Below are 114012 nucleotides of genomic sequence, written 5' to 3' on the forward strand. Positions count from 1 at the left end.
ATCCGATTCAACCGGCAGCAGTCAGAGCGAAGCGAGGAACTTGTCAGCCGACTCGTCGCTGATCTTCGCCGAGTTGGCGTCTTGCTTGTTCTGCTTCTCGGCTTCGGCCAGCTTCATCTTGTCCTGCAGTCGCTCGGCGATTTCTTTGCCGATGGCCAGTTGTTTCTCCGGCGGCATGGCTTTGATGTCGTCTTCGGTCAGGCCCATTTCCTTGAGGATACTGTCGCGCAGACGCTGTTCCGGCGTTTTGCTCATGTAGTCCTTGAATTCATCCAGGGCCGATGAGCCTGTGGATTTGCTCGGCGAAGTATCGGAGGTTTGCAGGGCGACACGGGTCTTGGCGAACGCTTCGTCGACGTTGTCGCTGATACGCGTGGCTTCGCTGACTTGCTGGGTCGCCAGTTGGGTGGCTGATTCCTGCACTTTGGCGTTGGCTTCGGCGGTTTGCGCCTGGGCCTGGTTTTGCAGGGTCTGCAGCATCGCGCCATGCAGACCGCCTTGCAGGCCGGCCGCGGCCGTGGCGGTTGCATCGTCATTCAGCGGCTTGGGCAGGTGGATGATTTGCTGTTGTTTTGCACTGACCAACATGATGAAAGGACCTGTAGGTAATGACTGTCAGCCCTAGGGAGCAATTACCATGCCTATCTAATAATTTCTTTTATTTCAATGGCTTGTGGTTTTTGGTGAACCGGCAAAGCGGTCATCCCTTGCCGGTGGGCGGCAGAGGATGACCGTTGTCCGTCAGCGATGGGCGATGTTTTCCAGCGCCAGATTGCGGGTGCGGGGGCCGAAGTAGCCGATGGTCAGCATCACGATCAGCATGCTGGCGACGATGAACGCCAACACGCCCGGTGTCCCGAAGTGATCGAGGAACAGACCGATCAGCAGGCTGCTGAACACCGTCGACAAGCGACTGAACGAATAGCAGAACCCCACCGCCCGGGCGCGGATGTTGGTGGGGAACAGTTCGCTCTGATAGGAGTGATAACTGAAGCTCAGCCAGGCGTTGCAGAAGGTGATCATCACCCCGCAGAAGATCAGGCCGAAGGCGCTGGTCTGCAACGCGAACAAGGTACCGAAAGTCATGGCACCGAGGGCTGAACCGACGATCTGCCATTTGTTCTCGAAGCGGTTGGCGAATTTGACGAACAGCAGCGGCCCGAGCGGGTAGGCGAGGGTGATGATGAACGCGTACATCAGGCTGTGCGTGACGCTGACGCCCTGGCCGGAGAGCAATGCTGGCAGCCAGTTGCCGAAGCCGAAGAAACCGATGGCCTGGAAGATGTGGAAGACGATCAGCATCAACGCGCGGCGGCGATAGGGCGGTTGCCAGATATCGGCGAAACGGCCCTTGCCTTCAACGTCGACGGCTACCGCTTCCGGCGCATCCAGTGCCTGACGGTGATCCTTCTCACAACGCGCCTCGATACCGTCAAGAATCCGGTTCGCCTCATCGAAACGGCCATGCTGGGCCAGCCAGCGCGGTGACTCCGGCAGACGCTTGCGCAACCACCAGATGAACAGCGCAAACACCGCACTGGCCAACACCACCCAACGCCAGCCGGACACCCCGAACGGCGCCTGTGGCACCAGCCACCAGGACATCAGCGCCACCGCTGGCACCGACAGGAACTGCACGAAAAACGCGAAGGCAAACGCCGAACTGCGCATGCGCTTGGGCACCAGTTCCGAGAGGTAGGCGTCGATGGTCACCAGTTCGATGCCGAGGCCGATGCCCACCAGAAAACGCATGCAGATGATCCCCAACGCCGAACTCTGCACGCCCATCAGTACCGTGGCCACGGTGTACCAGACCAGCGCGAAGGTGAAGATCGCCCGCCGACCGAACCGATCGGCCATCGGGCTCAGCAGACTGGCGCCGAGAAACAAACCGAGGAACGTCGCTGAGGCGAACGCAGCCTGATCGGAGAAACCGAACACGCCCTGATTGCCGGTGGCGAAGATGCCATCGCGGATCAGGCCGGGGCTGATGTAGGCGGTCTGGAACAGGTCGTAGAGTTCGAAAAAACCACCGATCGACAGCAGCGCCACCAGCCGCCAGAGGGTGGCGACTGCGGGGAGGCGGTCGATGCGGGCGGAAATCTCGGCGGCGCGTATCGGGTCGATGCCGTCGCGTTGCGCGGCGGGGGCGTGTGCAGTCATGGGCTGATCCATTTTTTATTGATGGAAAAGCTTAGCCTGCTATCGGAAATCAAGGATTGTTTATATCGGCGGTTGGTGAGGGAAAACCGCCGATTTCTTGCAATATCCGCTTACCAATTAACGATTTATGTCGCGGGCTGCGCATCCGGTAGTGCCGATGCCGGAAGGCCGAACACCTTATCGAACAGCCAGTTGAACGCGAAGGTGTAGCAAGGGATGAACACGATCAGTGCCAGATCCAGCAAAAAGGCCTGCACCAGACTGATGTTCATCCACCACGCGATCAGCGGAATCAGGAACACGATCAGCGTCAGCTGGAAGCCGACGGCGTGGGCGATGCGCCGTTTCACCGTGCGGGTGCGCGACACCTGACGGCTTTCCCAGCGCTCGAACAGCGAGGTGTAGATGAAGTTCCAGGTCACGGCGATGCTGGTGATGATCACCGCCAGCGGGCCGGTGCTGCCGGGCGAGGTGCCGGACAACAAGGCCAGGCCCAGGGCGGAGAAGGTCATGCCGATCACTTCATAGAGCGACACATAGACCAGTTTGCGTTTAACGCCTTGCATGGGGAATTGCCTCTTTCTTGCGACTTGTGGCCAGTGGGGCTGGCGAAGGCGACGAAAGATAGCTTCAATGCAGGTGACAGAAAAAGTCAGTAGCTTTCAGTTTTATTGATAGGTGTGTGAAGTGAATTTCAACAGTGAAAGCATCGAACTGTTTCTCGCCGTGATTGAGCGCGGCTCGTTTTCCGCAGCGGCCAGGGTATTGGGCAAAGTCCCGTCGGCGGTGAGCATGGCCATCGGCAATCTGGAGGCCGAACTCGGTTACTCGCTGTTTGATCGCAGCCATCGCGAACCGCAACCGACGGCAATGGCGCTGTCGCTGGTGCCCCATGCGCGGCTGATCGCCGATCAGCTCAAGCAATTGCAGGTGCATGCGGTGCAGTTGTCGCTGGGGCTGGAGAGCAAGTTGTCGATAGGTGTGGCGGCGGATATCGACCGCCGACGTTTGCTGACAGCGATCAAGGACATCAGCGAGCGTCATCCGCTGCTCGACATTGAAGTGCTGACTGCACCGCAAGATGACGTGCTGGCGATGCTTCACAGTGGTCGAGTCAACGTGTGCCTGGCGTTCGCCGGGTTGAGCGTGAATGTGCTGGAACGGTTTCAGTTCGTCGGCAGTGAACGGATGATCGCCACGCTGGCGGCGGACAGCCCGTTGTTGCAGGGGCAGGATCTGTTTCTCGAGGACTTGGTGCATGTGCGGCAGATCGTCGTCGGCAGTCGTGATTTGCCGATCAGCGAAACCCGGCCACTGGTGGCCGAATCCCACTGGCGCACCGACAACCTGGAAACGGCGCTGGAGATGGTCGAGGCAGGGTTGGGCTGGGGCAATTTTCCGCTGTCGGTGGTGCAGCCCTGGCTTGATAGCGGACGGCTCAAACGCCTGAATTTCCGCAACATCGAAAACGGCCTGGTGCTGCCGGTGCATGCGGTATGGCTCAAGAGCCAGCCGCTACAGAAGGGTGCGGCGGCATTGGTTGAAATACTCGGACGGTGATCGTTCCCACGCTCCGCGTGGGAATGCCTCAATGGACGCTCTGCGTCCGGCTCTGGAAGGGACGCGGAGCGTCCCGGGCTGCATTCCCACGCGGAGCGTGGGAACGATCAAACAGAAGGCTCAGAGGTCAGGTGCTCTCGCGGATTTTGAGTTCGAAGCCCATGTCTTCGACCGGCCGCGCCACGCTGTTGCCCGCCATCAATGTCAGCATCTGTTCCGCTGCACGCTTGCCGATCGCTTCGCGGGGCGTGTTGATGCTGCTCAGGCGCGGCACCATGTGTTCCGACATCGGCAGGTCGTTGAAGCCGAGGATCGCCACTTGCTCGGGGATCCTGATCCCGTTGCGCAGCGCTTCGAGCAGGGCGCCCTGAGCCAGGTCGTCGTTGCCGAAGAAGATCGCATCGACATCCGGATGCGCCGCCAGCAATTGCAGGAACAACTCGCCACCCAGGCCCACGGACGATGAACGCGGGGTCAGCACTTCCAGATCCGGGTCGTAGCGACCGGCCTTCTGCAACGCCTTGCGAAAGCCTTCACCGCGCAGCAGGGTGCGCTGATCGAGTTGCGCGCCGATGTACGCCAGACGCTTGCGGCCACGGGACAGCAAATGTTCGGCAGCCGTTTCGCCGGCGCTGAGCTGGGAGAAACCGACGCAGTTCACCCCGGCGGCGCTGTCCAGCTCCATCATGTAGACGCAGGGAATATTGCTGGCCTCGATCATCCGCCGCGAACTTTCGGTGCGGTCGAAGCCGGTCAACAGCAAGCCGCGCGGCTGATAAGCCATGTAGTTGCGCAGCAGGTTTTCTTCTTCATCGCGGGAATAGTGGAAGTTGCCGATCAGCACTTCGAAGCCTTTGGGCGTGAGCACCCGATGAATGGCTTCCAGGGTGTCGATGAACAGCAGGTTGGACAGCGAGGGCACCAGAACCACCACCGAATGGCTCTGGGCCGAGGCCAGGGCGCGGGCGGCGGGGTTGACCACGTAGTTGAGTTCCAGCGCGGCTTTCTGCACTTTTTCCACCAATTCGGTGGCGACCGTGCTGACCCCACGCAGGGCGCGGGAGGCGGTAATCGGGCTGACGCCGGCCAGGCGGGCGACTTCATTAAGGGTGGGACGGCCGGTGGTGCGGGTGTTTTTATCGTTTTTAGGGGTGGTCATCGGGCGGCTTGCCAAACAAAAATCAAGGCACTAAGGTAGCGCTGTCCTTATGCAGCTGCAAATGCGTAAGCGAGGTCCTGCCTGATCCTCGCTTTTTGGCGTACGGACAAAACCTGCTGCAACCCAAAAAAACGACAAGAAGGCGTCGGCAACTTCTGCCTGTGCACTAGAGTCATAGCTAGCAAAGGTAGCGCTGTCTGCGCGCTGAGGTGTTACATGAATCATCCCATCACCGCCCTGGTCATCATGGGCGTTGCCGGTTGCGGCAAGACGTGCGTCAGCGAGGCCCTGTGCCAATTGAGCGGCGCCACTGCCATTGAAGGCGATACTTTCCATCCGGCCGCGAACATCGAAAAGATGAGCGCGGGGATCCCCCTGAACGACGAAGACCGTGCCGGCTGGCTCGACAGCCTGTGCGACGAACTTCGTCGCGTCGATGCCCTGGGCGAACGCCCGGTGCTGACCTGCTCGGCCCTCAAGCACATTTATCGTGAACGTCTGCGCAGCGCCTTGCCGGGCCTGGGCTTCGTGTTTCTCGAACTAACGCCGGAAGTTGCCGCCGAACGCGTGTCCCACCGTCCGGGCCATTTCATGCCGGCGACCTTGATCGAAAGCCAGTTCGCCACCCTCGAATCGCCCAAGGGCGAGCCGTTGACCCTGGCCCTGAATGCTTCGATCCACAGCGTGGAAGAACTCGCATCGCAAGCTCACGTCTGGTGGCAGGCCCATGGCCTGAAACAGGCGGTATGAGTGTGATTGCGAAGATAGCGCTGTCCTTTCGACTTCTGATTAACCCGCTTTAATAACAACAACAAACCCCAGGAGACACCCCCAATGTTTGGCATGTCCCATGACGCCTATCTGCTGCTCGATGCAGTGGTCACGGTGATCGGACTCATCGTCCTGATCACCAAATTCAAGATTCATCCCTTCATTGCCCTGACCATCGCCGCCGCGTTCCTCGGCCTGACGTCCGGCATGCCGATCGGCACCATCATCAAGGCGTTCCAGGACGGTTTCGGTGGCGTGCTCGGTTTCGTCGGCATCATCCTCGCGCTGGGTACGATGCTCGGCAAGATGATGGCCGAATCCGGCGGTGCCGATCAGATCGCCCAGACCCTGATCCGCGCGTTCGGCAAGGACAAGGTTCAGTGGGCGATGATGTTCGCCGCGTTCCTGGTGGGCATTCCGCTGTTCTTCGAAATTGGCTTCGTGCTGCTGATTCCGCTGGTGTTCATCGTCGCTCGCCGCACCGGTGTGTCGATCATCAAGATCGGTATCCCGCTGCTCGCCGGCCTGTCCGCCGTGCACGGCCTGGTGCCGCCGCACCCGGGCCCACTGCTGGCCATCGGCGTGTTCGGTGCCGACATCGGCAAGACCATTCTGTACGGCCTGATCGTCGCGCTGCCGACCGCCATCATCGCCGGCCCGATCTTCGGTACGTTCATCGCCAAGCACATTCCCGGTACGCCGAATCAGGAACTGGTCGATCAACTGGCCCGTGAGTCGGACTCGCAGGAGCTGCCAAGCTTCGGCATCACCCTGGTCACCGTGCTGCTGCCGGTGTTCCTGATGCTGCTGAAAACCTTCGCTGACGTGGCGCTGCCGGACGGTCATTTCTTCCGCACATGGATGGACATGATCGGTCACCCGATCTCGGCGCTGCTGCTGGCATTGCTGCTGTCGCTGTACACCTTCGGTCACAAGCAGGGCATCGGTTCTCAGCAGATGCTCAAATGGCTCGACGCGAGCTTGGCGCCGACTGCCGCGATCATCCTGATCATCGGTGCCGGTGGTGGCTTCAAGCAGATGCTGGTGACCAGCGGCGTGGGCGACGTGATCGGCCACATGGCGGTCAGCGCGCAGATCTCGCCGATCCTGCTGGCGTGGCTGGTGGCCGCGGTGATCCGCATCGCGACCGGTTCGGCCACCGTGGCGACCATCACCGGTGCAGGCATTGTGGTGCCGGTGGTGGGGATGATTCCGGGCGTGAACCGTGAGCTGCTGGTGCTGGCCACCGGTGCCGGCTCGCTGATTCTGTCCCACGTCAACGACGCCGGTTTCTGGCTGGTGAAGCAGTACTTCAACATGACCGTCGCCGAGACCTTCAAGACCTGGACCGCGATGGAAACCATCCTGTCGGTGGTGGGTTTGGGCTTTATTCTGTTGCTGTCGCTGTTCGTTTAACCTCGAACGCAAGACACAAAAAAACCGCAGCGATGCGGTTTTTTTGTGGGTGCAATTCGCGAGTGATCGTTCCCACGCTCCGCGTGGGAATGCCTCAATGGACGCTCTGCGTCCGCTTTCGGCAGGGACGCGGAGCGTCCCGGGCTGCATTCCCACGCGGAGCGTGGGAACGATCAGGTGGGGAGGAGGCAGTTACTTAGTGCCCAGGCCATCAGCCCGAAACATCCCGCGAATCCCGCGTACGGCCTGACGAATCCGATCCTGGTTTTCGATCAGCGCAAAGCGCACGTGATCGTCGCCGTACTCGCCAAAGCCGACACCCGGCGAGACGCAGACCTTGGCCTCGGCCAGCAGTTTCTTGGCGAATTCCAGCGAGCCGAGGTGCGCGTAGGCGTCGGGAATCTTCGCCCAGACGTACATCGAAGCTTTCGGGTTCTCGACCATCCAGCCCAGCTCATGCAGGCCTTTGACCAGCACATTGCGGCGCTGGCGATATTGCTCGGCGATGTCGCGCACGCATTGCTGATCGCCTTCCAGCGCAGCAATCGCGGCCACCTGCAGCGGGGTAAAGGTGCCGTAGTCGTGGTAGCTCTTGATCCGCGCCAGCGCGCTGACCAGTTCCGGGTTGCCGACCATGAAGCCGATGCGCCAGCCCGCCATGTTGTAGCTCTTGGACAGGGTGAAAAACTCCACCGCAATGTCCTTGGCGCCCGGCACCTGCATGATCGACGGGGCTTTCCAGCCGTCGTAGACGATGTCGGCGTAAGCCAGGTCGTGCACCACCAGTACGTCGTACTGTTTGGCGAGAGCAATCACCCGCTCGAAGAAATCCAGCTCCACGCACTGCGCGGTCGGGTTCGACGGGAAGCCGAGGATCATCATCTTCGGTTTCGGGATCGAGCCGCGAATCGCCCGTTCCAGCTCGGCGAAGAAGTCCACGCCCGGCACCAGCGGCACCGACCGCACCTGGGCGCCGGCAATCACGGCACCGTAGATGTGAATCGGGTAGCTCGGGTTCGGCACCAGCACGGTGTCGCCCTGATCCAGGGTCGCCAGCATCAGGTGCGCCAGGCCTTCCTTGGAACCGATGGTGACGATGGCTTCGCTTTCCGGGTCGATCTCGACCTCGTAGCGTTCCTTGTACCAGTTGGAAATCGCCCGGCGCAGGCGCGGAATGCCCTTGGACGTGGAGTAACCGTGGGTGTCTTCGCGTTGTGCAACCTGCACCAGTTTTTCAACGATGTGCGGCGGCGTGGCGCCGTCGGGGTTGCCCATGCTCAAGTCGATGATGTCTTCGCCGCGACGTCGGGCAGCCATCTTCAGCTCGGCGGTGATGTTGAAAACGTAAGGGGGGAGTCGATCTATGCGCGCAAAGCGGCGCGGCGAACCTTGTTCAGCCATTGTTGCCTCGGATAACGTAAGCGCCCGGAACCGTCCGAGCGACGCTGGTCACTGCGGTGACCTGTGGCGGACGATAAGGGCAGCGATGGCAGACTGTCCAGCGCATTTGTAAACAAATTTTTCCCAAGGAAATCGGTTAATGGAATTCACCAGCGGCTTCTTGCTGAGCCTTTCGCTGTGCCTGGATATCGGCGTGGCCAACATCGCGATGATCACCCTGGCGATGCAGCGCGGCTATTTTCAAGGCTTCGCGCTGGGTCTCGGCACCTGCGTCGGCGACCTGATCTACGCGGTGCTGGCGCTGGCCGGAATGACCGTTCTGCTGCAATACGAAACCGTGCGCTGGGTGCTGTGGATCGGTGGTTCAGCGCTGTTGATCTACTTCGCGGCGAAGATGATCTATTCGGCGATCCACCACGAGGCGCAATTGGCGGCGACCGCCGAAGTCGGCCAGAACTCCCATCGCAAGGAATTCTTCCGTGGGATCTTTCTCGCCATGTCATCGCCGAGCGCCATCCTCTGGTTCGCGGCCGTGGGCGGCACGTTGATCGCCCGTTCCGGTGGCGGCGGTCCTTTGAGCTCGGCGCTGTTTCTCGGTGGTTTCCTGTGCGCCGGGCTGCTGTGGTCGGCGGGACTGTGTTTTGCCGCGAGCCATGGCGGCAAGTTGCTGGGCGACAAACTGCTGCGCTATTCCTACATGGCATCGGCAGCGATCTTCTGCTATTTCGCGGTCTACGTGATCGTATCCGGTTATAACGAGTTCGTCGGTTCCGGCGCCGCCGAGGCCCTGCATACGCTGTAAATGTGCGAATCGGGTTTGGCTTCTATACTCCCAGCCGAACCCACTTTTTTCGTTCAAGGAGTCGAGTCATGGATGAGCAAAAACGCGTCGAAGTGGCTGAACCTCGCTTCGAACATGGACACTTCCTGCTGATTGCAGGATTTCGCGATCGCTTCACCAAAGAGACCGTTCGGGACATCTCTGCACTGTGGGAAAAACTCATCCCGCACATCGGGCATATTCCGGGGCAGAAGAGCGAAGTGACTTACGGTGTCTGCAGCAATTTCGACGGTAATGGCGGTTTTGACTACATGGCCGGGGTCGAGATCAGCAAGCTCGATGAGTTTCCACAGGAAAAGTATCCGTGGATCGAAATCCTCCCGCGCCAGTACGCGGTGTTCGAACACAAGGGTTCGCTGGATCAGCTGCCGCAGACCATTGATTACATCTACAACACCTGGCTGCCGGCGTCCGAGTACAGAGGGCTCAACGCCCCGGAGCTGGAACGCTACAGCGCCGATTTCAATCCGAAGCTCAATACCGGCAAGCTGGAAATCTGCGTCCCGGTGGAAAAAAAAACCTGATCGGCGACCGGCAGCGCGAACCCGCTTCGCGCTGCCGGTCGAGCCTTACTTGCCCTTGATCCGTCGTGCCCGCAACAGGTCGATGCCCAGAGTAATAAAGCCGAAGAAGCTGATGCCCAACACCATCAACAAACCGATTTCCACGCTGCTCATAAACGGTTCCCCCCTCGGGTGATCAGAGACAGGCACCAGAAATAGACCGTCCCGAATCCGAAGAAAAGCGCTTATACGCAGGCTTTACGCCGCCCGTGCGGATCGATATGAACACCTTATTCCTTTATCCTTGGCGGCCTTGTTTCCACTGATTTCGAGCCGCCATGAACACCGTCATCCGCCACGTCACAGTCGCCGACCTGGACCGCTGCTACGCCATCGAAACCCTCGCCTATGAAGGCGACGAAGCCGCGACCCGCGAGAAGATTGCCACGCGCATCGCCACCTGGCCGGACGGTTTCATCGTCGCCGAAGTGGACGGGCAGGTAGCCGGCTTCATCAACTCCGGCGCGGCATTTGACGTGCAGATGTCCGACGAGGCGTTCAAGGAGTTGATCGGCCACGACCCGGCGGGGCCGAACGTGGTGATCATGTCGGTGGTGGTGCACCCGGACTATCAGGGCCAGGGCCTGGCCAAGCGTCTGCTGGGCGAATTTATCGAACGCATGCGCGAGCAGGGCAAGGCGACGATTCACCTGATGTGCAAGGAGCGGCACATCCCGCTGTACGCCGGATTCGGTTTTGCCTACATCAAACCGTCCGAGTCCGACCACGGCGGGATGGCGTGGCACGAGATGATCCTCACCCTCTGAAGAAGAACCTCTGACCTGATCGTTCCCACGCTCTGCGTGGGAATGCAGCCCGGGACGCTCCGCGTTCCTGCCGCACCACTGATGCAACGCCTGGCACCGTCGTGACGCAGAGCGTCAAAGTCTGCATTCCCACGCAGACGGTTCGACGCCTCGACGTGGGAACGATCGGTGGGCGGGGTCAGTAGAGGGTGTCACGTACTCTGGCCGGGGCCTCGCGATCATAGGCCTCGGCATCAAACTGCCCATCATTCAGACGCTTGTGAAACGCACCCGCCGTGGGTAGCGCCGAGCGCGGCAAGTGGGTTTGCGGATTCCACGCATCCGAACGCACGAATGCCTTGGAGCAATGAAAAAACGCCGCCTCCACCGTCACCAGCAACACCGTGCGCGCCGGTTTGCCGTTCACCGCGAAGCTATCCAGTAACTGCGGATCAGCGCTGATGGACGCGGTGCCGTTGACCCGCAACGTCTCGCCAATCCCCGGAATGATGAACAGCAGCGACACCCGCGGATCGTGCAGCACGTTGCGCAAGGTATCGATGCGGTTGTTGCCCGGGCGATCCGGCAGGGCCAGGGTGCGCTCGTCAATGATCCGCACAAACCCCGGCGTATCGCCGCGCGGAGAGCCGTCGATGCCGTCGGCACCCACCGAGCTGACAATCACCAGCGGCGAGACCCGGACCATCGCCTGATAGTCCTCGTTGAGAAAGCCGATCTGCTTGCGCACCGCCCGTTCGTGGGGCAAGCCGTAGATGGCTTCCAGCGCTTCGATTGAATCGATCATCGTTGCTCCCCCGACGATTAGAAAAACAGGCCCATGCGCCGCTCGTAACCGATGCGCCCCTTGTACGCTTCGCCGCTGTCGACAAAACCGTACTTGGCGTACAGCGCAATCGCGGCGTCATTGTCGGCGTCCACCGACAGCTCCAGCCCTTTGATTTCCGGCCAGGCCTGACGTGCAACCTCCGGCAACGCCAGCAGGCAAGCCTTGCCATAGCCCTTGCCCTGGGCGCGATGATCGACCTGCAACGCATGCAGGGTGGCGCTGTGTTCATCGGCCCATTCCGGCGACACCGGCGGGCGTTTGAGCAGCAGGAAGGCCACTGGCACGTCTTCGGCCAGCAGCGCAAAACCCTTCACGCCGGGGCCGGGCTTCGACAGCAGGGTGTGCAACGCACCGTGGATGTCGCCGGAGAACTTGATCTGCTCGGCGTGGATTTCAATGGCCTCGACCTGTTGGCGTTGGGTGGCGTTCAGGCTTTCGTAAGGCACGAGTCGGGCTGACACGGGAATTTCCTTTTTCCTACAAAGATGAGCCTCGGATTCTAGCGAGTTTGTCTTCTCCGGAATTTTTTTGTTTCAACTGTCGATCCGGCAAATCGCCGAACGACTAAGGGTGTCTTCACAACAAAAACCAGGGAGAAACACCATGAGTACGCAAGCGCAGATTCAAAGCCTGATCGATACCTACCGCGAGGCGGTGATGACCAAGGACGTGGAAAAAGTCATGGCCCTGTACGCCGACGACATCGTTTCCTTCGATGCGATCAAGGCCCTGCAATTCAAGGGCAAGCCGGCCTACCGCGCGCACTGGGTGGATTGCATGGAAATGTGCCCCGGCCCGCACATTTTCGAGTTCCACGAAATCGCCATCGAGACCGCCGACAACATCGCCTTCGCCCACTGGGTCGCCAATTGCGGCGGGACCAATGAAAAGGGCGAAACCCAGAGTTGCTGGATGCGCGTCACCGCCTGTTACCGGCAGGTCGGCGGGGCCTGGAAAATTGCCCACGAACACTGGTCGGCACCGTTCGATCCGATGAGCGGCGCGACCCTGTTCGATGCGAAACCCTGATCTTCAGCCATAGTTGATCCGTCCGATTCAGGAGAACGCCATGAAGTATTTATGCCTGGTCTACAGCGATGAGCGCCTGCTGCATTCATCGCCCGACAGCCCGGAAGATGCCGAGTGCTGGGCCTACGCCGAGTCGATTCAGGGCAGCGGCCGGATGGTCGCCGCCGAAGCGCTGGAGTCGGTGCAGACCGCCACCACGGTGCGCATGCGCAACGGCAAGCTGTCGATCACCGACGGCCCGTTCGCCGAGACCAAGGAGCAGTTGGCCGGTTTCTACCTGATCGACGCGCGGGACCTCAACGAAGCGATTCAGGTCGCCGGCAACATTCCGGCGGCCCGGGTCGGCAGCGTCGAAGTGCGTCCCGTGCGCCAGTTGAATGTCTGAAGTCAGGGCGCGGGTCGAGCAGGTCTATCGCGAAGACTCGCGGCGGATCCTCGCGACCCTGATCCGCCTGCTCGGCGATTTCGACCTCGCCGAAGAAGCCTTGCACGAGGCGTTCTTCGTCGCGGTCGAACGCTGGCAGCGCGACGGCGTGCCGGACAATCCGCGAACCTGGCTGGTGTCCACCGGGCGCTTCAAGGCGATCGACGTGTTGCGCCGTCGGGCGCGGTTCAAGGCCTCGCAGCCGTTATTGCTGGCGCAACTGGAAGAACTGGAACAGTCCGAATGGGACGCCGAAGACGTGGAAGACGACCGCCTGCGCCTGATCTTCACCTGCTGCCACCCGGCGCTGGCGGCGGACGCGCAGGTGCCGCTGACCCTGCGTGAAGTCTGCGACCTCACCACCGAGGAAATCGCCCGGGCATTCCTCTCGGCCCCGGCGGCGATTGCCCAACGCATCGTGCGGGCCAAGGCCAAGATCCGCGACGCGAAAATCCCTTATCAAGTACCGAGCCTGAGCGAATTGCCCGAACGCCTCGACAGCGTGTTGCGGGTGATTTATCTGGTGTTCAACGAAGGCTATTCGGCATCCGGCGGCGCCCAGGTGACCCGCGAAGACCTGACCCGCGAGGCGATCCGCCTTGGGCGGTTGTTGCTGGAGTTGTTGCCGGATCCGGAAGTCATGGGCTTGCTGGCGTTGATGTTGTTGCATGAATCGCGGCGTTCGGCGCGCTCTTCGCCTGATGGTGAACTGATTCTGCTGGATGATCAGGATCGCGGATTGTGGAATGCCGAGTTGATTGCCGAAGGCTGCGATCTGGTGGAAAAGGCGCTGACCACGGGACGCTTCGGGCCTTACTGCCTGCAGGCAGCGATTGCGGCGGTGCATGCCGAAGCGCCGACGGCGGGGGAGACGGACTGGGCGCAGATCGTCGGGCTGTATGACGTGTTGCTGCGGGCGGTGCCGTCGCCGGTGATCGAGTTGAACCGGGCGGTGGCGGTGGCCAAGCGTGACGGGGCGCTGGCGGGGTTGACCCTGGTTGAAGGGATTTTGAGGCGTGGGGATTTGCAGGATTACCACCTGGCGCATTCGGCGCGGGCGGAGTTTTGTCGGCAGTTGGGGCGGGTTGAAGAGGCGCGGGCGGCTTACCGGCGTGCCCTGGAATTGACCCGGCAAGAGCCGGAGCGGCGGTTTATCGAGGGGCGGCTTTCGGCTTTGGATCGCTTGCCCTCACCCTAGCCCTCTCCCGGAGGTAGAGGGGACCGATCCGGGGATATTGGGGATATACGCCGACCTGAAAGTGTTTTTTTGAATCCATAATCGACCAGATCTTTCAGGTCTTACTCTCACGTAAGTCACCTCGACGCCGACGTGAACTAATTCGCCGTGAATCCATAATCGACTCGATTTTTCAGGTCGATGTATGACGCAAGACACCTCGGTCAGTCCCCTCTCCCTCCGGGAGAGGGTTAGGGTGAGGGCGCTTTTGATTTTGCCTTTCGCTTTTAGGCCTGCTGCCGAGTAGCAGCCATCACAATCTCCCGAATACAAACCCCCTGCGGCTGCCCATACGCATAAGCAATCGCCGTCGCCACATCCTCGGCACTCAACACCGTGCCACCCATGTCCTGCTTCCAGGCCTGGTACCCGCTCTTGATCGCCTCATCCGTGGTGTGGCTCAGCAACTCGGTCTCCACCGCGCCCGGCGCAATCGTGGTCACCCGGACGTTATGCGGCGACAACTCTTCACGCAGGTTTTCCGACAATCCATGCACCGCAAACTTGGTGCCGACATACGCCACATGGTTCGGGAACGTCTTGCGTCCGGCCACCGAGCTGACGTTGATGATCGTGCCGTGCTTGCGCTCGATCATCCCGGCGACCACCGCGTGCACGCCGTTGAGCAGACCTCTCACGTTGACGTCGAGCATCTGGTCCCACTGTGCCGGGTCCTGCTTGCTCATCTCGCCCAGCAGCATCACCCCGGCGTTGTTGATCAGCGCATCGGCCGGGCCGAACTGCGCTTCCGCTTCGGCCACAGCGGCCAGCAATGCGGCGCGGTCGGTGATGTCGACGCGGCGGCTGAGGGTGTTCGGCAGGGCCAGTGCTTCGAGGCGTTCGATGCGCCGGGCCAGCAACAGCAGCGGATGGCCGGCAGCGCTCAAGCGGCGGGCGGTGGCTTCGCCGATGCCCGAGCTGGCGCCGGTGATGATGATCAAGGGCTTGCTCATGGTTGAACTCCTGAGATAAGAAAAACAAATAACCAGATTCGTGACGCAGTATATTTAGCCCGCTGGAGGCTGAAAAATGCCTTATTCCTCTGTCTGCTATCGGAATCTCCTATGGATATCCGCCATCTCAAAGCCTTCCTCGCGGTGTTCGAAGAACGCAACATCACCGCTGCCGCGCAACGGCTGTTCATCAGTCAGCCCACGTTGTCGGTGACCATCAAACAGCTGGAAGAGGAGCTCGGCGCAACGCTGTTTGTGCGTCAGCCTCGTGGTGTGGACGTCAGCGACGAAGCGCGACTGCTATACCCACAGGCACGACGGATGGTGGCCGAATCAGAGGCACTGAGCCGGATGTTTCGCGGCCGCGAAAACCGTGCGCCGCTGACCCTCGGCATCGAAGGCGACATCGCCGCCAGCCACATCGAAGCCTTTGTGCGGATGGCCCATCAGGCGATGCCCAATCTGCTGCTGACCCTGGAGGAGGGCTGTCATGGCGACGGTCGGTTGGCGGTCGAGGAAATGTGCTGCGAGGACGAACTGTTCCTGCCGCTGTGGGAAGAGTCCTATGTGATGGCGCTGCCTCTCGATCATCCGATGGCCAACGCGCAGGCCGGCTGGGCGCCGATCGAGGACTGGATCACCTGCCCACAGCATCCTTCACATCAGCGGTTGATGGCGCTGTACGGACGCTCGCCGGAAGCGGTGGCGGGACATGCCGGTTCACTGCAACAGGCGTTGCATATGGTGGCGGCGGGTGTCGGTGTGGCGATGTTGCCGCAGTCACTGGTCAGCGGGCATGAGCGCATCGTCGTGCGCGCGCTGCACCTGCCGGCGCCGACCCGGCGGGTGGGATTGTGTTACGCGGCGCAGGCGCTGGAGTTGTCGACGATGCGTGGGTTGCACGAGTATTTTCAGGTGAACCGCCCGGCAGCGATCGAGGCGGCCTAAGCTATTCCAGCATCTTGCTCAGCAACCAGCTCCCCGCCGGCCCCGGCGGGTACAGCCGCGACCACAGGGCATCGACGAACACCGGTTTCGGCCAGCCGCGCATCTTCAGTTCCACCAGCAAGTCATTGCCGAAACGCTCCACCAGCCAGCGCGGCAGCGGCGCCCAGCCGAAACCTTTCTCTGCCATTTCCAGCAGCATCAGATAACTCGGCGCCGACCACACCCGGCCTTTGCCGCGACTGTCATAGGGATTGACGATGGTCGCCAGGCGCAGCTCGCGATGCTGTTCAAGGATCGTTTGATCGATGGAATCGTGCGTCGCCAACGGATGACCACGTCCCACGAACAAAGCGATTTCCGTACGCTCGGCGACGGTCGCGCTCGCCAGATCCGGTGGGTAGTTGTCCTGCATTTCGGCGAACGCCAGATGCGCTCGACCGCGCTGCACCAGTTCGATCAGGTCATCGCACTCGGCGATCAGGCATTCCAGCTCCAGGTCCGGATAACGTTGTTCGAAGCCCACCAGTGCCGCTTCGAAACGGTCGGACTGATAAGTGTCGGAAATCGCCACCGTGAGTTTCGGCTCGACGCCCTGAGCCAATTGCCGGGCGGTCATTTCCAGGCGGCTGGTGGCCGCCAGAATCGCCTCGGCCCGTTGCAGCATCACGTGCCCGGCCGGGGTCAGCGTCGGCTTGCGGCTGCTGCGGTCGAACAGCACCAGATCCAGATCAATCTCCAGACTCGCCACCGCCGCACTCACGGTCGACTGACTGCGCCCGAGCTTGCGCGCTGCCGCTGAAAACGAGCCTTGAGTCGCCGCCTGGACAAACGCCAGCAACACTTCCTGAGAAGCCATTAACTATCGCCTTGATCGATGGTTATTGGTTATGAAGTATCGGTGTAGTGCTGGATCATGGCAACCATCTTCACAGAGGACTTCGGCCATGACTGCCAACAAATCCATCACTGAACGTATCTTCCAGGCCATCGGTTTCGAACTGTTGGCGATCCTGATCTGTACCCCATTGCTGGCGTGGATCATGGGCAAGCCGCTGGTGGAAATGGGCGCCGTCACCATCGCCATCGCGTTGCTGGCCTTGGGTTGGAACGTGGTGTTCAACGGCTTCTTCGACCGCATGCTCAAGCGCTGGAACATCGCCCACAACGCCTGGGTGCGAGTGGCGCACGCGCTGCTGTTCGAGGGCGGGTTGATCGTGATGGGCGTGCCGCTGATTGCCTGGTGGCTGTCGGTCAGCCTGTGGCAGGCGTTCCTGCTCGACATCGGCGTGCTGCTGTTCTTCCTGCCATACACCTACGTTTATCACTGGGGTTATGACGTGGTGCGCGAACGGCTGGTGATGCGCAGCGTTTGCCAGAGCTGAAAACAAAAAATCGCCGCCTGTGAGGGCTGCGATTTTTTTTGTCCGGACTTTGTGCAGGTTTAGAGAAACATCCCGCCCGACGCTTCAATCCGCTGACCGTTGATCCACTGCGCTCCCGGCGACAGCAGCAGCGCCAGCGCACCGCCAATGTCATCCGGCTGCCCGGCACGGCCCAGTGCGGTGTTACTGGCGACCATGGCGTTCAGCGCCGAATTGTCGCGCACCGCGCCGCCGCCGAAGTCGGTTTCGATGGCGCCCGGTGCCAGGATATTCACCGCGATCTGCCGCGCCCCCAGCTCCTTGGCCTGATAACGGGTCAGCACTTCCATCGCGCCTTTCATCGCAGCGTAAGCGGCATAACCCGGCAGGGTGAAGCGGGCCAGACCGCTGGAGATGTTGATGATCCGCCCGCCATCGTTGATCAGCGGCAGCAGTTGCTGAGTCAGGAAGAACGGCCCTTTCAGCTGTATGTTCATCAGCAGGTCGAACTGCTCCGGCGTGGTGTCGGCGAAGGAGGCATGCACGCCAATCCCGGCGTTGTTGATCAGGAAATCGAAGCGCGGACGATCAAGCTGTTGCAGCGCCTGCTCGACTCGCACAGCGAAATCGGCAAAGCCTTCGCTGCGGCCGACATCCAGTTGCAGCATCACGGCTTTGGCGCCTAGCGATTCCAGTTCCTGCACCAGCGCCTGGGCTTCATCGGCGCGGCTGTTGTAGGTGCCGATGATGTCCACGCCTTGCGCGGCGAGGTGCAGGGCGGCGTTCTTGCCCAGGCCACGGCTGGCACCGGTGATCAATGCGATTTTGCGGTTCATGGGTTTTCCTCGATGGCGGTGACGGTTGATGGGGCAAAGTTTATTTATCCGCCATGAGGTGATAAACAGACTGAAACCGGAATCACTGGTCGAACTGTCCGAACAATCAATGGGTGGCCCATGAACAAACTGGAACTGCTGCGCACCTTCGTCCGGGTCAGCGAATTGTCGAGTTTTACGATGGCGGGGGAGAGTCTCGGGCTGCCGCGCTCGACGGTGTCCGAGCAGGTGCAGGCGCTGGAAAGCCTGCTCGGCACGCGCCTGCTGCAACGCACCACGCGCAAGGTCCAGGCGACTCAGGACGGCCTCGCGCTGTATGAGCGGAGCAAGGATCTGCTGTCGCACATGGACGAAATCGAAAACCTGTTCCGTCAGGACGAAGCGTCGCTGACCGGGCGGATCCGGATTGACATGCCGAACATTCTGGCGCGGCGGCTGATCATGCCGAAGTTGCCGGAATTCATGGCCCGTCATCCGAACCTGGAACTGGAAATCAGCAGCACCGATCGTCGGGTCGACCTGCTCGCCGAAGGTTTTGATTGCGTGCTGCGCATCGGCGCGCAGCCCGATCAATCGGTGGTGGCGCGGCATCTGGGGGATTTCAGCATGATCAACTGCGCCAGCCCCGCGTATCTCGAGCGTTACGGCGTGCCGCAGACACTTGAAGATCTGGCGCAGCATCGGTTGGTGCACTACGTCGGTGTGCTGGGTTCGCGTTCGGAAGGGTTTGTCTACGAGCAGGACGGACAGGTCCACCGGGTGCCGATGGCCGGCAGTGTGACGGTCAACAGCACCGATGCCTACGAGTCGGCGTGCCTGGGCGGGTTTGGTCTGATCCAGGTGCCGCGCACCGGGATGAACACCTATCTGGACAGCGGCGAGATCGTCACCGTGCTGCCGCAATACACCGCGCCGGCGATGGGCATATCACTGTTGTACGCGCGGCAGCGGCATCTGCCATTGCGGGTGCGGGTGTTCATGGACTGGCTGGGGGATTTGATTCGTTCGACGCTCTGATTCCTGCCGCAAATCCCTGTGGGAGCAACGGCTCTCACAGGGATTTGGGGTGGATCAGAAAATCTGGGTAAACAGCCAATACAGGCTGCCCGACAACAGAATCGCCGCCGGCAACGTCAGTACCCACGCCATCAGCAGATTGCGGATGGTCTTCATCTGCAAACCGCCACCGTTGGCGACCATGGTCCCGGCCACACCGGACGAAAGCACATGAGTGGTCGACACCGGCAGACCGAACATGTCGGCAGCGCCGATGGTCAGCATCGCCACGGTTTCCGCCGAGGCGCCCTGGGCGTAGGTCAGATGGGTCTTGCCGATCTTCTCGCCGACCGTGACCACGATCCGCTTCCAGCCGACCATGGTGCCCAGCCCCAAGGCAATCGCCACGGCGATCTTCACCCACAGCGGAATGAACCGCGTGGCGTTGTCGATCTGCTGTTTGAACAGTTGCAGCTTGCCTCTGGTGTCGGCGTCGAAGCTGCCGACATTGTTCTTGTCCATCAGGCGAATGGTTTCGCTGGCCAGGTACATGTCGTTGCGCACGTTGCCCATGGCCTCGGCCGGGACTTTCGCCAGCGAGCCGTAGCCTTTGACTTCTTCACCGATGTGCCCGGTCAGGACGGCGAGGGCGGGGATCAGTTGCGGCGTGGCTTCCTTGCTTCGCACGTAGTCGGAGAGCACGGCGCGTGGATCGGCCGGTGCCGGCAGTGGCGCACTTTTCACCAGCGCTTGCTGGGTCACTTGAGCGACAGCGGCGAATTGCAGCGATTGTTCTTCCGGCATGGTGCGGTTCAGTGCATAAGCCATCGGCAGGGTGCCGACCAGAATCAGCATGATCAGGCCCATGCCTTTCTGGCCATCGTTGGAGCCGTGGGCGAAGGACACGCCGGTGCAGGTCAGGATCAGCAGACCACGAATCCACCACGGCGGCGGGGTGTTGCCTTCCGGTGCCTTGTACAGCGAACGGTTCTTCACGAACGCGCGCAGCGCCAGCAGCAACAGCGCTGCGCAACCGAAACCCACCAGCGGCGACAGCAGTAGCGCGTAACCGATCTTGGTCGCCTGGGCCCAGTCCACACCGCTGGTGCCGTCGCGACCATGCATCAACGCGTTGGCCACGCCGACGCCGATGATCGAACCGATCAGCGTGTGCGATGACGAGGCCGGCAGGCCCAGCCACCAGGTGCCGAGGTTCCACAGGATCGCCGCGATCAGCAGGGCGAAGATCATCGCGAAACCGGCGGACGAGCCGACTTGCAGAATCAACTCTACTGGCAGCAGCGCAATGATGCCGAATGCGACTGCACCGCTGGACAGCAGCACGCCGAGGAAGTTGAAGAATCCCGACCACACCACGGCCACATTCGGCGGCAGAGAGTGGGTGTAGATCACCGTGGCCACGGCGTTGGCGGTGTCGTGGAAGCCGTTGACGAACTCGAAGCCCAGTGCAATCAACAGCGCTACGCCGAGCAGCAGGAATGGGGTCCAGGTGGTGACCACCGTGCCGAGTTCGTGCATGTCGTGCATCAGGCTGTAGGCGGTGAACAGCATTCCCATGGCCAGCACGGCGAAGAACACCACGTAAGTGAAGGGGCCGGTTTTTTTGTCGAGCGCCGGCCTGCCACTGGCAGCGGAGGCCGGGCTGGCGGTCAGGGAGGGAGTAGCCATGGGCGGACAATCCTGAGCGGGGGAAGGAGTGTTGCCCATAATCGTTGCTAAATATTACAGAGAGACTGCGACAGATCAGTGTTTGGCGGATTAGCCGCGCCGCTGGTCTTCTGACTGAAGACGGTGATCGTTCCCACGCTCTGCGTGGGAATGCATAAGGTGACGCTCCGCGTCACAGGGACGCGGAGCGTCCCGGGCGGCATTCCCACGCAGAGCGTGGGAACGAGCGTGCGACTGTAGCGGCGCTGAAGAAAGGTCAGTAATCCCGGCGCTTGCGAAACGCCCAGCGCCCGGCAATCACGGTGAACGTCGCCACCAGCGCCACCAGAATCCAGAACCCTTCCGGATCGGTGGCCAGCGGCACGCCGCCAACGTTCATGCCGAAGAAACCGGCAATGATGTTGATCGGCAGCGCCAGCACCGTGACCACGGTCAGAGTGAACAGCGTGCGGTTGCTCTGTTCGTTGAGGTTGGCGGCGATCTCTTCCTGCAACAGCTTGATTCGCTCGCCCAGAGCCGTGAGGTCGTTGATGATCAGCGCGAACTCCTCGGTGGATTTGCGCAGCTCCTTCACGTCGTCCTTCTGCAACCAGGGCGGCGGCCGATTGAGCAGGCGCAGCAGCGAACCCGGTTCCAGCGCCAGCAGTCGTTGCAGGCGCACCAGCACCCGACGGTTGGCGCCGAGTTCGGCGCGGTTGGTCGACAGTCGCGAGGAGAGCAATTCGTCCTCGACCTGATCGACGCTCATGCTGGTCTTGCGCACGATCTGGGTCAGCACTTCGCCCTGGTCGCGCAGCAGGTGCACCAACAGTTCCGACGGCGAACGAAAGCACTCGCCGGCCTTCACCGAAGAACGCAGCTTGTCCACCGAGTGCAGCGGTTGCAGACGCGCACTGACAATCAGTTTGCTGCGCACGCAGACCCACAGCGTCGACACGTCCGACGACACCATGCTGCTGAGGTTGAACACCACATCGTTGACCACCGCCAGCAACGCCGAATCGACATGCTCGATGCGGGTCGAACGCGAACCTTCGTGCAGCGCTTCGAAAAATTCCTCGGGCAATTGCAGATGGCTTTTCATCCAGCGCTCGCACGCGGCGTGGGCCAGGTTCAGGTGCAGCCAGAGAAACTCATCGCTGTCGCTATCGTCTTGCAGGCAGCGCAGGGCGGTGGCCGAATCCACCTCGCGCCCGCGTTCGCCGGGGCGAAAGCGAAAGCCGTAAAGCAGGCCGAACAGGTCAGGATCGCGATGGCTGATATCGAGGCTGTGGTTCATGAAGGCTCGCTGCGAGGAGGCGTCTGTCGCGGGATTTGCAGATTCACCTGAGCCGCATCATCGCAATGTCACATGACGCTTGTGTGACGGCAGGGTGACGTGAAATCTGACCGGCCAGGGACTGTGTACCGGTTCGGATACCGAGTCGGTACACAGTCGATCTCAATTCGTGCAGGCCGCCGCCGATGCCCGGTTATCTATCACCGGCATTGGAGATTCCCCATGGTCAGCATCACGTCTGTTTCGATCAATCAGACCGTCACCACACCCACCAGCAAAACCTCGATTGCCGACACCGGTGACGACACCTCGACCACCGCAGCGGCCAGCACCGCTGTGAAGGCCGACACCAGCAAAGTCGCGGCGGGCGGTGGCGCGGCGCCGGCGGGCGACAGCAGTTCCAGCAGCGATGAATCGGATACGGTGAAGGAACTGCGCAAGCAGATTGCCGAGCTGCAGAAGCAGTTGCAGGAAGAGCAGCAGGCGTTGCAAGCGGCTCAGGCCAAGCAGGAAAGTCAGGACGCCAAGGCTGCGGATGTCGCGACGGCGCAGTCGCAGATTGCGACGACGTCGGCTTCGTTGCAGACGGCGACGGCGGCATTGTTGGCGGCGTTGCAGGATTCGGACAGCGGTACTTCCGGTTCGCTGGTCAGCACCTCAGCTTAAGGTCACCACAAAACAATGTAGGAGCGAGCCTGCTCGCGATGGCGTCCGGTCAGCCAATTCAATATTGACTGATCCAGCGCTATCGCGAGCAGGCTCGCTCCCACGGGGATTGTTGGGGTGAATCAAGTGTCTTGCTTGTTGCTCAGCACCTTGCCGGTGGTCGCATCGAAGTCCACATCGAACTCCTTGCCATCAGCAGCACGCAGTTCAACTTCATACTCATAACCATTGAAGTGGTTATCCAGATCCGTGTCGGTAATGGTCGCGCCCGGATGCAGTTTCAGCGCTTCTGCGTTCATCGACTCCAGCGATTTGATCTTGCCGGACTTGACCAGCTCAGGGATCTGGTCAACGCGAACGTCAGCCTGAGCCAGGCCAGCGGTGAGGGTCAGGGCGGCAGCGGTAAACAGGGCAGTCAGGGTTTTCATCGGTTATTCCTTTGGGTGATTCGTTTAAGTGAGTTCAGGTTAATCACCGCAACTTAATTCACCCTTAAAACGCAGCGAGCAGGCCGGACTCCCCGAGGGAGCGAGCCTGCTCGCGATACTGACGCCCGAATTTGCAGATCAGAAGCCGTTGTTCTTCAACACCTGATCCACACTGGCGGCGGCCGGGCGTTTGTAGAACTTCAGCAGCTCGCTGGCGCGGTTGGTGAAGATACCGTCGACGCCAGAGGCCATGACTTTTTCGAAGTCCACCGGCTCATCCACGGTGTAGACGTGCACCAGCAGGCCCTGATCGTGGGTGTATTTGTTCATCCATGGCTGCACCAGATCCGAATAGCTCTGATCGCCGCCGTGGGTCAGCTTCGCCGAAGGGCCGGTGCCGATTGCACCCTGTGCCTTGGCGTAGTCGATCCACTGCTTGAACTCGGCTTCGGATTTCGGCTCTTGCTTGCCGTAGAACGCGTTCTTGTCCTTCTCGCCGGATTCGGCAAAGGTCACTTTGGATTTCGGCTCGATGCTGCCTTCGCCGACCCACAGCAACAGGATTTTCGGCACCTGCGGCATTTCCTTCTGCAGCATTTCCAGGCTGCTCTTCTCGAACGTTTGCAGGATCACCTTGCCGTTGCTCTCGCCGACGCTGGCGACGTTTTTAGCCTGTTTGGCGCCGGCCGGTATCAGCCAGCCGCGGGCCTGGAGTTTTTCCTTCAGGTCATGTTCGATCCCCGGGAACAGCTTCGGCTCCTTGGTTTCGATGTACAGACCCGGCTTGTGCTTCGGGTTGGCCTGGGCGATGTCGATGATTTCATCGAGGGTCAGAATCTTCAGGCCGACGTAGGACGGGCGGGCGCGATCCGGGTACTTGGCGTTGTACCAACTGCCGGCGTCGAGGGTTTTCAGTTCGGCCATGGTGAAGGCATTGGCCGGGCTGTCCTTGCGCTCCGGGAACTTGGTCGCGACGTCGGTGGTGCGCTGCAGGTTGTCGTCGTGCAGGGCGAACAGCACGCCGTCCTTGCTGCGCTGCAAGTCCATTTCCAGGTAATCGGCGCCCAGGTCGCGGGCCAGTTTGTAGGACGCAGCGGTGGATTCCGGGGCATCGAAGGACGCGCCACGGTGGGCGATCACCGCCGGGTGCGGAATGCCCTCGGAGGCAGCGAGCGCAACCGGGGTTGGCTGGCCGGCGGCGTGGGCCTGACCGAGGCCGAGCATCAGGCTCAGCAGCAGTGCGCTTTTGGTGAACGTGGCGGGCATGTCGAGGTCCTTTCGCAGGTATTTTCGAAGATGTACCTTTTAGCAACTCAAACGAAAACGTGCTATCGCGAGACCGACATAAACGTACTGAAAGCGAAAATTTGCGCACTTTTGTGCGTTCGTTTGCAGTACGCTTGTGCACGGCAACCGCCCCGGCAGAGGGCGCGCCACGCATTGCCCTGCGTGTAGACCATCGATCCTTTTCGTGAGGTTTACCATGCGCATCACATCGCAACTCATCTGCCAGGCCGCCGACGACCTCAAGGGCTTCGTCGGCCTCAACCGCAAGACCGGCCAGTACATCGTGCGCTTCAGTGAGGACTCGTTCGGCATGGACGTGGCCGATGACGGCATCATTCCGTGCAGCGAATTCGTCTGGGCACCCACCACCGAACAGACCATGACCCTCAAGCGCGAACTGATCCAGTTGCTGCTGGACCAGAACATCGATGACCGGATCAACATTACCGAGCCGTTGCGCGTTTATATGAGTAAACGCGAAGTGCCGGAGATTGAGGCGGTGCGTAGTCTGGTGAAGGGCTGAGATGCTTCGGTGAATCATTTGCCGCCATCGCCAGCCTGCTGACGATGGCGCAATATTCATTTCCCGAACCGATACTCCCGCTCCACCCGACACACCCGCGTATGAAACGCCGAATACCACTCGGCCCGTCCACGCGCCTGAATCACCCGGTGCTCCGGATGCTCGCGCCACGCCAGAATTGCCGCCTCACTCTCCCAGTACGAAACCGTAATCCCCGCCCCGTCCGCGCCCCGGATCGAATCGATGCCGAGAAAACCCGGTTGCTCGGCAACCAATTGCATCATGCGCTCGGAGGCCTCGGCATAGCCGTTGTCGCCCTCGGTGCGGGTCGACGTGAAGATCACGGCGAAACACTCAGTGTCCGGTTTCATCGACAGTGCTCCGAGCAGGCTTCGACAAACGCCCGCACCAGCGGTGGCAAGTTCCCCTTGAGCGCCGCACGTTCCGGCTGGAACAGCGTGGCGACAAAGAACACATGGTTTTTCAGTTCGATGGCGCGCAGATCGCCTGCCGAATCGTGACCCACGGCGTGTAGTTCATGGGTCAGCAACTCCCGTTCGAACTGCGGATTCACACCGTAGCGGCAGCGATAACCTTCGCGAATTACCGACGTTTCGTACGCCCTGGCGATCAACGAACCGGGCACCAGATGAATGCTGTCCACTGCTTCCACCAGCGAGCAGGTCAGCGGTGTGAGCACTGCGCGGCTCGAGTCAGGCGAAGTTTCGCCATGCTCGGCGTCGGCCCAGCCCAGCACGTTGCGGGAAAACTCCAGCACCGCATGCTGAAAACCGCCGCAGGTGCCGAGGAAAGGGCGCTGCTGCTCGCGGGCAAAGCGGATGACCCGCAGGGCGCCGTCTTCACTTTTATAGGGGCTGGCCGGCACACACCAGAAACCGTCGAATGGTTCCAGCGGCGTCTCGGGCAGGATTCGGTCGGTGGCCAACCATTCGAATTCGACCGGACGGCGAAGGTGTTCCGCCGCCAGTCCAAGGGCGACCGGGATGGCCTGGTGGGCGGTGACTTGCGGATCGTAATCACCAATCAGGGCGATGCGCAGGGCTCTGGATTCCATGAGGACTCGCTGTGCTTGTTGAGGGATGACGCTCACTATAGATTGGCGTTCACGCACTCTAAATTGGCGTTTGCCCAAGTGATCAATGCAGCCGCGCAATACCAACTGGATTTCCCGGATCTGGCCCTGATTCTCGCCTTAGTGCGCGGCGGCTCTCTGGCCCGGGCCGCGCAGTTGTTGAAGGTCGATGTGTCGACGGTGTTTCGCGCCGTGCGCCGACTGGAAGCATCACTCGGCCAGCAACTGTTCGAAAAAAGCCGCGCCGGTTACCTGCCCACCAGCCTCGCGCAGACCCTGGCCGAGCAGGCCGAACGCGCCGAGCAAGCTTTGGAAGCGGCGCGAATCGGCGTGGAGCAGGGCGGTGAAGTGGTCAGCGGTACGGTGCGCCTGACCTGTACCGATTCGGTGTTGCAAGGTCTGCTGCTGCCGGCGCTGGCGCAGTTCATGCCGAACTATCCGGCGCTGACCATCGAGCTGAGCACCTCAAACGATTTCGCCAACCTCAGCCGCCGCGATGCCGACATCGCCCTGCGCCTGACGCGTACACCGCCGGAGCATCTGGTCGGACGTGAGCTGGCGAAGATTTCCTACCGTGTCTGCGCCAGTCAGCGTTATCTACAAAAGGTTGAAGCGACCGATCTGGCGGCACTGACCTGGATCGCCCCGGACGACTTTTTGCCTGATCACCCGACCGTCGCCTGGCGCCGTCAGCAGTTGCCCGGTGTGACGCCGAGCTATCGCTGCAACAGCATGTTGTCGGTGACGGAACTGGTCCGCGCCGGACTGGGCGTGGCGGCGTTGCCGGACTTTCTGATCGATGATGGTCTTCAAGCCCTGAGCGAACCCTTGCACGGTTACGACACCGCGCTGTGGCTGCTCACCCGCCCGGACTGCCGCGCATTGCGCTCGGTGGTCACGCTGTTCGATGAACTGGGGCGGGCGCTGCGGTTGCCGTGATCGCGTTTAACCCGGCGCCCGGTCATTGGCGAACATGCTCACGGCTTCCACCGCTTCGCTGGCGCCGTCACGAATCTGCAAAATCACCGTACCGGCCTGATCCGCCAGTTCGACACCCTGCGCCGCGCGACCACGGGTGCCGTCCATGCTCTTGATCGCCTGACGGGTTTCGGTCTGGATCAGGCCGATCATGTTGGAAATTTCCGCTGTCGAGCCGCTGGTGCGTGCCGCCAGTTGCCGAACTTCATCGGCTACAACGGCAAAGCCACGACCCTGCTCGCCGGCACGCGCAGCTTCGATGGCGGCGTTCAGGGCCAAAAGGTTGGTCTGATCGGCAATAGCGCGGATGGTGTTGACAATGGCGGTGATCTGCTCGGAGCGCTCGCCGAGTTGCGCGATCAGGGTTGAGGATTCGGCGATGTCGTCGGCAATTTCGCGCATTTCACTGGCCGCTTGCTGAATCACTTGCGTACCTTGCTCGGCAACTTTTCGGGTGGTCACCGAGATGTGATAGGCGGCGCTGGCACTGCGCGCATCCTGCTCGTGCTGCTCGACCCGAGCGGTCACGTCCGACGCGAACTTCACCACTTTGCACAAGCGGCCGGCAGCGTCATAGACCGGGTTGTAGTTGGCTTCAAGCCACACGGTCTGCCCGCGTTTGTCGACGCGTTCGAATTGGCCCTGAAACAGTTCGCCCTGATTCAATCGGCGCCAGAAATCCTGGTAGGCGCTGCTGTTGACCAGTTGCGCGGGGCAGAACAAACGGTGATGTTTGCCTTTGAGTTCGGCGAGGGTGTAGCCCATGCGCGTCAGAAAATTCTGATTGGCAGTGAGAATATTGCCGTCGAGATCGAATTCGATCACCGCCATGGCGCGGTCGATCGCCTGCAATTTCGCATTGGCTTCGCTTTCCTGCTGCACTTTGGCGGTGACATCCATGGCGTACTTGACCACTTTCACCACGCGACCCGAGTCATCCTTGATCGGGTTATAGCTGGCTTCGAGCCAGATTGGTCGGCCCTGGCTGTCAATACGTTCAAAGGTGCCGGACTGGAACTGGCCGCTTTTCAATCGCGACCACAACTCGGTGTACTGATTGCCACGGGCAAACTCGGGATAACAGAAATGGCGATGGGGCTGGCCGACTACCTGTTCACGGGTGTAACCCATGGTTTTCAGGAAGTTGTCGTTGGCGCGCAGAACGACACCGTCGACATCGAATTCGATCACTGCCATGGAGCGGTTGATCGCCTCCAGCAGGCCGGCTTGTTGGTTGATGGTGTTTTGGAGATCGACGAGGGCAGTCTTGTGGCGGTTGAAAATCATGTTCATGGCACTCTGGAAATAGGACTGAAGGTGGGGTCCCTGTTTCCGCGTCAGCCAGCCAGATATCTCGATGGCTGGAAGCAGTGTGCCAGCATCCCGGCTGGCGGATTAACTTATACAAAACTTTATAAACTTGTACAAGAAATCGATTTTTCTCAATTTTGTACAAGTTTTTTCAGGCGGGTGATCGGCTCAACGCTACGCTGATTGTGTTACGTCCCGTGTGCTTGGCCGTGTACAGCGCCTTGTCGGAATCTTCGAACCACTCAAGGGCATCGGCGTAAGAGGTTTGATAGCGAGCAAGCCCGATACTCAGGCTGACTCGCAGCTCGGGGACGTCGGGATCGCGGTATCGATCCATTCCCTGACGCAGTTGCTTCATCAGCGCTTCGGCCTTGCTCAGGGGCAGGTTGGGCAGGATCACGCAGAATTCGTCGCCGCCGTATCGTCCGGCCAGCTCGCTTCCGTCGAGCACGAACTTCAGCTCGTGACTCAATTGCCGCAGCACCGCATCGCCGACGATGTGTCCGTAACTGTCGTTGATCGACTTGAAATGATCGATGTCGATCAGCGCCAGAATCGCTTGGGAATTGTGCTGCCGGCACTGCTGGAACTTGAGATGCAGCAGGTCTTTCCAGGCGCCGTGGTTGAGCAGGCCGGTCAGGCTGTCGGTGCGGCTCAGGGCGCTCAGAGTGCGTTTGTGTTCGGCGAGTTTGATCGCCAACCGATAGCAAACCATTCCCAAAGCCAGCGGATAAAGCGTCAGCATCGGCAGGCAGGCCCAGACTTGAGTCTGCGTGGCCGTCAGAGTGAACTTGACCCCGAACATTGACCAGCCCAGCAGCACGCCAATCACCTGGGCGAGCGCGCCAAGCCAGAACAGGCGCACGCCACCGGCGGCCACGTTGTTCATGGTCATCATCGACAGAATGGTCACGGTGGTCAGTGGGTTGAACTGGAAACAGGCGGTCCAGAAACCGCCGAACACCGAGTCATAGAGCAGGTTGCGGCGTTCGGCGCGATAGGGAAAGGCCGAGCGGGTCGACCATTGATAGGCCACATGCGGCCAGAGAAAGCCGTTAAACAGCAACAAGGTCCAGAGCCAGGACGGCATGTTCAACGGATACACCGCGGCGCCCACACTGAAGAAGCCGATGCCCAGCCCGATGGCTCGCGGCAGGTAAATGCGTCTGGCGAATGACAAGCCTTTGCCGCGTTGGTTTTCCATGGTGTTCTGCGCCAGATTCATTCTGAAACACTTTGCAGTGTAATTCTTCAGCGTGACCGTTCATCGGCCAATGGCAGGCATTGTCATTTATTCCAGCGGGAAAATTCAGTGTCCTTGTGAGCCATTTACTGTGGCGCAGGCCTGATCTAGAGCTGATAGCAGGCCAGGAACATGTCGATTGCAGAATCGACCACGGCATTTTGCATCGTGCTCTCGAGCGAGGGCTGGCCCAGGGAGATCTGCGGCCAGAAGGCAAAGGTTTTCAGCAGCCCCTGCACTTGATGGGCGGCGAACTCTGGATCGACCGGTTTCAATCGACCATCCACCTGGGCGGCACGAATCCACACGGTCACGCTTTCCTCACGTTCGCCCATGCGCGCCACCATGTTCTGCGCGCGTTCCGGCGAATGGATTGCGGCGGCTATGGCGACACGGGCCAGATTCATGAAATTGTCGTCTGCCATCATCTGCAGCTTGGCCATCAGCATCGTTCGCAATTGATCGCGCAAAGGCTGATCCGGCTGATAGGACACGGCTTGCTCAGTGCTGATTCGTGCCCACAACTGATTGAGAATTTCGGCGAAAAGCTCTTCCTTGCTGGGGAAATGGTTATACACCGTACGCTTTGATACCCCGGCCGTGGCCGCGATCTTGTCCATGCTGGTGACCTCAAACCCGTTGGTTCGGAATTCGGCGATCGCGGCCTGGATGATGGCTTCGCGTTTACGGTCGGTGAGGCGCGTTGGAGCTGTCATAAATTCGATTCGGCAGAAAAAGGTGAAATTACACTCGGCAGTTTACTTGTCACCGGGTTTGATGCAACCTAGAAAGTACACCGATCAGTGTAATGTTGCCTTAATCGGTACAACCTAAAACCAGATGTCCGGCTGATGCGTGCGTGCCTTGGCCATTTATCGTCCCACCGTGGAAAGCCGTGAATTGCGCGGTGTTTCCGGAGTCATTCAGTCATGGCCAAATCCATTGCTTCTGCGGGCAGTCAAACCCCTGAACCTTCGCGTCAGGCCGAAGGTGTATTCCGCAATCACGCGCCGGTGCAGCGCGAAGGTTTGCGCAAGATGCTGCGGATCATGTGGAACATGATCTTCCACAAACCACGCAACACTCGGCCGGCGGCAGCCATTCCGGTGCAGCCACTGACCCGCGCTGACCTGATCGCGGCCCCCAACCACAGCGTTTATCGCCTCGGCCACTCGACCTTGCTGCTGAAGCTGCAAGACAAGTTCTGGATCACCGACCCGGTGTTTGCCGAGCGCGCTTCGCCTGTGCAATGGGCCGGCCCGAAACGCTTCCACCAGCCACCGATCAGCATCGACGAGTTACCGCCGATCGAAGCGGTGATCCTGTCGCACAACCATTACGACCACCTCGACTACGAGGCCGTGTTGAAACTGGCAGACAAGGTAAACGTGTTCCTGACCCCGCTGGGCGTCGGCGACACCCTTATCAAGTGGGGCATCGATGCCGACAAGATTCGCCAGTTCGACTGGTGGCAGGGCACAGAAGTCGCCGGCATCCGCTTCATCGCCACCCCGTCGCAGCACTTCTCCGGTCGTGGCCTGTTCGATGGCAACCAGACCCTGTGGGCTTCGTGGGTGATCATCGATGGCGACACGCGGATTTTCTTCAGTGGTGACAGCGGTTATTTCGACGGCTTTAAACGCATTGGGGAACAGTACGGCCCGTTCGACGTGACCCTGATGGAAACCGGTGCCTACAACGTCGAATGGCCTCACGTGCACATGCAGCCGGAAGAGACCCTGCAAGCCCACATCGATCTCAAGGGCCGCTGGCTGTTCCCGATCCACAACGGCACGTTCGACCTGGCGATGCATGCCTGGCATGAGCCGTTCGACCGCATTCTTGCGCTGGCCTGGGAACGCAGCGTGTCGATTACCACGCCGAAAATGGGCGAGGCGTTTAACCTGATGCAACCGCAACGTGGGGACGCGTGGTGGTTGGAAATGGAACAAGAGGTGTCAGAAAAGGGGCGCGTTGCTTGTAGCGGCTACAAGGCTGGGTGAGTTTTCCTACCAGCACTGGTTCTTGTTGCTGACAGCCGTTTCCTGCGGCTTCGGTAGGCTTGGTCGCGAGTGAAATGACTCACTCGTGATTGGCTTAAACAAGGATTAGAAAAATGAAATTCCGCTTTAAACGCAGCATGAATACGCTGGCGCGAATCATCCTGCTTTCGCTGACCAGCAGCGTCGCCCTCGCAGCGCCTTCCAGTGCAGCACTTGAATACGCAAGCGCCAGCGAGCTGAGTGCAATGATGGTCAACAACGAATTGACCTCGGTCGCATTGGTTCAACACCTCATCACACGCATTGCGGATCTGGACAAGCAAGGCCCGTCCCTCAATGCCGTTATCGAAATGAATTCCCAGGCTCTCGACATCGCAGCCGCGATGGACGATGAGCGTGCGCAAGGCAAGAGTCGTGGCCCGTTGCACGGTATCCCGGTGCTGTTGAAGGACAACTTCGATACCGCTGACGGCATGCAAACCAGTGCCGGCTCGTTGGCCATGGTCGGACAACCGGCGGCTCAGGATGCTTTCACGGTTAAACAACTGCGCGATGCCGGCGCCATCCTGCTGGGTAAGGCCAATATGAGCGAGTGGTCGGGCATGCGTGATATGTCTCTGCCCCTGGGGTGGAGCGGGCGTGGCGGTCAGGGGAAAAATCCTCATGTGCTGAGTGAGAGCACCTGTGGTTCCAGTTCTGGCCCGGCGGCTGCGGTAGCCGCCGGTTTCACACCACTGGCGTTGGGGACTGAAACCAATGGTTCGATCAGTTGCCCGGCGTCGGCCAACGGTGTGGTTGGCGTCAAACCGACGCTGGGTTTGTTCAGTCGCTCCGGCATCGTGCCGATCACCCGCCTGCAGGACACGCCGGGCACGCTGACCCGTACCGTGCGCGATGCCGCGCTGCTGTTCAACGTCATGCAAGGCATTGACGTTTCGGACAGCGCCACTGCCGACGCGCCCACTGGCGTCGACTACACCGCACTGCTTTCCAGGAACGCCTTGCGAGGTAAACGGATCGGTTATCCGATCGCGTACACAGGGTCCCACGATACGAAGCTGAGCCCGAGTCTGGAGATGCTGGTGGCTATGGCAACTCTGGAGGAGCAGGGCGCCACGCTGGTCCCGCTGACTGTGCGTCTTCCGGATATCGATGACTACATCGATGGCCTGATGGGCGGGATGAAGCATGAACTGCCCGAATATCTCGCCAGCCGCCAGGGGATGCCGATCAATTCATTGCAGGCATTGATCGATTTCAACCAGGCCATCCCCGGTGAGGAGCAACACGGCCAGCAGATGCTGGAGGCCATCAACGCGTCGGCGCTTTCCCACCAGGAGGCGAGCGTACTGATTACCACCATCAGCCAGAACTTCAAAGACGCTATCGATGAGCAGGTGCGTGAGCACAAACTGGATGCCCTGTTCGCCGAATCGGACGGCTTTTCCCAGTTCTCCGCTGCGACCGCAGGCTACCCGGCAATCACCTTGCCCTCGGGCATGAGCGATGACGACACGCCGACCTCCGTGTTCTTTTACGGCCAGCCGTGGAGCGAGCCACAGTTGTTTGCCATGGCATACAGCTACGAACAGGCTTCGATGGAACTGCGGTATCCGCGGTTCAAGGAGTAAACACCTTGTTGGCAGTGCGTTGTCTTCGACTATTTGGAGCACTGCCGTATCAAGCGAACACCACCTCAATTCGGCCCTCTTTGCGAGAGCGGGGGGCCGGTTTGACCACAATCTGCACATCTCGGCCGAGGTGGGAAAGGCATTCCATCATCTTGGCCTCACTGATGCCGCGGAATTTTCCTCTCAGCATTTCGGATAGCTTGGGTTGTGATAACCCCAAGATTTCAGAAGCTTGAGATTGAGTGAGATGACGCGCTTTGATGATTTCACCGATCTTTGCGGCGAGTTGAGACTTGACCTGCATTTCACTGGCGTCGGGCAAGCCGAGGTCTTGATAGACGTTGCCGCTGCCTTCTTCGATTTCAATCATTTCTAAGTTCCTTTCGCGTGGTCCTGAGCGGCTTGAAGTCTCTTTCGGATCAGATCGACATCGCACTGCGCGGTTTTTGTACCGGTGGTCGACTTTTTCTGAAAACAATGCAGGACGTAAATTGCATTGCCAAAACGGACCGTGTAAACGGCGCGGTAGGTATTCGTATCAAAGTCCTCAATCAACTCGAGGACACCCGCGCCTCCAAACCCCTTCAGAGGTTTTGCATCTGGATGTCTGAGACCGCTTTGGGCCAAATCCAGTGCGTAACCAAAAACATCCTGTACATCAGTGGGCATCTGCTTGAGATCTTTCTTGCTACTGCTAACCCACAGGAGTGGCTTCCTTGTACTCATGCGAAAAATATACCTATATTGGGATAATCTCAATCAATTGGTTCAGTCAGCCATCGCATAATCTCCATGACTCGCTGATTCCGGCATCGCACTTCTGACATTTCCCCCACGCCCCGGCGCAAACCCCGGAAAGAACACCAACCCCTGCGCCTCGAACCGATAGGTCAACGCCAGCCGCACCGCATCCGCCACGTCCTGCTGCGCTTCGAATCGCTGTATGTCGTCTACTGAAACCTTGGCCTCTCGCGACAACTGTTCAACGCTCCAGCCCAACATCCCTCGGGCCTGGGCGCAATGGGTGGGGGTGAACTGGAAAAGGGCGATACGTTCGAGGATGAGGTTCATCGCTGAAGAGGCCATGGTGTGCTCCGGGCTCGAGAGTGCTGATGGAAAATGTACTGTGTTTTTGTACAGTTGTTTTCGGCCGGGATCAAATGCATTTTTTGATTTGCCCTAGTTCGCCGTCTCCAACCAGACGGACGGTGCCTGACCGAGGATCCGGCGGAACATCGTCGAGAACGCCGCCGGGCTGTCATAGCCGAAATCCAGGGCAATCCGCGTCACTGCTTCACCCGCCGCCAGCCGTGCCAGTGCCAATACCACGCAGGCGCGCTGGCGCCATTGACTGAAACTCAGGCCGGTCTGCTGACGAAACAGTCTGTTGAAGGTGCGTAAGCTTACGTGCAGCTGATCGGCCCAATGCTGGGGTGATTGGTGAGCATTCGGCTGATGCAGAAAGGTCTGACACAATTCGAGCAGTCTTCCGTCAGACGGCAGCGGGATATGCAACGGTAACGGTGCACTGCGCACCAATTCATGCAGCAACAGATCGATCAGCACTCCGTCGCGCCCGGTCAGGTCATAGGCCAGCGGCAGCTCCACTGCTTCCATCAGCAAGTGCCGCATCAACGGCGACACACTGATCACCTGACAACGCTCGCCCAGATCCACCGCCCCCGGCTCGATATACAAACTGCGCGTGCTGACCCCCAGCATCAACACCTCATGCGCCACACCCGGCGGAATCCACACCGCTCGCTGCGGCGGCACCACCCAGTTGCCATCATGCGTGCTGACCTGCATCACCCCCGTCGCGCCGTACAACAATTGCGCCCGTCGATGCGTATGACGTGGCAACAGATAGCCGTGGGAATAATCCGTACCGATCGCCACCACCGGGCGTGGCGTGTCATCCAGCAGATTGATCGAAACATTGCGCATCGAGCGGCACCCGGCAGTTGGCGTAAACGCGAACATTATTGGCTGACTTGCTGAAGCAGGCCAAGCACCGACGCTCTATCGTCGACCGCTCCCCAACCACGGACGACGCGCCATGTTCTACCTCTTGCTGACACTTTTCGGCTGCCTGACCGGCATCACCGCCGTGCTCTTCGGCTTCGGCGGCGGCTTCGTCGTCGTGCCGCTGCTGTACCGCATGCTCACCGCGAGCCACGGCGCCGACGACCCGATCAACCAATCCGCCATGCACATCGCCGTCGCCACCTCGACCTGCGTGATGATCGTCAACGCCCTGGTCGCCACCGGCAAACATCGCCGTGCCGGCAACCTCATCCGTGATTACCTGTGGCCCTTGGGCGGGTTCATCGGGTTGGGCGCGGTCGTTGGCGCAATCGCAGCGGTGTGGGTCAGCGGCGAAGTCATTCGCTATGCCTTCATCGCTTATCTCGGCGTAACGATTGTCGATTGTCTGCTGCGACGCGGCTTTCTTACGCAATCCGAAGGCGTTATCCCACGGCGACTGGGAACGCTGGAATCGTCCGGCGGCGGTGTAGGCATCGGCGCCATCGCAACCTTTCTCGGTGTAGGAGGAAGCGTCATGACCGTGCCGTTGTTGCGGCGTTGCGGGTTGAGCATGTCGCAGGCGACTTCGATGGCCAATCCATTGAGCGTGCCTGTGGCATTGGCGGGGACGCTGACTTACATGTTGTTGGCGGGGTTCAGCGAGACAGAAATCGGGCCATGGTTTGTCGGGTATGTGGATCTGCTGGCGTTTGCGGTGCTGACGCTCGGATCGTTGCTGGGGATTCGACTGGCCACGCCGTGGATCGGGCGGATACCTGATCGGGTGCATGCTTGGGTTTATATTGGATTGTTGGTTATTGTGATGTTGGGAGTGTCGATGAAGTAATCGTCTACCGACAGACCCATAATCCATCGTCCCCAGTATTTATCAGAGATCAAGGATGCTGATCTTCAACTGCACCGAAGCTGCCAGCAAGTTCTTCAGTCGCGTCCATCAGGGCAAAAAGATCACCCCGGTGGATTTCGCCCCGCCGTCATCAACCATCGAAGATGATGAGATGGGCAGTGGTGTCGAACAGTGGCTGGTGCATGCGATCACCGTGCAACGAAAGCATGTGCTGTTCGCCATGCATATCAAGACTCGCTATTGCATGGTTTTCGCCGACATGAAAAAGGCTGATCTGGATGCATTTGTGGGGCAATTCGCTGATCGCTGGTTCAACGGTGTAATGCTTCATGCAACCCATCACGGGCTCTCCGAGTGGATTGATATCGAACCGTTGATTGAGCGATTCCAGTGGATGTGTCGACCGCAGCAGTTCTATCGCCGCAGCCATCGCAGCGCACAAAAACACATCGATGAAATTGCCTGGGTCTTCCAGGACAAGGCCGCAGGGGCCGGTTGTTTACCGCCTCATGAAGTCGCAGCCATGGTGTTCGACGCGCAGATGAACGACACCCCAAGAAACAGCAAGGGCGCCAAGGGTTACTACTACCCGGATGAGGAGATGACCGTTCATTGGCTTCGTCGTTATTGCGCTCTGGATGAGGACGAAGTTCAAGTGGCCAAGGACCGGCGCAAGCAAGTGTATCGGGAGATCGCAGCAGTCGAGCGCGCAGCCTGGCTGGAAGAATACAACCGACGAAACTCGATTACTTAAGCAACCCTCGCCATAATCCGCCCCGCATTCACTAGCGCCGGCACTTATGTCCCGGCGCGACCTCCGACTCACTCAGGGATCGATCCATGCTCAAGGGACTGTTGCGCCTGGCGCCATATGCCGCCGCGTTGTTTTCACTGCTTTCCACCGCTCAGGCTGACGACGGCAGACGTGTGTTTACCGGCACGCTGGGCAAGACGCCGATTGTGGTCGAGCTCAATACACAGCAGCTGGATGAAGTGACCGGTCGCTACTTCTACGAGAAGTATCACCGCGATTTGGCCCTCAGCGGCGCGTTGCAGGACAGCACGCTGACGTTGGTCGAGGGCAACAATCGCTACGGCGATGACAAGCCTTTGCCGACCCTCAAGCTGGAAGAAACCGCCAACGGTTGGCGAGGCGAATGGCAAAACCCGAAGGGCAAAAAGCTGCCGGTACAACTGGTCGAGGCCAAACTTCCAGCGCCGACTGCAACGACGTTGCCCTTCATTGCCACTTTGCCGAAAGACGATCCCTACGAGTATTTGCGGTTACAGGGGCTCAAGCTCAAACCGGGGAAGAAAGACAACTTCATGGGCTACGACCTGCAATGGTGGGCGGAGCCGGAGTCGAAAATCTCTTTCTTCAGTATTGAGTCCGGTTATCCCAAACAGGAGCAACAGCGGATCAACGAGCAATTGTTGGGACGGCTCTGGAAAGAGGTCATCAGTTATCACGCCTGCATGCTGCAAGGTGGTGAGAATGCCGAGCAATGGCAAAGCGTCGCGCCCACGTTTCTGTCGTCCGATATCGTCAGCCTGAACATCAACACCGGTTACGACTGTGGCGGCGCGCATCCGGATGTCGGCAACTCCCCGATCAATCTCAATGTTCATACTGGGCAAGCGATAAAGCTGGAAGACGTTTTGGCAGTGGGTGGGCGTGAAGGTACTTCGACTGGAACAAGCGAAGGCGAACAGAGGGAGGAGTTTGCGCGGTGGCTTATAAAGCAGTTCACCTCGCTGTATCCCGATGAAATGAAGAAGCCCGCCGAAGGTGATGAAGACAGCTGCGACTACACCGATGAAAACGTCTGGGGCGTTTTCGATTGGTACTTCACCGCCAAGGGCATCTACCTGGGGCCGTACTTCCCTCGCGTACAACGTGGTTGCGATGAACCCGAGTGGTCGATCCTGCCGTACTCAGTCGTCAAACAACACCCCGGCGCCGTCCAACTGCAACTGCCCAAGGGCTAACCATCACGCCAGACCCGGCGCTTCACGAATGATGAAGTGATCCAGGTTCTCGATATTGGCATTGAAGACCTCGAAAGGCTTTTCGGGGTTCTTCTTGCCCGGCACCTGCTTCAACTCCGGCGTCACGCCATAGAAGAAGCAGAACAACTCCTTGTCGCTGTCGATCGCGTGCTTGATCTCTTCCAGAAACGCCTTGCGCTTGCGGTAGTTGTCGATCAGCTTCTTGTTGAGATAGACACTGACCGGATAAGGCTTCTTCTTACTGTCATCCGGTTTCTTGAACCAGACCTTGTCCTCGAAATCGATCCGGAAACTGGCGCTGTGAAAGTCCTCGATCTTCTTGATCCGGCCCCAGTAAATCAGCCCCTTGTTATCCATCAAGTACTCGATCTTCTTGAAGAACGAACTGTACGGCGCCGTATGCTCGCCAATCTTCAACGGCATGCGCTTGAGCAAATCCTTGTCCGCGAAGTTCGACACAAAACACTCCACGGGGTGAGCGAAGACACTGGTCTTGTCCGGCGCCGTCTCACGACTCGGCGACTCTTTTGAGGGGGTAGCCGCCACGCGCACCGGATCATCCCGCAACACATCCGCCGCCCCCGCAGGCGCAGCAGGCTTGCGCATATACTCACGACGCGTCAGCAACAACTCCGACGGAAAATGCTCCTCCCGCCCGTCATCCGCTTCCCCATCCGCCGCCTCAACCCCCGACGCCGACGTCTTCAAACTCACATACGGACAACCCGCCACATGCTGCGTACCGGGCAGATTCTTGAAGTGCGGCGTACGCACGTAATTCACGTTCTTGGCGTTGAACGTGCCCAACTCGTTGGAAGCGTCGAACGCCGCACGACAGGCGTCGTTAGGGCACTGGAAGTGTTCCTTCGCAGAATCGAACGCCACCGTCTCATCGAAATTGAGATCGCGAACGTCATAGATCGACAGTTTGTCGTCGAGGCTGAGGCAGTAGGCGAGGTCGAATTTCATGGTGGGGCTCGGGTCCTTGAGTGGGAGAGGGGTATTAATAGCGGGTGGTGGGGTGTGTTGCACTGATTGTTTTCAGAATGATGCAGAACCCGTCTGCCGAGGATTGGCTGTCCCCGATACTCCGGGTCATAAAACAACCGCTGCTTGAGTTTTTCAAGCAGCGGTTGTTTGATATCAGTAACTACGCAGCATTCGTGAAGCTTTACGCCACCAGGATTCCTGCCGATTGAACGGATCCTCTGCAAGCAAACACGGCATGTCCCGTAACCGAATCCACGGCTCATCCTGCCAGTGCAACGTGCTCAGCGACATCTTCGGCCAGCTCAAAACACTCAATGTTGGACGCTCAACCGAGCGCATCGGACGGGCATCTCGCAGCGCAGGCACAACCTGATGCGTCACCCACTCGCGAAGCTGCCGATACTCGGGGCTGTAGTGATAGATCAGCAGCGCATACACACCTGACTCGCTGACCATCAAGTGTTCTCCGGCTTCGCCGTAGGTCTCAACGCGCATCATCTGCCGCTGATCGGCATCGAGTTTGCGCAGCTGTCGCTCATCAAGATATTTGCCCATCAACCGCCCCAGTTCATGGACGCAGAACCAGGCCTGGTTCTCCACCAGAAGGGCATGCAGGTGGGTTTTGTTGAGGGGAAAACGAGTCGGAAGCAGCTACTTAAAACTCGCTGGGCAGTAGAGAAAATCTTTCCATTGTTCAAGATTGTTACGACAGAGGTTATGCGCCGATAAGTATCCTGTGCGATTTACAAAAAAACTGCGCAAATCAATGTTTGATAAATGCGCAGTTTCGTATTGGTCGATCAGTCTTTTACCTGCCATTTGACATACTCAGTCGGCAGCAGTTTTGTAATTTCGTCGCTGTCCATCTGACGTAAGTTGTAAGTGCGCTCGAATTGTTTAAAGGTGAAAGGCAGACGGCGAATTCCACCTAGCCCAGCTTTGCTCTTCGGGTCGCAGCGATCTTTCTTTTGTCGTTGGCTAGTCACTCCTTTTTTTACCGATCCATCGGGCATCGCATAAAGCGCATTTGCAACGGGCCAAAAACTTCGATGCGCGTAGATTTCTTGACGTGACGTCATTTGTTCCGCCATTTCCCCCCAAGGCGATCTCAGGGATCCTAAGGCCACCTTGGCTGCGGTGCCATGCAGACTCACAAGATCCCACGCGGTTCGTGCAACGAGTCGATATGCCAATCTGGGAGACTGCATTATGTAGTGCGGCTTCGCTAAAGGTTTTCCTACACCAGCACCTCGTCCTTTACTCGTTAAGCTGTCGATGAAAGCTAGTGAGATCCATGCCCACATTCCATGATTCGACAAGAGGGAAAACCGATCAACACCGCCCACAAAAACGTGATTTGATAGGTACTCGCCTAGCTCAAAGCTTGTGGAAAACTTTTTGGAAAAATCGATTAGATATGCACTATCAACAACATCGGTAAATGTATCGTTCTCTAAAAGCTCCTTTGGAGCCGCCCCGATAGGGTTGTCTAACCAAGCAGCAAGCTTGGCAATGCCTACTTCACTAAGTGATCTGACTTGGCTTGTCATGATGACGCACCTTCCATATCGGCTAAAACTTCAGCCATGTGATGTTTAAAAATCCCTTTTGCTGCGAATCTCCGAACAACATCATCGGCCCAGTTTTCTTGAGCTAGGTTATCGTCTTCATAGGACTCATCGGGCAGGTTAGTACCCAACATGATGATAAAGTCCGTCCATGCGGAAATCCAAGTTTCGGAGTCATCAAGCGCCGAGGGGTCTTTTGCGATTGCAATTGCAATTTGACGCATTACTTCCGGCATGACGAGAGAACCAAACCAAGGCTGGTTTACTGCAGAAGCGGCAGTGGGGAATAAAGATCGCTCAACTAGTACATTCGGTTTTTCACCCTGTCCTTTGCCTTCTGGAAGTATAAGCTTCCAAGCTATGCCATGAAGATCGGTGGGTTCAATGTCGACTAGGCTGGAACCGAGATTTCCTGCTTCGTCTAACGCTCTAACACCGTCTGCATAACCAACGAGCAGCGATTCGCCTGGTTTGTTAAAAATGAATCTGAACTTTAAAGGCTTATCTGTGGCGATATCCCGAATGCTCATCGAGGTTTTTTTGAAATCGAACAGAGGGCCAAGTTCGAAGTACTCTTCTGTACTTCCCGCTTGGACGATACAGCCCATTAGCACGGATGGATCAAGATCTGCTGCCGCATAATCGAAGCTGTCCACCCAAAAAACTCTTCCGTCAGACGAATCATTTCTAACTCGAACCAAGAAATGTTTCTTGTCAATCTGCCTTAGCCGGGTTGGGTTAGTCGTCCTCGTTATTTGTCCCATCGGACACCTCCTGATACTTCACGCGGATTTCAAGCTGTCGCTTACGATCAAAGCCATCAACTGATAGCCAAGAGTTTTCATCCTCCAAGCGGAAGCTCATTGTATTAAGGGCAGCAGTAAAATGGGAAACTTTAGAGTGTTTACGTGGATATGATGATTCATCACCGATCCAAAAGTCAGCGGCATCCCAAAGCTTGAATGCGTCACCAATAACAGTGGCGTAGGCTAATGTAATCGTACAGTCAATCGGGAAAGTGAATCCCTCTGCTGCATTCGCACGAACCTCGAATCCTTCATCGAGGATTTTGAGTACAACAGGTTTTGGTTTTGGCTTTGGAATATCTACCGGCGGCAGTTGTTCACCCCTAGGAGTTTCTGGCGTAACTCCACTCCCTCCTAAACGTTTGACAGGGGGCGAAGCTGGATCGGAAAAATAAATCGCTAAGGCGGTTTCGTCTTTTTTGCCCTCTGGTGAAATCAGTTGAACTAATCGAAGTGCAGCATTGCGGACTGCATTCAGCGCGTCATTGGGAGAAAAGTATTGAGATACGACTTTTGGGCGCCGAGCATTCCAGTTACGATGCGTTGGCTCTTCGGCAGCGACTAGCAAATCAGAGAGTTTTGGGTCTTGAATAAAGGTAAGTGCCATTACTGGGACGATGATTCTTGCAGCCTTCAACCTTTTTTCGCCATCGATTCCTAAGTCTTGTCTAACGAACAACTCTTGGCTCTGTTCTGCATTCTCGTCTTGCTGGAGGAAAACTGTGAACGTTGCAATGGATGTTTCTTTCGGTTGTTTCTTTTTGACTGGGATAAGAAAATCTACTGAAACTAATTCGGATTTTCCGAATTTTTCTTTCAAAGACGTTAGCTCAACTTCTTTGAATGCATTAACCGTCAGTTTCGCCTCTTTAGACCACGAATCATTTGTCGTAGCGGTGACCGCTTCATTCGCGTTCCGTGCAGTTAATGCGAGAAAATTACGATATCCCTTGCTCAGTCGGCATTGTTCTCCCATGTCATCCGCTACGTCTGCGATGCTTGATGAATCTAAAGTAATGTTGCCGACTTTTACCACTAATCGACCGCGATTGATGGCAAAAAAGAATTCGTTGATAACCGCATTGCGCAACGCTTTTTCCGTTATATCTTCTGCCGGCATCGGGACTATGAAGGTCGTTCCGGCTTCCGCTCTTCTAGCTAGACCAAGCTCTGCCTTGATTCCTTCGAGCATCTGAGTGTTTTCTACAGGGATTGCTAGCTCATTTGGATCACTGATTGCTCCCCATCTAGCTTCCTTTGCCCAGCGCCTGCTGTCCTCCGGTAGCTTGTAATTACGTTTGAAGCGGCAGCAGCCAAAGAGCAGCTCTAGTCGATCCGATTTACGCTTGGTCAGCGCAAAAACGCTCCTTAGCTTGCTAGCTAAGTACAAGGTGATTTTCCCTTGACCTGCCCCCCCGTTAGACTTAGTCGTTTTCGCGCCTTCACCTTCTCGAAACCAGAATGCATTCCAATTTTGCGTTGGTCCCTCGAGTGAGGAGTCCGTGTAGCATCCCTCCAGTCCAGTTGTTCCGAAATCCTCGATTACCAGAAACGTCATCTTCGCTGGTAGTTGATCGTTCTCGATCAGTTCGCCGGCTTGGAAGTGCTTAATCCAGTCGTCTGAGAAAATGGAGCGGGCGAACTTAGTAGTGGCCAAGTCTACCGTGGCCAGCTTGTATTCAACGCGCACGACGCTTTCACTGCTCCGCGCGTCCAAGGGATTCTGCAAGGTTTCACGAACGAGGATTTCAACGCTAGTACGTTCCTCATCCGCAAAATTGTCATCTGAAATGCTTGATCCCGAAGTCTCATTCGGATTTAGCGGGCGAAACTGCCAATGAACCACAATCAAATCTCCCTATCATTAGTAGATTCAGAACAATTAGTGCCTACAATTTGAAGTCGCCACCAGCTGCGTTTTCTGCGTCGGAAAAACGAGTCTTGGCTTGGTCTAGCTCCTTCTGCAAAGTCTTGAAGATTTTCTTTATGTCCTCATCACTAAAACTGTAGGCACTGCGGTTGGATAGGTTTCCGATCAAGCGAATATCATTGAGCGCTCGATTTACACGCTGCTCAGCTAATCGTACGAATTTTTCTCTTTTTTCTGACATTTTTCCTCAAATCTCCTACAAGGTTTCAGGAATATTCCTGAAACCTTTGGGTAATGTTTAGTGAATTTTTCTTCTTTAGTCAATTTTTTTTGCAGGCTGATTGCCATCACTCGCGGTGTGATGCTGCTCACGTCGCAAAAAAGACGGTGGCGTGGGGCATAGAGAGAGACGTATCAGACGAGGTGGCTGTTAAATTAAGAAGGCCCCTCAAAGAGATCAGGCCAAGACACGTTTTTTTGATTACAATCCTTGATCGCATTTAGGATCCAGCTGATCTCAGCCTCAGGCTTGCGAATTCCGCACTCCCAAAGCTCGAAGACACGCCATCCTTGCTGCAGAAGCTCGTTTTTTTGCCTGATGTCTCGCTTCACGTTTTGATCGAATTTTAGCTGCCAAAATTCTTCGTGAGTTCGAGGGGTTGTGGCGTATTTACAGCCAGGGTGTCTGTGCCAAAAGCAGCCATGAATGAAAATGCAGACGTTGTAGCGAGGAAGCACAATATCTGGCTTGCCTGGAAGCTTCCGAGAATGCAGTCGATACCTGAAACCGTGTCGGTGCAGCAGCTTGCGGACCTTCATTTCGGGAGATGTATTACTGCCGCGGATACCGGCCATCATCCGAGACCTGACTTCTTTACTGACTATGTCCATGACTGAGCCCCAGATGAATTTGCCTTTAGGCCGAGATACCAATATCGAATGTGACACTGCGCTTTCGAAGCCAATTCAGATTGTCGACCTTTTCGCAGGCCCTGGAGGTCTTGGTGAGGGTTTCGCTTCTTCTGGTGATGGCTCACGATTTGAGATTTTAGTCTCAGCCGAAATGAACCCGATTGCCCGTGAAACGCTAAAGTTGAGAGCCTTCTACCGCCTGCTTAAAAAACAGAATCCAAAGCAGCTGAGCGACTACTACGATTTCTGTAATGGTTTGAGCCCTACACCGTATAGCGATTTGAGCGAGGCTCAGTGGCTGGAAGCGGATAAGGAGGCTAGGTGTATCACTTTGGGATCTAAGGAAGGGGATGAGGAGCTTGATGGGATTCTTGACGAAAAGCTCGAGAACAGGCCTTGGGTTCTAATTGGCGGGCCTCCATGCCAAGCCTACTCAATTGTCGGTAGGTCGCGTAATCAGGGGAAGGCCGATTACAGCGCTGAAAATGATCACCGTCATTTTCTGTACAAGGAATATCTTCGAATCATCAAGGAAAGAAAGCCTGCTGTTTTTGTGATGGAGAATGTAAAAGGAATTCTGTCTTCAAAAATCGCGGGTGAAAGCATCTTTTCCCAGATTTTGCAGGATCTCACCGACCCGAATAAAGCGCTTGGTGATCCTTCACCGGGCAAAAAATATCGCATATGTTCGCTTGTGACTGGTCAATCTTTCGGGCCGGGTGACGATGTAAGTAAGGTCGATCCTCGAAGCTATATTATTAAATCGGAGGAGTATGGGATTCCTCAGGCAAGGCATCGAGTGATACTTCTAGGGATTGCATTGGACGAGTACGGAGATACAGAGCAATACGAATGTATTGAGAAGGCTATTGGAAGAGTAAGTACGAGGCAGGTTCTCAGTGATTTACCTGCATTACGTAGTCGTCTGACCAAACAGTCCGATGATGGAGAAGTATGGTACAGAGAAGTTGCCAATCATCTAGATGGGCTTATTTTAGAAGTTGATAGTGGATTGGAACCGAAACTTCATGCTGAGATGAAAATCGCCCGTGAAGCTCTTCTTTCTACCTCTCTTGACGTTGGCGCTCTTCGTGTTCCTCGTATTAATGACGATGGGAAGACGAAAGATGAAGCTTTGGATTGTTGGTATCGTGATAGCAACTTGGGTTTTTGGCTTAATCATGATGCGCGTGGACATATGCTTTCTGATTTGCGGCGCTACATGTTTGCCAGTGTATATGCTCGAGCTTATAAGGTTTCACCAAAAGGACACCAGCAATTCAGCCTGTCTGGATTAGCTCCCGCTCATAAAAACTGGGAGACGGGTAAGTTTAGTGATCGCTTCAGAGTGCAGCTGGAACAGCTTCCTGCAACAACTGTTACTAGTCATATATCTAAAGATGGCCACTATTTTATTCATTATGATCCAAAGCAGTGTCGCAGTTTGACGGTCAGAGAAGCTGCCCGGCTTCAAACATTTCCAGATAACTACTTTTTTCAAGGTAATCGAACCCATCAGTTTCATCAGGTTGGGAACGCGGTTCCACCTCTGCTTGCCAATAAAATAGCTTCTGTAGTTTTTTCCATAGTGCAAAAGAAATCGAAGGTGGTAGAGCGCTTGTCATAGCTTGGTGATGAGAGTCTCTTCGACACAACCTACATTTCAAGCCTCGCGTAGCGAGGCTTTGCTGATCTGTAAAGGACGTGAGCAGCAAATTTGGTTAGTATTTATACCAAGACTGATATTTATTCGAAGTTACCGCCTTTCCTGTTTTCTTTTCAAGTTGATTGCATTCCTTGCAAAGCAGTTGAATGTTGGAGATGTCATTAAAGCCGTGCCCCGCCAACGGTACAATGTGGTCGTAGTTTTCTTGGTTTTCCAAATTAACTTGACCGGATAAATCTTTATCGCACAGTACGCATCGGCCTCTGTCGCGATAAAAGACAGCTCTTCTAACCCATTTTGGTATGGTGGTGCGTTTCAGTACGCCTGGCCTTTTGAAGAGATCTTTGATTTCTTTAGGGCAAGGGGAAGTGGATTCTGTCTCTAGCGCGTCAGCCATCATGATATTGAAGACTTTCATCAGGTCGCGGTTCTGAAATAGGACATGAAATATCTCTTTGGATATGTGTTCTATTAGTTTGTCAAATACCCCGTCCTCACGAAGCTCATGGATATACTCGTAAACGTCGTCTATGTTGCAGTCAATGAACACTTTTCTCTTGTTTTGTAAGAATTCTTCAAAGCTTCGATGTTTCATGTTGTGGTGTTCGAGTGCACGTTCAATTGGTAGTACGTGTGGTCGCATGTGTTTTAGTGCAAAGGGTAGCTCTAGTAATGATTCATATATTGTTTTCTTTTTTTCAAGCACAGATTCATCAGCCTGATCGTAATAGACGTCGTGAATAATGAACTCGATAAACTCATGGAATAAAGAGTATTTGCTGAAGGTGCTCATTCTGTAGTTTATTCGTCCATCTCCATGAAATTCATTTAGCATTCTGAGATAGTCGTCAGGGTAATAAAGGATATTTTTTATAATGTTACAAAAGTAGTATGTGTCGTAAAATTTTGCCTCAAGCATTTTTTTCTCGGTTTTTATGGTGTGAGAATTTAGTGATTTTTTTTGCTTCGGATTGATTAATTATATTCATAAAAAAGCCCCGATAAAATCGGGGCTTTTTGTTTTCTCAACTCGACGACTCAAGCAGCAATCGTCAAATCGTGGCGACCGAGACGATTAGTCCCAGCTCAGAGCACCACCAGTCTGATACTCAATAACCCGAGTCTCAAAGAAATTCTTCTCTTTCTTCAAGTCCATGATCTCGCTCATCCAAGGGAACGGGTTAGTCGTCCCTGGGTACTCTTCCTTCAAACCGATCTGCGACAGACGACGGTTAGCGATGAACTTCAGGTAGTCCTCCATCATCGCCGCGTTCATGCCCAGTACGCCGCGAGGCATGGTGTCACGCGCGTATTCGATTTCCAGCTGGGTGCCTTGCAGGATCATCTGCGAAGCTTCTTCCTTCATTTCGGCATCCCACAGGTGTGGGTTTTCGATTTTGATCTGGTTGATCACGTCGATGCCGAAGTTCAGGTGCATGGATTCGTCGCGCAGGATGTACTGGAACTGCTCGGCGACGCCGGTCATTTTGTTGCGGCGGCCCATGGAGAGGATCTGGGTGAAGCCGCAGTAGAAGAAGATGCCTTCCAGAACGCAGTAGTAGGCGATCAGGTTGCGCAGCAACTCTTTGTCGGTTTCGACGGTGCCGGTGTTGAATTCCGGGTCGGAGATGGCGCGGGTGTATTTAAGGCCCCAGGCGGCTTTTTTCGCGACCGACGGGATCTCGTGGTACATGTTGAAGATCTCGCCTTCATCCATGCCCAGCGATTCGATGCAGTACTGGTAGGCGTGGGTGTGGATCGCCTCTTCGAACGCCTGGCGCAGGATGTACTGGCGGCATTCCGGGTTGGTGATCAGGCGGTACACGGCCAGGGCCAGGTTGTTGGCAACCAGGGAGTCGGCGGTGGAGAAGAAGCCGAGGTTGCGCATCACGATGCGGCGCTCGTCGTCGGTCAGGCCTTCCGGGTTTTTCCAGAGGGCGATGTCGGCGGTCATGTTGACTTCTTGCGGCATCCAGTGGTTTGCGCAGCCGTCCAGGTATTTCTGCCAGGCCCAGTCGTACTTGAATGGCACGAGCTGGTTGAGGTCGGCGCGGCAGTTGATCATGCGCTTTTCGTCAACGGCGACACGGGCGGCGGAGCCTTCGAGTTCGGCGAGGCCTTCGGCGACGTCGAGGGAATCCAGTGCAGCCTTGGCGCGAGCCACGGCGGCCGAGTCTTCGGCGGTCACGGCGCGGGCTTCGAGGGCGGCGGCACCGCCGGCGCTGTCGAGGCGGTCCATGTTGGCTTCGCTAGCGTGGCCGGCGTTGGCGCCTTTCACTGCTGCTACTTCACTGTCTTCTTTGTCGAATTCGTCCCAGCTCAGCATGACGTGTCGTCTCCTGCGTGAGGGCCTGTGCCCGTGTGAAAACTGATTGGTTGGTTTTTCACACGGCCTTACAGGCCGCGTTGGATGTCGTTTTTTGCAGCGGTGCTACGCAGGCAATAAACAGAAAATTTTTACGGGTTTCCGAGAGCCTCTGACGGGCGCAGGTCAGCGTTGTCGCTGCTGCGGGGCTTCAGAATGGCTTTGATCCCTGTAAGGGAATATTGCTGACCCGATTAGGGCGGCATTATAGGGAAAAAAACACGGGCGTGGGGGAGGGCGAAACAGCGCAGGGCGGTCGAGCGCGCGGGTGATTTCGATCGGAGCGAGGGTTTACAGGGCTTTCGCCGGGATTGGCCCCGGAGAAAATTTTTTCATTAATTTTTTGGCGTGTGATTGATTGCTCAAAAAACGAGCAAAAAACCGCGTTTTTCACTATATCTTGTGTTTTGCAACCCTTTTGCGCCGCTTCAAACACAACTGAGCCCGACCGAAGCCGGGCTGGAATCGACTCTCGATGTTGCGCTGAGTGATCCGATTCGGTGCAGTCTCAACGCATCAATTGGTGCAGCCGTTACCCATGATGCTGTAACGCAGAATGTGACGCTGACCCTTGGAGTCGTCGTATTCCATTTTCGCCGGAACAACTTCACAGACATTTGGAACTTCGCTCATCGATACAACTTTGGCGATGTCCAGGTGAGTGGAGTAAGTGTATTCCTCGATAGCCGGTTGTTGCTGTGCGACATCAGTCGGAACCTCGTCTGCCATGGCGGTTGCGCACAGACTGCTGAGGGCCAGAACCAATAAAGCTTTCATTTGAAATTTACCTTCTTGAGGTCGAGTGGGGTCACGCAACCTTTGTGGGGTTGCGTGTGGAACTTCATCGTTTTGCTTTGTTACTTCAGAACTGGATTAACGGCCTTCGTGGGGGCTGTAACCTTGTTAATCGCTTTGCCTTGTCGGCGAGGTGAATTTTAGGGAGGCGGGGCAGGGGTAAACAGACCCGGTTTTGATAAACACCTTTGGCAGATTTGGTAACAATCCTCGGATGCGGTGTTACCGGCGCTGCGGCTTTCCCGGGAAACCGGGTCGTCTGAATCGCTGGCAGGCCAGCTCCCACAAGGGTTGCGGGGTTTGCTTCAGGGGTGTCTGTGGCATTTCTGGATGTTTTGTAGGGGCTTGTTACTACCATCGTCGAATGGTTCTATACGGGCGCCCCGGCTACAACAGGGTCATACAAAAACAACTATTACACCGAGGTAGGAAAGATGAGTGCGGCTTCCCTGTATCCCGTTCGTCCCGAGGTTCTGGCCAATACGCTGACCGACGAGGCGACCTACAAAGCCATGTACCAACAGTCGGTCGTCAACCCTGACGGCTTCTGGCGCGAACAAGCCAAGCGCCTCGACTGGATCAAGCCTTTCACCACGGTGAAACAGACTTCGTTCGACGATCACCATGTCGACATCAAGTGGTTTGCCGACGGCACCCTGAACGTTTCCTACAACTGCCTCGACCGTCATCTGGCCGAGCGCGGCGATCAGGTCGCCATCATCTGGGAAGGCGACGATCCTTCCGAAAGCCGCAACATCACCTACCGCGAACTGCACGAACAAGTGTGCAAACTCGCCAACGCCCTGCGTGGCCAGGACGTGCACCGCGGCGACGTGGTGACCATTTATATGCCGATGATCCCCGAAGCCGTGGTCGCCATGCTGGCCTGCACCCGGATCGGCGCGATTCACTCGGTGGTGTTCGGCGGTTTCTCGCCGGAAGCCCTGGCCGGTCGCATCATCGACTGCCGCTCGAAAGTGGTAATTACCGCTGATGAAGGTATCCGTGCCGGCAAGAAGATTTCCCTCAAGGCCAACGTCGACGACGCCCTGACCAACCCGGAAACCAGCAGCATCCAGAAAGTCATCGTGTGCAAGCGCACCGGCGGCGACATCAAGTGGAACCAGCATCGCGACATCTGGTACGAAGACCTGATGAAAGTGGCGGGCACTGTCTGCGCGCCGAAAGAGATGGGTGCCGAAGAAGCGCTGTTCATCCTTTATACCTCCGGCTCCACCGGCAAGCCGAAGGGCGTGCAGCACACCACTGGCGGCTACCTGTTGTACGCGGCCATGACTCATGAGCGCGTATTCGACTACCGTCCAGGCGAAATCTACTGGTGCACCGCCGACGTCGGCTGGGTCACCGGTCACAGCTACATCGTTTACGGCCCGCTGGCCAACGGCGCGACCACGCTGCTGTTCGAAGGCGTGCCGAACTATCCGGACATCACCCGGGTGGCGAAGATTGTCGACAAGCACAAGGTCAACATCCTCTACACCGCACCGACCGCGATCCGCGCGATGATGGCCTCCGGCACCGCCGCTGTTGAGGGCGCGGACGGCAGCAGCCTGCGTCTGCTCGGTTCGGTGGGCGAGCCGATCAACCCGGAAGCCTGGGACTGGTACTACAAGAACGTCGGCAAGTCCCGTTGCCCGATCGTCGACACCTGGTGGCAGACCGAAACCGGCGGCAACATGATGAGCCCGCTGCCGGGTGCTCATGCGCTGAAACCGGGTTCGGCCGCACGTCCGTTCTTCGGTGTGGTGCCGGCGCTGGTGGACAACCTCGGCAACATCATTGAGGGCGAGGCCGAAGGCAATCTGGTGATTCTCGACTCGTGGCCAGGTCAGGCGCGCACGCTGTACGGCGATCACGACCGTTTCGTCGACACCTACTTCAAGACCTTCCGTGGCATGTACTTCACCGGTGACGGCGCCCGTCGCGATGCCGACGGTTACTACTGGATCACCGGTCGCGTGGACGACGTGCTCAACGTGTCCGGCCACCGCATGGGGACTGCCGAAATCGAAAGTGCGATGGTTGCTCACCCGAAAGTCGCCGAAGCGGCGGTGGTCGGTGTACCGCACGACATCAAGGGGCAGGGCATTTATGTCTACGTCACCCTGAAAAATGGCGAAGAGCCGAGCGAGCAACTGCGCCTGGAGCTGAAGAACTGGGTGCGCAAAGAGATCGGGCCGATTGCTTCGCCGGACGTGATCCAGTGGGCGCCGGGGCTGCCGAAGACCCGTTCGGGCAAGATCATGCGCCGCATCCTGCGCAAGATCGCTACCGCCGAATACGAAGGCTTGGGCGACATCTCCACCCTGGCCGATCCGGGTGTGGTGCAGCATCTGATCGATACGCACAAGACCATGAACGTCGCGTAGCGGCGGGTCTGAAGGCTGAAAAAGCCCCGTCCGGCATTGCGCCGGGCGGGGCTTTTTCATTTGTGGCGTGATCGTTCCCACGTCGAGGCGTCGAACCGTCTGCGTGGTAGCGCCTCCCTGGACGCTCTGCGTCCGCTCTTGGGACGCGGAGCGTCCCGGGCTGCATTCCCACGCGGACGGTTCGACGCCTCGACGTGGGAACGATCAGTTAGGAGGGGGGGGCAGGGCGTGGGTGATCAGCAGCCAATAATTATCGAATTGCTCCGTCAGGCACTTCCTACTGTTACCCGTCCGCCTTCAAGTAACCGAATGTGTAACCGCCCGCTCCGCAACGGGGCATCCGGAAACGCATCGCCCCGTTTTAGAGCCTCAAAACACCCGGTGAAAAATAAGACATAACCCCGCGCTTGCCGGATTAGAAGGGTTTGCGAATAATAGGCCCGCAATTTGCAGCATAGATCGGTTCACTGTCTTTCGCTCTTGCATGAAATTGCAGGGCTGTCAATGTGCTCAAGCGGGTTTCTCGGTGCATCTGTAATTAGTTGTCGCATTGAAGAAATATCGGCTTCGGGCCTGTCGTTAGAATGCCGATCACTCGCTCGTCGTGGCTTGCGTTGAAGCCGTCGCGGTTTTGACTGGAACTGTCCCACGCACGCAGCAACCGATTTCGTTACACCCATTCGCATATTGGGCTGTCGCTCACTCTGCCGTTTTTGCCCTTTACCGATGGAGTCCCAAGATGAAGAAACTTGTGCTGCTTGGCGCCCTGGCACTGTCCGTGCTGTCCCTGCCGACATTCGCCGATGAAAAGCCTCTGAAAATCGGTATCGAAGCGGCTTACCCTCCATTCGCCTCCAAAGCGCCGGACGGCAGCATCGTCGGTTTCGACTACGACATCGGCAACGCGCTGTGCGAAGAAATGAAGGTCAAGTGCCAGTGGGTCGAGCAAGAGTTCGACGGTCTGATCCCGGCACTGAAAGTGCGCAAGATCGACGCGATCCTGTCGTCCATGTCCATCACTGACGACCGCAAGAAGTCCGTGGACTTCACCAACAAGTACTACAACACCCCGGCCCGCCTCGTGATGAAGGAAGGCACTCAGGTCAGCGAAGGTCTGGCTGAGCTGAAGGGCAAGAACATCGGCGTGCAGCGTGGTTCGATCCACGAGCGTTTCGCCCGCGAAGTCCTGGCCCCGCTGGGTGCCGAGATCAAGCCGTACGGCTCGCAGAACGAAATCTACCTCGACGTGGCCGCCGGCCGCCTCGACGGCACCGTGGCGGACGCTACGCTGTTGAATGACGGCTTCCTGAAAACCGACGCCGGCAAAGGCTTCGCGTTCGTCGGCCCGGCGTTCACCGACGTCAAATACTTCGGCGACGGCGTTGGTATCGCGGTACGCAAGGGCGACGCCCTGAAAGACAAGATCAACACCGCCATCGCGGCCATCCGCGAGAACGGCAAGTACAAGGCAATCCAGGACAAGTACTTCGACTTCGACATTTACGGCAAGTAAAGACGTCGCTCGACCCGTCCGAAATGGCGCAAGCAACAGGATCTCTGCGGTTTGCGCCATTTTTTCATCCCAACTTTCGAGGACCTGAATCATGTTGAAAGGCTACGGGGCTGTCATCCTCGATGGCGCTTGGCTGACGCTTCAGCTCGCCTTGTCGTCCATGGCCCTGGCCATCGTTCTCGGGCTGATCGGCGTCGCGTTGCGCCTGTCGCCGGTGCGCTGGCTGGCGTGGCTGGGCGATCTGTATTCCACGGTGATTCGCGGGATTCCCGACCTGGTGCTGATCCTGCTGATCTTCTACGGCGGTCAGGACCTGCTCAACCGCGTCGCACCGATGCTCGGCTATGACGACTACATCGACCTGAATCCGCTGGCCGCCGGTATCGGCACCCTCGGTTTCATCTTCGGAGCGTACCTGTCGGAAACCTTCCGCGGCGCGTTCATGGCGATCCCCAAAGGTCAGGCCGAAGCCGGCATGGCGTACGGCATGAGCAGCTTCCAGGTGTTCTTCCGGGTGCTGGTGCCGCAGATGATTCGTCTGGCGATTCCGGGCTTCACCAACAACTGGCTGGTATTGACCAAGGCCACCGCGCTGATTTCCGTGGTCGGTCTGCAGGACATGATGTTCAAGGCCAAGCAGGCGGCCGACGCCACCCGCGAGCCTTTCACCTTCTTCCTCGCAGTGGCGGCGATGTACCTGGTGATCACCAGTGTCTCGTTGCTGGCGCTGCGTCACCTTGAGAAGCGCTACTCGGTAGGCGTAAGGGCGGCTGATCTATGATCTTCGACTACAACGTCATTTGGGAGGCCCTGCCGCTGTACTTCGGCGGTCTGGTCACCACCCTCAAGTTGCTCGCGCTGTCGCTGTTCTTCGGTCTGCTCGCGGCCCTGCCGCTGGGGCTGATGCGTGTCTCCAAGAACGCTGTGGTCAACGGCGCGGCGTGGCTCTACACCTACGTGATTCGCGGCACGCCGATGCTGGTTCAACTGTTCCTGATCTACTACGGTCTGGCTCAGTTCGAAGCGGTGCGTGAAAGCTTTCTCTGGCCGTGGCTGTCCAGCGCAACGTTCTGTGCGTGCCTGGCGTTCGCGATCAACACCAGCGCCTACACCGCCGAAATCATTGCGGGCAGCCTGAAGGCCACGCCGAACGGCGAGATCGAAGCGGCCAAGGCCATGGGCATGTCGCGCTTCAAGATGTACAAGCGCATCCTGCTGCCATCGGCCCTGCGCCGGGCGCTGCCGCAGTACAGCAACGAAGTGATCATGATGCTGCAGACCACCAGTCTGGCGTCCATCGTGACCCTGATCGACATCACCGGCGCGGCCCGTACCGTCAACGCGCAGTTCTACCTGCCGTTCGAGGCGTACATCACCGCCGGCGTGTTCTACCTGTGCCTGACCTTCATTCTGGTGCGCCTGTTCAAGCTGGCCGAGCGTCGCTGGCTGAGCTACCTGGCCCCGAGGAAGCACTGATATGGAACGCATCGACCACGTTCTACCGTGGAGCCACCTGGGCAGCGAGCGCCGGATTTCGGTTTTTCGCTTCGGCAGCGGCGAGCGCAAGGCCTACATCCAGGCCAGCCTCCACGCTGACGAACTGCCCGGCATGCGCACCGCCTGGGAACTGAAAAAACGCCTCGGCGAACTCGAAGCCAAGGGCCTGCTCAACGGCATCATCGAACTGGTGCCGGTGGCCAACCCGCTGGGTCTCGGCCAGTTGCTGCAAGGCAATCATCAGGGCCGTTTCGAGGCCGGCAGCGGCAAGAATTTCAACCGTGATTTCGTCGAGCTCAGCGTGCCAGTGGCCGCCAGGCTGGAAGGACAGCTCGGTGATGATCCGCACGCCAACATCCGTCTGATCCGTCAGGCAATGGCCGATCATCTGGCCGCATTGCCCGAGGCCAGCAGCCAGTTGCAAGGCATGCAGCGCATCCTGCTGCAACACGCCGCCACCGCCGATGTGGTGCTGGATCTGCATTGCGACTGCGAAGCCGCGCTGCACATGTACGCCTTGCCGCAGCACTGGCCGCAGTGGCGTTCGCTCGCCGCGCACCTGGATGTGAAAGTCGGCCTGCTGGCGGAAGATTCCGGTGGCAGTTCGTTCGACGAGGCTTGCTCGTTGCCGTGGCTGCGTCTGTCGCGCCTGTTCCCGGACGCGCAGATTCCACTGGCGTGCCTGGCGACCACCGTTGAACTCGGCGGTCAGGCTGACACCACGCCGACGCAGGCCGAGGCTTGGGCAGAAGGCATTCTGGCGTTCCTCGCCGAGCAGGGCCTGATCCGTGGCGAGTGGCCGAACGCGGCGCACGAGCCGTGCGAAGGCATGCCGTTCGAGGGCACTGAATTGCTCCTGCCGCCGCATCCCGGCGTGGTGAGTTTTCTGCGCAAGCCCGGCGAGTGGGTTGAAGCCGGTGACAAGATTTTCGAAGTGATCGATCCGCTGTCGGATCGGGTCAGCACGGTGTGTGCTGGTACGTCCGGGGTGCTGTTTGCCATTGAGCGGCTGCGTTACGCCCAACCCGGTTTCTGGCTGGCCAAAGTGGCGGGGCGCGATGCGCTGCGCGACGGCCCTTTGCTCAACGACTGACTGTTTTTGTGAGAACCGACCGCATGTACAAACTTGAAGTCCAAGACCTGCATAAACGCTATGGCAGTCACGAAGTGCTCAAGGGCGTTTCCCTGAAAGCGGCCGCCGGCGATGTGATCAGCATCATCGGCTCCAGTGGCTCCGGCAAAAGTACTTTCCTGCGCTGCATCAACCTGCTCGAGCAGCCGCACGCGGGCAAGATCCTGCTCAACAACGAAGAGCTGAAACTGGTGGCGAACAAGGACGGCGCGCTGAAAGCCGCTGATCCGAAACAGCTGCAACGCATGCGTTCGCGCCTGTCGATGGTGTTCCAGCACTTCAACCTGTGGTCGCACATGACCGCGCTGGAAAACATCATGGAAGCGCCGGTTCACGTGCTGGGCGTGTCCAAGGCCGAAGCCCGCGAGAAAGCCGAGCACTACCTGAACAAGGTCGGCGTGGCTCATCGTAAGGACGCGTTCCCGGGGCACATGTCCGGTGGCGAGCAGCAGCGTGTGGCGATCGCCCGGGCGCTGGCGATGGAACCGGAAGTGATGCTGTTCGACGAACCGACTTCGGCCCTCGACCCGGAACTGGTCGGCGACGTATTGAAAGTCATGCAGGCCCTCGCTCAGGAAGGCCGGACCATGGTGGTGGTGACCCACGAAATGGGCTTCGCCCGTGAAGTGTCGAACCAGCTGGTGTTCCTGCACAAAGGCGTCGTGGAAGAAAGCGGCAACCCGCGTGAAGTGCTGGTCAATCCGCAATCGGAACGTTTGCAACAATTCCTCTCGGGCAGCCTCAAGTAATCGCTCCCGTTATGCACCAGATTAGGTCATGCTGCGCAGCGCGCCAGATGGTCTAATTTGGTTGCAGCCGATTTCGGTTTTTCCCTCTGTTTACGTTTCGGATCGCCCGCCATGACTGCCCATCGAATTGGTTTCCTGATTTGGCCCAGCACTAAAGCTCTGACTTTGGCGCTGGCAGAGGAGGCCTTGCGTGTTGCCCAGCGTGTGCATCCGGACGTGGTTTACGAGTTGTCGTTCCTGCAGGCCGAAGCACCGGCCGAAGGTGAATGGCAACTGCCCGGCGAACCTTGGGCGGGCAAGCTCGAAAACTTCCAGAAACTGTTCCTGCTCGCCGATGAACCACCGACCACTTTGGCGCCGGCACTCAGCAGCGCGCTCAAGCAACTGGTGCGCGCCGGTTGTGTGATCGGCGGTCTGTCGGCCGGTGTGTATCCGCTGGCGCAACTCGGTCTGCTCGACGGTTACCGCGCCGCCGTGCACTGGCGCTGGCAGGACGATTTCGCCGAGCGATTCCCGAAAGTCATCGCCACCAGCCATCTGTTCGACTGGGATCGCGATCGTCTGACGGCGTGCGGCGGCATGTCGGTGCTCGATTTGCTGCTCGCTGTTTTGGCCCGTGATCACGGTGCTGAACTGGCCGGTGCGGTCTCGGAAGAACTGGTGGTCGAACGCATCCGCGAAGGTGGCGAGCGTCAGCGCATTCCATTGCAGAACCGTCTCGGCTCCAGCCATCCGAAGCTCACCCAGGCGGTGCTGCTGATGGAAGCCAACATCGAAGAGCCGCTGACCACCGACGAAATCGCCCAGCATGTGTGCGTGTCCCGTCGCCAGCTGGAGCGGATCTTCAAGCAATACCTCAACCGCGTGCCGAGCCAGTACTACCTGGAACTGCGCCTGAACAAGGCCCGGCAGATGTTGATGCAGACCAGCAAGTCGATCATCCAGATCGGCCTGTCGTGCGGGTTCTCCTCGGGGCCGCATTTCTCCAGCGCCTACCGCAACTTCTTCGGCGCCACGCCGCGGGAGGATCGCAACCAGAGGCGCAGCAGCAGCCCTTTCGAATTGTCCTCGGTGCCACCCGAGCGCGGATGACCCGCAAGACCAACGCCATGGATTCCGATTCCATGGCGTTGTCGTTTTCAGGGCTTTCAATCTTCCATGGCGACACCGGGACGAGTTACAGGAGCCTGCTGTCCGACCACGTTGTCGACATTCAGCGTATGTCCCGTTTCCTGGTAATACATACGAATGCGGTTCATGGCCTCGGCGGAGAAGGGGTTGCCGCGCAGGTCGTAACGATCACCGATGTAGGCCGGTACTTCCAGAAGTTCGTCCGGAACTTCGGTGATTTCATTGCCTGACAGGTCGATTTCCATCCAGTTGTGATTTTCGAGCACGCCCCTGGGGATTTCGCGGATGCCGGTGGTGCTCAGGTCGAGATCGCTCAGGCGCTGCAGATTGCTCAGGTCGGGCGTCAGTGTCAGGGGGTTGTCCTGCAGATGCAGGAGCTCAAGCGAATGCAGCCCGGCCAGCCCGTTGACTTCATGCGAGGTCAGGGTGATACGGCAGGCGGGCAGACTCAGGGTGGTGAGCCGGTTCATCCTGAAGATGGCCTCGGGCACCGTGCCGAGGTCGTAGCCACGGATATCGACATGTTCAAGGTTGGGAAACGCGTCCAGGAACCGGCCGAGGCGTGGCCAGTGGTCGGCGGTATTGACCAGGTAAAAGTCCGACACATGGCTGAGCTCGACCTGCAATGTCGGCAGTTCACCCCGAACCGAAACGGTCGAGGTGAATCGATGCTCGGCAACGCTCCCACCCTCCACCGGAATCTTGCGCCAGCACATCAACAACCCTTCCGCGAGGAGCGCCCTGTTGTATTCCTCTTGCAGGCGCTCCTGCGTGCTCAGCGGCAGTCCGGTCAGCGGATGGTCGGGAATGTCGGCTTCCCATGCAGCGAGATTTCCCCGCAGCGTTTCGAGCTCTGCTTCCAGGCGCGTCAACTCGTTTCGGCCGTCCGCCAGCGTGCCGTCCAGACGATAGACGAAAGTGCTGGCGTGCTCATCGTCCAGCGCCGGATACAGTGTGCGGGCGCGGGCGATATCCGCCGGCTCGGCCAGCACGCCCAGATCCTCGCCGTTGCGACGAAAGTAATCCTTGATGCGCTCACGAGTGCCGGCGCTCAGCGGGTTGTCCCCAAAGTCGTAGCCGGCGCCTGCAGTGGCTGGCAGTTCGAAGACGCCCACGGGAATGTCAGTGATTTGATTGTTGTTGAGTACCACGGTCTCGATGTTCGGCAGATCCAGCAGACCCTCGGGCAGTTCGCGGATGCCGGTGCTGGCCAGATCCAGATACTCAAGGGCTGTCATGCGTCGCAAATCGGGCGCCCGGCCCAGCGGATTGCGGTAGAGATCCAGGCTGGTGAGTCGGGTCAGCGCCGAAAGAGCCGTCCGGCCCTCGTTGTCCAGTACCAGGTCGCAATTGCTTAACACCAGCTCTTCAAGTGCAGGCATCCCGGTGATCGCTCGCGGAAACTGTCCCAGTCCCAGGTCGCGTAACTCCAACGCCTTGAGCCCGCTGAAACACTGGAGAAACCGGTCGTTGACCCGCAGTTGCGTATTGCCCGTGAGCGACAGGCTCAGCACATGGCTGAAGTCTGTGCGCAATGGAGGCAGGTCGCCGACAAACCCAATATTCAGGTTCAGCGTCTGTGACCTGATCTCGGGCTGTTCTTGCGACCGTTCACGCCAGAACGCTTCGAGTTCCCGGCAGAACGTTTCGCGATCCGCCTGTTCTGCCAGTCGCAGATCGTTACTCAGCAACTCACCGGTGGCCGGGAAGCGCTCGGGTACATCGACAACCCAAGCGGTGAGATCTTCGTCAAGTTGTTGCCACTGCGTTTCCAAGTTCGCAATCTGCATCCGGCCGTCCTCAAGCGTTCCCGGCAACAGATACAGCACGCGATTGGCATCCTCGCGATCCAGGTCTGGAAAGAGCGACAGGGTCCGGTCCAGATCCTCTTGAGGCATGAAGACTCCAAAATTCTGCCGTTTCTCCTGGAAGTAGACCTTGATGCGTTCGAGGCTGGCCGCACTCAGCGGATTACCGGTCAAGCTCAGTTGCGCGGGGTGTGGTGACGGGATATTGAACACGCCATCGGGCAGCTCGCTGATCAGGTTGTTGTCCAGGATGGCGGCACTCAGTCGTGGGTGATCGAACATGCCGTCCGGCAGGCGGGTGATTGCCGTGTCTGTCAGTCGCAAATGCACCAGTGCCGTCATGCCCGACAGCGAGGGCGGGGCGCCCAATGGGTTGCGGCTCAGGTTCAGGTATTGCAGCCGGCTCAGGGAGGAAAGGCTGGCCTGTGTCTGCGGGGTCAATGTCAACGCACAGTTTTCGATGATCAGGCGCTGCAACGACGGCATGCGTTCACAGGCCGGGGGAAGTTGATTGAAGGAGAAGTCATGCAGTTCCAGATGTCGCAGTCCGCTGAACGAGTCGAGGAAGGTGTCCATTGCGTTCAGTGCATTGTTGCCTCTGAACGAGAGGTCGGAAACGTGACTGAAGTCCGCCGACAGGGCAGGCAGGTCACCGATGAGCGCAACGTTCAGGATCAGTGTGTCGTTCCTTTGCCTGGGGGTGTCCGGTGTTCTCGCACGCCAGAACTGTTCCAGTTGCCGGGCGAATGTCGTTCTTTGCGTGTGCTCCGCGAACATTTGCGCCGGACTCATCGTCTCCCCGGTAATCGGGTGTCTGGTCGGCGTCGCATTGATCCAGTGCGCGAGGTCCGACGAGAGCTGTTCAATCTCCGCCTGCCAGTGCCTGAGCCGGGAGCGGCCATGCTCGATATCGCCAGGCAAGCCATAGAACACTTCACTGGCTTCTTCATCGTCCAGACCGGGGAACAACGATTTGGTGATGCCAATGTCCGTCGGGTCGGCGAGGACGCCGAAGTCCGGGCCGTGCTCGCGGGAATAGGTCTTGATTCTTTCCCGCGTCTCGGCGGTCAACGGGTTGCCGGAAAAATCGAGCCCTTCGCTGGCGCGGGCCGGGAGCGAGAAAAAGGCGTCGGGAATTTCTGTTATGCGGTTTTCGCTGACGATGGCGGTTTTCAGTTTCGGATGACCCGCCAGGCCGGGCGGCACTTCCACTATGCCGGTATTGGACAGATCAAGGTAAGTCAGTTCGCCCAGTTCACTCAGATCGGGTGCGCTGCCAAGCGGGTTGTCAGGCAGTTCCAGCAGTTCCAGTTCGGGCATCGCTGCCAGTGCCGCCTGGATTTCGGCGGTGAATTTCAAGTCGCAGTTGTTCAACGTCAGCGTTGTCAGAGCGCTTTGCTGCGCCAGGGACTGGGACGCACCTTCGAGTGTGAAGTCCTGAAGAATCAGACTGGTCAGGCGTGGGAAGGTGCGCAGAAAGGCGCCGATGCTGCTGATGCCCTTGTTGCCGGTCATGGACAGCGTGGTGATGTGGCTGAAATCGGCCGTGAGCTCGGGCATCTCCCCCCTGAACGTCGCTTGAGCGGTGAACACTTCCGCCCTCATCAGTGAATGCGCTGTCGAGCGATGACGCCAGAGCCGTTCCAGCCGCCCGGCGAACACGTCTCGCGCCGAGTGCTCGGCGAGTCGCTCATCGAAGCTGAACAGTTCGCCCGTGAGCGGGTTGCGGTCGGGTATGTCCCTGACCCAGGCGGCCAGGTCGGCGGTCATCTGTGCAATCTCGGTTTCCCAGCGAGTCAGCTGGATCTGCCCTTGAATGAGCGACCCCGGCAATCGATAGACCAGCTCACTGGCCTGACGATCATTGAGATCGGTGAACAGGGCCTTGGTCCGGTCGATCTCCGATTGTGCGGCCCGCACGCCCATGTGGTTGCCTGTCCGGTTGAAGTAGACCTTTATCCGTTCCCGCGTGACGCTGGAAAACGGGTTGCCGGAAAAATCGTATCCAGCGGTGGTGCCGGGGGAGAACTCGAACATGACCTCGGGAAGAGCGGTGAGCCGGTTGTTGGCAAGCCAGACACTTTTGATCCGTGGGTGAGCCAGCAAGCCGTGGGGCAATTCGGAAATTCCGGTATCGGTCAGGTTGAGGTGATGCAGTGCCGACAGGGCATTGACGTCCATCGTGATGCCCAGGGGATTGCCTTGCAGGTCAAGGGCGGTCAGCTCATTGAGCGATGACAGCAGCAACTGGTTTTGCGGAGTGAGAGTAATGCCGCAATGGCGCAGCCTCAGTTGTCGCAGCGAGGTCATGGTGGTGATCGGGTGCGGCAGGTCATCCAGGTCGAAGTGATTCAATGCCAGTCGTCGCAGGCGTGTGAAACCTTGCAGGAATCGTACGATCTGGCCATTGCTGTCGGAGCCTGTCAGCTCAAGGCTGGTGACATGATCGAAATTCGCGCTCAGGATCGGCAGTTCGCCCGTCAGAGGCTCTTCAAACTGCAATCGGAAACCGCCCGGCTCCGACGTTTCCCTGCGCCAGCAGCGACGCACTGCATGGGCGAATTGTTGGCGGTCGCGCTGGGCGGCTGCGTGTCGGATCGGTGAAAGGGCCTGTCTTGTGTCCGGATCGACCCGCGGAGTATTGATCGTCCATTGGGTCAGGTCGCTGTCCAGTTGTGCGTACTCGAGCTGAAGGCGCGACAGTTCCGCGAGCGGGCCGTCAGGGTGATTTCGAAGGTGCTGCACCATGGCAGGCATATCGTCGTCCGCCATGCCTGGATAAACCTGCCTGATGCGGTTTTCCAGGGTGCGCGGACTTTGCGGGTTTTCCCGGGCATAGCCTTGTGTACCGACCAGTCGCAATGTGTCGACGACCTCTGGCTGCTGGGGGATATCGGAAATCGTCAGGCGCAGGTCGTTCCGATCCACTGGATTGTCACGAATGGCTTGCCTGAGTTTTGTGCCTTCGCCGATCTGCAGGTTCAGGGCCTGTCGTTGCGCATCCGGCAATGCCTGCAACACGCAGGTGTAGAAATCGGTGGGCGCGTGCAATTCCAGCCCTTGATCATCAAACGGTTGCCAGTGGCCATCGGTTCTGCGCACCAGCACTTTCCGGACAGCGGCCGATTGCGGACCGGTGCTGTCCAGCAATGCTCCCTCGGGGGATCCGGCCCGGACTTCGAGTCGGACATCCTTCGACCATCCCGACAGCCTTTTGAGACTGTGCAACGCCAGCGTATCGGTATCCGGGTTGTGCACCGAGTCCAGCTCCAGGCCTTCATAGGCACGGGCGATGCGCAGTTCGTGGGTCGCGGCGGTGGCAAGATGTTGTTGGCGCTCCGGCCATTCTCCGGCGTCGATGGCCAGCAGTTCGGTACCCGTGGCCGTGTGCAGCAATTCTTCGGTGAGCCTGGCGGGCAGGTGCGGCTCCTTCACGGCAACCTTTTTCACCAGCGCATCTTCGCGATGTTGAAGCGCCTGATAGCGTGCCTCGAACAATGCCGTACGGCGCGATGTCGCGATCTGCGCGATCCGGCTTCTCAGTTGGCGAGTGCGGGCATCCAGGGCGATCATCTGGCCGAACTCTTCCGCCAGCAGGGCGTTGATGTCCTGTTCGCCGAGCGACTGCAGCAAGGTCTTGAGCAGGTCGCCGTCGACCAGTCGATCCTGGGGAAGGTCAATGATCGGCAGATGTTCATCGGCGGAGGATTGCCAGAGAACTTCTCCTTGCCCATCGATCAGGCGCAGGCGTCGGGTGCCAGGCAGCAGCTTTTGATCATTGAGTAGCTGGAGCTGCAGCAGCGGATCGGCACGAAGGTAATCCTCGGCCTGGTCGCTGGCCATCCTGCTGATGAAATCCTGCAGATCCTGATCGATCCGAAAGCGCTGGATCGTGTCGGCCAGCAGCGGGGGGACGCGCTCGTGATCGACGTGCATCCTGCGCAAGGCATCTTCGTGGCAACCGCTGACCTTGAGGATCTGTTCGCGACGGGTGGGGGAGAACGGCTCGATGTTCGGACCCAGACGCTGCAATGCAACCGCCTTATCCCATTCCAGCGGTCGATCGAGTTCGGTATGAAAGGCGCCTTCGCCATTATGAAAGACGACCGGGCGGTAAGCATCCGGTCGGGTCGGGTGTTCGATCTGCAACTTGTCGGGATGGGCGTGATCGCTGACCGCGTAATGCTTCTGATCGACCGGCATCAGTTTTTTGCCCTGATGCCAGTGCAACCCTTGCTGGTCGGGTGCGGCACCTTCTGGGGGCACGATCGGGCTTTCGTAGGGTTTGAGGTCCGGTTTCCAGTACAGGGTCTTGCCGTTGCGCAATTTGACGGGCTGGAACCGGTCAGCGAATGAGACGACGCTCGGTGGCAGTACCTTGGGCAGCTCCGTCATGGCGATGCCGCCGCCGATGGCGAAGGCTCCCAGTTGAACCAGCGATTCGAGGGCGCTGAACAATTGTTCACCGGCCTCGGTGACGGCCCCCTCGGCCCAGTCGACAATGCCTTCGAAGACCTCGTCGAGAAATTGCCAGGCCATGTAAGCCATCATCATTTCGCCCAGGAACGGCACGAAGGGCAGCACGACAAACGAGGCGATCTGGAGGATCGAGGAGGCTATGTCGACGAGGGAATCCCAAAGCGCCCAGCGCGCTTTTCGGTCGGCGTAGGCAGTCGGGACGGCAAGGGTGGCCGCGTCGTTGAGTATTTTATTCAGTTTGCGTTGGTAGAGGTGTTCCCAGAGGTCGCCGGTGATGGGCGATACAGCCAGTTGCAGCTTGGGCTTTTCGATCGGTGTGTCTCGCCAGGAGGGCAGTTGGCTGCCTGGCTCCGGTTTATGCCATTTCACCTGGCTCAGGCGCCGGTTCAGATCGGCAAGGAAATGCCCTCGTTGTTCGTGGCCGACGAACTGGACAAAAAAGCGTTGGTACTCCGGCGAACGCAACTGGCGGGCCAGTTCCTTTTCCATGTCCGCACTCGAGGCGTACTCCTTGATCGGGTGTTCCGGGTCGCCCGGTATGTAGGCCACTACTCCGAGTGCGACCCTCGCCTGTTCCAGATCCGCCGCGAAAACCACGATGCCGGTGAGGGGGGCCGACATCATCGTCAAATCCTGGCAGCGCAAGGTGTGACCGTTGATGCGCATGCCCTGTATGCCGTCGAGCATCCCGTTGATCAGCCGCAACCAGTTCTCGCCGATGTCTCCGTTGATGCGTGCCAGTTGCAGGGCCGCTTTCAGGGCGGTTTTCTGACTCTCCCTCAGCCTGTCGGGCAGGATGGCGGCAACGACCGGGTTGGAGATGCCCAGACAGTCTTCAAGATAGGCCTTATAGCTGGCGCCGATATCCAGCTCCCGGCAGAGGCTGATGAAGGCGGGAATGCTGATCTTCGCGCGGATCTGCGGCAAGGTTTCGAACTGGCCGGTCTGGGACGGGCGAGTGATGAAACCGGAGTCCGTGTCGTAGGCCTCGTCCCGGGTCTCGTCCTTCTGGAAGTTGTGCAGTGCGGCATCGATCAGGGAAACCGTCCAGCTGCGCACACCTGTCCTGATGCCGAAAATGGGCGTGGTGGCAGGTAGATAGAGGCGCAGGAAGGTTTCCTTCACGTCCAGCTCCAGGCCGAATCGTGACTTGAGTGCCGCCTTGAGCAGGGGCTCGGCATAAGCGCTGGCGTCCTGCACTTGCTCAAGTCTCTGGTCGATGCCGTTTTGCACCTGCATATGCCCGGCAATCGCGGCGCGCAATTGATCGTGCTGTGCCTGGGGGGCTTTCCTGATGCTGTCGGTGACGGCGCGCCGGTTGTTCTTCAATGCCGCGCGCCGGCTGGAAGAGGCCTGGCTCAGCCATTCGGGGATCGCATCCACCAGAAGTTGATAGTGTGAGGGGGAATTGCCGGGTATGACGCCCGGTTGTGGTTCGGTCGGTGATTGCATGGGATTGCGCCTTGGCGTCTGGAAATGAGCCAAGCAAATCAAAAAGTCCCGAGCGGGGTGCGGTATATAGATATGACCTCGCTGTGGCCTGCAATTGATATCTTCTCGGGCCTGCTGCAATTGTCGTCGACGGTTTAAACTGCGCCTTTGCGACGGTATATGTCGCATTGCCGTAAACCCGGGAAAATCCGGGGTTTGCGCTATAAGAAGTTGTCGCTTGGCGACAAGGCCGGGCACAAAACTGTCCTTACAATCCCCCCATCGCTCGCCAGTTTCAGGCGGGTGGCCCTCATCAGGAGACTCCGATGTCCGTTGAGCACGCTGCGGTACAACGCGCCGATTTCGACCAGGTTATGGTTCCCAACTACGCGCCTGCCGCTTTCATTCCGGTGCGTGGCGCCGGTTCCCGCGTCTGGGATCAGGCCGGCCGCGAGCTGATCGACTTCGCCGGCGGTATCGCCGTCAACGTATTGGGTCACGCGCATCCGGCGCTGGTCGGTGCCTTGACCGAGCAAGCGAACAAGCTGTGGCACGTGTCCAACGTGTTCACCAACGAGCCGGCCCTGCGTCTGGCGCACAAGCTGATCGACGCCACCTTTGCCGAGCGCGTGTTCTTCTGCAACTCCGGCGCCGAAGCCAACGAGGCGGCCTTCAAGCTGGCCCGTCGCGTCGCGTTCGACCGTTTCGGCACCGAAAAATACGAAATCATCGCCGCGCTCAACAGCTTCCACGGCCGCACCCTGTTCACCGTGAACGTCGGTGGCCAGTCGAAGTACTCCGACGGTTTCGGCCCGAAGATCACCGGCATCACCCACGTGCCGTACAACGATCTGGCGGCGCTGAAAGCCGCTGTTTCGGACAAGACCTGCGCGGTTGTTCTGGAGCCGATCCAGGGCGAAGGCGGCGTGCTGCCGGCCGAGTTGGCTTACCTGCAAGGTGCCCGTGAACTGTGCGACGCGAACAACGCGCTGCTGGTGTTCGACGAAGTGCAGACCGGCATGGGCCGCACCGGCAACCTGTTCGCCTACCAGCATTACGGTGTGGTCCCGGACATCCTGACCAGCGCCAAGAGCCTGGGCGGCGGTTTCCCGATCGCCGCGATGCTGACCACCGAAGCGCTGGCCAAGCATCTGGTTGTCGGCACTCACGGCACCACTTACGGCGGCAACCCGCTGGCGTGCGCCGTGGCCGAAGCGGTAATCGACGTGATCAACACCCCTGAGGTGCTGAACGGCGTCAACGCCAAGCACGACAAGTTCAAGACCCGCCTGCAACAGATCGGCGAGAAATACGGCCTGTTCACCCAGGTGCGCGGTCTCGGTCTGCTGATCGGTTGCGTGCTGAGCGATGCCTGGAAAGGCAAGGCCAAGGACATCTTCAACGCCGCTGAACAAGAAGGCCTGATGATTCTGCAGGCCGGCCCGGACGTGATCCGTTTCGCCCCGAGCCTGGTGGTTGAAGACGCGGACATCGACGCCGGTCTGGATCGCTTCGAACGTGCTGCGGCGAAACTGACGCAAGCCTGATTCATGCAAGACCGCCCGGCGTCTGTCGTGATCGACAGGCGCCGGGACCATTTTCCTGTGCCGGGCCTGCCCGGCATTTTTTTCCCGAGTCGGCGCTTTCGCCGACCTGAAGTAGAGAAAGGAGTGACACCATGCTGGTGATGCGCCCCGCGCAAATGGCTGATCTGGGCGAGGTACAGCGTCTGGCTGCGGACAGCCCGATTGGTGTCACTTCCTTGCCGGATGACGTTGAACGCCTGAGCGACAAGATCGCTGCGAGCGAAGCCTCGTTTGCCGCCGAGGTGAGCTTCAACGGCGAGGAGAGTTATTTCTTCGTCCTCGAAGACACTGCCACCGGCAAATTGGTGGGCTGCTCGGCAATCGTCGCGTCGGCCGGTTACTCCGAGCCGTTCTACAGCTTTCGCAACGAGACCTTCGTGCATGCTTCCCGCGAGCTGAAGATCCACAACAAGATCCACGTCCTCTCGCAATGCCACGACCTGACCGGCAACAGCTTGCTGACCAGTTTCTACGTGCAGCGCGAGCTGGTGGGTTCGCCGTGGGCCGAGCTCAACTCCCGTGGCCGTCTGCTGTTCGTCGCCAGCCACCCTGAGCGGTTCGCCGATTCGGTGGTGACCGAGATCGTCGGTTACAGCGACGAGAACGGCGACTCGCCATTCTGGGATGCCATCGGTCGCAACTTCTTCGACCTGAACTACGCCGAGGCCGAGCGCCTGTGTGGCCTGAAAAGCCGGACGTTCCTCGCCGAGTTGATGCCGCATTACCCGATCTACGTGCCGCTGCTGCCGGACTCCGCTCAGGAAGCGATGGGCCAGGTACACCCGCGTGCGCAGATCACCTTCGACATCCTGATGCGTGAAGGCTTCGAGACCGATCACTACATCGACATCTTCGACGGTGGCCCGACCCTGCATGCGCGTGTTTCGGGGATCCGTTCGATCGCCCAGAGCCGTGTGGTGCCGGTGAAGCTCGGCGAGCCGGTCAAAGGTGCCGGGCGCCAGTATCTGGTGGCCAACGCCCAGTTGCAGGATTACCGCGCGGTATTGCTTGAGCTGGATTACGCGCCCGGCAAACCGGTGACCCTGGATCTGGAAGCGGCCGAAGCCCTGGGCGTCGGTGAAGGTGCCAGCGTGCGCCTGGTGGCGGTTTAACGCCTTAGCGAGTTTCACGGGTGGCCACGGCGGCCCGTTTGAGGAGATAGCATGATTGTTCGTCCCGTACGCAGCAGCGATTTGTCCGCTCTGATCGACCTGGCCCGCAGCACCGGCACCGGCCTGACCACCTTGCCGGCCAACGAAGAGCGCCTGACCCACCGGGTCGGCTGGGCCGAGAAGACCTTTCGCGGTGAAGCCGGCCGTGGCGACGCGGACTACCTGTTCGTGCTCGAAGACGACAACGGTCGCGTGGTGGGGATTTCCGCCATCGCCGGCGCCGTCGGTCTGCGCGAGCCTTGGTACAACTTCCGCGTCGGCCTGACCGTCAGCGCCTCGCAGGAGCTGAACATCTATCGCGAGATCCCGACGCTGTTCCTGGCCAACGACCTGACCGGCAACTCCGAGCTGTGCTCGCTGTTCCTGCACGCCGATTACCGCACCGGCCTCAACGGCCGCATGCTGTCCAAGGCGCGGATGCTGTTCATCGCCGAATTCCCGGAGCTGTTCGGCAACAAGATCATTGCCGAGATGCGCGGTGTATCCGATGAAGCCGGCCGTTCGCCATTCTGGGAAAGCCTGGGCCGTCACTTCTTCAAGATGGAATTCAGTCAGGCCGATTACCTGACCGGCGTCGGCAACAAGGCGTTCATCGCCGAACTGATGCCGAAATTCCCGCTGTACACCTGCTTCTTGTCGCCGGACGCGCGCAACGTCATCGGCCAGGTGCACCCGGATACTGAGCCTGCGCTGGCAATGCTCAAGAGCGAAGGCTTCAGCTATCAGGGTTACGTCGACATCTTCGACGCCGGCCCGGCCATCGAGTGCGAGACCAGCAAGATCCGCGCGGTGCGTGACAGCGAGGCGCTGGTGCTGGCCATCGGCACGCCGGGCGACGACGCCACGCCGTTCATCATCCATAACCGCAAACGCGAAGATTGCCGCATCACGGCTGCGCCGGCCCGTCTGGCCGCCGGCACCCTGGTGGTCGATCCGCTGACCGCCAAACGTCTTCAACTCAACGCTGGCGATCAGGTTCGCGCCGTGGCGTTGTCCGCTGCCCGGGAGTCGAAATAATGAATTCGCTATACATCGCAGGTGAGTGGCTGGCCGGTCAGGGCGAGGCCTTTCAATCGTTGAACCCGGTGACCCAGCAAGTGCTGTGGTCGGGGGAGGGCGCCACCGCCGCTCAGGTCGAGTCGGCCGTGCAGGCTGCGCGTCAGGCATTCCCAAGCTGGGCCCGGCGTACCCTGGAAGATCGCATCAGCGTGCTCGAAGCGTTCGCCGCTGCACTGAAAAATCACGCTGACGAACTGGCCCGCACCATCGGTGAGGAAACCGGCAAGCCGCTGTGGGAAGCCGCGACCGAAGTCACCAGCATGGTCAACAAGATCGCGATCTCGGTGCAGAGCTACCGCGAACGTACCGGCGAGAAGAGCGGCCCGTTGGGCGACGCCACCGCCGTATTGCGCCACAAGCCCCACGGCGTGGTCGCGGTGTTCGGCCCTTACAACTTCCCTGGCCATTTGCCGAACGGCCACATCGTGCCGGCGCTGCTGGCCGGTAACAGCGTGCTGTTCAAGCCAAGCGAACTGACCCCGAAAGTCGCCGAGCTGACGGTCAAGTGCTGGATCGAAGCCGGTCTGCCGGCCGGTGTCCTGAACCTGCTGCAAGGCGCCCGCGAAACCGGGATCGCTCTGGCAGCGAACCCGGGCATCGACGGTCTGTTCTTTACCGGTTCGAGCCGTACCGGCAATCACCTGCACCAGCAGTTCGCAGGTCGTCCGGACAAGATCCTCGCGCTGGAAATGGGCGGCAACAATCCGCTGGTGGTCGATCAGGTCGCCGACCTCGACGCAGCGGTGTACACGATCATTCAGTCGGCGTTCATTTCCGCCGGTCAGCGTTGCACTTGCGCCCGGCGTCTGCTGGTGCCGGAAGGCGCGTGGGGCGACAGCTTGCTCAAGCGTCTGGTGGAAGTCAGCTCGACCATCGAGGTCGGCGCGTTCGACCAGCAGCCGGCGCCGTTCATGGGCTCGGTGGTTTCCCTTGGCGCGGCAAAAGCCTTGATGGATGCCCAGGCGCATCTGCTGGCCAATGGTGCGGTGTCGTTGCTGGCGATGACTCAGCCGCAGGCGCAGTCGGCGCTGCTGACTCCGGGCATCGTTGATGTGACGGCGGTTGCCGATCGTTCCGACGAAGAACTGTTCGGTCCGCTGCTGCAAGTGATTCGCTACACCGATTTCGAAGCCGCGATTGCCGAAGCCAACAACACCGCGTTTGGCCTGGCCGCTGGCCTGCTGTCGGATTCCGAACAGCGCTACCAGCAGTTCTGGCTGGAAAGCCGTGCCGGGATCGTCAACTGGAACAAGCAACTGACGGGTGCCGCGAGCAGCGCACCGTTCGGCGGTGTCGGCGCTTCGGGCAACCATCGCGCCAGCGCCTACTACGCGGCGGATTACTGCGCGTACCCGGTGGCCTCGCTGGAAACCCCGAGCCTGGTGTTGCCGGCGGCCCTGACGCCTGGCGTGAAGATGGTGTGAGGCGCGTCGCGCCTCGATTGCACTCGATTGTTATTTGATGCCTATAAAAACAGATTCTCGTGGAGCCTCGCTGATGAAATCCTATGAAGTCAATTTTGACGGTCTAGTGGGGCCGACCCATAACTACGGTGGTCTGTCCTACGGCAACGTTGCGTCCCAGAGCAACAGCCAGCAGTCTTCGAACCCGAAGGAAGCGGCGCTGCAAGGCCTGGCGAAAATGAAAGCGCTGATGGAAATGGGCTTTCAGCAGGGCGTGCTCGCACCGCAGGAGCGCCCGGATGTGGCTGCTCTGCGCCGCCTGGGTTTCAGCGGCACCGACGCTCAGGTGATCGAGCGCGCCGCCAAAGAAGCGATGCCGCTGCTGGTCGCCAGTTGCTCGGCGTCGAGCATGTGGGTGGCCAACGCCGCCACGGTCAGCCCGAGTGCCGACACCGCTGATGGTCGCGTGCACTTCACCGCCGCCAACCTGAACTGCAAATATCACCGCAGCATCGAGCACCCGACCACCAGTCGCGTGCTGGGCGCGATGTTCGCCAACCAGCAACACTTCGCTCACCACGCCGCGTTGCCGGCGGTGGCGCAATTCGGTGACGAAGGCGCAGCGAACCACACGCGTTTCTGCCGTGAGTACGGCGAGGCTGGCGTTGAGTTCTTCGTGTTCGGTCGCAGTGCGTTCGACACCCGCTATCCGGCACCGCAAAAGTATCCGGCGCGCCAGACCCTCGAAGCGTCGCAAGCAGTCGCTCGTTTGCACGGCCTGCGTGACGACGGCGTGGTCTACGCGCAGCAGAACCCGGCGGTGATCGATCAGGGCGTGTTCCACAACGACGTGATCGCGGTGGGCAACGGCGAGGTGCTGTTCTATCACGAGGACGCGTTCCTCGACACCGATCAGATGCTGGCCGAACTGCAAGCCAAACTGGCCAAGGTCGGCGGCAAGTTCCAGTCGGTCTGCGTGCCGCGTTCGGCGGTCACCGTGGATGACGCGGTGCGTTCCTACCTGTTCAACAGTCAGTTGCTGTCGCGCCCTGACGGTTCGATGCTGCTGATCGTGCCGGAAGAGTGCCGTGGCAACGAGCGCGTATGGAATTACCTGCAAGGCCTGACCAGCTCCGGCGGCCTGATCCGTGAAGTGAAAGTCTTCGACCTCAAGCAAAGCATGCAGAACGGCGGTGGCCCGGCGTGCCTGCGTCTGCGCGTCGCGCTCAACGAAACCGAGCTGGCGGCCGTCAACCCAGGGGTTATCATGACCGCCCCGTTGTACGGTTCGTTGACCGCATGGGTTGAAAAGCACTACCGCGACCGCCTGACCGAAAGCGATCTGGCGGATCCGCAGTTGCTGCTTGAATGCCGGACGGCACTGGATGAACTGACGCAAATCCTTAAACTGGGCGCGGTTTATCCATTCCAGATCAATTGATGACCGATACTCCGCCTCGTCGCGGCGAACGGTTCCATCTCCCCAAGAGAGCGTAAAACATGAGCGATTCCCTGCAGCTGATCCTTGAAGACACTGACGGCACGCAACTGCAAACTTCCTGCACCCGCGTCGCGGTCATGTGGCAAGGCAAAGAGCTGTGGATCCAGCAGGACGGCCGCGGCCAACTGTTGATCGGCGTGGACGTCGAAGAGGGCGACGAAGAGTACGCCAACCTGCTGTTGCGCCCATTGGCGACTAATCTGGTAAGTCTGCAACTGGAGATGGAACCGGCTGACCTCGGTGACGATGAAGGCCACGTGCACGGCCCGGATTGCAATCACGACCACTAAGGAAACGCTCTATGCTCGCCCTCGGCAAACTGCTTGAACTGACCCTCGCCGGCCGCGAACCGGCGGAGAAGACTCAACTGACTGTCGAAGGCGTGCGCATGCGCTGGTTGAGCGAGGGGGCGCTGGAAGTCCGGCCACCCGAAGCGCGCGACAATGGCCTGGACCTGCTGCTGTCGGCAGGCATCCACGGCAATGAAACGGCACCGATCGAACTGCTCGACCGGCTGCTGCATGACATCGCTCGCGGCGATCTGAAGCCGCGCGCACGTATTCTGTTCCTGTTCGGCAACCCGGAAGCGATTCGCAAGGGCGAGCGTTTCGTCGAGCAGGACGTCAATCGGCTGTTCAATGGCCGTCACGAACAAAGCAGCGGTTCCGAAGCCCTGCGTGCCTGCGAGCTGGAACGGCTGGCGGCAAGTTTCTTCAGCCTGCCTGATCGTCAGCGCCTGCACTACGACCTGCACACGGCGATTCGCGGTTCGAAGATCGAGCAGTTCGCTTTGTATCCGTGGAAGGAGGGTCGCCAGCATTCCCGTCTTGAACTGGCCCGCCTGCGCGCCGCCGGCATGGAAGCGGTGCTGCTGCAGAACAAACCGTCGATCGTGTTCAGTTCCTACACCTACGACAAGCTCGGGGCCGAGTCCTTCACCCTGGAACTGGGCAAGGCGCGGCCATTCGGGCAGAACGCCGGGGTCAATGTGTCGCTGCTGGAAACCCGCCTGAAGCAGATCATCGAAGGCACCGAACCGGAGATGGCCGAGCAGGGCCTGGACGGTCTGCAACTGTTCAGCGTGGCCCGGGAAATCATCAAGCACAGCGATGCGTTCCGGCTGAACCTGCCGGCGGACATCGAAAACTTTTCGGAACTGGATGTGGGTTATGTGCTGGCCGAAGATCTGGCCAATACCCGCTGGATCATCGAAGAGCAGGGCGCACGGATCATCTTCCCCAATCCCAAGGTCAAGAACGGCCTGCGAGCGGGCATTCTGATCGTGCCGACCACTGACGAAAATCTTGCCTGATGATCGTTCCCACGCTGCGCGTGGGAATGCAGCCCGGGACGCTCCGCGTCCCAAAGCGGACGCAGAGCGTCCATTGAGGCGTTCCCACGCAGACTGTTCGACGCCTCGACGTGGGAACGATCATTGTGGGGTCAGACCGCTACAGCACGCGGCTCGGTGCGGCGCAACGCTCGCACCTTCTGCAGCGTATCGGCGCAGGTCTTCGCCGCTTCCTGACCCTTGTGCACGAAATGCTCGAAGAAGAACTTCTGGTGCTCTTCGCCGGCATGGAAGTGGTGCGGGGTCAGCGACACCGAGAACACCGGCACTTCGGTTTCCAGCTGCACCTGCATCAGGCCGCTGACCACCGACTGGGCGACGAACTCGTGACGGTAGATCCCGCCGTCCACCACCAGGGCCGCCGCGACGATACCGGCATAACGACCGGTCTTGGCCAGCAGCTTGGCGTGCAGGGGCATTTCAAAGGCGCCGCCGACTTCAAAGAAATCGATGTCCGATTCCTGATAGCCCTGAGCGATCATTTCGGCGAGGAAGCCTTTACGGCTCTGGTCGACAATTTCCTTGTGCCAGCAGGCCTGGATGAACGCGACGCGCTCGCCGTGAGGGTGTTTGCTTTTGCTGTCGATAGCGGTGGGTTGCATGTTCTGACTCCTGTTTGTGTGAAAAACAGGGCGTTATGAATTGAAAGGGATTCAAGGGTACGCACGCTCGCGCATACACGGCGGACGGCCCTTTGGCGTCAATCCCGTTCTCTCTTCATCCGGACTGTGACCGTCGGCCCCGGAATCACACCGGGTCTGCTGACCTTGCCGCCGCTCACGGCTTTTGCCGTGTCCGTCACCAAGCGCTCGCGGGCTATGCGCATTGCGCGCAATTACCGCCGGTGGGGAATTGCACCCCGCCCTGAGAACGTTTCGCCGCCCTTTATCGGGCGGCGCAGCGTTTTTAACACAGATTGCCAGGCCGTGCATTGCGCCTTTGTGATGATTGCCATCTGATTATTCGAAGCGTGAAAACGACTTTTCCTTGCGCAAGGGTTGATTAATCCGCGCCATGCCCGCAGTAATTCGTCTTCGAAAAGGGATTTTCCCTGCTGACTTGAGGCCAGGTTCATGAGCGTTATTGATCTTCGCAGCGACACCGTCACTCAACCGACCCCCGCCATGCTCGACGCGATGACCCGCGCCGACACCGGCGATGACGTGTATGGCGAAGATCCGACGGTCAATCGTCTGGAAGCGGAACTGGCAAAACGACTGGGTTTCGCCGCCGCGCTGTTTGTCCCGACCGGCACCATGAGCAACCTTTTGGGCTTGATGGCGCACTGCGAGCGCGGTGACGAGTACATCGTCGGCCAGCAGGCGCACACCTATAAGTACGAGGGCGGCGGCGCAGCGGTGCTCGGTTCGATCCAGCCGCAGCCGCTGGAAGTGCAGGCCGATGGCTCGCTGGACCTGGATCAGGCGGCAGCGGCGATCAAGCCTGATGACTTCCACTTCGCCCGCACCCGCCTGCTGGCGCTGGAAAACACCATGCAGGGCAAAGTGCTGCCGCTGGACTATCTGGCCCGGGCCCGTCAGTTCACTCAGGACAATGGCCTGCAACTGCATCTGGACGGCGCGCGGCTGTATAACGCGGCGGTCAAGCTCGGAGTCGATGCTCGGGAAATCACCCAGTATTTCGATTCGGTCTCGGTGTGCCTGTCCAAAGGCCTCGGCGCGCCGGTCGGTTCGGTGCTGTGCGGTTCGTCGGCGTTGATTGCAAAGGCCCGGCGCCTGCGCAAAATGGTCGGTGGCGGCATGCGTCAGGCCGGACTGCTGGCGGCGGCGGGGCTGTATGCGCTGGATCACAATGTGGAGCGTCTGGCCGACGACCATGCCAACGCGCAGTTGCTGGCCGAAGGCCTGCGCGAGGCCGGTTTCAGTGTCGAGCCGGTGCAGACCAACATGGTTTACGTGCAGATGGGCGACCGTGCCGAGGCGATCAAGGCATTTGCCGCCGAGCGCGGGATCAAGTTGAGCGCTGCCGCCCGGCTGCGGATGGTCACGCACATGGACGTCAATCGCTCGCAAATCGAGCAAGTGATCGCGACATTCGTCGAGTTTTCGCGCAAGTGACAGCGTTAGCGGCCCAATTGACCGTTTCTATCGTATAAACACGCTGTACCCCGCGCGCAGGGCCGATATAATGCGGCCCTTTGCCGTCGTTTCGTCTGTTGACGTTTCGTACAGGCCTTTGGCCGCAGCCTCCGTGGAAGAACCTAATGAAAAGCGCAGAAATCCGTGAAGCCTTCCTTCGCTTCTTCGAAGAGCAAGGTCACACCCGTGTAGCCTCCAGCTCTTTGATTCCGGGCAACGACCCCACCCTGCTGTTCACCAACGCGGGGATGAACCAGTTCAAGGACTGCTTCCTGGGCCAGGAAAAGCGCGCGTACACCCGCGCCGTCTCCAGCCAGAAATGCGTGCGCGCCGGCGGCAAGCACAATGACCTGGAAAACGTCGGTTACACCGCCCGTCACCACACCTTCTTCGAAATGCTGGGTAACTTCAGCTTCGGCGACTACTTCAAGCGTGATGCCATCACCTACGCCTGGAACTTCCTGACCTCCGAGAAGTGGTTGAACCTGCCGAAGGAAAAACTGTGGGTCACCGTCTACGCCAGCGATGACGAGGCCTACGACATCTGGACCAAGGAAGTCGGTGTGCCGGCCGAGCGCATGGTGCGCATCGGCGACAACAAGGGCGCGCCTTACGCCTCCGACAACTTCTGGACCATGGGCGATACCGGCCCGTGCGGTCCTTGCACCGAGATTTTCTACGATCACGGCGCCGACATCTGGGGCGGCCCACCGGGCTCGCCGGAAGAAGACGGCGACCGTTACATCGAAATCTGGAACAACGTGTTCATGCAGTTCAACCGCACCGCCGATGGCGTGTTGCACCCGCTGCCAGCCCCGTCGGTGGACACCGGCATGGGTCTTGAGCGGATCAGTGCCGTGTTGCAGCACGTTCACTCGAACTATGAAATCGACCTGTTCCAGAGCCTGCTGGCCGCATCGGCCAAGACCATCGGCTGCAGCAACGACAACCAGGCGTCCCTGAAAGTCGTGGCGGACCACATCCGTTCCTGCGGCTTCCTGATTGCCGACGGCGTACTGCCGTCCAACGAAGGTCGCGGTTATGTGCTGCGCCGGATCATCCGTCGCGCCTGCCGTCACGGTAACAAGCTGGGCGCCAAGGGCAGCTTCTTCTACCAGATCGTTGCCGCTCTCGTGGCCGAGATGGGCGAAGCGTTCCCGGAACTGAAATCCCAGCAGGCGCACATCGAACGCGTACTGAAAGCCGAAGAAGAGCAATTCGCCAAGACCCTGGAGCAGGGCCTGAAAATCCTCGAGCAGGATCTGGCCGAACTCAAAGGCGATGTGGTGCCGGGCGACGTGGTGTTCAAACTCTACGACACCTACGGTTTCCCGATGGACCTGACCGCAGACATCGCCCGCGAGCGCAGCCTGACCATCGACGAAGCCGGCTTCGAGCGTGAAATGGAAGCCCAGCGCGTCCGTGCACGTTCCGCCAGCTCGTTCGGTCTGGACTACAACAGCCTGGTCAAGGTTGACGTCGACACCGAGTTCACCGGTTATCACGCCACCAGCGGTTCGGCGAAAGTCGTTGCTCTCTATAAAGATGGCCAGTCCGTGGACGTCTTGAGTGAAGGGCAGGAAGGCGTTGTGGTGCTGAACCAAACGCCGTTCTACGCCGAATCCGGCGGCCAGGTCGGCGATTGCGGTTACCTGCAGGCCGGCAACAGCCGTTTCGACGTGCGCGACACCACCAAGACCGGCGGCGCGTTCCTGCACCACGGTGTACTGGCGTCGGGCAGCCTGATCGTTGGCGCACCGGTGGAAACCCACGTCGAGGCCGACGTGCGTCACGCCACTTCGCTGAACCACTCGGCCACTCACTTGCTGCACGCTGCGCTGCGCAAAGTGCTGGGCGACCACGTTCAACAGAAGGGCTCGCTGGTCGACAGTCAGCGCCTGCGTTTCGACTTCAGTCACTTCGAAGCGATCAAGCCTGAGCAGATCAAGGCGCTGGAAGACATCGTCAACGCCGAGATCCGCAAGAACTCCGCCGTTGAAACCGAAGAAACCGACATCGAAACCGCCAAGCAGAAAGGCGCGATGGCGCTGTTCGGCGAGAAGTACGGCGACAACGTGCGCGTGCTGAGCATGGGCGGTGATTTCTCCGTCGAGCTGTGCGGCGGTATCCACGCCAACCGTACCGGCGACATCGGCCTGCTGAAAATCATCAGCGAAGGCGGTGTGGCATCGGGCGTGCGTCGTATCGAAGCGGTCACTGGCGCTGCGGCGCTGGCTTACTTGAACGCTGCTGAAGAACAACTCAAGGAAGCGGCCAGCCTGGTCAAGGGCAGCCGCGACAACCTGATCGACAAGCTGTCGGCGGTGCTGGAGCGCAACCGTGCGCTTGAAAAGCAGCTCGAGCAGTTGCAGGCCAAGGCCGCTGCCGCTGCCGGCGACGATCTGTCGGCTTCGGCTGTGGACGTCAAGGGCGTGAAAGTGCTGGCCGTGCGTCTGGATGGTCAGGACGGCAAGGCGCTGCTGGCGCTGGTCGATCAGCTGAAAAACAAACTCGGCCGCGCAGTGATCCTGCTCGGCAGTGTCCATGAGGAAAAGGTCGTACTGGTTGCAGGTGTAACCAAGGACCTGACTGGCCAACTCAAAGCCGGTGATTTGATGAAACAGGCTGCTGCGGCAGTGGGCGGGAAGGGCGGTGGTCGTCCGGACATGGCGCAGGGCGGCGGTGTCGACGCCGGCGCACTGGATGGCGCACTGGCGCTGACCGTTCCATTCGTCGAGCAGGGTTTATAAGACGGCCCGTCGGGCCCGCAGTCTAGTGGCGGGCCCGGCGGCTGTTCGAGTGATTATTGGGCGCCCTTCATGGGCAGAGGCGGCTTTGAAATGGCTTTGATCGTACAGAAATTTGGAGGCACCTCGGTCGGCACTGTCGAGAGAATCGAGCAGGTCGCCGACAAGGTTAAGAAATTCCGCGATGCCGGCGATGACCTGGTGGTTGTGCTGTCTGCAATGAGCGGCGAGACCAACCGTCTGATCGATCTGGCCAAGCAAATCAGTGGCGAAGATCAACCGGTTCCGCGTGAACTGGACGTGATCGTTTCCACCGGTGAGCAGGTGACGATCGCCCTGTTGGCCATGGCGCTGATCAAGCGCGGTGTGCCGGCGGTGTCGTACACCGGCAACCAGGTGCGGATCCTGACGGACAGCGCGCACAATAAAGCGCGTATCTTGCAGATCGATGACCAGAAGATTCGCGGTGACCTGAAAGCAGGTCGCGTGGTGGTGGTCGCCGGTTTCCAGGGCGTCGACGAGCACGGCAACATCACGACCCTGGGTCGTGGCGGTTCCGACACCACCGGCGTGGCGCTGGCCGCTGCGCTGAAGGCTGATGAGTGCCAGATCTACACCGACGTCGATGGTGTCTATACCACTGACCCGCGCGTGGTATCGGTTGCTCAGCGTCTGGACAAGATCACCTTCGAAGAGATGCTGGAAATGGCCAGCCTCGGTTCCAAGGTGCTGCAGATCCGCGCGGTGGAATTCGCCGGCAAGTACAACGTTCCGCTGCGCGTACTGCACAGCTTCAAGGAGGGTCCGGGCACCCTCATTACTATTGATGAAGAGGAAACCATGGAACAGCCGATCATTTCCGGCATCGCTTTCAACCGCGATGAAGCCAAGCTGACCATCCGTGGCGTGCCAGACACCCCGGGCGTGGCGTTCAAGATTCTCGGCCCGATCAGTGCCGCGAACATCGAAGTCGACATGATCGTGCAGAACGTCGCGCACGATAACACCACCGACTTCACCTTCACCGTGCACCGCAACGACTACCAGTCCGCGCAAACCGTGCTGGAAAACACCGCTCGCGAGATCGGTGCCCGTGAAGTGGTGGGTGACACCAAGATTGCCAAAGTCTCGATCGTCGGCGTCGGCATGCGTTCCCACGCAGGCGTGGCCAGCCGCATGTTTGAATCCCTGGCAAAGGAAAGCATCAACATCCAGATGATCTCGACCTCGGAAATCAAGGTTTCCGTGGTGATCGAAGAGAAGTACCTGGAACTGGCCGTGCGCGCCCTGCACACGGCTTTCGAGCTCGACGCTCCGGCCCGTCAGGGCGAGTGATGCGTTGTCTGAAGGGCGCGGTCTGACCGCGCCCTTTATTTTTTGAATGGCGCGAGCCCCCGAACTGTTCTTTTGCTCGCGCTGGTCAATACTCAGGCATGTAGGGCTACGATCGCTCCGGTTGTAGGTCGGGTGCCTTTTTTTTGCAGACTGTTGTCCCTGAAATGATTCGCGTGAGGAGAAAGGTATGCTGATTCTGACTCGTCGGTGCGCAGAAAGCCTGATTATCGGTGATGGCGAAATCACCGTGACCGTGCTCGGCGTCAAAGGAAATCAAGTGCGTATCGGCGTCAATGCCCCGAAAGAGGTGGCCGTGCACCGTGAAGAAATCTATCTGCGTATAAAGAAAGAGAAGGACGAAGAACCAAGCCATTAATTTTTATCGATTTTTATGTTTGCAAACGGGGAAGAAGGTGGTTAATATACGCCCCGTGTTGCGGAGAGCTGGCCGAGTGGCCGAAGGCGCTCCCCTGCTAAGGGAGTACACCTCAAAAGGGTGTCGGGGGTTCGAATCCCCCGTTCTCCGCCATTATTTGCTTAGTACGTTGTAATCTGGCTTTTTCTGTAAGTTGTTGAATTTATTAGAAAAAGTGGTTGGAATAGAGATTAGACGGGCTATAATGCGGCGCAACAAATGCACTCGTAGCTCAGCTGGATAGAGTACTCGGCTACGAACCGAGCGGTCACAGGTTCGAATCCTGTCGAGTGCACCATTTAAGAGTCAATTACAGCGATGTAAATGACTCGGCTTCAACCAGTTGTGATCTGGTCTAAAAACACAAAATGCACTCGTAGCTCAGCTGGATAGAGTACTCGGCTACGAACCGAGCGGTCACAGGTTCGAATCCTGTCGAGTGCACCATTTAAGAGTTAATTGCAGCAATGCAGATAACTTGGTTACAGCCAGTTGTGGTCTGGTCTAAAAACACAAATTGCACTCGTAGCTCAGCTGGATAGAGTACTCGGCTACGAACCGAGCGGTCACAGGTTCGAATCCTGTCGAGTGCACCATATACCGAAAAGCCCGCGTTTAACGCGGGCTTTTTGCTGTCCTGGATTTGGCTTTTCCTGTCACGCATCCTTTTTCATCAAAATCGATTTGAGCACTGCGCCCTCGCTTGAGGTCGTAACGATAACTCGTTGCCGAATTGCGGATGCTCACCTTGTCGGGTTTGCCCAAAGCGCTTTCAACATCCTGTTGGCTCATGCCGGCGATGATTCGTTGATTGATGATTGCTTCACGCTTTTGTCGCGCGTCGATCAGATCTCCGCATTTGTCCTGGGTGCGCCCGACGACGGCCATTTCTCGCTTTCTGATATTCATACCGGATATTTCTTCATGCCGGGCTTCGGGTATCAGGGTGACTGTCGAGCCAGGGGAGTAGGGGTGAACTTCCTGCAATGAAAGGTGCTCATCGTTCGCGCAGCTCAATGTGGTGAACGTGACGCTGCCATCGGAAGCTTCGCAGCGATGAAGTGTCGTTGCGCTCCCGATGGTGGGCAGGCAGAGCAGGGCGGTCAGCATGAATCGGGATGTTTTCGATGGCATTCGGCGTCCTCCATGACGATCCTTCTCAAGCGTAGCTGGCAGTTTTTTCAGCGCCGGTGTGTTTTCTTTTCAGAATGAGTCGTCGCAGTGTGAAGGATCAGGACAGTGCTTAGCTTTGTCTCGCAAGCGCTTGTTTCAGCCACGATTTTTTAACGTTTAAAACCGTCAGGCGGTGTATCATTGCGCCCGTCAGCCCCGCCGGGGCTTATGGAAAACCTCCATGGACTTACCCAGTAGTTATTCAGTAACCCGTTTTACCAATCATGAATTGACTGATTGATCCTTCCGGCGTGCCCCGCTGCTGGGAGTGGAGTTCGCCTATGTCCGAAATCGAAGTAAAGAAAACACAGGAAAGCCTGCAGGATCGCCTGGCTCAGGTCGTCGAGCTGCTGCAGCGCCAGCGGGTCGTCGAAGACCTGACTCATCGCCAGGAAGGCCCGCATCATGATCGGGTCGAGAACCTGGTCCACCGGCAAAACCTCGTCGAGCTGCAACGCAAGCTCGATGATCTGCACTCCGCCGACGTCGCCTACATTCTTGAAGCCCTGCCGCTGGACGATCGTCTGACGCTCTGGCAACTGGTCAAGGCCGATCGCGACGGCGACATTCTTCTCGAAGTATCCGATTCCGTCCGTGAAACGCTGATCGCCGACATGGACGATCACGAGCTCCTGGCTGCCGCCAAGGACATGGATGCCGACGAACTTGCTGACCTGGCCTCCGAGCTGCCGCGAGACGTCGTCCATGAGCTGATGGAGACTCTGGACCAGCAGCAACGCGAACGTGTGCGTTCGGCTCTCTCCTATGACGAGGAGCAGGTCGGTGCGCTGATGGACTTCGAGATGGTGACCATCCGTGAGGATGTCAGTCTTGAAGTGGTTCTGCGTTACCTGCGTCGTCTGAAAGAGCTGCCGGGCCATACCGACAAACTGTTCGTGGTCGATTACGACGGTGTGCTCAAGGGCGTGCTGCCGATCAAGCGTTTGCTGGTCAATGATCCGGAGAAACAGGTTTCCGAAGTCATGGCGAGTGACCCGGTGAGTTTTCACCCGGACGAAGACGCCTACGACGCCGCTCAGGCGTTCGAACGTTACGACTTGATCTCGGCCCCGGTGGTCGACAAGAACGGCAAGCTGATCGGCCGTCTGACCATCGACGAAATGGTCGACCTGATTCGTGAGGAGAGCGAAAGCGAAGTCCTCAATATGGCGGGTCTGCGTGAAGAGGAAGACATCTTCGCCTCCGTCTGGAAGTCCCTGCGCAACCGTTGGGCGTGGCTGGCGATCAACCTGATCACGGCGTTCGTCGCATCGCGGGTGATCGGCCTGTTCGAAGGTTCGATCGAGAAGCTGGTGGCCTTGGCAGCGCTGATGCCGATCGTGGCGGGCATCGGCGGTAACTCCGGCAACCAGACGATTACCATGATCGTTCGCGCTATGGCCCTCGATCAGGTCAGCACCGGCAATACCTCGCGCCTGATGCGCAAAGAGCTGGCCGTTGCGTTGATCAACGGTTTGGTCTGGGGCGGGGTGATCGGTGTGGTCGCTTACTTGCTCTATGGCAGCTGGTCGCTGGGTGTGGTCATGACGGCCGCCATGACATTGAACCTGCTGCTGGCAGCGTTGATGGGGGTGTTGATCCCGATGACCCTGGCCAAGATGGGGCGCGATCCGGCGATGGGCGCCAGCGTGATGATCACGGCCATGACCGACAGTGGTGGCTTCTTCATCTTCCTGGGGTTGGCGACGATCTTCCTGCTCTGACCGACAGTATTGAAACAGCCCGCCGATTGGCGGGCTTTTTTTCGTCCATGAAAAGCCGAATTGCGGGCAAAAAAAAGCCAGCATTCATGCTGGCTTGAGGTGTTCGGTGTGGCTCAGGATGCGTCTGCGGCCATTTCGGCGTCGTGGGCGATCAGAGAAACCAGTGCGTTCTGCTGGCGATGGGAGAGTTGGCGGAAGCGTTGCAGCAACTCGCGTTCGTGCAGCGACAGCTCCGGGCTGTCCAGGCGCATGCTCAGCTCTTCGCCCAGTGCACCTTCCTGAATAAGACTCTGCTCAAGGCGCGCAATGATCTCGGAGTTCATGCTGCGATGATGATTGCGAGCCACCTCGGCAATGCGTTCACGCATTCCGTCTGGCAGACGTACGACGAACTTGTCAGCCGTACGGCTGGAATAAATTGCCTGTTTCAATGGGCGCATATATTTAACCGGTTAGTTCAGGGGAGCGGTTCTCGGGATTGGCCGCAGGATGTGTTCTAGGACAAGCATCCGCGCCAAATGGTTCAACCTGAATTGTTAAGAGGCGCGCATCATGCCTCAAAATTGCCAGATCATTGGCGTCAATTCTGTGACAAATATTGATCCGGGTAAAGGCGTAATGCCAGCACCAATTATCAGAAATGCGGACTGGTTTGAAAAGAAAGCATCTGCCCGTATTGCTGACCGCGTCCTGAAACACGTCGTCTGATGCCCGAAGACGTCAGAACGTGCATGCTATGCAGGTTGAATCGTTGTTCCTTACCTTGTACAGGATAGTGGCAAATGGCCGATTTACTAGGGGCAAATGTCCGCCGGAGGGCGTTTTCAGGATGGATGGCAGGCTGATTTACCTCATGGGACCTTCCGGCTCCGGCAAGGACAGTCTGATCGAGGCAGCGCGTGAGCCTTTAAGGGCGTTGAACTGCGAAATCATCAGGCGAGTGATCACCCGTTCGGCCGAATCCGTGGGTGAGGATGCAATCGGTGTGGCGCCGCAGGAGTTCGAGCGACGTCAGCGTGCCGGCGAGTTTTCACTGGCGTGGCAGGCTAACGGTCTCGCCTACGGCATTCCGGTGGAAATGGATCAATGGCTGAAAACCGGCAAACACGTCCTGGTAAACGGCTCTCGGGCAAACCTTCGACAAGCGCTGGAAAGTTACCCGACTTTGGTGCCGGTGTTGCTGACAGTTCGGGAGGATGTTCTGCGTGAGCGCCTGCTCCGGCGTGGCCGGGAGACGCTTGACCAGATCGATGCGAGGCTGGCGCGCAATACGCTGTTCAAGGACAGGCGTTCAACTGATAGTCCTGTGCACCTGATCGACAACTCGGGCGCTCTGGCCGATGCAGTCAATCATCTACTGGAGCTGGTCAGGTTCAGCGCAATACCGGATCAAACTTGATCTTGCGCCCGGCCACCAGTGCCAATACGAACAGCGCCGAAAAGACGCCGCAACCGATCAGGGCCAGGGATATTTCGGTTTCCTCGAACAGCGAAAAATGCCCGAGGCCACTCAATAAGGCGAGGATCAGAAATCCTGCAGCTGACTTGGACATGCTGTACTCCTGAAGATATTTCAAAAAACCAGACGTTCAGTCGAATGCGTCGGCAACGCCTGTTCAGACTCGCTGACTGCTTGCGGGGCAAAGCTCTTATCGCTCAACACCGCCCATTGCGGCGCCTTCTGCACTTGCAGGTAGTGCGGCATGCGTCCGGCCACTTTTTCGTTATCCGCGGGGGCGAAGTGAAAGCCGACCAGAACGGCCAATGCGATTGCATTTGCGAACACGAGGGCGCTGTTCATGAGACGAGTCTCCGATTGTTCTTGTATAAGAACCGGTAAAGCAGCCGTCGTGCCAATAGTCTAACCGCTGTTAAGTCCTTTAAAAACAAGCATTTAGCAGGGTTTTTCGGATGTGCCGCATTGCATTTTGCAATGGTGGCTTTTTGCGGCGATGCAAATTGCACGGTAAAACGTCCGGCACCCTTGCAAGGCGCCTGCCTACACTTAAAAAGCCCTGCGGACGACATGACAAAACAGGGCCCGGCCGTTAACATGCACGCCGTCTGTCGCACCGACAGATTTGTGTCCCAGTAGCTCAATTGGATAGAGCATCCCCCTCCTAAGGGGAAGGTTGGCAGTTCGAACCTGCCCTGGGACACCATCTATTGAAAAAGCCCCGCGCAGAGTGATCTGGCGGGGCTTTTTTTGTCGCGAGTTTACAAGCGGAAGCGACTGACCAGGGTGTTGAACGACGCCGCCAGGTTGGACAGTTCCTGGGTCGAGGCGCTGGTCTGATGCGCGCCTGCCGCCGTCTGGGTGGAGAGATCCTGGATGTTGACCAGATTTCGGTCCACTTCCCGAGCTACGTGTGCCTGTTCTTCCGAGGCTGTGGCGATGACGAGGTTGCGATCATTGATCTGCGAGATGCCGTCGGCGATCAGCTCCAATGCCTGGCCGGTCGCTTGCGCCAGTGACTGGGTTTCGCTGACCAGCGCCTGGCTTTTCCCCATGGCGCCGACGGCTTCGTCTGCACTGTTGCGAACGTCGTTGATCATGCCTTCGATTTCCCCTGTCGAAGCCTGGGTTCTTGCCGCCAGGGCTCGTACCTCGTCGGCGACCACGGCAAAACCTCGACCTTGCTCACCCGCGCGCGCAGCCTCGATGGCGGCGTTAAGCGCCAGTAGATTGGTTTGCTCGGCAATCCCCCGGATCACATCGAGAACTTTGCCGATGTCTCGAACTTTCTCCGCCAGATCCTTGACCATGGTGGTGGAGGTGGCGATTTCCGTGGTTGCATGGTTGATCGCGGCAACGGCGTTTCGCGCTTGATCGCGTCCGTTACTGGCTTCCCGGCTGGTGGTCTGGGAGGCCTCGGAGGTGGATACCGCATTGCGCGCAACTTCCTCCACGGCGGAGGTCATTTCCGTGACAGCCGTCGCTGCCTGCTGGATCTCGTCGTTCTGACGAATCAGTCCGCGGCTTCCATTGTCTGTGACGGCGGTGAGTTCTTCGGCAGCGGAAGCCAGTTGATCCGCCGCGCTGGCGATCTGCTGAATAGTGCTTTTCAGACTGCCCTGCATCTCGGCCAGGGCCGTGAGCAACTGGCCGGCCTCGTCGCGGCCGGTGCTGACGATGTTTTGAGTCAAGTCGCCCCCAGCGATGCTTCGGGCGCTTTCAACGGCTTTGGAGATGGGGCGGCTGATCAGTCGGCTGATGAACAGGCCAAGCAAAATCGCCGCGACGAAGGCCAGCACGATGCCGATGTACAGCGAGGTCTTGGCGGAGGACTCCGTCAGAACCGATCGTTTTGCGGCTTCGCTGACCTGCATGTCGTTGGAGTTGGTCATGATGGTCAATTCGTCCATGACGACGCGATAGTTTTTCTGCAGGTCGCCGAGCAGCAGTTCGCGGCCATTTTCCAGGTCGCCGGCCTTCATCAGGCCCAGATACCTTTGCACGATCGCCTGGTAAACGGGCCAGGCTTTCTCCATCCGGTCGCCCGCCGCACGTTCGTCGTCGGCAAGCTCGGTTTTCCGGTATTCGGCAAAGGCTTTTTCGCTCGCCAACTGGTTGGCGCTCATCGAGGCGAGAAATTCGTCTTTGGTGCTCTGGGGCAGGTTGGCGGCAGTGGCGACGTAAAGCCGATACATGTCACGGGTCTGTCCGACAGCCTTGATTTTGGTCTGCGCAATGTTGGCGACGGCGACGAGGTTGTTACCGAACACCGATCTGAGGCTTGTCGAGAGTTCGGTCACTCCCCGGCTTCCCAGCAGGCCCACCCCCAGGGTGATGAAGGCGCACGCCGCGAAGGCCGTGATCAATTTCGTGGAAAGTCTTGCGTCATTCAACCAACTCATAAGGGGCATCCTGCTGACATGTGGGGGCGGGTCAATATCGAGCGCAGCTCGTAAGCAAATGGCTTGTCGTCGTACATCTTTCGGCTGCGGAGTCCACAACTGTAGGGTTACCAGTTGTTTCTTATCTAAATATATTCCGCATTAAACCCCCTTGTAACCAGCGTTCTAGAGCATTCAGCACATACATACAAAAGATGGCACTTGGCCTTTTCTATTTGTTGCCAAGTGTTACATTGTGTGGAATATTCCAATAAATACGTACGACATCGTACCTCTTCGTCCTTGTCGCTCAAGATGACGAGGACGCTGTGTTCGTGATTTCCAGAACCGTGAAAAAAAAGAACGAAGCAGCCTAGGGTAGGACTCATGTCGCGTCGCATTGATAAAGGGAAACGCAGGGGGTACGCCTCTGCCGGATTGGTTACGCTGCTGATCGCCATAGCTGGCACCGCGTACGGCGAGACGCTCGACAGCACGGCCTCGGCGGGCAAGCGTCTGGCGGTAGCCGCTGACTGTGTGGCTTGTCATACGGCGCCAGGCGGCAAGGCTTTTGCGGGCGGCTATCCGCTCGGCTCACCGATGGGCACGATCTACTCGACCAACATCACGCCTTCGAAAACGGCGGGCATCGGCAATTACACGTCTGAGCAATTCGCCCGTGCGGTGCGTGACGGGGTGGCGGCCGATGGCACTCGGCTTTACCCGGCGATGCCCTACACCTCCTATTCGAAGATGACCGACAGCGACATTGCTGCGCTCTACGACTACTTCATGCATGAAGTAGCGCCGGTCGATACGCCGAACCAGAAAACCGCTCTGGATTTCCCGTTCAATATCCGCGCATCGATGATTGGCTGGAACGCGCTGTTCCACAGCAAAACACGCTTTACGCCGGATCCGGCCAAGTCTGCCGAGGTCAACCGTGGCGACTATCTGGTCAACGGCCTGGCTCACTGCGATACCTGCCATACACCGCGCAATGTCCTGATGGCTGCCGACAGCGCAAAACCGTTGGCCGGCGGATCACTGGGCAGTTGGTATGCCCCCAATATCACTTCCGACAAAGTCAGCGGCATCGGTGCCTGGTCGAGCGACGAGATCGTGGCCTATCTGCGTACCGGTCACGTCGAGGGCAAGGCCCAGGCGGCAGGCCCAATGGCCGAGGCGGTGGAGAACAGTCTGCAGCATCTGAGCGATGTGGATCTCAAAGCCATCGCGGCCTATCTGTTGCAGACCACGCCGATCAAGACCGGGGAGAGCAAGGCCCGGCACGAGTACGGTCAGGCTTCGGTCGATGAGTTGACGCTGCGCGGAGGCAAACCGGGGGATAACCCGGGCTGGCACATATTCAGTGGCACTTGCGCCAACTGCCATCAGCCGAACGGTCAAGGCACGCGGGAATACCCATCGCTGTTTCACAACACCGCCACCAGTCGCAGCGACAACCTGATCGCGACCATCGTGTACGGCGTGCATCGTGAAGTCGACGGTGTGGCCATCGACATGCCGGGTTTCGGCCCTGACGCGCTGTTCACCGACCGCCTGAACGACCAGCAGATTGCCGACGTCAGCAACTACGTGCTGTCGCGCTACGGCAATGCCGACACGATTGTCACCGCCGCCGATGTGGCACAGGTACGCAACGGTGGGCCCCAGGCGCCGCTGGCAGTAATGGCGAAGTTTACGACCCCGGTCATCATTCTCGTGTGCGTGTTGATGGGCCTGGGCGCATGGGCCTTGATTGCACGTCGGCGCAAGGAGGCTTGAGTAATGGACACTTCAATGACGCACAAACACGAAAAAACGCAAATCGAAAGCTCGGCCGGGCTCACTCGCCGCAATCTGTTGCGCGGTTCCGTGACGCTGGGCCTGGCCGCGATGATCGGCAGTGCGCTGCCTTGGCAATCGTTGATGGCAGCGCAGGTTTCGAGTGACGATTTCATTGCGCTGTCGCAGTTTCTGGTCAGCCGTGCGGTCAATCCGGTTCTGGCCGGTCGTTATTACGCTGCGCTGGACAAGCGCGCGCCGAATTTCTCGACCAACGTGATTGCCTTGAAGCAATTGATCGGCGCACAGGGTTACAAGCATGTCGATGAATACCTGGCGCAGCCGAATCCGGATCCGTCGCTGCGGGCCACGGCCACCAGCATCATTTCCGCCTGGTATCTGGGCGTCGTCGGTGAGCCGGCGGATGCCGAGTTGATCAGCTATTCCCTCGCCATGATGTATCAGCCCACTCACGGCATTCTCATCATTCCAACCTACGGTGGCGGCCCGGATTCATGGGGTCCCAAACCAGCAGTCATTCAGGACTCGACAGTATGAGCAGCGATCAATTCGACGCCGATGTGGTGATCATCGGTTCCGGTGTCATGGGCGGTCTGATCGCCACGGGCCTGGCCAAAGCGAACAAGTCGGTGATCGTGCTCGAGGCCGGTCCCCGGGTGAATCGCCGTGATGTGGTGGAAACATTCCGCAATGCCCCGGTGAAACTCTCGCTGGCCAATGCCAAGCTGCAGGGCGCGGGGTCGCCCTATCCGAGCCTGCCTCACGCGCCGTCGACCTACGGCGACTATTTGCAGCAGGTAGGGCCAGTGAAATACAACACTTCTTACTTGCGTGTGGTGGGCGGCACCACCTGGCACTTCGGTTCCTCGCTGTGGCGCATGCTGCCCAACGATTTTCGTCTCAAGTCGCTGTATGGCCGTGGTCGTGACTGGCCTATCAGTTATGACGAACTGGAACCGTATTACGCTCGGGCTGAAATCGAACTGGGCGTTTCCGGTGTCGACGGCCAGGACGAAAGCGGGCAGGGCGGGGACGCCTATCCGCCGCGCTCGATTCCCTATCCGATGGAGGGCCTTAAACCGAGCTACATGTTCAAGCGCCTTTCCGAATTGCTCAGCAAGGGCGGGTATAACCCGATCCTCGAGCCGAATGGCCGGGCGACCCGCCCCTATGGCAAACGGCCTCCCTGTGCCGGCAACAACAACTGCAACCCGGTGTGCCCGATTGCAGCCAAGTACGACGGTTCGATGCACATTGATGAAGCCGAGCGCCATGGCGCCAAGGTGCTGGACAACTCTGTCGTCTACAAGATCGAGGCGGGCGACGACGGCAAGATCACCGCGATCTGGTACATGCGCCCCGACAAGTCCAAACACAAACTGACCGCCCGGGCCTTTGTACTGGCGGCGTACGGTATCGAGTCGCCGAAGCTGCTGTTGATGTCGACCTCGGAAAAGTACCCGAACGGGATTGCCAACTCCTCGGATCAGGTCGGGCGCAACCTGATGGACCACACCGGCATCAGCATGAACGTCATGACCAAGGAAGACATGTGGCCGGGCGAAGGGCCGACGCAATTGCTGGTCTATCTGAACAGCCGCGATGGTGCGTTTCGCAACGATTACCCGAGCTACAAGATCAAGGTGCGCAACACCGTGCCGACGTCGCAGATCACTTCGAACCTGATTGCCAAAGGCGTGCTGGGCTCGAAGCTCGATGAGCAGATCCGCCTGCAATCGGCGCGCTCCCTGAACTGGGCCGTCGATTTCGAAACCTTGCCGCTGCCGGAAAACCGGGTCACCCCGAGCAAGACCAAGTTCGACGCCATCGGTCTGCCGGTTCCCGAGATCTACTACAGCGTTCCCGACTACTGGCACGCCGGTAAAGAGAAGGCGCTGGAAGACTTCAAGCAGTTTGCAAAACTGCTCGACGCCGACATCCTCAGCACCGACACGGGCTTCCAGAATCGGCAGCACATCATGGGCACCACCATCATGGGCGATGATCCGAAAGACTCGGTGGTAGACCGCGATTGCCGCAGTCACGACCATTCGAACCTGTTCATCGCAGGCACGAGCGTCATGCCATCGTCCTCCTGCGTGAACCCGACGCTGACAGGTGCGGCATTGAGTATTCGGATTGCCGATGTGTTGGTGGCGGAGGTCTGAGAAGCGCCCTGAAGTGAAAAGCCCCACGCAGAGAAATCTGGTGGGGCTTTTTTGTATTTCGAAAGGCGCGAAGCTTTAGAAATTATCAGCTCCGCCTTCGGTTTTGCCGACTGACGTGCTGACCTGGGTGATATGTCGGCGCCCGTTCACTGAATAACTGCGCTGCGGATCTTCGGACTCCGGCTTGCGCATCAACAGTACCGCAGGAAGACCGTTTTTTTCGTCGTAGGTACCGAACCAGTTGATCAGTCGTGCGACATAACAATCATCACCAATGATCACGGGGAAGTCGGCGACAGGTTCGATTGCGTAGTAGCTCGCACCGTAGCCGTAGTACTCCTCAATGTCCTTGGCAGATTGCGGGATGGGACAGAGCGGTTTTTTCTGCTGTCCCGTCATCCCCGCATTTGCGTCCAGACCGGTCACAGCTTTGGCGAGCAACTTCTGCAGGGACGGTTCCAGTTCGTAGGCTTTATCGCTGTCCTCGATGTACTGAGTGTGTGGAACCGTTAGTTGGTAGTCATAGCGCACGCTGACTGTCGGCACTTGCCTGTTGACCTTCAGAGGATTGAGCAGATAGACCTGATCTTCGCCGTAGCTGCCGTTCTGGTAGGCGAAATAGATTTTTCCGCGAGCACCGATCAGGTACACGGCCTGATTGGCACCGCGGTCATTGGTATAGAAAAGGACGCTGTCGTTACTGTTCTGAGGGACGAACTCAGCAGTTCTCCTGATAAATCTGCCGTCACTCCGACGCCAGGTTTCCGTGTAATGAAACATCCCGGTGCCGCCGGAGTAGGTTTCCACGATGAGATCGCGCTGACCGTCCCCATCCAGATCCATCAGGGTGTAAGAGGTTTGGCCGGACTCTGCGGCTCCCTTGATGTCGGATGCTTGCAGTGCTTTCCACTCGTCTTGCGTGACATCTTTGGGGATGGTCGTGGGGAAGAGCGGTTGCTCATCCTCATCCAGCTCGGCTGAAAACGAGCTGCCGATGGAGCCAAGGGTCAGAGAATCCAGCGCCCGCTCCAGCGCAAACTCCGGACTCTCCTTGCTCATCTCCCGAACCCGCTGCTGCAGATCCTCCATGACCTGTTTATCGATCTCGTCCGGTTTGTAGGCCACCGCGTCGATCCACTGCGCGTGCAAGACCTGCAAACGATCCTGATAACGCTGGCTCAGGCAACTGACCTCCTCGCCACATCCATCACGCTCCCTGAGCCACTGGCGCTGAGCCTTTTTCACTTCGGCCTGCTCCGGGGCAGCTTTCATCAACTTCCGATAAGCCGCCCCCATCTGCGCATCCAGCTCATACAACGGCTTGTCCGCGCAAATCGCTTTCTCCACAACACTCGCAGCCTTTGTGCAGTCCATTCCGCTCGCCAGTGCCTGCTGAAAAAACAGCAGCGCACAGGCCGATACGATGTAGCGTCCCTTGATGTACACGATGAATCCTTTGCCATTGGAAGGTGAGAACCGCCGCGCAGGGTAATCCTTGCGCAACGAATCTTGAACCCCCGCTTCAAGAGAACCACTGATCCGGCCGATAACCCGTTCGGTGACTACAGAGTCGCGCGAAATCGCTTGATAGCATTTGGCCGGCAGCTATCATCTGCGCGCCTGGAAATGGTCCATCTTCTTCAATTGCCTGGAAATCCTCGATGCTGTCGTATCACCAAAAGAGTTTTCTGATCGTCGATGATTTCTCGGATTTCCGCAGTTCCGTGCGTTCGATGTTGCGCGAGTTGGGTGTCAAGGATGTGGACACCGCCGACACGGGTGAGCAGGCGCTGAAAATGTGCGCGCAGAAGTCCTACGATTTCATCCTTCAGGACTTCCACCTCGGTGACGGCAAGAAGAACGGTCAGCAGGTGTTGGAAGACCTGATGATGGAGAAGCTGATCAGCCACGAAGCGGTGTTCGTGATGGTCACGGCCGAGACCAGTCAGGCGATGGTGCTCAGTGCCCTGGAGCACGAGCCGGACGCGTACCTGACCAAGCCGTTCAACCGTTCCGGCCTGGCTCAGCGCCTGGAGCGTCTGGAGCAGCGCAAGACCCTGCTCAAGCCGATTCTGCAAGCCCTCGACCGTGGCAAACCGATGGAAGTGCTCAACGCCTGCATCGCCCTGTGCAAACAGGACATCCGTTATTCGCCGCTGTGCCTGCGTTATCGCGCCGATGCGTTGCGCGACATGAACCAGAACGAAGCGCTCGAGCGCCTTTACGACAGCATCATCGCTGACCGGCCGTTGCCGTGGGCGTTTGCCGGGTTGGGCAAGTTGCTGTTCAAGCGTGGGCAGGTCAGTCAGGCCAAGGGCGTTTACGAAAAAGCCCTGAAGGTCTTCCCGATGATGCCGGCGCTGTATGACGGCATGGCTGACGTGCTGGTCGCCGAAGGCGATACCAAAGGCGCGCAGCAAGTGCTGGAGGAAGCGATTCGCCTGTCGCCGCTGGCAGTGCGCCGTCAGGCATTGCTGGGCAAGCTGGCGATGGCCAACGAAGATTTCGACACCGCTTCCCGGGCTTATCGCCAGGCGGTGAATCAGGGCGCGCAATCGCGCTTCAAGGATCCGGAAAGCAATCTCGGCCTGGCCCATGCCTTGATCAGCAAAGGCAGCGAGCGCGGGCTCGATACCCGAACGCGTCTGGAGATCAACACCACCCTCAGCGCCGTGGCCAAGGAAAACCCGACCGATCCGGGCCTGCAGATTCGTGCGCGTCTGATGAAGGCTACGAGCCTGTTGCTCAACGATGCCGAGACCGCCGAAAAACTCACCGAACAAGCGCTGATGCGCCTCGACGGCATGGAGCAGTTCATGAGCCCCGAGGCCGCGTTGCTGGTGGCCAAGCAATTGCAGATGCTCGGCCAGACCGAGGCGGGCACCTCGATGCTCAAGAGTTGTGCGGAAATCTACGGCGATGACCCGACGGTGATGAAAGACATCGCCAAGCTCACCGACGACCCGACTATTCTCAGCTCCAGCAACGCGGCCGCCGACCTCAACCGGCAGGGTGTGCGCGTGTACAAGACCGGCAACCTGGTGGAGGCCCGCGAGGTGTTCCGCAAGGCGCTGAAGATGCAACCGAAGAACATCAGTATTGCGCTGAACATGGCCCAGTCGCTGCTGCACGGCACCGACACCAATGTGCCGTCGGCGGAGCTGGAAGAATGTCGGGCCTGCCTGAAACTGGTGGGCATGATGCCCGATACCGACGCGCGTTATCCGCGTTATCAGAAGCTGAAAAGCAAGGCGTTTGGCGAATGAACCAAGACGAGCAGGCACTGGATTTTTCCACGGTGATCGCCTCCACCGTGCACGACATGAAGAACTCTCTGGCGATGCTGATGCAGGCCCACAGCCAATGGCTGGCGCGTCTGCCCGAGGCACAGCGCCAAGGGGCGGAGCAGGGCGTGATCGACTTTGAGTTCGCCCACCTCAACGGCATGCTGGTGCAGCTGCTCGGGCTGTACAAGCTCGGGGTCAATCAGATGCCGTTGCAGCCGGCCTATCACGAGCTGGACGATTTCATCGAGGCGCAACTGGCGGCCCATCAGGAAGTGTTCGCCAGTCGTGGAATCATTGCCACTTACGAAGTCGATCCGCTCAGTCCGCTGGGTTTCTTTGATCGCGAACTGATCGCCTCGGTGCTGGGCAACTGCATCAACAATGCGATCCGTTACGCCCGTGAATCGCTGCTGATCACTGTCAGCGACGAAGCCGGGCAACTGGTGCTGAGCATCAATGACGACGGCGACGGTTACCCGGCCGAAATGCTTGAGCGTCAGGCCGATTACGTGCAGGGCATCAACCACAGCAGTGGCAGCACCGGCCTCGGTCTGTACTTCGCCGGACGCATCGCCGCGCTGCATCAGCGCAACGGTGTTGGCGGCCGGACCGAGATCCGTAATGGCGGCCCGTTGGGTGGCGGTGTGTTCAGTATTTACCTGCCCTGAATCACCGATTCATCGACCGGAATTCTTTTTGTTGGCTGCTGCTTGATATTCCGAACAGCCGAAGCCTATTTTGTCCGGGTCGCCGTTCGCGGCTCGCACAATAACAAGGATTGCGTCATGACAACCGATGGCCAGCGTTCACTCGCGCAGCGATTGACGGGCATTGATGAGATTGAATGTGTCACGCCGGATTTGAACGGCGTGCCACGGGGCAAGGTAATGACCGCCGAGGGCTTCCTCGAAGGGCGGCGTCTGCAGTTGGCCCGGGGGGTGCTGCTGCAATGCATCATGGGCGGTTATCCTGCCGCGAAATTCTATGGCAGCGATGACGGCGATCTGGCGCTGGTGGCCGATCCTGCGCAGATCCATCCGTTGCCATGGAGCGAAGAGCCACGGGCCTTGGCAATCTGTGATGCCGACGAACTGACCGGCGAAAGCTCCAACCTGTCGACCCGTGGTCAGCTCAAGAAGGTCATTGCCCGCTACGCAGCCCTAGGTCTGGCGCCGGTGGTGGCAACCGAACTCGAATTTTTTGTGTTCGCTCCGAACACCGACCCGACCCAACCGTTCCAGCCGCCAGTCGGTCTCGACGGTCGTCGCGAGGACGGTCATTCGGCGTTCAGCGTCAGTTCCAACAACGGTCTGCGACCGTTCTTCAGTGAAGTCTATAAATGCATGGCGGCTCTGGGCCTGCCACGCGATACCTTCATGCACGAAATGGGTGTCAGCCAGTTCGAGATCAACCTGCTGCACGGTGATCCGCTGCTGCTGGCCGACCAGACATTCCTGTTCAAGCATCTGCTCAAGGAAGTCGCGCTCAAGCACGGCCTGACCGTGGTGTGCATGGCCAAGCCACTGGCGCACACGCCGGGCAGTTCGATGCACATTCACCAGAGCATCGTCGAGATCGACAGTGACAAGAATGTGTTCAGCGACACCGACGGTCAGCCAACCGCGATGTTCCGCCACTTCATCGGCGGGCAGCAGGCGGGCATGGCCGACTTCACCGCGCTGTTTGCGCCGAACGTCAATTCTTATCAACGGCTGTGCCATCCGTTTGCCTCGCCGAACAATGCCTGCTGGTCCCACGACAACCGCGCCGCCGGCCTGCGCATTCCGGCCAGTTCGCCGGTTGCGCGTCGGGTCGAGAACCGTTTGCCGGGGGCCGATGCCAACCCGTACCTGGCGATTGCCGCAAGCCTGGCCGCCGGCTTGTACGGCATCGAGCATGAACTCGAGCCAAGCGAAGCGATTCAGGGCGAGTTCGACGTGCCGGACAATCTTTCGCTGCCGTGTACCTTGCACGCGGCGCTCGAACGTCTGAAACGCAGCCAGCTTGCAAAGGAACTGTTCGGCACGGAGTTCATCGAAGGCTACATCGCTTCGAAGACCATGGAGTTGACCAGTTTCTTTGATGAAATCACTCCCTGGGAACGCCGTGTTCTAGCAGCCCAGGCCTGACGAAATGTCGCCGTCGGGCTATCGTTTGATAGCCCGATACTTACTGCAAGGAGCCGCTCGGAACGCCGATGCGCCAAATCTGGAAATCCTTTCGAGCGCTGTATTTCGCCTCGCTGATGATGTTGATCGGCTCGGGCCTTCTTTCTACTTATCTGGCTTTGCGTCTGGCTGCCGACCATGTCGACGGGTTGTGGGTCGGTGCGTTGATGGCGGCCAACTATTTCGGTCTGGTGCTGGGCGGCAAGATCGGTCACCGACTGATTGCCCGGGTCGGGCATATCCGCGCCTACTCGGCGTGTGCCGGGATCGTCGGTGCGGCGGTGCTCGGTCATGGCCTGGTGGACTGGTTGCCGGCGTGGCTGGTGCTGCGGACCATCGTCGGCCTCGGCATGATGTGCCAGTACATGGTCATCGAGAGCTGGCTGAACGAGCAGGCCGACGCCAATCAGCGCGGTCTGGTGTTCAGCGGCTACATGATCGCGTCGTACCTGGGGCTGGTACTCGGTCAGCTGATTCTGGTCATGCACCCGGGCCTTGGTCTGGAACTGCTGATGCTGGTCGCGCTGTGCTTCGCCCTGTGTCTGGTGCCGGTGGCGCTGACCCGCCGGATTCACCCGGCGCCGCTGCATCCGGCGCCGATGGAGCCGCGCTTCTTTATCAAGCGCGTGCCGCAGTCGCTGAGTACGGTGCTCGGGGCCGGGTTGATCATCGGTTCGTTCTACGGTCTGGCGCCGCTGTATGCCTCGCAGCAGGGGCTGTCCACCGAACAGGTCGGTCTGTTCATGGGTAGCTGCATTTTTGCCGGGCTGGTGGTGCAGTGGCCGCTGGGCTGGTTGTCCGACCGCTATGACCGGGCGCTGTTGATCCGCTGTTTCGCGCTGTTCCTCGCGGTTGCTTCGTTGCCGCTGGCGATCCTGCCGCAAGTGCCGCTGGAGGTACTGTTCGTGGTCGGCTTCCTCTGTTCGCTGGTGCAGTTCTGCCTGTACCCGTTGGCGGTGGCGTTCTCTAACGACCACGTCGAAGGCGAGCGTCGGGTGTCGCTGACGGCGATGCTGCTGGTGACTTACGGCGTGGGGGCGAGTATCGGGCCGCTGGCGGCCGGGGTGCTGATGAAGCTGTTCGGGCCGCAGAGTCTGTACGCGTTCTTCACCTTTTTCGCGCTGGTGCTGGTGTGGCGGATCCGGCCGAAAGCCGTGACCAATCTGCACCAGGTCGACGATGCACCGCTGCATCACGTGGCGATGCCGGACAGCATGTCCAGCTCGCCGCTGGTGGCTGCGCTTGACCCGCGGGTTGACGAGCAGGTGGTGCAGGAGCAGATGCAGAATACGGTCGCTCCGGAGCCTGAACCTGAACCCGAGCCAGAACCTGTCGCGTCAACCGACTCGACAATCGAAGGCGAAGGGCCGGACATCAGCCCCGCCAGGCCGTGATTCAGGCATAAAAAAACGGGCAGTCACCGCAGTGACTGCCCGTTTTTTCATGCATGCCGATCAGAGGTCGTCTTTATCGAACCGACGCGCTTCGCGTTGCAGTTGATAAACGAAACGCTCGACGTTGCGCGCCGCCGGGCCGCTGATGTTGTGAAAGCGCAGGCCGGCGAAGGTGATGTTGAGTTTTTCTTCGAAGTGCAGGTAACGCAGCTCGACCGAAGTCGGCTGGTTGCCGAACAGCGGCGCGGCGATCAGGCGATCATAAACCTGGCCCAGTTGCAGGCGGTCGGTGATGTCGCCTTCGAAGCGCAGTTTGCAGCCGGTGGCGGAGATATCCAGCAGTTTGCCGCCGATAGGCGACTTGAGCTTTTCGCCACCCAGTTCGACGCTGACCAGGTCGGTCAGCTTCAAAGCGGCGCGGAACGCATTGCGGCGCTGGTGATAGACCACTTCGGTGGGCAGGTCGCCGGTGTAGAAGCGATCGCCACTGGATTCTTCGATGTTCAGCGTGCCGTTGCATTCCCAGGCAATGCGCACGCCGTCATGAAAACCTTCGACCTTGAACGGCTCGCCGGCGAGCAGGAAGCGTTCGCCATCGCGCGGGATCATCTCGTCCAGGGCAATCGTGGCGGTTTCCCGGTCAACCTTGATCAGGTAGCTCTGGAAGCGCTGGCTGCGCTCGTGGAAGGTGATGATCAGAGGATCATGGCTTTCTTGCAGCTGGCGCAGGTTGCTGGAGATTTCCAGAGGTGTAGTGAGCACCTTTGGGGGCTGCGGAGCATCATCCGCGCTGAGGACGTTGGACACGTTAAATCAATCTCCAGACAAAATTTGACTACGGCTGGCCAGTATTTTGCCAGCATGTTTCGCACGTTGATAGGGCGCAAGCATAGAAGAAAGCATCACGCCTGGCTGAGCGCGCGCGGTTTCTGCAGTTTGGAGAAGGTGCCACTGGCATCGTAGAGCGCGGGTGGCTCGCCGCCGGTGAGGATTTTCAGCTGATTGGCCGTGGCGGCCTGTTGCATGATGATCGACTGGCCATTCCTGGCATTGGCTGCCTGGCACTGGGCGATCAGATCGGTCAGGACATCGCTCTGGCTGAGCAACTGGTCGCCGATGCTCGACTGGCTGGCCAGTTGTTCCAGGCCGGCGCGGTCGAGCGACAGATTGAGACTGGCGAGGATTTCGCTGCGCTTGCGGCCATGCTGTTCGAGCAGAATGATCAATGCCTGCTTGTTCGCCAGAATTTCTTCCAGCAGAGGCATGTCGCGACCGTGCAAGGCGAGGGACTCGGTTTGCAGTAACTCCAGCAATTGTTGAGCTGGAGCAAAGTCGTCGATGATCAGTTGCAATAAATTAGTGTCGTGCATGGCTGGCCTTGGGTTTTAAGCGTCCAAAAGCCTGGCGCTGACCGAGGCCTAGCGCTGGGCTTCGAAATTGAGCAGTTTGCTGGCTACACGGTTGCTGTCGACCTTGTAGCTGCCATCGGCAATCGCTGCTTTCAACTCGGCCACGCGGGCCTTGTCGACGGCAGGCTGATCACGCAGCTTGTCAGTGACCTTCTGCAACTGTTGAGCCTCATTGCTGAGGTGTACCGATTCCCCGCTTTTTGCGGTACTGGCCTGTTCGGCCGGGGTATTCAGCGGCGCGGAGGTGCCGGTTTCGGCGGTTTCCTTGGCGTTGCTGGTACGTGTACTGCCCGTAAGTGACGAGGAGCTGTTCAAACGGCTGAAATCGATGACCATGTTAAAAACCTCTGGGAATTTGGACGCTTGCCATGTTCTCGGCCATCCCCTGGAAAACTTTAGGCCCATTTAGCAATGAGCTTGCATGCGCCGTTGCAGATCCTGCTGCGGCACAGTTTAGGGAACAGCTCTGGTCAGCGCCAGTTTTCTGCCAAACGCTCAGGGGCTTTTCAGATATCCGCTCATCGTGCCGCTCACTCGCCGCTTACATCGCTACTTCCACCTGGCCGGGCGCTACAACCTGCGCCTTGATGACCCGTTGGGAGTTGAGGTTCTTCACTCGAATCTGTTCTTTCAGGCCGCCGTTGGCCAGCGCTTCGCCCGGCATCCGGACGGCGAGGGTACCGCTGCGGGCGGTGATCACCACTTGATCGCCCTTGCGAACCACTTCCGCCTGTTCCAGATGCACCAGGGTAATGACTTGATCGGCTACCGTTGGTCGGGTCAATTTCTGGCCGATGGCTTCATCCACCGACGTCAGGAAACCCTGATTGATCGTGCTGACGTCGCGCTCGCGCAAGGTCACGTCCTGCGGCTCGATGATGCCGGCGCGCTTGAGTGGCCGCGTGGTGGTGACAATCTCGCGAAACAGGCGGACTTGAGCGGGCACGAACACCGTCCAGGGGGAGGCGCCTTCGCAGCGGACCTTGACCGTGACACGGCCCAGAGGACGTGCCGGACTCTCCAGTGTCGCTGTCAATTCCTTGTCGCACATAGGCATGCGCATGCGTGGATCGAGCTGGTTGACCTCGATTTCATATCGGCCTTCCGTTTGACTGGTGGCGAGATAGTCTTCTACGGTGAATTCAAGAAAGCCCTGAGTGACGCCGATAAGCATGTCAGGCATGGTAACCGCATCAGCAACGGCAGGGCTGCCAGCGAAAGACAGGCAAACGGCGGACATCGCGCAAAGCCCTCTGCGGAGGGGAGATGTCAGGCGTCGGAAAAATGTCGTTTGAGCGTTCATACGAGTTAAAAAGCAAGCGCCGTGCCGTTTAGCAATGAATGTGCGTCGCAACAACACTTGGCGTTGGTGTAGGAGTCTGGGCATGGCTGGTGTAATGGATTCGGTGAACCAGCGCACGCAACTGGTGGGGCAGAATCGCCTTGAGCTGTTGTTGTTCCGTCTCGACGGCCAGCAGCTCTACGGGATCAACGTGTTCAAGGTTCGGGAAGTGCTGCAGTGCCCGCAACTGACGCTGATGCCCAAGTCCAGTCCTGTCGTGTGCGGGGTGGCGAATATCCGGGGGGCGACCATTCCGATCCTTGATCTGGCGATGGCGACCGGCTCCGGTGCTTTGAAAGACAAGAACAGTCCGTTCGTGATCATCACGGAATACAACACCAAGACCCAGGGTTTCCTGGTGCGCTCGGTGGAACGTATCGTGAACATGAACTGGGAAGAGATTCATCCGCCGCCCAAGGGCACCGGACGCGATCACTACCTGACCGCTGTGACTCGGGTCGACAATCAGTTAGTCGAAATCATCGACGTCGAGAAGGTGCTGGCGGAAGTTGCACCGACACCGGAAGCGATTTCGGTCGGCGTGGTGGATGTCGAGACCCAGAGCAAGGCGTTGTCGTTGCGGGTACTGACGGTCGATGACTCGTCGGTGGCGCGCAAGCAGGTGACGCGTTGCCTGCAGACGGTCGGTGTCGAAGTGGTGGCGTTGAACGACGGCAGGCAAGCGCTGGATTACCTGCGCAAGCTGGTCGACGAGGGCAAGAAGCCGGAAGAAGAGTTCCTGATGATGATCTCCGACATCGAAATGCCGGAGATGGACGGGTACACCCTGACGGCCGAGATCCGCAGCGACCCTCGCATGCAAAAGCTTCATATCATCCTGCATACTTCGTTGTCGGGTGTGTTCAATCAGGCGATGGTCAAGAAAGTCGGTGCCGATGACTTCCTGGCCAAATTCCGTCCTGATGACCTGGCATCCCGGGTAGTCGACCGGATCAAAGCAGCAGACATCAGCTAAGGGCCTTCTGCCCCTGGCGTTCAACACGATTTAAGAGGCGGCATCATTTGTCTACGGGTAATTTGGATTTCGAACAGTTCCGGGTCTTCCTGGAAAAAGCCTGTGGCATTTTGCTCGGTGAAAACAAGCAGTATCTGGTCTCGAGCCGTCTCAACAAACTGATGGAGCAGCAAGGCATCAAGTCCCTGGGTGAGCTGGTTCAGCGCATCCAGACCCAGCCACGCAGCGGTTTGCGCGAGCAGGTGGTCGATGCCATGACGACCAACGAAACCCTGTGGTTTCGCGACACCTATCCGTTTGAAGTCTTGAAGAACAAGGTACTGCCCGAGGCGATCAAGGCCGCTCCCAACCAGCGTCTGCGGATCTGGTCGGCGGCCTGCTCGTCGGGTCAGGAACCCTATTCGCTGTCGATGTCGATCGACGAGTTCGAGCGGACGAACATCGGTCAGTTGAAGATGGGCGTGCAGATCGTCGCCACGGATCTGTCCGGCAGCATGCTGACCAACTGCAAGACCGGCGAGTACGACAGCCTGGCGATCGGTCGCGGTCTGTCCGCCGATCGTCTGCAGCGCTACTTCGACCCGAAAGGGCCGGGGCGCTGGGTGATCAAGGCGCCGATCAAGAACCGGGTGGAATTCCGCTCGTTCAACCTGCTCGACAGCTACGCCAGCCTGGGCAAGTTCGACATCGTGTTCTGCCGCAACGTGCTGATCTACTTCTCCGCCGAGGTGAAGAAGGACATCCTGTTGCGCATTCACAGCACGCTGAAGCCGGGCGGTTATCTGTTCCTTGGCGCTTCCGAAGCGCTGAACGGTCTGCCGGATCATTACCAGATGGTTCAGTGCAGCCCGGGGATCATCTACCAGGCAAAGTGAAACACCGGCGCCACAAGAAACGGGAGTCCTCAGGGGCTCCCGTTTTTTTATGCCTGAAGGTTTTGCCGGTGGCAGGCGGCAGAAAAGCGGCATCCGGCGGAAACCGGTTGCCGCTTTTCTGGCATTGCCGCTTTGCCGATTGCGTGCAAAGCCCCGTAATCCGGGGCTTTCTAAAACTGGCACGCCGCTTGCTATAACCCAGTTACGAAAAATCCGGTCACCTGAAGGTTCCCGACATGAGCATCAGCTTCGATAAAGCGCTCGGCATTCACGAAAAGGCTCTGGGCTTCCGCGCCCAGCGTGCCGAAGTGCTGGCCAACAACATCGCCAACGCCGACACCCCGAACTACAAGGCGCGGGATCTGGAGTTCTCCAAAGTGCTTGAAGCACAGAGCCAGAAGAACGCCAACGGCACCATCGCCCTGAACATGACCAACAGCCGTCATATCGAAGCTGAAGGCCTGGGCAATGGCGACGAGTCGCTGATGTATCGCACGCCGATGCAGCCGTCGATCGACCAGAACACCGTGGACGCCCAACTGGAACAGTCGAACTACGCGGAAAACGCCGTCGGCTTCCAGGCCAGCTTCACCCTGCTCAACAGCAAATTCAAAGGGCTGGTCTCAGCCCTGCGCGGAGAGTAATCCATGTCCCTGTCCAGCGTTTTCAACATTGCCGGCAGCGGCATGAGTGCCCAGACCACCCGCCTCAATACCGTGGCTTCGAACATCGCCAACGCCGAGACCGTCTCGTCTAGCATCGACCAGACTTATCGCGCCCGTCACCCGGTGTTCGCCACCATGTTCCAGGGCGGCCAGAGCGGCGGCAGCAATTCGCTGTTCCAGAACCAGGATGCTGCGGGCCAGGGCGTGCAGGTCATGGGCGTGGTCGAAGACCAGAGCAACCTCGAAGCGCGCTACGAGCCGAACCATCCGGCGGCCGACGCCAAAGGCTACGTCTACTACCCGAACGTCAACGTGGTGGAAGAAATGGCCGACATGATTTCCGCGAGCCGGTCATTCCAGACCAACGCCGAAATGATGAACACCGCCAAGACCATGATGCAGAAGGTACTGACCCTCGGTCAGTGATAAGGGGCGACTGCCATGAGTGTTACCGATACCACCAGCAGCCTGACGATGAACGACATACTGGCCAACTCTTCGAAGAAGACCAGTAGCACCACCACCGGCGGCATCGCTTCGGCCACCAACAGCTCGACCGGCGGCCAGGCCCTGGGCAAGGACGCGTTCCTGCAACTGCTGGTGACCCAGCTGAAGAACCAGAACCCGCTCGACCCGCAGGACAACAGCGCATTCGTTGCCCAGCTGGCGCAGTTCAGCAGCCTCGAGGGGATCACCACCCTCAACAGCACCGTCAGTTCGCTGGCCGGCAACTACAACTCGTCGCAAGCCCTGCAGGCTTCGTCGCTGGTGGGTCGCAATGTGATTGTGCAGACCAATACGGTTCAGCTGGACGATCCGAGCAAAGGCATGACCGGTTCGGTCACTGTTCCGTCGTCGATTGCCGGCGGTACCGTCACTATCACCGACAGCAGCGGCGCCACCGTTCGCACCATTGATCTGGGCAGTCGCGCCGCAGGCGATGCGAGCTTCACCTGGGACGGCAAGGACAAGGACGGCAACCTGGTGAAAACCGGTACCTACACCGTCAAGGCCAACGCCTCGATCAACGGCACCGCGACCGACCTGGCGACCTATCTGCCAGCCACGGTCACCAGCGTGACGATCAGCCAGACCGGCGGCGAGCTGATGCTCAACCTGTCCGGCAAGGGCACCGTCGCTCTGTCCAAAGTACAAACCATTGGTATATAGAGCCGACTAACCGGCACAAAGGAGTGGAATATGTCTTTCAATATCGGCCTTAGCGGTCTCTATGCAGCCAACAAGCAACTGGACGTGACCGGCAACAACATCGCCAACGTCGCGACCGCCGGTTTCAAATCGTCCCGCGCAGAATTCGAAGACGTCTACTCGGCGACTCGCCTGGGCAGCGGCAGCAAGGTCATTGGTAACGGCGTGCGTCTGGCCAACGTTTCCCAGCAGTTCACCCAAGGCGACATCAACAACACCGGCAACGTGCTGGATATGGGGATCAATGGTTCGGGCTTCTTCACCCTGAGCAACAACGGTTCGATCTCTTACACGCGTGCCGGTACGTTCAAGGTCGACAAGGACGGCTTCATCACCAACACTGACTACACCTCGCGTCTGCAAGGCTACGGTGTGGACTCCAACGGCAAGATCATCAACGGCGTGTTGACCGATCTGAAGATCGACACCTCGAACCTGGCGCCGAAGTCCACCTCGCTGGTGACCTCGACCATTAACCTGAACTCGACGGCTCCGGTGATCGACGACACAGTAGCGGCCGGCAAGTTCGACCCGACCAACCTCGCGACCTACACCAAGTCGTTCAGCACTCCGATCTATGACAGCCAGGGCAACTCCCATGTCATGGATCAGTACATGGTGAAGACAGGCGCCAACACCTGGAAGGTCTACACCCTGGTGGACGGTCGCAACCCGGATGCTACCGGCAGCGATCCGAAAGTCACTGCGCCTGTCGCATCGACCATGACCTTTGACTCCACTGGCAAGCTGACTCAGGTCAGCACTCCGCCTGCCGTGATCAGCAGCGACCTGAAACTCACTGGCTGGGTACCGGGCACTGTCACCAACGGTGTGTGGACGGCCAACGGTGCTTCGGCTAACCCGGCCGGCATTACCATTTCGATGGCCAAGACCACTCAATACAACGCTGACACCGCGCGTTCGATCCCGACTCAGGATGGTTACGCCACTGGCCAGATCACCAACCTGACCATCGACGGTACCGGTACGCTGTTCGCCAACTTCAGCAACAACCAGAGCAAGGCCATCGGCCAGGTTGCGCTGGCGAGCTTCACCAACGAGCAGGGCCTGCAGCCGATCGGTGGTACCAGCTGGAAAGAGACTTTTGCTTCGGGTATTCCGGGCTACGATGCGCCGGAGACCGGTACGCTGGGGTCGGTGGTTTCGAACTCGCTGGAGGAGTCGAACGTTAACCTGACCAATGAGCTGGTTGATCTGATCAAGGGCCAGAGCAACTATCAGGCGAACGCCAAGACCATTTCGACTCAGAGCACTATCATGCAGACCATTATTCAGATGACCTGATTTCTGGGTTTTGGCTGGTTAAGGAGCCCCTCTTTTTGAGGGGCTTTTTTTTGGCTGCGGTTTGGGGTGTTTATCCGTTTCTGCGGGTGTTGCCGCTGGCGGTTTCGCCCTTACGGCGAGTCCCTTTTGCAAACGCCCAAAAGGAACCAAAACGCTGGGCCCCGGCGTTCGGCACCTCGCTTTGGCTCGGTGTTCCTTCGTTACGGGATTCATCCGGGGGCATCGCCTACGGTTTACTTCGCTGCACCTCCTCTCGATGCATGCGGCTGCGCCGCACGGTCGCTGCGCTCCCACCCCCGGATAAATCCCTCCACTCAGCCTTCCGATGGGGCCGGCATGTCAAAAGCGGTACTCGAGCTAACGCTCATCGTGTTGAGTGGTGGAGGCAAAGGCAAAGGCAAAGGCAAAGGCAAAGGCAAAGGCAAAGGCAAAGGCAAAGGCAAAGGCAAAGGCAAAGGCAAAGGCAAAGGCAAAGGCAAAGGCAGGCGCGGGATGTTTGCTTTTTAAGGCTTGAGTTCAGCTCGGTCTTTCACGTCGGCGTATCTCTCCCAAACCCCTCGGTCAGTCCCCTCTCCCTCTGGGCGGTCCGACGTTTCGGGAGGGCTAGGGTGAGGGCCGCTTTTGCTTTTATCGCGGGCAAAAGAAAACCCCCGACAAACCAGAAGTCTGTCAGGGGTTTCTCGGATCAGGCGTTTTGCAACGCCCGATTCAGCTCAGCTTATTGGCAAGCTTCGCAATCCGGCTCGTCGATGGCGCAAGCCTTCGGTACTGGAGCCGGGCCGGCAGGGGCTGCCAGGACCGAGTCGTCGCCGTGGTTGCCGCCGCTGGAAACAGCGTTCAGCTTGCCGGTGTTGATGGTCGACTTCTCGGTGCTGGTCGCGGCCAGGGCACGGAGGTAGTAGGTGGTTTTCAGGCCACGGTACCAGGCCATGCGGTAGGTCACGTCCAGTTTCTTGCCCGATGCGCCGGCGATGTACAGGTTCAGCGACTGGGCCTGGTCGATCCACTTCTGACGACGGCTGGCGGCGTCAACGATCCACTTGGTGTCCACTTCGAACGCGGTTGCGTAGAGCTCTTTGAGTTCTTGCGGGATGCGCTCGATCTGCTGAACCGAACCGTCGTAGTACTTCAGGTCGTTGATCATGACCGAGTCCCACAGACCGCGAGCCTTCAGGTCGCGAACCAGGTACGGGTTGATCACGGTGAATTCGCCCGACAGGTTCGATTTCACGTACAGGTTCTGGTAGGTCGGTTCGATCGACTGCGAGACGCCGGTGATGTTGGCGATGGTCGCGGTCGGTGCGATGGCCATGATGTTCGAGTTACGGATGCCTTTCTGCACACGGGCGCGAACCGGGGCCCAGTCCAGGGACTCGGTCAGGTCGACGTCGATGTACTTCTGGCCACGTGCTTCGATCAGGATCTGTTGCGAATCCAGCGGCAGTACGCCTTTGGACCACAGCGAACCCTGGAACGTCTCGTACGAGCCGCGCTCGTCGGCCAGGTCACAGGAAGCCTGGATCGCGTAGTAGCTGACCGCTTCCATCGACTTGTCGGCGAACTCGACGGCAGCGTCGGAACCGTAAGGGATGTGCTGCAGGTACAGCGCGTCCTGGAAGCCCATGATGCCCAGGCCGACCGGACGGTGGCGGAAGTTGGAGTTCTTCGCCTGCGGTACCGAGTAGTAGTTGATGTCGATCACGTTGTCGAGCATGCGCACGGCGACGTCGATGGTGCGCTTGAGCTTGGCGGTGTCCAGCTTGCCGTCGACGATGTGGTTCGGCAGGTTGATCGAGCCCAGGTTGCAGACCGCGATCTCGTCCTTGTTGGTGTTCAGGGTGATCTCGGTGCACAGGTTCGAGCTGTGAACCACGCCGACGTGCTGCTGCGGGCTGCGCAGGTTGCACGGGTCCTTGAAAGTCAGCCATGGGTGGCCGGTTTCGAACAGCATCGACAGCATCTTGCGCCACAGGTCTTTGGCCTGGATGGTCTTGAACAGCTTGATCTTGCCCGGGTATTCGGTCAGGGCTTCGTAGTACTCGTAGCGCTCTTCGAAGGCCTTGCCGGTCAGGTCGTGCAGGTCCGGTACTTCGGACGGCGAGAACAGGGTCCACTTGCCGTCATCGAAGACACGCTTCATGAACAGGTCAGGGATCCAGTTGGCGGTGTTCATGTCGTGGGTACGACGACGGTCATCACCGGTGTTCTTGCGCAGCTCGATGAACTCTTCGATGTCCATGTGCCAGGTTTCCAGGTAGGCACAGACAGCGCCTTTGCGCTTGCCACCCTGGTTAACGGCGACGGCGGTGTCGTTCACCACCTTCAGGAACGGAACCACGCCTTGCGACTTGCCGTTGGTGCCCTTGATGTACGAGCCCAGTGCACGAACCGGGGTCCAGTCGTTGCCCAGGCCGCCGGCGAATTTCGACAGCATGGCGTTGTCGTGGATCGCGTGGTAGATGCCCGACAGGTCATCCGGCACGGTGGTCAGGTAGCAGCTCGACAGCTGTGGACGCAGGGTACCGGCGTTGAACAGGGTCGGGGTCGAAGCCATGTAGTCGAACGAGGACAGCAGGTTGTAGAACTCGATCGCACGGTCTTCTTTCTGCTTCTCTTCGATCGCCAGGCCCATGGCCACGCGCATGAAGAAGATCTGCGGCAGTTCGAAGCGCACGCCATCCTTGTGGATGAAGTAACGGTCGTACAGGGTCTGCAGGCCCAGGTAGGTGAATTGCTGGTCGCGCTCGTGGTTGATCGCCTTGCCCAGTTTTTCCAGGTCGAAGGAGGCCAGCACAGGGTTCAGCAGTTCGAACTCGATACCTTTGGCAACGTAGGCCGGCAGGGCCTTGGCGTACAGGTCGGCCATTTCGTGGTGAGTGGCGCTCTCGGCCACGCCCAGGAAGCCCAGGCCTTCGGCACGCAGGGTGTCCATCAGCAGGCGGGCGGTCACGAACGAGTAGTTCGGCTCGCGCTCGACCAGAGTACGCGCGGTCATCACCAGCGCGGTGTTGACGTCGTTCAGGGCCACGCCGTCGTACAGGTTCTTCAGGGTTTCGCGCTGGATCAGGTCGCCGTCGACTTCGGCCAGGCCTTCGCAGGCTTCGGTGACGATGGTGTTCAGGCGGCCCATGTCCAGCGGCGCAAGGCTGCCGTCGGCGCGGGTGATGCGGATCGACGGATGCGCCTGTACCGGAGCTTCGGCGGTGGTGCGGGTGGCGCGTTCCTTGGAGCGGGCGTCACGGTAGATCACGTAGTCGCGAGCCACTTTCTGCTCGCCGGCACGCATCAGGGCCAGTTCGACCTGGTCCTGGATTTCTTCGATGTGGATGGTGCCGCCCGACGGCATGCGACGCTTGAAGGTCGCGGTGACCTGTTCGGTCAGGCGGGCAACGGTGTCGTGGATTCGCGACGAAGCGGCAGCGGTGCCGCCCTCAACTGCGAGAAACGCTTTGGTGATAGCGACGGTGATCTTGTCATCGGTGTAAGGAACGACAGTGCCATTACGCTTGATCACGCGCAGTTGGCCAGGCGCGGTGGCAGCCAGATCCGAATTCGAATCGGCGGCCTGCGGCAAGGTGCCCTGCGGGTTCTCGCGAGTTGTGTCGGTTTGCATGGGGGGTGATCTCCACATTCTCTATGTTTGTTTGGGCACCATCATGGTGCTCACCGTTCTGGTCCGAAGCACTACAACCGACGGGCGTCGGGCATAACAACTTCGGACCAGTAGGAAAAAGGCTAATGACGCCGCATCCTTGCCGAAGTTTTCGGCCACGAGCCAAGGCTCGAGCCGGATTACTTCCAGGGTGACAGTAATGACTGCAACACCCGTACCGTTCCGGTCGTTGCCAACCTGAAAAACGGTGCCATCCGCGAGTGCGGTTTGGGCTTTGAAAAACTTGCTTGGTTCAACCGGAAACCGGCAATAAAGCACTTGAGTTTCAGGTCCGAAATGTGGTTGGGCTCTGGAATGGAAAACCCTATATGTAGGGTCTGTCCTCGCGCCGTGCTACAAGATAATGCGTTTCGAGGGGGCTTGCAACGTACGAGCTGTGGATAAACCTGTGCGTAAATTGTGTAAGAAACCAGGAATTCCCGTGTAGGCCGCGAACCTGCTGAGCTAGACCGTCTGTCACTGTTTTTCACCGCAAAAAAATGCCGCGGCGGAATTTTGAGGGCGCGAACCCTATCACAAAAATCCGCCTTGTCCGAACGCATTTACCGACTTGTGTTCTGGCTGTACGCCGTTTATACAATCGGCCCATGCGCACGCATTCTTATCCTCCTTAAAGATGACAAAAAGACGGGAGGATCCTTCCTTTATAAGCAGTTTCGGCAAGCAGAGGTCACCCGTGGAGCAAGAAGCCTGGCAGGTATTGATCGTCGAGGATGACCAGCGTCTGGCTGAACTGACCCGTGAATACCTGCAAGCCAACGGATTGCGCGTGGACATCGAAGGCAACGGTGCGCTGGCGGCGGCACGGATCATCAAGGAGCAGCCGGACCTGGTGATCCTCGACCTGATGCTCCCCGGTGAAGACGGCCTGAGCATTTGCCGCAAGGTGCGCGATCGCTACGACGGGCCGATCCTGATGCTAACCGCGCGTACCGATGACGCCGACCAGATCCTAGGCCTCGACCTCGGCGCCGACGACTACGTCTGCAAACCGGTGCGCCCGCGGCTGTTGCTGGCGCGCATCCAGGCATTGTTGCGCCGCAGTGACACACCGGAGCCGGCGGCAGGCAATCCGCGTCGGTTGCAATTCGGTCCGCTGGTGGTGGACAACGCGTTGCGCGAAGCCTGGCTCAGCGACAGCGGCATCGAGCTGACCAGTGCCGAATTCGATCTGCTCTGGCTGCTGGTGTCCAACGCCGGACGGATCCTGTCCCGGGAAGAAATCTTCACCGCGCTACGCGGCATCGGCTACGACGGCCAGGACCGCTCGATCGATGTGCGCATCTCGCGCATCCGCCCGAAGATCGGCGACGACCCCGATCACCCGCGTCTGATCAAGACCGTGCGCAGCAAAGGTTACCTGTTCGTGCCGGAAGCCTGCGTAGAACTGCCGCTGTGAATTCGATCTTCCTGCGCATCTATGGCGGCATGTGCGCGGCGCTGATTCTGGTGGCAGTGCTCGGCGTGCTGGCGCTGCACCTGCTCAATCAGGTGCGCAGCGAGCAATACCGCGAGCGTCTGGCCCACGGTACGTTTTCGCTGATGGCCGACAACCTGCAACCGATGAACGAAACCGAGCGCCATCGCGCCTTGCTGGTATGGGAGCGGCTGCTCGGGATTCCGCTGGCAGTGAAAACCTTTGCCCAGACCGATCTCGACCTGACCCAGCGCACCCGGGTGCAGCGCGGGCAGGCGCTGGTCGAACAGACCGGCCCACACGCGGCCAAGGTCTATCGCCTGGTCAGCGACAAGGAGCAACTGGTGCTGGTGGGTGAGGTGCAGCAGATCAGCGAGCAACTGGCCCGGGCGACCATTTATCTGTTGGCCGATGAACTGGTGCGGGTGCCGGTGGGCGAGCAGCCCAAACGACTGGCGCAGCTGAAAGAAGACAAAGGCTTCGGCTTCGATTTGCGGTTGGTCACGGTCAGCGATGCCGACATGGACGAAGACCAGAGCCGTCGGGTGTCCGAAGGCGATACGGTGATGGCGCTGGGCAAGGGGGGCGATTCGATCCGGGTGTTCGCCGGTATGGTCGGCACGCCGTGGGTGCTGGAAATCGGGCCGCTGTATCAGATGAACCCGTACCCGCCGGAATGGCTGGTGCTGATCGCCGCCCTTGGCCTGACTCTGATCGGCCTGATCGTCTATTTATTGGTGCGTCAGCTTGAACGGCGTTTGCGCGGACTCGAAGCTGCCGCTACGCGCATCGCCAAAGGCAGCCTGGAAACCCGGGTGCCGGCCCGGGGTGCCGACTCGGTGGGCAAACTGGCGGCTGCGTTCAATGGTATGGCCGAGCACTTGCAGCAGTTGCTCGCCATTCAGCGTGAACTGGTGCGCGCGGTGTCCCACGAATTGCGCACGCCGGTGGCGCGCCTGCGTTTCGGTCTGGAGATGATCGGTTCGGCGACCACCCCGCAGGCGCTGGAAAAATACCGCGAGGGCATGGACCACGACATCGAAGATCTCGACAAACTGGTCGACGAAATGCTCACGTACGCCCGGCTGGAACAGGGCTCGCCGGCGTTGACCTTCCAGCGCATTGACCTGGATGCGCTGGTCAATCAGGTGATCGAAGAGCTGGCGCCTCTGCGTGCAGAAGTCACGGTGCAACGCGGCTTGTGCCTGTCGGCGGCGGATTGCGATGACGCCTGGGTCGAGGCCGAGCCGCGTTACCTGCACCGCGCCTTGCAGAATCTGGTGAGCAACGCCATGCGCCATGCGCGTTCGAAGGTCACGGTCAGTTATCAGGTCGGGCAGATGCGTTGCCGGGTGGATGTCGAGGACGACGGCCCCGGTGTGCCGGAAACCGCCTGGGAGAAAATCTTCACGCCGTTCCTGCGCCTGGACGACAGTCGCACCCGGGCGTCCGGCGGACACGGCCTGGGCCTGTCGATCGTGCGGCGGATCATTCACTGGCACGACGGCCGGGCGCTGATCGGCAAGAGCAAGAGTCTGGGCGGAGCGTGCTTCAGCCTGAGCTGGCCGAGGAATCAGGAGCGGCGCTAAAAAACTTCAGGCAGGAATGCTGACCAGACTCAGCAACTGCCCGTCCTGCACGCCAAATTGCGCATCGAGTTCAGTGCCGTTGCGCCATTCGCCGGACAGGTCCGTCAGCAGCCGCAGCCGCACCTGACCTTGTTCATTCCACTCCAGCACCTCGGCGTGTTCGAAGTAGAAGCGCTGCTGCACGATCGGGTACAGCGCCTTGAACAGGCTTTCTTTCACCGAGAAGGTCAGGGTCACCCACAACGCAATCTGATCTCGGGAGCCGGCGGCCATGCGCTGCATTTCCGGCGGGGTCAGGATCTCTCCGGCCAGTCGTTCGGCGCGTTCGGCGTTGAGCAGGTTTTCCAGGTCCATGCCCAGTCCGCGCCAGTGCTGCTTGTTGGCGACAATCGCCGCCGCACGGCCGGTGCTGTGGGTGATCGAGCCGCAGATGTGTGCCGGCCACACCGGAGCACGATCTTCGCCGATCGGCGGAACAGTGCTTGAGCCTTCCAATTGCTGCAACGCGGCCCGGGCGCAAATCCGCCCGGCAAGGAATTCCGCCTGCCGCTTGGCCACCGAACGCTGAATGCTTGGCGGCGGCTCGATGGCGCTGCGGCGGAAGTCATCGCCGAGCAGTTGCGACGGGTCGAAATGGGTGGTCAGCAGCACGGTGTCGGGCAACACCGTCGGCAGCGGCCAATGGGCATCGAGCGGAGTGCAGCAGGCGGGGAGGAAAGGGCTGGCAGTCATGTCGGGCATTTTGCCGGGTTGTCTTCGGGCTGGATAGTGCAGAGCAGGTGATCGTTCCCACGCAGAAGCCTGGAGCCATGATCGTTCCCACGCTCTGCGTGGGAACGCATACAGTGACGCTCTGCGTCACACCGCGAAGGGACGCGGAGCGTCCCGGGCTGCATTCCCACGCGGAGCGTGGGAACGATCAGCGCGAGGGGGCGACCGGGTTCAGCCAAAGATTTTCTTGAAGAACGCCTGCATGTCCGCCCAGGATTTTTCATCGGCGGCCTTGTTGTAGCCGATATCCGGGCCACCGTGATCGCCGTGGCTCAGGCGATCCGCGTCGGGATTGCTGAACCCGTGCTTGGCGCCGTCGAGATTGACGAATTGATAGTCGGCGCCGGCCTTGTCCATTTCCGACTTGAACGCCGCGACGTTGTCCGGGGTGACCATGCTGTCCAGCGCGCCATGCTCGACGAGAATTTTCGCCTTCACGCTGCCAGGCGCAGCCGGGGTCTTGGTGGCCAGCGCGCCGTGGAAACTCACCACGCCGGCCAGCGGCACACCCTGACGCGCGGCATTCAGCACTACGCCACCGCCGAAGCAGTAACCGATAGCGGCGATTTTATCCTTGTCGGTCTGCGGCTGTTTCTTCAACAGATCCAGCCCGGCCTGAAAGCGCTTGCTGGCGGCATCGGCGTTTTGCGTGGCCGCTTGCATGAACGCCATCGCGTCTTTCGGGTGCTCGGTGTTCTTGCCCTCACCGTACATGTCGATGGCCAGCGCGCTGTAGCCGAGCCCGGCCAGATCCCGGGCGCGGCGCTTGGCGTAGTCGTTCAGTCCCCACCATTCATGCACCACCACCACGCCGGGGCGCGGGCCCTTGATCGCGTCGTCGTAGGCGTAGTAACCGATCAGCTTCGTGCCGTCGGCGCTCTGGTAGGGGATTTCCTCGGTCTTGATCGCAGCCTGGCTGAGGCTGCTGAAGACGAGCAGGGCGAGGGTTAGAAGCAGGCGCATGATCGGGTCTCCTGACAATAAAGGGTCAAAACAGCCTAGTTCATTTCATTCAGGCCAGGTTCAGAGAGTGTTCAGGGGCGGTACAGGGGAGGGCCAGTAACCTTGCGCCATACCCAAACAGCACTGTGAAAGAGGAAACTCCATGACTCGTTTAAATAAACTGCTGCTGGCTTTTACCGTAATGAGCGCCAGTATCGCGG

General features: G+C 59.0%; 105 protein-coding genes, 5 tRNA genes, 1 pseudogene and 1 riboswitch (1 of these 112 only partly in view). Of the genes and pseudogenes, 63 read left to right on the top strand and 48 right to left on the bottom strand.

The window, feature by feature from the left end:
• Nucleotides 1-21: 21 nt before the first annotated feature.
• The 3 genes from CAF80_RS22900 to CAF80_RS22910 form a co-directional block, all read right to left on the bottom strand.
• On the bottom strand, nt 22-588 hold the full coding sequence (locus CAF80_RS22900; protein ID WP_085667971.1) for a hypothetical protein: 567 nt from the start codon (nt 586-588) through the stop codon (nt 22-24).
• 153 nt (nt 589-741) lie between these two features.
• On the bottom strand, nt 742-2163 hold the full coding sequence (locus CAF80_RS22905; RefSeq protein ID WP_085667972.1) for an MFS transporter: 1422 nt from the start codon (nt 2161-2163) through the stop codon (nt 742-744).
• Between the two features lie 125 nt (nt 2164-2288).
• On the bottom strand, nt 2289-2729 hold the full coding sequence (locus CAF80_RS22910; RefSeq protein ID WP_039766137.1) for a PACE efflux transporter: 441 nt from the start codon (nt 2727-2729) through the stop codon (nt 2289-2291).
• A 121-nt stretch (nt 2730-2850) separates the two neighbouring features.
• Between CAF80_RS22910 and CAF80_RS22915 the strand changes: the two genes are divergently transcribed.
• Nucleotides 2851-3723 carry a LysR family transcriptional regulator gene (locus tag CAF80_RS22915; RefSeq protein ID WP_085667973.1) on the top strand — a complete coding sequence of 291 codons (873 nt, stop codon included), beginning with the start codon at nt 2851-2853 and terminating at the stop codon, nt 3721-3723.
• A 127-nt stretch (nt 3724-3850) separates the two neighbouring features.
• Here CAF80_RS22915 and CAF80_RS22920 read toward each other — a convergent pair whose 3' ends face one another.
• Nucleotides 3851-4882 (bottom strand): LacI family DNA-binding transcriptional regulator, encoded by a 1032-nt coding sequence (locus CAF80_RS22920; protein ID WP_039766142.1) that lies wholly within the window; start codon nt 4880-4882, stop codon nt 3851-3853.
• A 216-nt stretch (nt 4883-5098) separates the two neighbouring features.
• On the opposite strand from CAF80_RS22920, the gene CAF80_RS22925 reads away from it, so the two are divergent.
• Nucleotides 5099-5632 carry a gluconokinase gene (locus CAF80_RS22925; RefSeq protein ID WP_007951121.1) on the top strand — a complete coding sequence of 178 codons (534 nt, stop codon included), beginning with the start codon at nt 5099-5101 and terminating at the stop codon, nt 5630-5632.
• 84 nt (nt 5633-5716) lie between these two features.
• The gene (locus tag CAF80_RS22930; RefSeq protein WP_085667974.1) at nt 5717-7069 is read left to right on the top strand and encodes a GntP family permease; all 1353 of its coding nucleotides are present in this window, start codon (nt 5717-5719) and stop codon (nt 7067-7069) included.
• Nucleotides 7070-7261: 192 nt separating this feature from the next.
• Here CAF80_RS22930 and alaC read toward each other — a convergent pair whose 3' ends face one another.
• Nucleotides 7262-8470, bottom strand: a complete 1209-nt coding sequence (alaC, locus tag CAF80_RS22935; protein WP_074688274.1) for an alanine transaminase — start codon at nt 8468-8470, stop codon at nt 7262-7264.
• A gap of 139 nt (nt 8471-8609) precedes the next feature.
• Between alaC and CAF80_RS22940 the strand changes: the two genes are divergently transcribed.
• From CAF80_RS22940 to CAF80_RS22950, 3 genes are all read left to right on the top strand, one after another.
• Nucleotides 8610-9272 (top strand): LysE family translocator, encoded by a 663-nt coding sequence (locus tag CAF80_RS22940; RefSeq protein WP_039766147.1) that lies wholly within the window; start codon nt 8610-8612, stop codon nt 9270-9272.
• Between the two features lie 68 nt (nt 9273-9340).
• Nucleotides 9341-9835 carry a GyrI-like domain-containing protein gene (locus CAF80_RS22945; RefSeq protein ID WP_085667975.1) on the top strand — a complete coding sequence of 165 codons (495 nt, stop codon included), beginning with the start codon at nt 9341-9343 and terminating at the stop codon, nt 9833-9835.
• A gap of 317 nt (nt 9836-10152) precedes the next feature.
• Nucleotides 10153-10641, top strand: coding sequence for a GNAT family N-acetyltransferase (locus CAF80_RS22950; RefSeq protein ID WP_085667976.1), 489 nt, complete (start codon nt 10153-10155; stop codon nt 10639-10641).
• Between the two features lie 178 nt (nt 10642-10819).
• On the opposite strand, the gene CAF80_RS22955 is transcribed toward CAF80_RS22950, so the two are convergent.
• Entirely contained in the window at nt 10820-11425 is a 606-nt protein-coding gene (locus CAF80_RS22955; protein ID WP_074688270.1) for a pyridoxamine 5'-phosphate oxidase family protein, read from the bottom strand.
• A 17-nt stretch (nt 11426-11442) separates the two neighbouring features.
• Nucleotides 11443-11928 carry an N-acetyltransferase gene (locus CAF80_RS22960; RefSeq protein ID WP_085667977.1) on the bottom strand — a complete coding sequence of 162 codons (486 nt, stop codon included), beginning with the start codon at nt 11926-11928 and terminating at the stop codon, nt 11443-11445.
• Nucleotides 11929-12070: 142 nt separating this feature from the next.
• Between CAF80_RS22960 and CAF80_RS22965 the strand changes: the two genes are divergently transcribed.
• From CAF80_RS22965 to CAF80_RS22975, 3 genes are read left to right on the top strand one after another with little or no spacing between them, the layout of a single operon-like run.
• Nucleotides 12071-12496, top strand: a complete 426-nt coding sequence (locus tag CAF80_RS22965; RefSeq protein WP_085667978.1) for a nuclear transport factor 2 family protein — start codon at nt 12071-12073, stop codon at nt 12494-12496.
• 40 nt (nt 12497-12536) lie between these two features.
• Complete coding sequence (locus CAF80_RS22970) at nt 12537-12881, top strand: YciI family protein (protein WP_007951101.1); 345 nt, start codon at nt 12537-12539, stop codon at nt 12879-12881.
• Nucleotides 12874-14118: an RNA polymerase sigma factor gene (locus tag CAF80_RS22975; protein WP_085667979.1), complete on the top strand. Its 1245-nt coding sequence runs from the start codon at nt 12874-12876 to the stop codon at nt 14116-14118. The genes CAF80_RS22970 and CAF80_RS22975 overlap by 8 nt, the downstream gene beginning before the upstream one ends.
• A 266-nt stretch (nt 14119-14384) precedes the next feature.
• Here the strand turns inward: CAF80_RS22975 and CAF80_RS22980 are convergent, their stop codons facing one another.
• Complete coding sequence (locus CAF80_RS22980) at nt 14385-15110, bottom strand: SDR family oxidoreductase (protein WP_039766160.1); 726 nt, start codon at nt 15108-15110, stop codon at nt 14385-14387.
• 111 nt (nt 15111-15221) lie between these two features.
• Here CAF80_RS22980 and CAF80_RS22985 point away from each other — a divergent pair, with 111 nt between their 5' ends.
• Nucleotides 15222-16058 carry a LysR family transcriptional regulator gene (locus CAF80_RS22985; RefSeq protein WP_039766163.1) on the top strand — a complete coding sequence of 279 codons (837 nt, stop codon included), beginning with the start codon at nt 15222-15224 and terminating at the stop codon, nt 16056-16058.
• Between the two features lies 1 nt (nt 16059).
• Here CAF80_RS22985 and CAF80_RS22990 read toward each other — a convergent pair whose 3' ends face one another.
• Nucleotides 16060-16914 (bottom strand): LysR family transcriptional regulator, encoded by an 855-nt coding sequence (locus CAF80_RS22990; RefSeq protein ID WP_085667980.1) that lies wholly within the window; start codon nt 16912-16914, stop codon nt 16060-16062.
• 88 nt (nt 16915-17002) lie between these two features.
• Here CAF80_RS22990 and CAF80_RS22995 point away from each other — a divergent pair, with 88 nt between their 5' ends.
• Entirely contained in the window at nt 17003-17440 is a 438-nt protein-coding gene (locus CAF80_RS22995; RefSeq protein ID WP_074688259.1) for a multidrug/biocide efflux PACE transporter, read from the top strand.
• A 59-nt stretch (nt 17441-17499) separates the two neighbouring features.
• On the opposite strand, the gene CAF80_RS23000 is transcribed toward CAF80_RS22995, so the two are convergent.
• On the bottom strand, nt 17500-18255 hold the full coding sequence (locus tag CAF80_RS23000; protein ID WP_085667981.1) for an SDR family NAD(P)-dependent oxidoreductase: 756 nt from the start codon (nt 18253-18255) through the stop codon (nt 17500-17502).
• Between the two features lie 120 nt (nt 18256-18375).
• Here CAF80_RS23000 and CAF80_RS23005 point away from each other — a divergent pair, with 120 nt between their 5' ends.
• A complete protein-coding gene (locus CAF80_RS23005; protein WP_085667982.1) occupies nt 18376-19272 on the top strand; it encodes a LysR family transcriptional regulator in 897 nt (298 codons plus the stop codon).
• Nucleotides 19273-19326: 54 nt separating this feature from the next.
• Here CAF80_RS23005 and CAF80_RS23010 read toward each other — a convergent pair whose 3' ends face one another.
• Nucleotides 19327-20940 (bottom strand): inorganic phosphate transporter, encoded by a 1614-nt coding sequence (locus CAF80_RS23010; RefSeq protein WP_085667983.1) that lies wholly within the window; start codon nt 20938-20940, stop codon nt 19327-19329.
• 256 nt (nt 20941-21196) lie between these two features.
• Nucleotides 21197-22219, bottom strand: a complete 1023-nt coding sequence (locus CAF80_RS23015; protein WP_039766176.1) for a transporter — start codon at nt 22217-22219, stop codon at nt 21197-21199.
• A 222-nt stretch (nt 22220-22441) separates the two neighbouring features.
• Here CAF80_RS23015 and CAF80_RS23020 point away from each other — a divergent pair, with 222 nt between their 5' ends.
• Nucleotides 22442-22885, top strand: a complete 444-nt coding sequence (locus tag CAF80_RS23020) for a hypothetical protein (RefSeq protein ID WP_085667984.1) — start codon at nt 22442-22444, stop codon at nt 22883-22885.
• 122 nt (nt 22886-23007) lie between these two features.
• Here CAF80_RS23020 and CAF80_RS23025 read toward each other — a convergent pair whose 3' ends face one another.
• On the bottom strand, nt 23008-23313 hold the full coding sequence (locus CAF80_RS23025) for a PepSY domain-containing protein (RefSeq protein ID WP_074688249.1): 306 nt from the start codon (nt 23311-23313) through the stop codon (nt 23008-23010).
• Nucleotides 23314-23451: 138 nt separating this feature from the next.
• Nucleotides 23452-24579 carry a glycerophosphodiester phosphodiesterase gene (locus CAF80_RS23030; RefSeq protein ID WP_074688247.1) on the bottom strand — a complete coding sequence of 376 codons (1128 nt, stop codon included), beginning with the start codon at nt 24577-24579 and terminating at the stop codon, nt 23452-23454.
• A 217-nt stretch (nt 24580-24796) separates the two neighbouring features.
• Here CAF80_RS23030 and CAF80_RS23035 point away from each other — a divergent pair, with 217 nt between their 5' ends.
• Entirely contained in the window at nt 24797-25123 is a 327-nt protein-coding gene (locus CAF80_RS23035) for a DUF2025 family protein (RefSeq protein WP_039773311.1), read from the top strand.
• A gap of 56 nt (nt 25124-25179) precedes the next feature.
• On the opposite strand, the gene CAF80_RS23040 is transcribed toward CAF80_RS23035, so the two are convergent.
• Nucleotides 25180-25494, bottom strand: a complete 315-nt coding sequence (locus tag CAF80_RS23040) for an antibiotic biosynthesis monooxygenase (protein WP_074688245.1) — start codon at nt 25492-25494, stop codon at nt 25180-25182.
• Nucleotides 25491-26198 carry a CTP synthase gene (locus CAF80_RS23045; protein ID WP_074688243.1) on the bottom strand — a complete coding sequence of 236 codons (708 nt, stop codon included), beginning with the start codon at nt 26196-26198 and terminating at the stop codon, nt 25491-25493. Before CAF80_RS23045 ends, CAF80_RS23040 begins: the two co-directional genes overlap by 4 nt.
• A gap of 42 nt (nt 26199-26240) precedes the next feature.
• On the opposite strand from CAF80_RS23045, the gene CAF80_RS23050 reads away from it, so the two are divergent.
• A complete protein-coding gene (locus CAF80_RS23050; RefSeq protein WP_371855242.1) occupies nt 26241-27155 on the top strand; it encodes a LysR family transcriptional regulator in 915 nt (304 codons plus the stop codon).
• 6 nt (nt 27156-27161) lie between these two features.
• On the opposite strand, the gene CAF80_RS29315 is transcribed toward CAF80_RS23050, so the two are convergent.
• The 4 genes and pseudogenes from CAF80_RS29315 to CAF80_RS23065 form a co-directional block, all read right to left on the bottom strand.
• Nucleotides 27162-27722, bottom strand: a complete 561-nt coding sequence (locus CAF80_RS29315; RefSeq protein WP_371855247.1) for a methyl-accepting chemotaxis protein — start codon at nt 27720-27722, stop codon at nt 27162-27164.
• Nucleotides 27708-28487 (bottom strand): annotated as a pseudogene (locus CAF80_RS29320) (PAS domain-containing protein); the annotation flags it as partial. The gene CAF80_RS29315 and the pseudogene CAF80_RS29320, both read right to left, overlap by 15 nt.
• Before the next feature lie 169 nt (nt 28488-28656).
• Nucleotides 28657-29709, bottom strand: coding sequence for a diguanylate cyclase (locus tag CAF80_RS23060; protein WP_074688524.1), 1053 nt, complete (start codon nt 29707-29709; stop codon nt 28657-28659).
• A 146-nt stretch (nt 29710-29855) separates the two neighbouring features.
• A complete protein-coding gene (locus CAF80_RS23065; RefSeq protein ID WP_085667985.1) occupies nt 29856-30464 on the bottom strand; it encodes a TetR/AcrR family transcriptional regulator in 609 nt (202 codons plus the stop codon).
• A 213-nt stretch (nt 30465-30677) separates the two neighbouring features.
• Here CAF80_RS23065 and CAF80_RS23070 point away from each other — a divergent pair, with 213 nt between their 5' ends.
• Both CAF80_RS23070 and CAF80_RS23075 read left to right on the top strand, forming a co-directional pair.
• Complete coding sequence (locus CAF80_RS23070; protein WP_085667986.1) at nt 30678-31751, top strand: MBL fold metallo-hydrolase; 1074 nt, start codon at nt 30678-30680, stop codon at nt 31749-31751.
• Nucleotides 31752-31864: 113 nt separating this feature from the next.
• Complete coding sequence (locus CAF80_RS23075; protein ID WP_085667987.1) at nt 31865-33382, top strand: amidase family protein; 1518 nt, start codon at nt 31865-31867, stop codon at nt 33380-33382.
• Between the two features lie 49 nt (nt 33383-33431).
• Here CAF80_RS23075 and CAF80_RS23080 read toward each other — a convergent pair whose 3' ends face one another.
• The 4 genes from CAF80_RS23080 to CAF80_RS23095 form a co-directional block, all read right to left on the bottom strand.
• Nucleotides 33432-33752: a helix-turn-helix domain-containing protein gene (locus CAF80_RS23080; protein ID WP_039773303.1), complete on the bottom strand. Its 321-nt coding sequence runs from the start codon at nt 33750-33752 to the stop codon at nt 33432-33434.
• A gap of 2 nt (nt 33753-33754) precedes the next feature.
• Nucleotides 33755-34108, bottom strand: coding sequence for a type II toxin-antitoxin system RelE/ParE family toxin (locus CAF80_RS23085; RefSeq protein ID WP_074688233.1), 354 nt, complete (start codon nt 34106-34108; stop codon nt 33755-33757).
• 42 nt (nt 34109-34150) lie between these two features.
• Nucleotides 34151-34468 carry a hypothetical protein gene (locus CAF80_RS23090; RefSeq protein WP_074688231.1) on the bottom strand — a complete coding sequence of 106 codons (318 nt, stop codon included), beginning with the start codon at nt 34466-34468 and terminating at the stop codon, nt 34151-34153.
• Nucleotides 34469-34561: 93 nt separating this feature from the next.
• Complete coding sequence (locus CAF80_RS23095; protein ID WP_074688228.1) at nt 34562-35329, bottom strand: helix-turn-helix domain-containing protein; 768 nt, start codon at nt 35327-35329, stop codon at nt 34562-34564.
• A 112-nt stretch (nt 35330-35441) separates the two neighbouring features.
• Here CAF80_RS23095 and CAF80_RS23100 point away from each other — a divergent pair, with 112 nt between their 5' ends.
• From CAF80_RS23100 to CAF80_RS23110, 3 genes are all read left to right on the top strand, one after another.
• A complete protein-coding gene (locus CAF80_RS23100; RefSeq protein WP_085667988.1) occupies nt 35442-36257 on the top strand; it encodes a sulfite exporter TauE/SafE family protein in 816 nt (271 codons plus the stop codon).
• 55 nt (nt 36258-36312) lie between these two features.
• A complete protein-coding gene (locus CAF80_RS23105) occupies nt 36313-37032 on the top strand; it encodes a hypothetical protein (RefSeq protein WP_085667989.1) in 720 nt (239 codons plus the stop codon).
• A gap of 86 nt (nt 37033-37118) precedes the next feature.
• Nucleotides 37119-38267 carry a hypothetical protein gene (locus CAF80_RS23110; protein WP_085667990.1) on the top strand — a complete coding sequence of 383 codons (1149 nt, stop codon included), beginning with the start codon at nt 37119-37121 and terminating at the stop codon, nt 38265-38267.
• A gap of 3 nt (nt 38268-38270) precedes the next feature.
• Here the strand turns inward: CAF80_RS23110 and CAF80_RS23115 are convergent, their stop codons facing one another.
• The 6 genes from CAF80_RS23115 to CAF80_RS23145 form a co-directional block, all read right to left on the bottom strand.
• A complete protein-coding gene (locus tag CAF80_RS23115; protein ID WP_085667991.1) occupies nt 38271-39257 on the bottom strand; it encodes a hypothetical protein in 987 nt (328 codons plus the stop codon).
• A 174-nt stretch (nt 39258-39431) separates the two neighbouring features.
• Nucleotides 39432-39878, bottom strand: a complete 447-nt coding sequence (locus CAF80_RS23120; protein ID WP_305879867.1) for a Bro-N domain-containing protein — start codon at nt 39876-39878, stop codon at nt 39432-39434.
• Between the two features lie 200 nt (nt 39879-40078).
• Nucleotides 40079-40828, bottom strand: a complete 750-nt coding sequence (locus CAF80_RS23125) for a hypothetical protein (protein ID WP_085667993.1) — start codon at nt 40826-40828, stop codon at nt 40079-40081.
• The gene (locus tag CAF80_RS23130; RefSeq protein WP_139831675.1) at nt 40825-41502 is read right to left on the bottom strand and encodes a hypothetical protein; all 678 of its coding nucleotides are present in this window, start codon (nt 41500-41502) and stop codon (nt 40825-40827) included. The genes CAF80_RS23125 and CAF80_RS23130 overlap by 4 nt, the downstream gene beginning before the upstream one ends.
• An 82-nt stretch (nt 41503-41584) precedes the next feature.
• Nucleotides 41585-43498: a hypothetical protein gene (locus CAF80_RS23135; protein WP_139831676.1), complete on the bottom strand. Its 1914-nt coding sequence runs from the start codon at nt 43496-43498 to the stop codon at nt 41585-41587.
• Between the two features lie 459 nt (nt 43499-43957).
• Nucleotides 43958-44413: a very short patch repair endonuclease gene (locus CAF80_RS23145; RefSeq protein WP_085667997.1), complete on the bottom strand. Its 456-nt coding sequence runs from the start codon at nt 44411-44413 to the stop codon at nt 43958-43960.
• Here CAF80_RS23145 and CAF80_RS23150 point away from each other — a divergent pair.
• Nucleotides 44412-46061, top strand: a complete 1650-nt coding sequence (locus CAF80_RS23150; protein ID WP_256578199.1) for a DNA cytosine methyltransferase — start codon at nt 44412-44414, stop codon at nt 46059-46061. The genes CAF80_RS23145 and CAF80_RS23150 overlap by 2 nt on opposite strands.
• 94 nt (nt 46062-46155) lie before the next feature.
• On the opposite strand, the gene CAF80_RS23155 is transcribed toward CAF80_RS23150, so the two are convergent.
• The 3 genes from CAF80_RS23155 to CAF80_RS23165 all read right to left on the bottom strand — a co-directional run bounded on the left by CAF80_RS23155 (nt 46156) and on the right by CAF80_RS23165 (nt 49242).
• Complete coding sequence (locus tag CAF80_RS23155; protein WP_218191737.1) at nt 46156-46893, bottom strand: HNH endonuclease; 738 nt, start codon at nt 46891-46893, stop codon at nt 46156-46158.
• Nucleotides 46894-47175: 282 nt separating this feature from the next.
• Nucleotides 47176-48426: a ribonucleotide-diphosphate reductase subunit beta gene (locus CAF80_RS23160; RefSeq protein WP_007951068.1), complete on the bottom strand. Its 1251-nt coding sequence runs from the start codon at nt 48424-48426 to the stop codon at nt 47176-47178.
• A gap of 555 nt (nt 48427-48981) precedes the next feature.
• The gene (locus CAF80_RS23165) at nt 48982-49242 is read right to left on the bottom strand and encodes a DUF2790 domain-containing protein (protein ID WP_011335542.1); all 261 of its coding nucleotides are present in this window, start codon (nt 49240-49242) and stop codon (nt 48982-48984) included.
• A gap of 452 nt (nt 49243-49694) precedes the next feature.
• On the opposite strand from CAF80_RS23165, the gene acs reads away from it, so the two are divergent.
• The 7 genes from acs (at nt 49695) to argR (ending at nt 57633) form a co-directional block, all read left to right on the top strand.
• Complete coding sequence (gene acs, locus CAF80_RS23170) at nt 49695-51650, top strand: acetate--CoA ligase (protein ID WP_007951065.1); 1956 nt, start codon at nt 49695-49697, stop codon at nt 51648-51650.
• A gap of 739 nt (nt 51651-52389) precedes the next feature.
• The gene (locus CAF80_RS23180) at nt 52390-53163 is read left to right on the top strand and encodes an ABC transporter substrate-binding protein (RefSeq protein WP_011335541.1); all 774 of its coding nucleotides are present in this window, start codon (nt 52390-52392) and stop codon (nt 53161-53163) included.
• A 91-nt stretch (nt 53164-53254) separates the two neighbouring features.
• The gene (locus CAF80_RS23185; protein ID WP_007951063.1) at nt 53255-53944 is read left to right on the top strand and encodes an ABC transporter permease; all 690 of its coding nucleotides are present in this window, start codon (nt 53255-53257) and stop codon (nt 53942-53944) included.
• Nucleotides 53941-54639: an ABC transporter permease gene (locus CAF80_RS23190; RefSeq protein ID WP_039772064.1), complete on the top strand. Its 699-nt coding sequence runs from the start codon at nt 53941-53943 to the stop codon at nt 54637-54639. The genes CAF80_RS23185 and CAF80_RS23190 overlap by 4 nt, the downstream gene beginning before the upstream one ends.
• A gap of 1 nt (nt 54640) precedes the next feature.
• The gene (locus CAF80_RS23195) at nt 54641-55753 is read left to right on the top strand and encodes a succinylglutamate desuccinylase/aspartoacylase family protein (RefSeq protein WP_074688203.1); all 1113 of its coding nucleotides are present in this window, start codon (nt 54641-54643) and stop codon (nt 55751-55753) included.
• A 23-nt stretch (nt 55754-55776) separates the two neighbouring features.
• Nucleotides 55777-56541, top strand: coding sequence for an ABC transporter ATP-binding protein (locus CAF80_RS23200; protein WP_003227281.1), 765 nt, complete (start codon nt 55777-55779; stop codon nt 56539-56541).
• Nucleotides 56542-56652: 111 nt separating this feature from the next.
• On the top strand, nt 56653-57633 hold the full coding sequence (argR, locus tag CAF80_RS23205) for a transcriptional regulator ArgR (protein WP_011335538.1): 981 nt from the start codon (nt 56653-56655) through the stop codon (nt 57631-57633).
• Nucleotides 57634-57689: 56 nt separating this feature from the next.
• On the opposite strand, the gene CAF80_RS23210 is transcribed toward argR, so the two are convergent.
• The gene (locus CAF80_RS23210; protein ID WP_256578200.1) at nt 57690-65648 is read right to left on the bottom strand and encodes a dermonecrotic toxin domain-containing protein; all 7959 of its coding nucleotides are present in this window, start codon (nt 65646-65648) and stop codon (nt 57690-57692) included.
• Between the two features lie 68 nt (nt 65649-65716).
• Here CAF80_RS23210 and CAF80_RS23215 point away from each other — a divergent pair, with 68 nt between their 5' ends.
• From CAF80_RS23215 to astE, 7 genes are all read left to right on the top strand, one after another.
• Complete coding sequence (locus CAF80_RS23215) at nt 65717-66937, top strand: aspartate aminotransferase family protein (RefSeq protein ID WP_074688199.1); 1221 nt, start codon at nt 65717-65719, stop codon at nt 66935-66937.
• Between the two features lie 131 nt (nt 66938-67068).
• Nucleotides 67069-68088, top strand: a complete 1020-nt coding sequence (gene aruF, locus CAF80_RS23220; protein ID WP_064598807.1) for an arginine/ornithine succinyltransferase subunit alpha — start codon at nt 67069-67071, stop codon at nt 68086-68088.
• Between the two features lie 51 nt (nt 68089-68139).
• Nucleotides 68140-69165 carry an arginine N-succinyltransferase gene (gene astA, locus CAF80_RS23225; RefSeq protein WP_027612638.1) on the top strand — a complete coding sequence of 342 codons (1026 nt, stop codon included), beginning with the start codon at nt 68140-68142 and terminating at the stop codon, nt 69163-69165.
• On the top strand, nt 69162-70631 hold the full coding sequence (astD, locus tag CAF80_RS23230) for a succinylglutamate-semialdehyde dehydrogenase (RefSeq protein WP_170844879.1): 1470 nt from the start codon (nt 69162-69164) through the stop codon (nt 70629-70631). The genes astA and astD overlap by 4 nt, the downstream gene beginning before the upstream one ends.
• A 73-nt stretch (nt 70632-70704) precedes the next feature.
• Entirely contained in the window at nt 70705-72051 is a 1347-nt protein-coding gene (astB, locus tag CAF80_RS23235; protein WP_064598800.1) for an N-succinylarginine dihydrolase, read from the top strand.
• A gap of 59 nt (nt 72052-72110) precedes the next feature.
• The gene (locus tag CAF80_RS23240) at nt 72111-72401 is read left to right on the top strand and encodes a topoisomerase II (protein WP_074688195.1); all 291 of its coding nucleotides are present in this window, start codon (nt 72111-72113) and stop codon (nt 72399-72401) included.
• Between the two features lie 11 nt (nt 72402-72412).
• Nucleotides 72413-73423, top strand: a complete 1011-nt coding sequence (astE, locus tag CAF80_RS23245; RefSeq protein ID WP_007951052.1) for a succinylglutamate desuccinylase — start codon at nt 72413-72415, stop codon at nt 73421-73423.
• A gap of 131 nt (nt 73424-73554) precedes the next feature.
• Here the strand turns inward: astE and CAF80_RS23250 are convergent, their stop codons facing one another.
• Nucleotides 73555-74064: a 6,7-dimethyl-8-ribityllumazine synthase gene (locus tag CAF80_RS23250; RefSeq protein ID WP_039772077.1), complete on the bottom strand. Its 510-nt coding sequence runs from the start codon at nt 74062-74064 to the stop codon at nt 73555-73557.
• A gap of 102 nt (nt 74065-74166) precedes the next feature.
• Nucleotides 74167-74338: riboswitch (FMN riboswitch) on the bottom strand.
• A gap of 197 nt (nt 74339-74535) precedes the next feature.
• Here CAF80_RS23250 and ltaE point away from each other — a divergent pair.
• The 8 genes from ltaE (at nt 74536) to CAF80_RS23290 (ending at nt 80654) form a co-directional block, all read left to right on the top strand.
• A complete protein-coding gene (ltaE, locus tag CAF80_RS23255; protein ID WP_085668001.1) occupies nt 74536-75540 on the top strand; it encodes a low-specificity L-threonine aldolase in 1005 nt (334 codons plus the stop codon).
• A gap of 146 nt (nt 75541-75686) precedes the next feature.
• Entirely contained in the window at nt 75687-78311 is a 2625-nt protein-coding gene (gene alaS, locus CAF80_RS23260; RefSeq protein WP_085668002.1) for an alanine--tRNA ligase, read from the top strand.
• A 90-nt stretch (nt 78312-78401) separates the two neighbouring features.
• A complete protein-coding gene (locus tag CAF80_RS23265) occupies nt 78402-79643 on the top strand; it encodes an aspartate kinase (RefSeq protein ID WP_007951048.1) in 1242 nt (413 codons plus the stop codon).
• 187 nt (nt 79644-79830) lie between these two features.
• A complete protein-coding gene (gene csrA / locus CAF80_RS23270) occupies nt 79831-80019 on the top strand; it encodes a carbon storage regulator CsrA (RefSeq protein ID WP_002554426.1) in 189 nt (62 codons plus the stop codon).
• 62 nt (nt 80020-80081) lie between these two features.
• Nucleotides 80082-80172: transfer RNA gene (locus CAF80_RS23275), tRNA-Ser, on the top strand.
• 107 nt (nt 80173-80279) lie between these two features.
• A tRNA-Arg gene (locus CAF80_RS23280) sits at nt 80280-80356 on the top strand.
• Between the two features lie 72 nt (nt 80357-80428).
• Nucleotides 80429-80505, top strand: a tRNA-Arg gene (locus CAF80_RS23285).
• 72 nt (nt 80506-80577) lie between these two features.
• Nucleotides 80578-80654 (top strand) — tRNA-Arg (locus CAF80_RS23290).
• 19 nt (nt 80655-80673) lie between these two features.
• On the opposite strand, the gene CAF80_RS23295 is transcribed toward CAF80_RS23290, so the two are convergent.
• Nucleotides 80674-81192 carry a SmpA/OmlA family hypothetical protein gene (locus tag CAF80_RS23295; protein ID WP_039772082.1) on the bottom strand — a complete coding sequence of 173 codons (519 nt, stop codon included), beginning with the start codon at nt 81190-81192 and terminating at the stop codon, nt 80674-80676.
• Between the two features lie 320 nt (nt 81193-81512).
• On the opposite strand from CAF80_RS23295, the gene mgtE reads away from it, so the two are divergent.
• Nucleotides 81513-82955, top strand: a complete 1443-nt coding sequence (mgtE, locus tag CAF80_RS23300) for a magnesium transporter (RefSeq protein ID WP_007960287.1) — start codon at nt 81513-81515, stop codon at nt 82953-82955.
• Nucleotides 82956-83068: 113 nt separating this feature from the next.
• Here the strand turns inward: mgtE and CAF80_RS23305 are convergent, their stop codons facing one another.
• Entirely contained in the window at nt 83069-83395 is a 327-nt protein-coding gene (locus CAF80_RS23305; RefSeq protein WP_003178899.1) for an Arc family DNA-binding protein, read from the bottom strand.
• Between the two features lie 389 nt (nt 83396-83784).
• Here CAF80_RS23305 and phnN point away from each other — a divergent pair, with 389 nt between their 5' ends.
• Nucleotides 83785-84354, top strand: a complete 570-nt coding sequence (gene phnN / locus CAF80_RS23310) for a phosphonate metabolism protein/1,5-bisphosphokinase (PRPP-forming) PhnN (protein ID WP_085668031.1) — start codon at nt 83785-83787, stop codon at nt 84352-84354.
• Here the strand turns inward: phnN and CAF80_RS23315 are convergent.
• Both CAF80_RS23315 and CAF80_RS23320 read right to left on the bottom strand, forming a co-directional pair.
• A complete protein-coding gene (locus tag CAF80_RS23315) occupies nt 84329-84508 on the bottom strand; it encodes a PA3371 family protein (protein WP_039772086.1) in 180 nt (59 codons plus the stop codon). The genes phnN and CAF80_RS23315 overlap by 26 nt on opposite strands.
• Nucleotides 84509-84528: 20 nt before the next feature.
• Nucleotides 84529-84756 (bottom strand): hypothetical protein, encoded by a 228-nt coding sequence (locus CAF80_RS23320; protein ID WP_064598789.1) that lies wholly within the window; start codon nt 84754-84756, stop codon nt 84529-84531.
• A 284-nt stretch (nt 84757-85040) separates the two neighbouring features.
• On the opposite strand from CAF80_RS23320, the gene CAF80_RS23325 reads away from it, so the two are divergent.
• Nucleotides 85041-85117 (top strand) — tRNA-Arg (locus CAF80_RS23325).
• A gap of 55 nt (nt 85118-85172) precedes the next feature.
• Here the strand turns inward: CAF80_RS23325 and CAF80_RS23330 are convergent.
• Nucleotides 85173-86813 (bottom strand): methyl-accepting chemotaxis protein, encoded by a 1641-nt coding sequence (locus CAF80_RS23330; protein WP_085647364.1) that lies wholly within the window; start codon nt 86811-86813, stop codon nt 85173-85175.
• A gap of 366 nt (nt 86814-87179) precedes the next feature.
• Between CAF80_RS23330 and CAF80_RS23335 the strand changes: the two genes are divergently transcribed.
• The 3 genes from CAF80_RS23335 to CAF80_RS23345 are packed head-to-tail and all read left to right on the top strand — an operon-like array spanning nt 87180 to nt 90769.
• The gene (locus tag CAF80_RS23335) at nt 87180-88580 is read left to right on the top strand and encodes a cytochrome c (RefSeq protein ID WP_085668003.1); all 1401 of its coding nucleotides are present in this window, start codon (nt 87180-87182) and stop codon (nt 88578-88580) included.
• A 3-nt stretch (nt 88581-88583) separates the two neighbouring features.
• Nucleotides 88584-89138 (top strand): sugar dehydrogenase complex small subunit, encoded by a 555-nt coding sequence (locus CAF80_RS23340; RefSeq protein ID WP_085668004.1) that lies wholly within the window; start codon nt 88584-88586, stop codon nt 89136-89138.
• Nucleotides 89135-90769 (top strand): GMC family oxidoreductase, encoded by a 1635-nt coding sequence (locus CAF80_RS23345; RefSeq protein ID WP_039772094.1) that lies wholly within the window; start codon nt 89135-89137, stop codon nt 90767-90769. The genes CAF80_RS23340 and CAF80_RS23345 overlap by 4 nt, the downstream gene beginning before the upstream one ends.
• A gap of 75 nt (nt 90770-90844) precedes the next feature.
• Here the strand turns inward: CAF80_RS23345 and CAF80_RS23350 are convergent, their stop codons facing one another.
• Nucleotides 90845-92215: a lysozyme inhibitor LprI family protein gene (locus tag CAF80_RS23350; protein ID WP_085668005.1), complete on the bottom strand. Its 1371-nt coding sequence runs from the start codon at nt 92213-92215 to the stop codon at nt 90845-90847.
• A 215-nt stretch (nt 92216-92430) separates the two neighbouring features.
• Here CAF80_RS23350 and CAF80_RS23355 point away from each other — a divergent pair, with 215 nt between their 5' ends.
• The 4 genes from CAF80_RS23355 (at nt 92431) to CAF80_RS23370 (ending at nt 97618) form a co-directional block, all read left to right on the top strand.
• Nucleotides 92431-94035: a tetratricopeptide repeat-containing response regulator gene (locus tag CAF80_RS23355; RefSeq protein ID WP_085647368.1), complete on the top strand. Its 1605-nt coding sequence runs from the start codon at nt 92431-92433 to the stop codon at nt 94033-94035.
• On the top strand, nt 94032-94724 hold the full coding sequence (locus CAF80_RS23360; protein ID WP_085668006.1) for a sensor histidine kinase KdpD: 693 nt from the start codon (nt 94032-94034) through the stop codon (nt 94722-94724). Before CAF80_RS23355 ends, CAF80_RS23360 begins: the two co-directional genes overlap by 4 nt.
• A 219-nt stretch (nt 94725-94943) precedes the next feature.
• Entirely contained in the window at nt 94944-96185 is a 1242-nt protein-coding gene (locus tag CAF80_RS23365) for a glutamine synthetase family protein (protein ID WP_170844878.1), read from the top strand.
• 68 nt (nt 96186-96253) lie between these two features.
• On the top strand, nt 96254-97618 hold the full coding sequence (locus CAF80_RS23370; RefSeq protein ID WP_039772104.1) for an MFS transporter: 1365 nt from the start codon (nt 96254-96256) through the stop codon (nt 97616-97618).
• A gap of 60 nt (nt 97619-97678) precedes the next feature.
• On the opposite strand, the gene CAF80_RS23375 is transcribed toward CAF80_RS23370, so the two are convergent.
• From CAF80_RS23375 to flgA, 4 genes are all read right to left on the bottom strand, one after another.
• A complete protein-coding gene (locus tag CAF80_RS23375) occupies nt 97679-98425 on the bottom strand; it encodes a flagellar brake protein (RefSeq protein WP_039772106.1) in 747 nt (248 codons plus the stop codon).
• Nucleotides 98426-98520: 95 nt separating this feature from the next.
• A complete protein-coding gene (locus CAF80_RS23380) occupies nt 98521-98988 on the bottom strand; it encodes a flagella synthesis protein FlgN (RefSeq protein ID WP_039772108.1) in 468 nt (155 codons plus the stop codon).
• Nucleotides 98989-99036: 48 nt separating this feature from the next.
• Nucleotides 99037-99363, bottom strand: coding sequence for a flagellar biosynthesis anti-sigma factor FlgM (gene flgM, locus CAF80_RS23385; RefSeq protein ID WP_007960324.1), 327 nt, complete (start codon nt 99361-99363; stop codon nt 99037-99039).
• Nucleotides 99364-99568: 205 nt separating this feature from the next.
• Nucleotides 99569-100330: a flagellar basal body P-ring formation chaperone FlgA gene (gene flgA / locus CAF80_RS23390; RefSeq protein WP_064598681.1), complete on the bottom strand. Its 762-nt coding sequence runs from the start codon at nt 100328-100330 to the stop codon at nt 99569-99571.
• 82 nt (nt 100331-100412) lie between these two features.
• Here flgA and CAF80_RS23395 point away from each other — a divergent pair, with 82 nt between their 5' ends.
• From CAF80_RS23395 to CAF80_RS28930, 7 genes are all read left to right on the top strand, one after another.
• Nucleotides 100413-101345, top strand: coding sequence for a chemotaxis protein CheV (locus CAF80_RS23395; protein WP_011335509.1), 933 nt, complete (start codon nt 100413-100415; stop codon nt 101343-101345).
• A 47-nt stretch (nt 101346-101392) separates the two neighbouring features.
• Nucleotides 101393-102220, top strand: a complete 828-nt coding sequence (gene cheR / locus CAF80_RS23400; protein ID WP_007960327.1) for a protein-glutamate O-methyltransferase CheR — start codon at nt 101393-101395, stop codon at nt 102218-102220.
• 236 nt (nt 102221-102456) lie between these two features.
• Nucleotides 102457-102864: a flagellar basal body rod protein FlgB gene (gene flgB, locus CAF80_RS23405; RefSeq protein WP_007960328.1), complete on the top strand. Its 408-nt coding sequence runs from the start codon at nt 102457-102459 to the stop codon at nt 102862-102864.
• A gap of 3 nt (nt 102865-102867) precedes the next feature.
• The gene (gene flgC, locus CAF80_RS23410; RefSeq protein WP_007960329.1) at nt 102868-103311 is read left to right on the top strand and encodes a flagellar basal body rod protein FlgC; all 444 of its coding nucleotides are present in this window, start codon (nt 102868-102870) and stop codon (nt 103309-103311) included.
• A gap of 15 nt (nt 103312-103326) precedes the next feature.
• Complete coding sequence (flgD, locus tag CAF80_RS23415) at nt 103327-104055, top strand: flagellar hook assembly protein FlgD (RefSeq protein WP_039772111.1); 729 nt, start codon at nt 103327-103329, stop codon at nt 104053-104055.
• Between the two features lie 30 nt (nt 104056-104085).
• Nucleotides 104086-105399, top strand: a complete 1314-nt coding sequence (flgE, locus tag CAF80_RS23420) for a flagellar hook protein FlgE (protein ID WP_039772113.1) — start codon at nt 104086-104088, stop codon at nt 105397-105399.
• Nucleotides 105400-105735: 336 nt separating this feature from the next.
• Nucleotides 105736-105906: a hypothetical protein gene (locus CAF80_RS28930; protein WP_170928293.1), complete on the top strand. Its 171-nt coding sequence runs from the start codon at nt 105736-105738 to the stop codon at nt 105904-105906.
• A gap of 211 nt (nt 105907-106117) precedes the next feature.
• On the opposite strand, the gene CAF80_RS23425 is transcribed toward CAF80_RS28930, so the two are convergent.
• Nucleotides 106118-109012 carry a ribonucleoside-diphosphate reductase subunit alpha gene (locus CAF80_RS23425; protein ID WP_011335505.1) on the bottom strand — a complete coding sequence of 965 codons (2895 nt, stop codon included), beginning with the start codon at nt 109010-109012 and terminating at the stop codon, nt 106118-106120.
• Between the two features lie 736 nt (nt 109013-109748).
• On the opposite strand from CAF80_RS23425, the gene CAF80_RS23430 reads away from it, so the two are divergent.
• Both CAF80_RS23430 and CAF80_RS23435 read left to right on the top strand, forming a co-directional pair.
• Nucleotides 109749-110471 (top strand): response regulator, encoded by a 723-nt coding sequence (locus CAF80_RS23430; RefSeq protein WP_074688174.1) that lies wholly within the window; start codon nt 109749-109751, stop codon nt 110469-110471.
• Nucleotides 110468-112078, top strand: a complete 1611-nt coding sequence (locus CAF80_RS23435) for an ATP-binding protein (protein ID WP_039772898.1) — start codon at nt 110468-110470, stop codon at nt 112076-112078. Before CAF80_RS23430 ends, CAF80_RS23435 begins: the two co-directional genes overlap by 4 nt.
• Before the next feature lie 6 nt (nt 112079-112084).
• Here the strand turns inward: CAF80_RS23435 and CAF80_RS23440 are convergent, their stop codons facing one another.
• Together CAF80_RS23440 and CAF80_RS23445 are read right to left on the bottom strand one after the other, a co-directional pair.
• Nucleotides 112085-112810, bottom strand: coding sequence for a 4'-phosphopantetheinyl transferase (locus CAF80_RS23440; RefSeq protein WP_039772897.1), 726 nt, complete (start codon nt 112808-112810; stop codon nt 112085-112087).
• Nucleotides 112811-113020: 210 nt separating this feature from the next.
• Complete coding sequence (locus CAF80_RS23445) at nt 113021-113812, bottom strand: dienelactone hydrolase family protein (RefSeq protein ID WP_085668007.1); 792 nt, start codon at nt 113810-113812, stop codon at nt 113021-113023.
• Nucleotides 113813-113954: 142 nt separating this feature from the next.
• Here CAF80_RS23445 and CAF80_RS23450 point away from each other — a divergent pair, with 142 nt between their 5' ends.
• Nucleotides 113955-114012, top strand: partial view of a hypothetical protein gene (locus CAF80_RS23450; protein WP_064598671.1) — the 5' portion only. It continues 548 nt past the right edge of the window; 58 of the gene's 606 nt are visible here — the first part of the coding sequence; it begins with the start codon at nt 113955-113957; its stop codon lies beyond the right edge, outside the window.

The sequence above is a fragment of the Pseudomonas sp. B34(2017) genome (assembly GCF_002112915.1).
Lineage (GTDB): Bacteria > Pseudomonadota > Gammaproteobacteria > Pseudomonadales > Pseudomonadaceae > Aquipseudomonas > Aquipseudomonas pharyngis.

Coding starts and splice junctions, on each gene's coding strand:
- CAF80_RS23060 (WP_074688524.1), bottom strand. CDS start 29,709: ATGGAAAACCAACGCGGCAAAGGCTTGTCATTCGCCAGACGCATTTAC.
- CAF80_RS22955 (WP_074688270.1), bottom strand. CDS start 11,425: ATGATCGATTCAATCGAAGCGCTGGAAGCCATCTACGGCTTGCCCCAC.
- CAF80_RS23095 (WP_074688228.1), bottom strand. CDS start 35,329: ATGCGCAATGTTTCGATCAATCTGCTGGATGACACGCCACGCCCGGTG.
- CAF80_RS23155 (WP_218191737.1), bottom strand. CDS start 46,893: ATGAGCACCTTCAGCAAATACTCTTTATTCCATGAGTTTATCGAGTTC.
- CAF80_RS23190 (WP_039772064.1), top strand. CDS start 53,941: ATGATCTTCGACTACAACGTCATTTGGGAGGCCCTGCCGCTGTACTTC.
- CAF80_RS22970 (WP_007951101.1), top strand. CDS start 12,537: ATGAAGTATTTATGCCTGGTCTACAGCGATGAGCGCCTGCTGCATTCA.
- CAF80_RS23185 (WP_007951063.1), top strand. CDS start 53,255: ATGTTGAAAGGCTACGGGGCTGTCATCCTCGATGGCGCTTGGCTGACG.
- CAF80_RS22900 (WP_085667971.1), bottom strand. CDS start 588: ATGTTGGTCAGTGCAAAACAACAGCAAATCATCCACCTGCCCAAGCCG.
- CAF80_RS23000 (WP_085667981.1), bottom strand. CDS start 18,255: ATGAACCGCAAAATCGCATTGATCACCGGTGCCAGCCGTGGCCTGGGC.
- flgD (WP_039772111.1), top strand. CDS start 103,327: ATGAGTGTTACCGATACCACCAGCAGCCTGACGATGAACGACATACTG.
- CAF80_RS23330 (WP_085647364.1), bottom strand. CDS start 86,813: ATGAGTTGGTTGAATGACGCAAGACTTTCCACGAAATTGATCACGGCC.
- CAF80_RS23125 (WP_085667993.1), bottom strand. CDS start 40,828: ATGACAAGCCAAGTCAGATCACTTAGTGAAGTAGGCATTGCCAAGCTT.
- CAF80_RS23010 (WP_085667983.1), bottom strand. CDS start 20,940: ATGGCTACTCCCTCCCTGACCGCCAGCCCGGCCTCCGCTGCCAGTGGC.
- CAF80_RS23100 (WP_085667988.1), top strand. CDS start 35,442: ATGTTCTACCTCTTGCTGACACTTTTCGGCTGCCTGACCGGCATCACC.
- CAF80_RS23005 (WP_085667982.1), top strand. CDS start 18,376: ATGAACAAACTGGAACTGCTGCGCACCTTCGTCCGGGTCAGCGAATTG.
- acs (WP_007951065.1), top strand. CDS start 49,695: ATGAGTGCGGCTTCCCTGTATCCCGTTCGTCCCGAGGTTCTGGCCAAT.
- CAF80_RS23040 (WP_074688245.1), bottom strand. CDS start 25,494: ATGAAACCGGACACTGAGTGTTTCGCCGTGATCTTCACGTCGACCCGC.
- astE (WP_007951052.1), top strand. CDS start 72,413: ATGCTCGCCCTCGGCAAACTGCTTGAACTGACCCTCGCCGGCCGCGAA.
- CAF80_RS23305 (WP_003178899.1), bottom strand. CDS start 83,395: ATGCGCCCATTGAAACAGGCAATTTATTCCAGCCGTACGGCTGACAAG.
- CAF80_RS23145 (WP_085667997.1), bottom strand. CDS start 44,413: ATGGACATAGTCAGTAAAGAAGTCAGGTCTCGGATGATGGCCGGTATC.
- CAF80_RS23380 (WP_039772108.1), bottom strand. CDS start 98,988: ATGCACGACACTAATTTATTGCAACTGATCATCGACGACTTTGCTCCA.
- CAF80_RS23110 (WP_085667990.1), top strand. CDS start 37,119: ATGCTCAAGGGACTGTTGCGCCTGGCGCCATATGCCGCCGCGTTGTTT.
- CAF80_RS23080 (WP_039773303.1), bottom strand. CDS start 33,752: ATGATTGAAATCGAAGAAGGCAGCGGCAACGTCTATCAAGACCTCGGC.
- CAF80_RS22940 (WP_039766147.1), top strand. CDS start 8,610: ATGGAATTCACCAGCGGCTTCTTGCTGAGCCTTTCGCTGTGCCTGGAT.
- CAF80_RS23015 (WP_039766176.1), bottom strand. CDS start 22,219: ATGAACCACAGCCTCGATATCAGCCATCGCGATCCTGACCTGTTCGGC.
- astA (WP_027612638.1), top strand. CDS start 68,140: ATGATTGTTCGTCCCGTACGCAGCAGCGATTTGTCCGCTCTGATCGAC.
- CAF80_RS23035 (WP_039773311.1), top strand. CDS start 24,797: ATGCGCATCACATCGCAACTCATCTGCCAGGCCGCCGACGACCTCAAG.
- alaC (WP_074688274.1), bottom strand. CDS start 8,470: ATGGCTGAACAAGGTTCGCCGCGCCGCTTTGCGCGCATAGATCGACTC.
- CAF80_RS22995 (WP_074688259.1), top strand. CDS start 17,003: ATGACTGCCAACAAATCCATCACTGAACGTATCTTCCAGGCCATCGGT.
- CAF80_RS22990 (WP_085667980.1), bottom strand. CDS start 16,914: ATGGCTTCTCAGGAAGTGTTGCTGGCGTTTGTCCAGGCGGCGACTCAA.
- CAF80_RS22920 (WP_039766142.1), bottom strand. CDS start 4,882: ATGACCACCCCTAAAAACGATAAAAACACCCGCACCACCGGCCGTCCC.
- CAF80_RS22965 (WP_085667978.1), top strand. CDS start 12,071: ATGAGTACGCAAGCGCAGATTCAAAGCCTGATCGATACCTACCGCGAG.
- CAF80_RS23425 (WP_011335505.1), bottom strand. CDS start 109,012: ATGCAAACCGACACAACTCGCGAGAACCCGCAGGGCACCTTGCCGCAG.
- CAF80_RS23085 (WP_074688233.1), bottom strand. CDS start 34,108: ATGAGTACAAGGAAGCCACTCCTGTGGGTTAGCAGTAGCAAGAAAGAT.
- aruF (WP_064598807.1), top strand. CDS start 67,069: ATGCTGGTGATGCGCCCCGCGCAAATGGCTGATCTGGGCGAGGTACAG.
- CAF80_RS22905 (WP_085667972.1), bottom strand. CDS start 2,163: ATGACTGCACACGCCCCCGCCGCGCAACGCGACGGCATCGACCCGATA.
- CAF80_RS23075 (WP_085667987.1), top strand. CDS start 31,865: ATGAAATTCCGCTTTAAACGCAGCATGAATACGCTGGCGCGAATCATC.
- flgM (WP_007960324.1), bottom strand. CDS start 99,363: ATGGTCATCGATTTCAGCCGTTTGAACAGCTCCTCGTCACTTACGGGC.
- CAF80_RS23250 (WP_039772077.1), bottom strand. CDS start 74,064: ATGCAACCCACCGCTATCGACAGCAAAAGCAAACACCCTCACGGCGAG.
- CAF80_RS28930 (WP_170928293.1), top strand. CDS start 105,736: ATGTCAAAAGCGGTACTCGAGCTAACGCTCATCGTGTTGAGTGGTGGA.
- CAF80_RS23200 (WP_003227281.1), top strand. CDS start 55,777: ATGTACAAACTTGAAGTCCAAGACCTGCATAAACGCTATGGCAGTCAC.
- ltaE (WP_085668001.1), top strand. CDS start 74,536: ATGAGCGTTATTGATCTTCGCAGCGACACCGTCACTCAACCGACCCCC.
- flgA (WP_064598681.1), bottom strand. CDS start 100,330: ATGAACGCTCAAACGACATTTTTCCGACGCCTGACATCTCCCCTCCGC.
- CAF80_RS23370 (WP_039772104.1), top strand. CDS start 96,254: ATGCGCCAAATCTGGAAATCCTTTCGAGCGCTGTATTTCGCCTCGCTG.
- CAF80_RS23105 (WP_085667989.1), top strand. CDS start 36,313: ATGCTGATCTTCAACTGCACCGAAGCTGCCAGCAAGTTCTTCAGTCGC.
- CAF80_RS22985 (WP_039766163.1), top strand. CDS start 15,222: ATGGATATCCGCCATCTCAAAGCCTTCCTCGCGGTGTTCGAAGAACGC.
- CAF80_RS23315 (WP_039772086.1), bottom strand. CDS start 84,508: ATGTCCAAGTCAGCTGCAGGATTTCTGATCCTCGCCTTATTGAGTGGC.
- CAF80_RS23295 (WP_039772082.1), bottom strand. CDS start 81,192: ATGCCATCGAAAACATCCCGATTCATGCTGACCGCCCTGCTCTGCCTG.
- flgE (WP_039772113.1), top strand. CDS start 104,086: ATGTCTTTCAATATCGGCCTTAGCGGTCTCTATGCAGCCAACAAGCAA.
- CAF80_RS22930 (WP_085667974.1), top strand. CDS start 5,717: ATGTTTGGCATGTCCCATGACGCCTATCTGCTGCTCGATGCAGTGGTC.
- argR (WP_011335538.1), top strand. CDS start 56,653: ATGACTGCCCATCGAATTGGTTTCCTGATTTGGCCCAGCACTAAAGCT.
- CAF80_RS22980 (WP_039766160.1), bottom strand. CDS start 15,110: ATGAGCAAGCCCTTGATCATCATCACCGGCGCCAGCTCGGGCATCGGC.
- CAF80_RS23345 (WP_039772094.1), top strand. CDS start 89,135: ATGAGCAGCGATCAATTCGACGCCGATGTGGTGATCATCGGTTCCGGT.
- CAF80_RS22975 (WP_085667979.1), top strand. CDS start 12,874: ATGTCTGAAGTCAGGGCGCGGGTCGAGCAGGTCTATCGCGAAGACTCG.
- CAF80_RS23445 (WP_085668007.1), bottom strand. CDS start 113,812: ATGCGCCTGCTTCTAACCCTCGCCCTGCTCGTCTTCAGCAGCCTCAGC.
- CAF80_RS23440 (WP_039772897.1), bottom strand. CDS start 112,810: ATGACTGCCAGCCCTTTCCTCCCCGCCTGCTGCACTCCGCTCGATGCC.
- CAF80_RS23065 (WP_085667985.1), bottom strand. CDS start 30,464: ATGACAGCTCCAACGCGCCTCACCGACCGTAAACGCGAAGCCATCATC.
- CAF80_RS23115 (WP_085667991.1), bottom strand. CDS start 39,257: ATGAAATTCGACCTCGCCTACTGCCTCAGCCTCGACGACAAACTGTCG.
- CAF80_RS23160 (WP_007951068.1), bottom strand. CDS start 48,426: ATGCTGAGCTGGGACGAATTCGACAAAGAAGACAGTGAAGTAGCAGCA.
- CAF80_RS23355 (WP_085647368.1), top strand. CDS start 92,431: ATGCTGTCGTATCACCAAAAGAGTTTTCTGATCGTCGATGATTTCTCG.
- CAF80_RS23365 (WP_170844878.1), top strand. CDS start 94,944: ATGACCGCCGAGGGCTTCCTCGAAGGGCGGCGTCTGCAGTTGGCCCGG.
- CAF80_RS23030 (WP_074688247.1), bottom strand. CDS start 24,579: ATGCCCGCCACGTTCACCAAAAGCGCACTGCTGCTGAGCCTGATGCTC.
- CAF80_RS23195 (WP_074688203.1), top strand. CDS start 54,641: ATGGAACGCATCGACCACGTTCTACCGTGGAGCCACCTGGGCAGCGAG.
- CAF80_RS23240 (WP_074688195.1), top strand. CDS start 72,111: ATGAGCGATTCCCTGCAGCTGATCCTTGAAGACACTGACGGCACGCAA.
- CAF80_RS23335 (WP_085668003.1), top strand. CDS start 87,180: ATGTCGCGTCGCATTGATAAAGGGAAACGCAGGGGGTACGCCTCTGCC.
- CAF80_RS23165 (WP_011335542.1), bottom strand. CDS start 49,242: ATGAAAGCTTTATTGGTTCTGGCCCTCAGCAGTCTGTGCGCAACCGCC.
- CAF80_RS23265 (WP_007951048.1), top strand. CDS start 78,402: ATGGCTTTGATCGTACAGAAATTTGGAGGCACCTCGGTCGGCACTGTC.
- CAF80_RS23090 (WP_074688231.1), bottom strand. CDS start 34,468: ATGGCCTCTTCAGCGATGAACCTCATCCTCGAACGTATCGCCCTTTTC.
- CAF80_RS23070 (WP_085667986.1), top strand. CDS start 30,678: ATGGCCAAATCCATTGCTTCTGCGGGCAGTCAAACCCCTGAACCTTCG.
- CAF80_RS23020 (WP_085667984.1), top strand. CDS start 22,442: ATGGTCAGCATCACGTCTGTTTCGATCAATCAGACCGTCACCACACCC.
- CAF80_RS23150 (WP_256578199.1), top strand. CDS start 44,412: ATGACTGAGCCCCAGATGAATTTGCCTTTAGGCCGAGATACCAATATC.
- CAF80_RS23395 (WP_011335509.1), top strand. CDS start 100,413: ATGGCTGGTGTAATGGATTCGGTGAACCAGCGCACGCAACTGGTGGGG.
- CAF80_RS23340 (WP_085668004.1), top strand. CDS start 88,584: ATGGACACTTCAATGACGCACAAACACGAAAAAACGCAAATCGAAAGC.
- CAF80_RS23045 (WP_074688243.1), bottom strand. CDS start 26,198: ATGGAATCCAGAGCCCTGCGCATCGCCCTGATTGGTGATTACGATCCG.
- flgB (WP_007960328.1), top strand. CDS start 102,457: ATGAGCATCAGCTTCGATAAAGCGCTCGGCATTCACGAAAAGGCTCTG.
- CAF80_RS22945 (WP_085667975.1), top strand. CDS start 9,341: ATGGATGAGCAAAAACGCGTCGAAGTGGCTGAACCTCGCTTCGAACAT.
- astB (WP_064598800.1), top strand. CDS start 70,705: ATGAAATCCTATGAAGTCAATTTTGACGGTCTAGTGGGGCCGACCCAT.
- mgtE (WP_007960287.1), top strand. CDS start 81,513: ATGTCCGAAATCGAAGTAAAGAAAACACAGGAAAGCCTGCAGGATCGC.
- CAF80_RS23180 (WP_011335541.1), top strand. CDS start 52,390: ATGAAGAAACTTGTGCTGCTTGGCGCCCTGGCACTGTCCGTGCTGTCC.
- CAF80_RS23360 (WP_085668006.1), top strand. CDS start 94,032: ATGAACCAAGACGAGCAGGCACTGGATTTTTCCACGGTGATCGCCTCC.
- CAF80_RS23215 (WP_074688199.1), top strand. CDS start 65,717: ATGTCCGTTGAGCACGCTGCGGTACAACGCGCCGATTTCGACCAGGTT.
- CAF80_RS23320 (WP_064598789.1), bottom strand. CDS start 84,756: ATGAACAGCGCCCTCGTGTTCGCAAATGCAATCGCATTGGCCGTTCTG.
- alaS (WP_085668002.1), top strand. CDS start 75,687: ATGAAAAGCGCAGAAATCCGTGAAGCCTTCCTTCGCTTCTTCGAAGAG.
- phnN (WP_085668031.1), top strand. CDS start 83,785: ATGGATGGCAGGCTGATTTACCTCATGGGACCTTCCGGCTCCGGCAAG.
- CAF80_RS22925 (WP_007951121.1), top strand. CDS start 5,099: ATGAATCATCCCATCACCGCCCTGGTCATCATGGGCGTTGCCGGTTGC.
- CAF80_RS23025 (WP_074688249.1), bottom strand. CDS start 23,313: ATGAAAACCCTGACTGCCCTGTTTACCGCTGCCGCCCTGACCCTCACC.
- csrA (WP_002554426.1), top strand. CDS start 79,831: ATGCTGATTCTGACTCGTCGGTGCGCAGAAAGCCTGATTATCGGTGAT.
- CAF80_RS22950 (WP_085667976.1), top strand. CDS start 10,153: ATGAACACCGTCATCCGCCACGTCACAGTCGCCGACCTGGACCGCTGC.
- flgC (WP_007960329.1), top strand. CDS start 102,868: ATGTCCCTGTCCAGCGTTTTCAACATTGCCGGCAGCGGCATGAGTGCC.
- CAF80_RS22910 (WP_039766137.1), bottom strand. CDS start 2,729: ATGCAAGGCGTTAAACGCAAACTGGTCTATGTGTCGCTCTATGAAGTG.